Origin of the sequence: Variovorax sp. SG517, from assembly GCF_013376045.1 — a bacterium.
Taxonomy (GTDB): domain Bacteria; phylum Pseudomonadota; class Gammaproteobacteria; order Burkholderiales; family Burkholderiaceae_C; genus Variovorax.
Genome location: NZ_JABMJG010000015.1, coordinates 1 through 87,747, shown reverse-complemented (window position 1 = coordinate 87,747; position 87,747 = coordinate 1). Strand labels below are relative to the sequence as shown.

Genomic DNA, 87,747 nt, shown 5'->3' with positions numbered 1-87,747 from the left:
TGCGCAGTTCTTATGCGGTGCCAAGGACCACGCCACACCGCATCGCGCCTGTGATCGCAGGTCGTGCTCCACATAAAACGACGCTCGAGATAATGTGCCTTATGCGGAGCTCCGCATAAGGCGCACGCACGGCGCAAGTTCCATGAGCTGTGGGCCAACCACAGCAGCATGCTTGCCGAGGGCGCGCTCAAGCTGTTCGCCAACCTCTACGACATCGAACGCGAGGCCAAGGACCTCGGGCCGAGCGAGCGATTGCACTTGCGGCAAGCCAAGTCCAGGCCGGCGGCCGACTTGCTGCACGCCTGGTTGATGGCCAACCGTCAGAAAGTGCCAGACGGCAGTGCGACGGCCAAGGCCATCGACTACAGCCTCAAGCGCTGGGCTGCGCTGACGCGCTTCATCGACGACGCCGACCTTACCGCGGACAACAACCGCATCGAGAACCTGATCCGTCCCATCGCGTTGGGCAGGAAGAACTGGCTGTTCGCCGGTAGCCTGCGCGCGGGCCAGCGCGCCGCCGCCATCATGAGCCTGCTGCACACCGCCAGGCTCAATGGCCATGAGCCCTACGCTTACCTCAAGGACGTACTGCAGCGGCTGCCGACCCAGCCAGCATCTGCACTGCGCGATCTCCTGCCGTACCGCTGGACGCCGCTGACCTGAGCTGCGGCATCTCCGGCGTCAAGATGACTTCGCCTGGCGCATACGTCGCAGTAGCCGGCCAGCAAGATCGGGAAGTTGATGCCGCACTACTGAATTGAACCCACGAGCTCAGCCAATAGAGCGGCGCGCCGCAGCCGTTAAGCTTTCGCCCGCGGCTTCATGCGGAAGCTGATGCCCATGCGGTTAATGGCGTTCATCGCGGCGATGGTGAGGGTCAGGTTGACCAAGTCCTTCTCGCCGAACACTGCCAACGCCGCCTCGTAGGCTTCATCGGAAGCGTGTGTTTCGCTGACGCGGGTGACTTCCTCGGACCAGGCGAGGGCCGCACGCTCTTGCTCCGAGAACAGGTACTCCGCTTCGTGCCACACCGGCACGAGGACTACTTTCTCAACCGACATTCCGCCAGTCATCAGGTCACGGGTATGGATGTCGATGCAGTGGGCACAGCCATTGATCTGCGAGACTCGCAGGAACACCAGATGGATAAGCTGGCTGGGCAAGGACGTGCCAGAGGTGACGAAGTGATGCAGGCCACCGATGGCCTTGGCGCCCTCCGGGGATACTTGGAACCAAACTGCGCGGGTCATGAAACGCTTTCTTCAAGTTGAGACTGGATGCGGCTGCAGGAGCAACCTGGTCTCAAGACGTTTGACGTGATCGCGTTGTGACAGTCGCAGGGGAAAGAAATGTCGCCCCAGGCCTCAGGTTCCTGGTGGCAGCGGGTTTGGCCGGGAGCTCAGGAGACGAGTGGCTTATCCTTCAACGTTGCCAACTTCACCGGATTCCGCTGGATGCGAACCCGAGAGACCTGGACATTGGTGAACTCAAATGTCTGTACGGAGTCAAGCGCACCATCGATGTAGCGCAGGAGGGACCATTCGCCATTCAGTATGGCCAGCTCAAGTCGCATAGCGTCACCGTGGCGAAGGTGCATCGCGTAGTAAAGCTGAGCGATGCGTTGAGCGCCAAACAAAGGCCTCGCCAAGCTTGGCCTGACGTCGCCAAAGTCGCCCAGCATCTCCGCTTCCTCTGCGAGCAGCCTCTTAATGCCCTCAAGGTGACCGCTCGAAATTGCTTGAACGAGTCGTCGCAACAGTTCCAGCTGAGCCACTGCTGGCATTGGCGGCGCCTTCATGCCCGCTGATTCGCGTGCGTTCTCCAGCCTTCGCTTGGCTCTATGGACAATCTGCCGGGCGGAGGCTTTGCTTCGGCCAATGGCCTCGGCTACTTGCTCGTACTCAGCGTCAAACACCTCACGCAGCAAAAACGCGGCCCGCGCTTCCGGCGACAGGCAGTCCAGAAGTAGCAAGAAGGCGATGGACACATTGTCGGCGGTCTCACACGCTTGCTCAGGCGTGGTCGGCGCCTGTTCCAGTAGCGGCTCGGGGAACCACGCGCCCGCGTACGTCGCTCTCCGCAGTTTGGCCGCCCGAAGACGGTCAATCGCCATCCGCGTGGTCACGGTCACGAGCCAAGCTTCAGCATTCAAGACTTGGGCCTGGGACGACTTCGTCTCCTCATGCCAGCGCAACCATGCGTCCTGCACCAAGTCCTCCGCCTCCTGTACGGAGGAAAGCATGCGATAGCCAATAGCCATCAACCTGGGACGCACGTTCGAGAACAGTTCGGTAGACGCGGACGACATGGCGAGCAAGTCTAGTACGAAGGTCAAGCTCCTTGGTGGGCGTGGCCATCTCTTCGGCGCGGGCTAGTTTCGGCCATCGGTCTACGACGTAGGGGGTGATGCCATACTTCATCGCTACCCTGCTCCTGTAATCAAGTCCACCTAAGTTGGGTGGACGCGATCCTTTCTGCCGTCAGCCCCGATTTCAAGATGACTTGGCCGGACGGATACGATGAAGTGACTAGGTTGATGAACTCGAAGGGTCTGCAATAGGACAGTGCCTATCCACAAGTTGGCAGCCTTTTGTCGCCGCACAACTCCCAAGGCCTGATTCAAGAACATGAATGACCTGACATCGATCTTGGCAGCGGCAGACACCTACCTCCAGCGTGAATGGGTAAAAGCCGTGGCACTCCCTTCGTTCGGAGTCGCAGCAGCTGGGGTGGGCTACCTTTTAAGGCGCATGATCGAGAAGAGGGGGCCGATTGAAGAGATCGAGCTACTTGCGAAAGTTGCCAATCTAAAAAGTCAGCTTGCGAAAGACGGAACGAACATTTCGGAGCTGCGCTCTTTCCAGGCTCAGGCTCTTGGCAAGGAGGCAGCTGCAGCCATAACAACCGCGCAGCGCTACGCTGAAACTGCATCACAGCTTTCCGGCAATGCCCGACAGGTAGACCGCGATCCGGCCTTCGATAACGCGATAACGCAGGGCGAAATGAATGATGTGTCGTATCGCAAGGCAGACCAAGCCGACGACGAATTGTCGGAGGCAATTCGCTTTCTTCAAGAGCATGGCATTGGTAATTCAGAAGATCTGCAACGCTCACAGATTGCGTGGAAATCCTATTGTGAAGCGGAGCTGTCGCGCGAGGCGAGGATTTGGGAAGGCGGGTCGATTCGACCGCTTATGATCAATTTGAAGCGGGAAGCTCTAACAAGGGAGAGAATTGCGACGCTCGCGTGGAATGAGCTTGATCCGGACTCGCCGGAACTTGTGGTTGAGCCTCGAAAGACACCTCGCAATTTGCTTGAGCACATCGAGCCACAGATCCCCAAAGTTCGAGTGCATGAAATTCTTGGATCTCCTAGCGTTGTTGCTGGTAACACTTGGATCTATAGATTCTTGGAAACTCAAGTCGAAGTCACTTTCGAGCACGATATCGTGCGTGACGTTGTGGTCGCCTTGATACATGGGCAAGTCTACGCCGGCACTTCAGCCGATGACTCTGTCACCATCCCTCTCGGTCGATTGACCCTGGCCGACGTGATGGAGATTGGTAACGTCGAGGTTGAATATCGATGGAGCAATCGAACCAAGGAGGTTTACGTGCACGGCCGCTCAGGCCCACCTGGCGCTTGGACCGAGTATTGCTACGGTGCCTTGCATGTGTTCAGCGGAGCTGGTCGCCTGCAGGATACCGGCTTCCTTTGGAACGACGAGTTGAATCAACTTATCTCGGATCCGAAGACCGTGCTAATAAATTGGATGGCGTTACCAGGAACTAGCGAGATGCCTGCCTTTTACTGGTTCATAAAGTAGGAGTCACAGCGCCTGCAAATCTAGAGCGACTGTGTCGTGCGCCGATGATTTCGACCAAAACCAGGGCACTCTGTTTGGCGTCGGCGCTGATGCCGCGAAGGGTCTCGCGAACGTGATGACAATCGAGACCATGTGGATGAACTCATCGTCCTCATCCTCAGGAGGCAAAGAGATCTGCCGGACGGACAATTCGGTTACGTAATCTGGGGACAGGAAGCGTCGGGCTATTTGCTCATAGTGCTTCGCCAAGTTACCCAAAACTTTCTGACCGGCGACCGCCCCGCGGGATTTGTCATCTACAACCACGAAGCCGAGCATGGCGGCATCGAGCTGATTCTGTCGTCCAGGACTAGCCAACTGCATGAGTTGCTGGTTGCGGATCAGATCGGCAAGAAGCCCCCCGATGGCATTAGAGATTTTGAGTTCCACCAGGGCACGGGAGATCGGGATGCCGACATTCCTGGCCTGAATGGCGATGTCTACACGTTCGCGGTCGCCTTTTGACTTGGTCTTGCGCGAACGGATTCTGGGCCGCGGACTCAATTTGGGAAAGTTCGGCAGCGCCAAGCAGCCAGCGGCAAATTCCTGAACGTTTTCCTCCAACTTCACGACAGCTCCGGGAGTTCCTGTGAGAGCTGGCAGCAAGCTCTCCGCGACGGTCACGGTACAAACATACTCGGGCTTGGGAGGTGCGCCAGGCACATCTGTCGCGCCAAACGCGAACACCCAAGCTTTTCTGAGGCCGGCATGGATCTCATCGACCAATATTTGAACAGCGGGCATCTTATTTATTAGTAAGCGTTGCTAGAAGCCAAACTTGCGAACGCACTCTATGCGGCTCCTTAGCGGGCAACGCGCATAGTACGTGTGATGTGGGACTCTGCTTCGTCGATCTTCTGTCGCAGGCCAGATAACGCCTTGATGGTTCTGCCGTAGCCCTCGGTGACGGAGCCTGCAGACCTCGTCACGCGGATACGCTGGCATAACCAAGAAATTCCGCATGTGGTGTTCGGACTTCGTCCCAACGGCTAGCGCCCTCTGGACGTCCCCGATATCCGGCCACGGTCAGCCAGAGCCGCCGCTTTGCTCGAGAAATGCCGACGAAGTATGCCGAGCGCTCTGCCGTGACGTTGCCCCAGTAGGTTTGACGTTCGACGCCCAGCATGACGACCGTGTCGAACTCCAGCCCCTTGCTCTTGTGAATGGTCATGATCCGCACTGCTCTGTCCTCGGAGAACCGGGACAGCGCTCGCACAGGGCTCGTATCGAGCCGAAGAAGCTCATCGACGCGATCAAGGGTGAGCTCGATAACTTCCTCGAGGCGGCCACCCCGCTCGTAATCTGCCGACAGAGCTGCTACGAATTGGCGCCCCAGGAGCGCGAGGAATGCGTTGGCGATCTCTCGCAGCGCTGCTGCGTCGAGCTCGATTTGCCGAGTTTCCTCGCGCGAAGTGTCGATGAATCGATGCCAGCGAGCGCGTTGCTCGTAGGATGCATCCTCATCGAGTCCCGTAGCCAGCAAGACAGCCATCAGGCGCCCATACGCATCTGGTTCGCGATCACTCACGACCACTGAAAGATAGTCGACGATCAGGCGAGCCGCAGGTTCTGCAGAAAGGTCCTGCAGACTTTGCTCGTTGCGAAACGGGATGCCTCGCTCAGTCAACTCGGCCATCAGGCGATCGGCGTAGAGCTCCGGCTGCCTAGACAGCAAGACGGCGATCTCCGACGCAGCTACACCCTCATCGTCGATCCACACCTCGATCATGTCGGCGAGGCCTTCGGCCTCTTGCTGGCTGTCGTGGAATTCAAGGGTCTCAACTGATCCGCCGTTCCCGGAAAGGTCCTCGTCTGACATCGCCGCCTTTGGGTCCATTACCTTCACCATGGCGTTCTGCATTCGGCGCAGCCGCGGCAGAGAGCGGAAGTTCTGGTACAGACTGAGCGGGAGCGCGTTGAAATCTTGGGCGAAGGTCTGGAATACGCCCTCCAGGGCGCCAGCCCAGCCCATGATGCGTTGCTTGGTATCACCTACCGCTGTGAGCGAAATGCCAGTGGCATGAAAAGCGAGCTGGATGAGTTGGTACTGCGGGCCGGTGCAATCCTGGAACTCGTCGAGGAATATATGGCTGTAGGTCTGCCGAACCGCGTTTCGGGCGACGTTGCTGTTCGTCAGGATCTGCACGCCCAGAGAAACCAGATCCTCGAACTCGATCTGGCGTCGCGGAACCTTGGGCGTACCGATCGTGTAGTCCGCATCCAGCGCATCCCTGCCGGTCAGCACAGGCCGGAAGCGGTCTATCAAGCGCTTGGCAAACGCATGGAAGGTGTGGCTGTCCAGCCGCGCGGCGAGCTCAGGGCCGCAGCGCTGGCGCACGCGATCCTTCAAGTTGCGGCTGGCGTCGACTTTGAACGAAATGGCCAAGATTCGCTGTGGGTATCGGCACGTTCCGGTGCGCAGCAAGAAATCCGCGCGTTGCGCGAGCAACTCGGTCTTGCCTGCGCCTGGTCCAGCGGTCACGACCAAGCTGCGCTGGACTTCGCAGGCAGCAACCTGTGCATTAGTCTCCAGTGTCAGGCCGCTCGCCGGCCGCCAAGCTGTGGCCTTGATCACTCTGGCAGTCCTTCTAGGCGCTTCTCGACGGCCTCGATCAGGCGGGCGATGCGTGGCGGCATCTGGGAGATCAGCGTTTCGTTGTCCAGCTCGGCTAGGGCGCCCAGATGTGCAGCAGGCTTGCTGCCGAGCTTGAACCGTTTGTGATAGGCGGTGAAGTGCTTCTGGTGCTCCTCGCTGTATTGATCGACCCCGTGCCGCTTCTTGCCCAGCACCGCAGTAAGCGTCGAAGGCTCCGGCATTGCGAGTTCCCCCTCCTCCAAACCGTAAGCCTCGCTATAGCGGCGCAGCATCGCGAAATCGAGATCGAGCGGGCCCGAGAAGAAGACGGCTTGGGTTTCCAGCCATGCCAACCAATCCTTCCCGCTCTTGGACTTCAACAACTCGTCCGCGCCATTCCAGGCTGGCAGGGTCTCGATGCTTTCAGCCGTGAGACCCGGGATGGGATGACCCAGCGCAAGAATCTGCTTGGCAGCGTAGCGCACGCGGCCCCAACCGCCCTGGTACCGCCCCAGGTCGAGGTCCAGCAACGTGACATGGGGGATGTCCAAGCCGTTCAGCAGCCGCCAGAAGTGATTGACATGCCGGCCCCCCAACGGCGCAACGACGATGGACGTGTCATCCTCGTCCAGGCCTTTGGCCTGCATCAAGCGCGGCAGCACAATCTCTTCGCTGTCGCCTTCACCCAGAACAACGAGCCGGGAGAAATACAACTCGGGAAAGGCCTGGACCGCCTCGCGCACGAACTTGTGAGCGTCGTCAGTAGCCGCGGGAAGGACGACGGACTTGACGGTCGTTTCGCGGTTCGTGTTGAGCCGTAGGTAGCGGATATTCTCCGGAGGCACTCGTCTGAGGAGGGACGGCGCATGCGTTGCAACGATCGCCTGCGCATCGTGATGTCCAGCGAAGGTGTTCAATGCCTTGATGACGCGGCCCAGGTAGTGCGGCGACAGGCTGTTCTCGGGTTCCTCTGCCGCCACGAGCGTGAAGACCGCTGGACGCAGCTTGTCGACGTCGAAAGCGTCCAGCTCTCCTGCCAGCACTTGACGTCCGATGGCCTGGACAGACAGCACCAACGAGATGTAAAGCAGGGACTGCTGCCCGTCGCTCAACCTTGAGAAGTCGACGATCTGATCGTCGTGCCCAGGCGTGAAGCCGACAGTCAGGTGACGCAACAGGTTGTCAATCTCATTGCGTTCGAACGAGACGCTGGGGTTCGCGTAGTAGGCGCCCTTGTGCAACGCCGTCCATTGGGCCGTCAACTGTTCACCGAGGCCTTCGACGGCTGCGTTGCCTGCAAGAGCGGCGCCGATGTTCTGGGTCAGCTCCGCGATCTCGGCGCGCTCGGACTGCCAATTGGCCGCCCGCAACGCTCGGCCCAGCAGCGAATTGGCGGCGTAGGAAATGTGATTCGCGGGATCCCTGCGAGCAGGGAGATAATGGACCTGGATGGCGTTGCGATCGTGTTTAGACACGATGACCGTTTTGTTCGGCTCATCGTCGTTGTCAGTCTGCACGACGTAGTGCATCGTCTCCTCGATGTCGCCGTCCTCATCAAGTCGCGCCGTCAGTCGGAAACGCACGCGCGGGACGCCATCGGCCGATGCCAGTTGCATGTGCGCGAAATTGCCTGGAATGGTGGCGTACTTGCCTCTGGTCTTCTTCAGTTCAGGAAACTCAAACTGGGCCTCGATCCACAGCGTCAGCGGCTCGATGTCGCCCGGGACGAGGTCCTTCGGCGTGACGTGGAAGTCCGCGCGACGCACGCGGCGCAGCGAAGGGTCAAAACCGAAAAGGCGCGCCAGTGCCTGCAGCACAGCTGTCTTCCCCGACCCGTTCGGGCCGAGCAAGAACGTTGTGGCTTCGAAGTCGACGACCGTGGGCTGTTGCCCAAAGGACTGAAAGTTGCTGACCCGCAATCGTGTGAGCTTCATCCTGCCCCCTCGCATTCTTGTTCGATCGGCCGGTCAAGCCTTCATGGAAAGCCGACCGATGGCTGGACGCATTGCGCCCATGGACAGTTTATCGAGGCACTCAGGGAAGGCGGCGGGAGCGATCGGGCTGGCCCCTGCAGGAACGCATCGGCCAACGACGGCTGCGTGGCCTTAGTACGGGCGCATACGCCAGATCTCGGCTCCAGATCGACGCGTCAAGCGCGCGTACGAAACGGAAGTTCTGCAACCCCATCTGTAGACCACCAGTAAGATCGTCTGCGGCATTCACTGCTCATCGAGACCAGCAAATTTCGCAGGGGCCAAGAGATCATGCAGCGGCACGCCACCGACTCGAGACAGCACATCTGCGTTATCAATCGAGATGTTGATGGTTTCTCGCTCGATGCGGCTCAGGTAAGCCTGCGGCACACCCGCGTTGAGAGCCAGGCTTTCTTGCCCCACATCCTTCAGACGCCGAGCACGGGCGCAGATTTCTGGTGAATGCCTCGCGCGAGGTCAGAGCTGATTTGGTCTTGGGCATCGCCGAGCGGCATCCTTTGGGCGGGCTGCTCTCAAGCGGATAAACATCTTTTCTCCCTGACGGTTTACGCTAGTCATTCGCTGACGCTTTTTACAATCGCTTTTATGAAGTTTGTCCGAACTTGATTTCCAGCTTGCTGGTTGCCTCCTTTCCGAGGGCAGCTTCGATAAGGCCTTGAATGTCGGTGGAGTCAGCCATAACAGCTTTCATGAATGCCGCATAAGCCGGCTGCTTACTGACGAGATCCGCGAAACGCTTGGGATTGGTCGAAACAAGGGCGTAGGTTTGCACCAAATTTTCTAGGGCATGAGCCTTGCGGATTTCGTTCTTATCCCGGACCAAATCAAGGCACACCGCAAACATCTTGACCACAAAGTAGTTGGCACTCTCCTGCGCGAACTGGGCATAGGTCAGATGCTCCGTCTCGAAAGACATGTAGATATTGCCCATCGGTGAAAAATGGACCGATTGGCTACCCATGTCATATCCCTTCTTCTTGTAGGAATCAAGGCGCCCAGCTTTCTCAAATATGTCCTTGATCGAGGCGGGAACAAGCCAGTTGCTGCACTTCTCCCATTGCTCTAGGGTCTTAGCACTTTTCAGATCGCCTCCGAGTCGACCCTTTGGATCAAACCATATCAATCTCTTCTCATTCTCCTTAATCCAGTTATTCATCTCATCCGTTGGAGGCATTCCCAAGCCAATGACTCGATTTCTGATACTGTGAATAGTTGGAAAAGCTTGCCACCGCCATCCTAATTCATCATACTTTGCTGGATCGAGAGTTAGATAGGTCGCAGTGGTATAGCTCTCCTCCAACAGGCGAACATGCACGATAGAGACATCCGACTTGTCGAGATCCTTGGCGCCGATAAGGGCGTCAATTGCGCGTGCGTGCTCAACGTTCCGACTTAGGATCTTCCGCAATGGCTGTTCAACGCCAAAAACGCCCGACAGGAGTTGCTTCTTGAGAATTGAACAAACGCTTTCGGCAACGTCTCCAAGCGGTCGCTTTGTGAGCTCGTCGATCGCTTTTTCTTCTAAATTCCATCCCTTCTTGAGGGCAGCCAGCGTAGCTCCTTCGACTACCGAAACTGGAATGTCGAGCATGACTTTCCTTTCATTAATGCAGGTGAATTTAATATTGGACGCACGACCCAACACCGCCAATCATCCCGCAACGTCTATCCACATAGCAATTAGCTCCGAGCAACAGCTCACGAACGCTGGATGATTTTCGATCGCCGCCGCCATTCGCTATGCTCCCAGCAACTGCGTCCGCGAAACGCGCCGATTAAGAATAACTTGATGCACGATTGAAATCACAGGGGCTTCATCTCAACATCAAGGCTATAGCATTGCTGTCAAGAGCATGCCTTTAAAGAGGTTGCGCCCAGCTTGTTTATCTTCTGATCCGAACTAAGTTTTGCCACTTACCAGTGGCCCCGTGTCGATACCCGGTATGACGCGGGTACCTCGATGAGGCGGTAGCGACGGCATATTTCAGAGCGGGTGCGGCCGACTTCGCGTTTCGGAACTATCGCTCGGCCGCAGAGCTGTTTCGCAAATCTGCTGCGGTGCCGACGGTATCGCCATCGCTCGCCGCCGAGGGGCTTCTTGCCGCTGCGGATTGCGCATTGGAAACCGGAAGTGTCGGACAGTCGTTCGGAGATCTCGCCAAACTTGCACGAGACTATCCATCGACGGCCCAAGCGTCGATCGCCAATCAGCGTATGGCCTATGAAAAGAAGCCGTTCGCGTTCAAGGATGAGGTTCAGGACATTGAAAAGGGACGCTATGCCATCGAGCCCTTTGTGACCTATCCGGCCATGTCCCGGCGATTGGGCGAACAGGGGCTTGTCTTGCTCGGGGTCATCATCGAAACGGATGGATCACCTCGGGAGGTTGTCTTGTCGACAAGTTCGGGCTATCCGCGCCTCGACGAAGCGGCACTCGCAGCTGTTCGGAAGGCGTATTTCTTTCCTGCGCGATCACCTAGCGGGAAAAAATTCCCTGTCCGAATGCAGGTGCCCACCCGCTTCCGGCTGGATTCCTAAGCCGAACGACTAGCCATGTGGCTGATTTGGTGGCGAGGGCAAGCGCGCAGAAGTGGCTTTCGCCCTCAGGAATCATGCAGCGCTACCGCGCTTGAGGCAGTTTCGCGCAGCGACGCGGTCGAGGTGCCGTCGAATGTTGATGATCTGGAGTCACGAAGAGATATGAAATCGCGGATGTTTAATGGCGTTTTCGCTGCTCTCCTTGGGGTTGTGCTCGGTGGCTGTGTGACGCCCTCTAAGCAAAGCGACACTCCGGCTCCCGGTTCGGCACCGCGGGTCCAATCGTCATCGGCAGAGAATGGGCGGAACTGGAATCGGCGACTCGCAGAAGCCGTTCTGCCAAATATCGCGTATCCGGCTAGCGCCCCGAAGCCGCCGCGCTCGGCTGAGTTCATGGTGTTCATGAACTCGGAAGGTTCGATCACTGAAAAGTCGCTCCTCAACACAAGTGGAAGCCCCGAGTGGGATCGGGCCGCTTCACTGGCCTTGCGCAACACGGTTCGTCTGCCTGCCGATGAGAGTGGGCAGGCGCCTTACCAGGCGGTGATCAGCATCAGTTCGAACTTCGTTACGGGTGCCGTCATACAGCGAAAGCCCGACCCACGCATTGGGCCAGCCTCCCGTCTCTCCGAGGGCAACTATGCCGCCCGGCTCGCCGCAGCTGTTCGGCCGAACATTCTCTTCTTGCACCCTGAGCAGATTCCAGGTAATCCTGGTGCGGAGTTTGATGTCTCGCTCGCGCCCAATGGCGACATTGTCTCGATCGTCCTGAGCAAGAGCAGCGGTTGGCCCGACTGGGATGTTGCGGCACAACGTGCTCTGCAAAGAACAGAGAGGTTTCCCAGAGACGTCGACGGAAAAGTGCCGAGCCGATTGTTCTTGACGCTGCGCCCCAAGCTATAACTCGAGCTCGATCGATTCACCGGGTATTGGCAACCCTTGATTTCTTGCCTGTGCTGGAGCGAGATTTCCTGCTCTCATCAGGTGCCCGCTACAGTTTCAATGACCCGAGTACTGCTGGATTCTTGAATGAACGTCTCTTCTTTTGCCCTGCACATTCGCACGATCTTTGTCCTGGCATTTGCAATCGGGCTCGGAGGCTGCATGAGTACCCAGATCAGCACACTTCGCGGCGCGTCTACTTTCAAGGCCAGGGTTACAACTTCGGATTTTCGACATGTCGATGAAGGAACTGTTCTCCGCGCAGCAAAGATCGTCACTCTCAGTGGGGGAAAGTATCGGCCGGCTGGGCAGGATGCAGATGGCGTTTGGTATGTTGGGCCACAAGGAGGCGTGAGCATCTTTTATACCGAGCGCAAGCGATCAGATGGGAAGCGGTTGCTCGAGGTGTACACCGGCGGCGTCTACGTGCCTCACGCCGACAAAGCCAGCGCGCGCGTCTTTATTCAACCAGACACAGGCAAGATGCTTTTGATGTCGGATGACGAAGCCGATGAGGCTGCCCAGGCCCCTCCTACCGCGGGCGAGGACATCCAAGCCGAATCTAGCGTGCGGCTGCCAGGAGAAACTTTGGCGGAGAGCTATCTCGCGCGTTCCGACAACGGTCGAGGTGGCCGGGCCACCGGCGCCACGATCGTGGGTGCAGGGATTGGAGGAGTGATCGCTGACGAACTGCTCATCTACGATGCCCGAGGCTTCAGACTTATGCCAAGATTTGATGGGGTTGGCGCTTGGTTCGATGTCCATTGAAGAGAATTCAGCCGAGGTTTTTTGGTTCGCCTGCAAGAACCATGGGCCCCTGCCTCTCTGATGCGTGTGGTGATCCAGAACCCGAAGTAGGAGCGCGTTGAGATCACGCGATTGAGTGCGCGAGTAGAAAGCCGACGCGATCTGTTCGATCCCCCAGAAAGCTATCTGGTCGGCTGCCTGCGGAGGGAGTGATTTACCTGCGGCGAAGATGCTGTTCTGAATGGGGACCGCGTGTTTTTGCCTACGGGCTGTCGCCCGCTGAGCCTCGGGTTTGACGCTTACGTGGCGCCTTGAAGAATCGCTGTGAACAAATCTTCAACACAGTTTGTCCCCGTCCGTGTAAGGGCGAGAAAGAGTGATGCAGACCATGAATGAATCTGCTTTCAAGAAGCCGAAAGCTTCCGCCGGCAACCCCGGCATGGGCGTATCGATAGATGCAGCCTTTGTAAGAGGCGAGGAGCAATGGACCGAGCAGGTTGACCTTCCCAGCATCCTGCATGAAGTGCTGCAGGTGGCTGACATCCGTGCTGTCCGACAAGGCAATTGGCTCGCGCTGGACGATGGTTGGATGCTCCTGCCTCAGCTGGTCACTTATACGATCGATGACGGCGGTGCACTACGCACCACCACGACGATCGAGGTTGTCCATGGGAGCCATCTGCCCGCTGGAAGCTTCGAGTATCAACACTCGCACGGTCCTAGCCTGAACGCATCCTTGCGAAACGGATTCGACCAGTGGCGCCAGATGGACTTGGCAGTTTGGCGGGACGTAGTGCGCGAAGCACCGGCGAACAGTGCCATCATGCTGATGGAATGGCCGGTTTGCGAAGGCCGTCCAGCGGGGAAAAAGCGAATACTTCTCGGACCCTTCCAACACGCGGCTTTGCAAGAGCCGGTGGCGGCCGACGAAGAACATCCTTTCTGCCCGTGCTGCCTCCTGACCAACAGCCTCAACGCCTTCCAGTCGCTGATTGAGTCCGATGGCATCCAGGGGGTGCGTCTCTATGCTGCCCGTGATGCGGAGGGCGTGGCACAGGCCGACTGTCGCGTCAATGGCGAAGATTTTGAGCAGGGCCGCCAAGCCTTACTTGCTTACGTGGCGCAGTGGCCCCAGCGTGGATTCGAGCTCCGCAAGCAATTTGTGGTTTTCCAGGCTGCGCTGCCTCCATCTGGAGACGTGTCGCCGACGCATGCCGAAGGTACAAGCCCAGTCGGCCAGCGTTGGTGGGAGCGTCTGCTTGGTCTCCTTCGTCGTTGAATCATTCTGAGTCTCTAGGCTTGTAGGTGGTGGCTCCACGCGTCGCGCATTTCTTACCGAGGGACGGCACCGCAGTTTCCAACTGGGACTCAACGGCGCGTAGACCTCGCTACGCAGTAAGCGCGCTCTCACCACCCATCTTTCCTGAACGGACGGCGACCGGCATGCTTGCGTAAGCATGTGCGCCGGGATGGTGTGCATCAAGACCGATCATGCACATCATGTCCGTAGAGATAGAGTCCGTAGCCGAGCGCACAGCCAAACCGCGACGACGCGTCCATAGCGAGGTGCTCAAGCGCGAGTTGGTCTGACCTGCTCCCCATAGGGCGTACCAGTTGAAGGTTAGTAGAGTCCGTTTTCAGAGGAAGAACGGACATGAAGAAGAGCAGATTCACCGACGAACAGATCATCGGTTTTCTCAAGCAGTCGGCGCATTCACCTCCGATTCGGCAGACTTCCGCGCTGCAAACAATTCCGCGTTTGGGGCGGGAAATGCTTACGGCTCATCCAGCAAGATCCTGATGAATGGCAAGGAATACACGTGGCACCATTCTCAGTACGATGGGAAACTTCAATTGATTCCCAAAGACATTCATGATGCGGTAAAGCACACTGGCGGCGCAGCCGTGTGCGGCACACGGAGGTGATATGGCGGTCCTGACATTCAGGAGATTGGGTTTCTCCGAGGCGGAGCTTGAGGCGCAGGCGCGCGCTGGAAACAGATTCGACAAGAGAACGAGCGTGATGTATCGCTCGATGTACGACATGGACAACCCACCGGACGAAGACATCAGAAGCTTCGAGAGTGCGATGGGCAAAATCCCTGAGGACTACAAGAGCTTCCTGAAAAGCAACAACGGCGGGATTCCCAGCGCAACCTTGTTGAAGACCAAATCCAACGAGCGGGTGATCAATGCGCTACTCGCGTTGAAGGCTCCGCCGGGATTTGGGGACTCGATCGAGAGCCACCTGAACGTCTATGAGGGACGGATTCCGAGTAATACGATTCCGATCGCGTCTGCCGGCAGTGGCGATCTGATTCTGCTCAACATCGATCCAAGCAAGTTCGGAGAGGTCCTGTACTGGGACCACAACTTTGAATCGGACGATGACGACGCGAGTGACTATTTCGGCAACACAGAAGTCGTGTCGGATTCGTTTTCCGCATTCCTGGACAAGCTCACTCCCGATGTCGGTTGAATGGTTGGGGGCAGTGGAGTGCGCATCACGTCAAACGGGCCGGCTGATCGGATTGCACTATTCTTGACTCGATGCGTTGCTGAAAGCTCGGCATGACGGCGCAAGTCATCATTACAGACCACGACAGGTGGCGCAAAGGCGCCGGCGGATCGCGCGCAGTCCTTTCGGGCGAATCCGACAGTTCCTCCTATTCGGGTCTCGACCTGAACCTGGCCCAGTTCACCTCCAGCACCTTCTCCAGTAGCAGCTTCGCCGCGACCACCTTCAAGCTTGCGGAGTGGAGCAATTGCCGATTCAGCAACTGAATGGTCTCTTCCAGCAGACTCTTCTGCTCGGTGCTGAAGGCTTCGGACTTGGCGGCGAACTTCAGCCGCTTGAGCACCGCCATCTCGTACGTGAGCTTGTCGATGGCAGCCTGCTTGAACGCAAGCTCCTGGTCGCGCCGTTGGATCTCGAGCTTGTTGGCCTGCACCTGGCCCATGAGCGACTGCACCATCTCGCGCAGTTGCTGCGCGTCCAGGTGGTCAAGGTTGGTGGCCGTGTCGCTCACGGAAGGTGATGATGCCCCGAGGTACCCAAGCTGACATCAGCAACTTCGGCAATTGCGCGACCGCGCTACAGAACGCAGATGACGCCGGCCTCGCCGACGCGTTGCCAAGGCAGGCCGAGCATCAGGGCATCGAATTGGGGGTGATTCAGGCTGAGCGTAGGGGCGGCATCCTTGGGCCAGATGAACTTGCCTTGATGAAGACGCCTGGCCGCCAGCCAGATGCCAATGCCGTCGTGCACGAGCACCTTCATGCGGTTGGCGCGGCGGTTGGCGAACAGGTACGCGCGGTGTGGCCTGGCAGCGCCGAAGACGCGCACGACGCGCGCCAGGGCCGCCTCGGTGTCGGCACGCATGTCCAGTGGCTCGACAGCCATCGGCGGCACCGGTGCCAAGGCTGACGCCTTCTCCATGTGGGTGGCGCAGTTCATTGGCAAGGAAGTCCGCGTACTGGACTACTACGAGGCGCAGGGCCAGGCGCTTGCCACGCATCTGGCTTGGCTGCGTTCGAAGGGGTACCGGTAGCGCGATGCACCTCTTTCATTTCCCACGTTATGTTCGGCATGCCGAACATCAGGCAACGTTTGCCGTTCAACTGACGCTGGTTTCGGGAATGCACTCCGGTTCCCCCCAGCATCTTGATGCGTTGCATGGGGCGCCACGTCGGCATGACGATCTCGGTGCGGGGCTTCTAGCACTTGCTGCCACGCCGACTTGCGTGGGCTCATTTGCTCGAAATGGCGAGTGCTCAGTGGGCCAACTGCAGGATTCGAGACATCCTGTGTTTCTAGGAACTGCTGCTGCGCGACCTTTTCTTCATCGGCGCGCCGAGAACTGCTTGATTGGAACGGCGCAACGTGCCGCCCTTCCATGAAGGCGCCAAGGTTTCCTTGATGTCTCCGAACAACGCGGGCAATGTGATTTTCAGGCAATAGCACAGCGTGGCGAGCGTCAGCAGCGACGGGTTGATGTGTCCGCGCTCAATCTTGGAGATGCGCGAGCGCTCGACTTCTGCATCGAAAGCCAATTCGACCTGGGTAAGTCCTGCTTGCTCCCGGAAATGCCTGAGGTTGCGACCGAGCGCCAAGGTCACTGCATTGGGCAATCTGCCCTGTGCAATGCCGGGTGGCGCCTTGGTTCGTTTGCCTGCAGTCATGTACGCGCAGGCTCGCTGAATGTGCTTCTGGAGGAAACGTCGTAAAAGACACATAATCTCCGAGTGCGCGCAGCTGGAAGTGCAGCACGGCATCCCATCGGCTGCGGTATCTGGATGGACAAAGGGAACTACATGACGCAAAGGCAATTCGCTTCGCCCCTGCCATCGGCTCGCCCGCTGCGCTTGCCCGTCTCGGTGACGCGTGTGCGGTCCCGGCGACCCGCACCTGTGGTGCGCAGCCTGTCCGCCGCACGCATTGGCGCGCAGGTGAGGGCGCTGCGCATGGCGGCCGGGCTATCGGCCGGGCAGCTTGCGGCGGCGTCGGAGATCTCGGCGTCGATGCTTTCTCGCATCGAGCGGGGGCTGGTCTCGCCTTCGGTGGAGACCTTGGAGCGGCTCGCGCAGGGGTTGCACGTGCCGGTCTCACGCTTCTTCGGAGACCAAGCGCGGCGCACGGACTTCTGCCATGTGCGGGCAGGGCAGGGGCTCGCGGTCGACCGCATCGGGGCCGTGACGGGCTACCGCTACGAGTTGCTGGGGCACTCCCTGTCGGGCAATCTCTTTGTGGAACCCTACCTGGTCACGTTGTTGCCGGAGGCGGGGCCGTACGTGACCTTCCAGCATCCGGGGCTGAAGTTCCTGTACTTCCTGTCCGGGGCGGTGACCTACCGCTACGGCGCGAAGGCGGTGGAGGTGGGGGCAGGGGACACGCTGCTGTTCGATGCGACAGCGCTGCATGGGATCGAGGCGATCCATGCAGGGCCGGTGTCGTACCTGTCGGTGGTTTTCACTTTGCGCGATTGACCCACCTGCGGTAATACAGTCAGGCTCGTTGATTGCAGTGGCCGCCGATCCGGCTCGTCGCTCGGGCATTCGCCCGTGCCACTTCTTTTTATTTCTCCTGGCTTCGGTGTTCGGCATGCCGAATACCGCCGGAGCACCGGCCGGCGGTCAAGAATGGAGATCTTTGTTCGATGAAAAGGGCGGGAGCTCTATCGGACGGCAGTGCAGGGCGCTCTGCGTCGGCGCCGAGGAGGGCGGCGGCTGCCCTGTTTCGCGAGGCTGGCCGCCTTTCTCCTGTCTTCTTCCGTCGGCTACTTCTTCCCGGGTTTCAGGAAGCCGGGGGCGTTCTCGCCCTCGCCAGGCCTCGTTTCGGTCGCTTCGTTGTCTTCAGCCGCGTCGTCGGGCGGCGGCTTCTCGAGGTCGTCGGCCCTGACCTCGGCCTCGATCGGAGGGACGGGCGAGGGGGAAGTGGTGGGCTTCGGGTCGGTGTTCATGTTTGGTTCCTCTTTCGTTGACGCGCGTCGATGCCCGTGCGATCAGGGCTTCTTCGTGAGCTGGTCGTTCAGTTCGTCCAGAACCGCCTCTTCGGACATGCCGAGTTCGGCGCCCGTCTGCGGATCGCTCGTGGGGTCGGAGGCCGTGCGCGCTGCCATGGCGTCGACCGCGGTTTCTTCCTCGGGCGTGAGCTGAACGGTGGGCTCGCCGTCTCCTCCGTCTACCGCCATCTGGTCCTCGGGGTCCGCCACGAACTCCCATTGCGGTCCCTGGTTCCAGGGGCCGCGGACCTCGCCTCCCTTGGACATGTCGAAGTAGACCTTCGTGAACTCAGGCATGCCCGGCAGCTTGCCTGGCGGAAAATTGGGCGTGATGGCATAGAGCGCTTTCTCGAACGACTTCTGGTGCGCGATCTCGCGGGTCATGAGAAAGCCCAGTGCTTCCTTCACCCCCGGATCGTCGGTGAGGTTGATGAGCCGCTCGTAGACGATCTTGGCGCGCGCCTCCGCCGCGATGTTGGAGCGCAGGTCGGCAGTGGGTTCGCCGATGCTGTCGATGTAGGCCGCGGTCCACGGCACGCCCGCGGAATTCACCAGCGCGGGCCCACCGCCGTAGAGCACCTGCGTGAGGTGGCTGTCGTTGCCGGCCCCCGTGATGCTGCGGTAGGTTTCGGCTTCCGAATCGACGCCTTCGGCCAAGCGTCCCTTGGCGCCCTTGTTGAGCATCGCGACCATTGTCCCGATCACTTCCAGATGGCTCAATTCTTCGGTGGCGATGTCGAACAGCATGTCCTTGCGGCCCGGGTCGTCCTCAGCGATGGCCTGGGTGAAGTAGCGGCAGGCGGCGGCGAGTTCGCCTTGCGGCCCTCCGAATTGCTCGAGCATCAGGTTCGCGAGCCCGGGGTTTGTCTCGTTGACTCGCAAGGTGTATTGAAGGCGCTTGTTGTGGGAAAACATGGGAATCTCCTGATCGGGCGCCAGCGAACGGCGCGGTAAGTGGGGGGAGAACGAACGGCAAGGTGTTCGTGTCCGTGCAGCTTCTCGGGATGGCCTTGCAGTTCGGACGCCTTCAAAGTGACCCTCGCGCCGCGCAGTCGATGTAGTCATCGACCGCACGACAGAGTGCGATGTGGGCGCGATGTCAAGCGACGCGCTGGTCGCACTCTTAGAAATCAAACCCCGGGGCACGCGGCACGTTTTGCCTTCTCGCCTCAGGATTTGCGCAGCGGCTTTTCCTTCAGGTCCGCTCGCCGTAAGGCGAGCTGCCGTCTTTAGCGAAACTGCGTCAGACCGGCGAAGAGCACCTTTGCGCACGTCAGTCCTGCAGGCGTCGGCCGCCTGTGGAGCGCTGAGCTTCAGCAGCAGGCATGTGCGTTGCCACGAGCCTTGCACTCCCTGGTCGGGCGTCTGGCCGCTATGCGTTGCGGCCGTCGACCTGAGCTTCTGCGTCCAACCAATCCTGCACTTCGTCGCCCGGCCCGCCACCCCGGCGCACATAGGCGTCGTAGGCGGCGCGGCGCACCCGTTCCTCGCGCGCAATAGAGTCCTCGTTTTCGGGTGTGGGCTGCGTGGGTTGTTGGGTCGCGGGGGTGCTGGCGGAAGGATCGATGGGGTGTGCCGCTGTGGCGTCAGTGGTATCGGCGGTCCTTGTGGAATCGGCAGCGTGCGGCGCCTGCGCGTTTGCGGAGTTTGAGCTGCGGGTCGTCTTGGGCATGTTTACCTCGGCGGGGTGGTTGAAGATGGGAGCAACCTAAACCAATGCACCATCGCCGCCGTCGGACGAATGCCCGTCCGCGCGCGGATGCAGACGAAAAAAAGCGAGAACAAGGGCAGTGAAGGATCTGGATTCACGCGCTTTGGAGCCTTCCCCTGCAACACCGGCCATGCGTCGGTGCGAGCGTACGGGCTGAGGTTTGGCGCTTGGAACGCGACTCCGTGCCGGCTCAGTGAAGCAGCGGGGGCCTCGTCGTGCCCTCGTCGGACGGACCCGCGAGGTCCGCAGGGCCGAGCACCACCCGTTGCGCCCCGGTCTGCGCGTGGACCAGCAAAGCACGCTCGCGCAGAAGGCCCATGCAGGCCGTCAGCGTGCACAACTGGTCCGTCGGCTCTTCGCCGGCCAGGAATTCCAGCGCCGCGCGGGTCACGTGCACATGCAGACGACGACGATCAAGCAGCTGGATGCTGAACTCATAACCGTCGCCGTTGTATCTGTCCGGCACGTGACACCTCTTGCGATCAGGCGGCCGCTTCTTCGATCTGCGCGGCTTCGGCGAGCAGGCCCAGGCGCTTGTCGGTGGCCTGCTCTTCGGCGAGGCTGGCTTGGAGCAGCACAACCGCTTCGGCAAAGCCCAGCTTCTTGGCCATCAGGCTCAGCGAGGTGTAGCCCGCGATCTCGTAGTGCTCCGCCTTCTGGGCGGCTCCAATGAGCGCGGCGTCAAGCACCGGTCCCTTGCCGATCAGGTCGACCAAGGACATGGTCTCTTCGACCAAGCCTTCCATGCCGTCGCACTTCACGCGCTTGATCTTGAAGCCGCAGAGTTCGGCGACCTGTTCGAGCCGCTCGACCTGGGCGCGCGTTTCCTCCAGATGATCTTCGAACGCCTGCGAGAGTTCGGGGTCGGTGGCCGCGCGGGCGAGCTTCGGCAGCGATCGTGTCATCTGCTTCTCCGCGTTGTGCGTGTCCGAAATCTCGTGCACGAAAAGATCCATCACTGACTTGACTGGCATGTGTCGCTTCTCCATCGAAGTGGTTTGAAAGAACCTGAAATTGCGCGGCGCGCCTCAACGTTCATGTAGTCCTTGGGCGCGTCGGTCCGACAGTGCCGCGGCATTGGAGGCGTCCAGGAATTCGAGAAGCAGCGAGCTCACTTTCTGCGGCTCCTCGTGATGCAGCCAGTGCGAGGCGTGCGGCAGGTGCACGACTTCGGCGTTTGGGCAGTAAGGCAGCGCGGCCTCGACGAGGCCGGTCTCCAGCGCCGAGTCGGCATCGCCCCACACGATGCGCACCGGCGCTTCGATCTCGTCGGTGCAGGGCTGCGCGAAGGGCATGGCCCGGTACCAGTCGAGCATGGCGCGCAACGCCCCAGGCTCGGCCCACGCCGCGCGGTAGCCGGCGAGCTGGTCTTCGCCGAAGGTGCCCGCACGGCTGGAGTGCGTCAGCGCAGCTTGCAAGAGCGCGAAGTCGTTGGCGCGAAGAACCGCTTCGGGCACCCAGCGCATCTGGAAAAAGCCCACGTAGCTGCTTCGCAGCATCTGCAACGGGTGAGTCAGCGCGAACGAGAAGAACGTGGCGGGATGGGGTGCATTAAGGATGACCAGGCGCTCGATGGAGGTGGCCTCGCGCGCAGCCAGGTGCCAGGCAACCATGCCGCCCCAATCGTGACCGACGATGCTGAAGCGGGGTGCGTCCAGCGCACGCGCAATGCCCCTCACGTCGTCGGCCAGCGTGTCCAGGGCATAGCTGCCGACCCCGGCGGGTTTTGCCGATGTGCCGTAGCCCCGCTGGTCGGGGACCGCCACGCGCCAGCCCGCATCGACCAGGGGCTGGATCTGCCGCCGCCACGCGCCCCAATGTTCGGGAAAGCCGTGAAGCAGGATCACGAGCGGCGCGTCGGCACGGCCTGCGGTCACCACATGCAGGGCGACGCCGTTCGCGCGCAGGGTCTGGTGTTCAAGGGGCGCCGTCATGGGTTCAGCCCAACGCGGTGTCCAGGACCATCATCAGCACGAACCCCAGCAGGAGTCCTGTGGTCGCATGGGCCTCGTGGCCCTTGCGGTGCGACTCGGGAATGATCTCGTGGCTGATGACGAAGAGCATCGCGCCGGCGGCCATCGCAAGGCCCCACGGGAGCAGGGCGGCCGTCAGCCCGATGACTGCAGCGCCCAGGACGGCGGCGACCGGCTCGACCAGCCCCGACAACATGCCGAGCCCCGCCGCGCTCAGCTTGCCGTAGCCCACGCTTCGCAACGCCAGTGCGACGACCAGGCCTTCGGGCACGTCCTGGATCGAGATGCCGGTCGTCAGCGCGGCGGCGCCGACCGGATCGGTCCCCGCGAACGCGACGCCAATGGCCAGGCCTTCAGGCAGGTTGTGCAGCACGATGGCCAGCACGAAAAGCCACACGCGCTTGAGCGCGCGCGACTCCGGCCCTTCGACGCCCTTGACGAAATGCTCATGCGGGACGACGCGGTCGATGACGAGCAGCGCCAACGCGCCGAGCAATACGCCCGCTGCGACCAGGGCGCCGCTGCCCCACGCGCCGCCGCCTTGCGATTTGGCCGCCGCGAGCGCCGGTATGACCAGCGAAAACGAGCTGGCCGCGAGCATCACGCCCGCACCGAATCCCAGCATGCTGTCGTAGACCCGCTGCGAGAACTGCTGCGAAAGAAGAACCGGCACGGTCCCGAGTGCGGTGGCCAGCGCCGCGATGCACCCGCCGGTGAGCGCAGCGCCGGTGGCAGAGCCGGACCGGGCAAGCTGCACGCCTTCGACGATCAGCACCAGGACACCGGCGCATGCGATGGCAGCGCCGATCCAGCGCTTTGCCGTCCTCGCAACGGCCCAGGAGTTCGGGAAATGAATATCGGCCATGCGGACGTTCAGTGAAGGTGAGGAGGGCGAGCATTGGGGCTGCAGGGCGGCCGGCTGTAGGAAGACACCGCCCCTGGAATGCAGTTGACTTCCATTTCCATCACGGCGCGAGCTTCATCGCGCAATGCCTCGCCGGTGGCGGCGCAGGGTTCGCGCTGGGACTCGGGCAGGACGCTTCGGTGACATCTGACCGGCCGTTCGGATCGACAGCCACTGCTTCGAGGCGGCCCGCAGCGCGGTGACATCGCCGGTTGTCACTGGCTTCGCATCGTGGCCGACGCTTGGCGCAGGTGGCTCACCTGGGCCATCCGCCCATCCGCCCATCGGGCCATCGGGCAAGGCCGATACACACCCGGGCATGGTTCGCGGCGCGGGTCGTGCGCCCGGCTGCGGTGGCGGGGCTGATGCAGCCTTGCACCACCACTCGCATGATCGAGGTTGCCGCCGCACTCAGCCGTGCGGGTTGCCGGCCAGACGGGGAATCAGGCCAGCGAGCCGTTGCCCTCCGGCTGGGGCATGGCGCGCAAGGGTGACCGGACGACGCTGCCGCGGGTTGATCGCACATCCTGCGTGCCATTGCCGTGCGCAAGCTTTCGGGAGGTCGCAGTGCGCTTCACGTGGCTTCCTTCGCTGGATTGCGTGGCATTGGGGCATGCCGACGCGGCGCGCAGGCCGGTGCTACGAGCGCGCAAAAAAAGGCGTCGCGGTCGGCGTGCTCCTTGGGTTCGATGAGGTCCGCCAAGGTGGTGTGGATTCAACGGCACATGACGGCGTAGTCCGAGACACTCGGAAGGGCGTCTTCGCCTATGGTGGTCAAGGTCAGCCTGCCGGCCGGGCCGGCGTAGCCGAAATCGCAATAGCCAAGGCCGGTGCCCGCGCAGGACTCGGCCTCGGCGATGCCGCGCCTGACCAGCGCGGCCTGCCTCGGTTCAGGACTGGCCCCGCCCCGCACGGGCTTCCAGCCCTTGGCGGCGAGCACCTTGCGCGCCTTGTCGATCGACATGCCGTAGACGTTCGGCACCTTCGCCTGGCCCTTGCAGACCGACTCCTCATCGGCCAGCTTTCCCAGGTGCACAGTGCCGTCTGCCTCGATGCGCAGGTCGCCCACTGGCGAGCCGACCGCGTCGCCGTCCCACACCCGGACAGTGCCGCCCTCGAGTGCCGTCAGGTTGCCGATGGCGGTATCTTCCGCCGACTTGCCGTAGGCCAGCGCGAGCAGCTTGTCGCCGTCGAACACCGCCACGTTGCCCTGGGTGATGCCGCAGGTGCCGCTGGTGCCGGCTTCCATCTGGCCGGCAAAGCTGACCGCGCGGTAGGCGCCCAGCGGCACGTCCGCCGTCACCGCCCATCCCTGTGCAGCCACCAGCTTGGCCGCCGCCGACTTCGGCCGGATCACGCGCCACGGGCAACCGTTTCGATCGTCGGCACTGCCGCCTGCCTTGGGCAGGCTGGTGATCGCCTGGATGCGAATGTCCTTCAGGTCGGATTGCACGCGCACCGTCGGCGCGGCGGTTTGTGCCACCCCAGGCAGCGAGAGCGCGAGGCCCAGCAAGAGTGCCGTGCTCCGCGCAGTACACACATCGAGGATTCTTGGAAAGCTGCTTGACGGCATATTGAAGTTTGGATTGAAAGCAGGTCCGATGCGTGGCGTTCGTGCGCACGTACCGGTGGTGTGCATGAAGGTGGAGCGCGCATCGAGATGCGACCCGCACAGGTGTTCGCGCCCAACGGCGTGTCCCCCGGTGTGACCTTCGAGGCGATGTCAAAGGTCCCTCACCGTCGCAGCTCCTCTTGTTGCGCCTGCGCGGCGCGCTGAGCATACTATTTTGAGTGTGGCCGCTGCTCACCTCAAAGTGGTGTCGGCATCTGCGGCATTTGGTGTCCATCCTTCACGCTCCAACTCACCCAAGAAAGGTCACAAACGAGCCAGCGAAGTGTTCAGTTCCTGCGAAGAGCTCGCGGCTTGGATGGCGGCCGAACGAGGGGTTGAGTTTGCGATGAAATGGGCAGAGCAGATCGCCAAACGAGGGCGCGATCCGGCGCAAGCTTTGGCACGGGTGGCTTCGCTGCGAGACATCGCCAGCCAGCGCTTTGAACAGAGGATGGCGCACTTCGAACGGCGACAGCAGCTTCTGACCAAGCCGCATCGTCGTGCGCGAACTGCCCTGCCAGCCAGTCCAAGCTTCAGGAGGACTTCGCCTCCAGGCGTGCCAGGTCGGCCACAAATACGGCCAGCGTCTGCTTCATCGTTTCCAGCAAGACAATAGCAAGGCCTACCTGGTCGCCGTGAGGGTCCATTCGAGCAACCCGCACGGCCTGTTCGTCAACGAGGCGAGAGCCGTACGCGACGTGGCGTCGCGCGAGTCGCAAGGGTGTCTCAGTGTCGGGCATCATTCCCTACGGCTTAAGCCAATTTTGCAGTATGCGCCCGATCCGGGAGCATCCGGGTGACAGATCCCAGTTGTGCGGCAGTTCGTGTATGCGGCTGTTGGGGCTTCCAGCATGCGACGCCGGGATGCAGAGCCGACCAAACCCGATCCCAGCAGGCTGCCGGTGATGCCGGTGCTCCGGCGAGAAGGCGGTGAATGCAAGCTGGTGCATCGCCGCGCTCCCGGCTTCCGTTGTCGTCGAAGTCGTTCGAGCAGGGCGCCCTGTTCCGTCATGATCAGCCGGGTCGCCGTGGCCGGGGCCTTGAATTCGAGGGTGGCGAGCGAGATCGAGATCTTGCGGCCGTCCAGTTGCATCTCTCAGGCACAGACGATCCGTTCGCCGGGGATGAGGTCGAAGCAGGTCGCATCGAACTCGGTCACCATGCCGCATTTCTCTGCAGGGCAGCGGCAGCCCCCACATCGAAGCGGACACAGCCATGCCTTGGAGGCCAGCTCGCAGGGCCGGCATCCCTTCGTCGAACGCAGCGGCGACGGCGACTTCGATGCAGGAAATCCGGCCTTGCTGCAAACTGTTCGAAGCGTCGCGTGCCTTCGGGCCCGCATGCTGGCGCTGGAAATGCCCGTCGACATCCCTCACGCTGTAAACGCACCGCCCCCGAGAGGAGCGCATCGATGCTGAAAAAGTACCTATGGGTCGTGCTCGGCCTTGCGGCACTCGTCTTCACAGTCCTGTTGGCGCTGGCGCTGTGGCCGACGTCCACGAGGGCCCTCGCCGCTGGCGCGGACGGCCGTTCGCCGGGCCTGGTGGCCAAGGGGCAGTACCTGGCGCAGGCGGGCGACTGCGTGGCCTGCCACACCGCGTCGGGCGGCGCGCCCTTCGCGGGTGGGCTGCCGCTGGCCTCGCCCATCGGCGCGATCTACAGCACCAACATCACGCCCGATCGCGACAGTGGCATCGGCCGGTACTCGCTGGACGACTTCGACCGCGCCGTGCGCCACGGCATCCGGGCCGATGGCGACTCCCTGTATCCGGCGATGCCGTTTCCCTCCTATGCGCGCATGACGGACGACGACGTGCGCGCGCTGTATGCCTTCTTCATGCAGGGCGTGACGCCGGCGCCGGCGACCCCGCATCCGCGCGGCCTGGTCTGGCCCTTGTCGATCCGCTGGCCACTGGCGCTGTGGCGCAAGGCCTTCGCGCCCCGGCCCGATGCCGTCGCCTTCGATGCCCACCGCTATGCGGACATGTCGGTGGCCCGCGGTGCGTACCTCGTGCAGGGCCTGGGCCATTGCGGCAGTTGCCACACGCCGCGGTCGGTCACGATGCAGGAGAAGGCGCTGGACGAGTCCGGGTCCGCCTACCTGGCGGGCGGTCCGCTCATCGACGGATGGGTCGCGGTGACTCTGCGCGGCAATCCTGCCGATGGCCTGGGGGGCTGGTCGGCGGCCGACATCGTCGCCACCTTGCGGGCGGCGCGCAACCCGTCCCACGCGGTGGTCGGCGGTCCGATGAACGACGCCATCGTGCACAGCACGCAGCACCTGAGCGACGAGGACCTGAACGCCGTCGCCGCCTATCTGAAGACGCTGGAGCCGAGCGCCGATGCGGTGTCGGCATTCAAGCCGGACCCCGCCACGGCCATGGCCCTGTGGCAGGGCGTCAACGCGACGCGCGGCGCCGAGCTCTACGCGGACAACTGCGCGGGCTGTCACCGCAGCGATGGCAAGGGCTATGCGCGGGTCTTTCCCCGCATTGCCGGCAACTCGACCGTGTTGACCGCCGATCCGAGCTCGGTCATCCGGCTGATCCTGCAAGGCAGCCAGTTGCCCGCGACGGGCACGGCGCCTTCCGAACTGGCCATGCCCGGCTTTGGCTGGCGCCTGTCGGACGACGAGGTCGCGCAGCTCGCGAGCTTCGTGCGCCAGAGCTGGGGCAACCAGGCGCCGAAGGTGGACGCGGCGCAGGTCGGCCCCATTCGCCAGGCCGTCGAGAAGGACATGGCCGCGCAGGCGCCGGCCGCCCGATAGGCCTGGGCCCGGCCCTCTACAGGAGCATCACCGTGACCGCACCGAACCCACCCGATTCTTCCCCGGATTCTTCTTCCAGGCGCCGGCTCTTCAAGGGCCTGGGCGCAGCGACGTTCGCCGCCGTGGCGCTGCCTGCCTGCGACAGCCGTCCGGCCGCGGCAACGCCCGGCAAGGCGGGCGCAGCCCCGGAGACGCAGCCCTACACGCCGCGCTTTTTCACGGCCGACGAATGGGCCTTTGTCCGTGCTGCCAGCGGTCGGTTGATTCCGAGCGATGCGCTGGGGCCGGGGGCGATCGAGGCGGGCGTGCCGGAATTCATCGACCGGCAGATGGACACGCCCTGGGCCACGGGGGCGCTGTGGTACATGCAGGGCCCGTTCCAGGCCGATGCACCGGCCACGCTGGGCTATCAGTCGCAGCTCACGCCGCAGCAGATCTATCGGCTGGGCCTGGCCGCCGCCGACGGCTTCGTGCGCAAGGCCCACGGCAAGCCCTTTGCGCAGCTCGCCGCGGATGCGCAGGACGCGGCCTTGCACGCCATCGAAGCGGGGCAGGCGCAGTTCGACACCGTGCCGGCCGGGCTCTTCTTTTCGCTGCTGCTGCAGAACGTGCGCGAAGGCTTCTTTGCCGATCCCGTGCATGGCGGCAACCGCGGCCTGGTCGGCTGGAAGCTGATCGGTTTTCCGGGCGTGCGCGCCGATTTCATGGACTGGGTCGAGCGCGACGTGCCGTACCCGTTGCCGCCGGTGGCCCTGAGCGGGAGGCGAAGCTGATGGCGGCGCGCACGATGAAGAAGGCCGACGTGGTGATCGTCGGCTTCGGCTGGACCGGCGCGATCATGGCCAAGGAACTGACCGAGGCCGGTCTGAACGTGGTCGCACTCGAGCGCGGGCCGATGCGCGACACCGCCACCGACGGCATCTATCCCAAGGTGCTGGACGAACTGGCCTACAGCATCCGCCGCAAGCTCTTCCAGGACGTCTCGCGCGAGACGGTCACCGTGCGCCACGGGGTGAACGACACGGCGCTGCCCTATCGGCAGCTGGGTGCCTTCCTGCCGGGCACCGGCGTGGGCGGGGCGGGGCTGCACTGGTCGGGCGTGCACTTCCGCGTGGATCCCGTCGAGCTGCGGCTGCGCAGCCACTACGAGGAGCGCTATGGCCGCAGGTTCATTCCCGAGGGCATGACCATCCAGGACTTCGGCGTCAGCTACGAGGAGCTGGAGCCGCATTTCGACTTCGCGGAGAAGGTCTTCGGCACCTCGGGCGCGGCATGGACGGTGGCGGGCAAGCGGGTGGGCGAGGGCGGCAACCCGTTCGCACCGGACCGGTCGAGCGACTTCCCGCTGCCGCCGCAGAAGCGCACGGTGTCGGCGCAGCGCTTCGGCGAGGCGGCGCACAAGCTCGGCCACCATCCCTACGACCTGCCCTCGGCCAACGCCGCCGGCCCCTACACCAACCCCTACGGCTGCCAGATGGGGCCGTGCAACTTCTGCGGCTACTGCAGCGGCTACGTCTGCTACAACTACTCGAAGGCTTCGCCCAACGTCAACGTGCTGCCGGCCCTGCGGCTGGCGCCGAACTTCGAACTGCGCGCCAACGCCCACGTGCTCAGGGTGAACCTCTCGGGCGATCGCCGCAGCGCGACCGGCGTGACCTATCTCGATGCGCAGGGCAGCGAGGTCGAGCAGCCGGCCGACATCGTCGTCATCGCGGCCTTCCAGTTCCACAACGTGCGGCTGATGCTGTTGTCTGGCATCGGCACGCCGTACGACCCGGCCACCGGCAAGGGCACGGTGGGGCGCAACTTCGCCTACCAGAACATGGCGACCATCAAGGCCTACTTCGACAAGGACGTGCACGCCAATCCCTTCATCGGCGCGGGCGGCAACGGCGTCGCGATCGACGACTTCAACGCCGACAACTTCGATCACGGCCCCGCCGGCTTCGTCGGCGGCTCGCCGATGTGGGTCAACCAGGCCGGCACCAAGCCCATCAGCGGCATCTCGCTGCCCGACGGCGCGCCGGCCTGGGGCAGCGGCTGGAAGAAGGCCGTGGCCGACAACTACAACCACACGATCTCGATGGACGCGCATGGCGCGCACATGAGCTACCGCGACAACTACCTGAGCCTGGATCCGACCTACAAGGACGCATGGGGCCTGCCGCTGCTGCGCATGACCTTCGACTGGAAGGCCAACGACATCCGCATGACGCGCTTCATGGCGCAGAAGATGCAGCGCATCGCCGAGGTCATGGGCCCGAAGGCTTTGCGCGTTCTCGTCAAGAACCTCGGCGAGCATTTCGACGTCGTGGGCTACCAGACCACCCACCTCAACGGCGGCGCGATCATGGGCATCGACCCGGGCACCAGCGCAGTCAACCGCTACCTGCAGAGCTGGGACGTGCACAACGTCTTCGTGCCAGGCGGCTCGGCCTTCCCGCAGGGACTGGGCTACAACCCGACCGGGCTGGTGGCGGCGCTGACCTACTGGTCGGCGAAGGCGATTCGCGAGCGGTATCTCAAGGCGCCCGGGCCGATGGCCTGAGAGGGCCCAGCGTTCGGCCGATGGCGAGCCCGCAATGCGGGGGGGATTTCTGGGCCACATGGCCATCCGTCGGATTTGAGAGGTGAGCCTCATGCGTCGGCTGTTCGTGTAGCTTCGCCGATGCCGGGGGTTGTGGGAACAGGTGCGGTCGTTCGCGAACCCCGTGCGAGCGCCTTCGGCGACGACCGCCCGCAGGCCCATAGGGCGGGCCCGCGCTCGCGGTTCCTCCTACAACTGCGAGAGCGGCCCGCCGACGAGCCGCGGTGGGCAGTCTGCCTACCTTGTCGCGATGTCCTTCCCGAGCGTGAGGACCTCCGAGGATCGGCGTCGTTGGCGTTCGATCCGAAATTGCGATGAGAACAATCTCATGGACGACATGCTGGATCTGATTCAGTGGCCGGCTTTTCTGGCATCACTCGCCGCGGCTTGGCTGGTTGCATCCGATACGAGGCGGCGCAGAAACTCGGGCTTCTGGGTGTTCCTGCTCAGCAACGTGCTGTGGACAGCGTGGAGCTGGCACAGCCGCGCCTTTGCACTGATCGCGCTGCAGGTCTGCCTGGCTGCCCTCAACCTACGGGGGCTGCGCAAGACGGAGCCTTCGGGGTAGGCGTTCTCAATCTCTCGTGATCCGGCTTGTTGAACTGTCGGGCGGGAGCTTTGTGAGTGACGCACTGAATGAGGAACCCAAATGCACCGCAGACATCGGGACACGAAGATGCGCATTGGCCGCCGTCTCATGGCCGCGCTGCTCGCGGCGGCCGTGGTCAGCGTTGCCTGCTTGCTCTTCGCCTATGGGATGCACGAGCCAAAAAAAGCACCCGGCGAAGTCCCTGCTCGAGGCGCCGCGACGCCGCTGCAGGACAACACGGGTCCGCCCGCTTCGAAGTAGTTGCACGATTCGCGGCGCGGCCGCGTGCGTCGCCGGGAAGGACCGATTCGACGGAGGAACCATGTTCGAGGGCTTCACTGAAGAGCGCCTGGTGCTGAAGGACGCGACGCTGCATGTGCGCCATGGCGGCACCGGCGCGCCGGTGTTGTTGCTGCATGGGCACCCGCGTACCCACGCCACCTGGGCGCAGGTGGCGCCGTTGCTGGCGAGGCACTTTACGGTGGTATGTCCCGACCTGCGCGGCTTCGGCGAGTCTTCCAAACCGGCGGACACGGCGGACCACGCAGGCTCGTCCAAGCGCGCGAAGGCGGCCGACTGCGTACAGCTCATGCGGCGGCTCGGGCATTCGCGCTTCGCGGTGGTGGGCCATGATCGCGGTGCCTATGTGGCATTCCGGGCCGCCATGGACCATCCGGATGCGATCAGCCGCCTCGTGGTGCTGGACGCGGTTCCCATCGTCGAGGCGCTGGAGCGCTGCAACGCCCGCTTTGCGCAACGGTGGTGGCACTGGTTCTTCTATGCGCAGCCCGACAAGCCCGAGCGCGCCATCCTCGCCGACCCCGACGCCTGGTATGGCGGATCGCCGAAGCACATGGGCGCCGAAGCGTTCGAAGACTTCCGGCGGGCCATTCACGACCCGGACGCCGTGCATGCGATGGTGGAAGACTATCGCGCGGGACTGGGCGTCGATCGCATGCACGACGAAGAAGACCGCCGAGGCGGCCGCAAGATTCGATGCCCGATGCTGTGCATGTGGGCGAAGCAGGATGACCTAGAAGCGCTCTATGGCGATGTGCTCGGCGTGTGGGCGTCCTGGGCCAGCGATCTGCGAGGCGGTTCGCTCGATTGCGGGCATCACATGGCCGAGGAGAAACCCGTGGAACTCGCGGCGCAGCTGCTGAATTTTCTTCGGCGCTGAATCCTGTGATCGGGCGCGACGTATGTCTCTCAGGATCTGTTTGCGCCGAGGACTTGCCCAACTGCAGTCAATTCAAGTTCAGCCGTTCGCCGCCGCTGGTCGAGATTCAGCCAGCGGGATCGCAGCACCCGGCGGTCCAGCTTCCGCTTGCGAGGTCCGCGAGCACGAGCCGCTTCGTACCGACCTCGCTCGCTCACAGCACCCGCAACATCCGACCTTCTTGGAACGCCTCTGGATCGATGCGATGGGTCGAAGACATCGCTTCGAAGGAGCCGTCGTGGGGACTCGTCCGAGATCGACATCGAGCCCGCATCCGGAATAAGGCGTTGTTCCTTGTGAGGTCGAGTCGGAGTCGCTTGATTCAGACGGTCGTTCGATGGGCCATGCGCCGAGCACGGCGCATGGATAAAGCCGACTGGCCCCCGGGATGCATTCGTATGCTGCCGAAGGCACGGCGCGGGATCCATGCACGCCGCGCCCTGTCGCTGCGGCCAAGCGGCGAAAGCGCCGGAATTACGGGCCGGATTGGCTACTTCCTCCAGCATTCGCGAGGCTAAATGGTCCCGCCAGAGCGCTCAATCCAGCGGACGGCAACCTTGGCGGGGCAGACTCTGAAGCAGCGATCCGTGATGAGCTGGGGTCTGGCGCGAAGCGATTCCCTTCAGGTAACCTCAGTCGTGAACGTAGCGTCGCTGCTCGAAGCGAGCTTCGTGGGACAGGCTTGGAGATTTGCGCAGCAGAAAGGATGAGCGATGCGTCTGTTGATCGCCTTGATTTTGCCGTGGCTGGCGTTCTTCACGATCGGTCGGCCGGTCGCCGCCGTGATCTGTCTGATTCTTCAGATTACCTTGATCGGATGGCTGCCCGCGACGATATGGGCGGTGTACGCGTTGGGCCAGTACAAGACCGACAAGAAGATCGAAAAGGCACTCAGTCAAAGAGTGTGACGGAGGCTGTGCGTACTTGTTCGGCGTTGCCCGCGCACATCGCTTGAGACTTGATCGCGCTGCTGATCTGTAAGAAACCCCGCATCTCGGGGCTATTGCGCGCAGCCTAGCTTTCGGATCGCTGCTGCATTGGCGGTGCGTTGTATTCCCCTCTCACTTTCTCTCCTGACGTTCGGTATGCCGAACGTCAGGGAACCGCTTGGGAATCCGCATCCATTGGTTCCTTCTGACTGCCAAGGTCGAGAATCTCCCGGGCGCGCTATCCGGTGGCCGGCTTGGCTCGAAGTTCCTTCCTATAGCGCTTCATGAGGGAGTGCATGAGCTCTGCTGGATCGGTCTCGAGCCCGTTGCACAGAAGAACGAGGCTCGTCAGCGAAGGACTCGAGGTGCCGGTCTCGAGCTTGGCGATGAATGTGCGATTGAGCCCCGACGCAAATCCAAGCTCCTCCTGATTGAAGCCGCGCTCTGCTCGCCGAGCCTTCAGCTCGGCCGCAAAGGCTTTCAGCAGCGCGGGATCCTGCGTCGATCGCATGCGATGACTCTCATCGCGCGGGCTCCTTTATGCACCCGCCTGTATGGTACAAAATGGAGGTAGCCTGTTCTCCCGCTCGAAATTGGATCGAGGAAGCCGCTGGAGAACTTGGTCAGCCCCGTTTCAAGCCTTCATCGCTGGCACAAGATTCACATGGCGCGTCACCCTATTGCCTCACCCCTGCCGACGGCTCGCCCGCTGCGTTTGCCGGTCTCCGTGACGCGTGTGCGGTCCCGGCGACCTGCGCCTGTCGTGCGCAGCTTGTCCGCCGCGCGCATCGGCGCGCAGGTGAGGGCGCTGCGCATGGCGGCGGGGCGGTCTGCGGGCCAACTGGCGCTGGCGTCGGAAATCTCGGCCTCGATGCTCTCGCGCATCGAGCGGGGGCTGGTCTCGCCGTCGGTGGAGACCTTGGAGCGGCTCGCGCAGGGGTTGCATGTGCCTGTGTCGCGCTTCTTCGGAGACCAGGCCCGGCGCACGGACTTCTGCCATGTGCGGGCAGGGCAGGGGCTCGCGGTCGACCGCATCGGGGCCGTGGCGGGCTACCGCTACGAGTTGCTGGGGCACTCGCTGTCGGGCAATCTCTTCGTCGAGCCTTACCTCGTGACGTTGTTGCCGGAGGCGGGGCCATACGTGACCTTCCAGCATCCGGGGCTCAAGTTCCTGTACTTCCTGTCCGGGGCGGTGACCTACCGCTACGGCGCGAAGGCGGTGGAGGTGGGGGCAGGGGACACGCTGCTGTTCGATGCGACAGCGCTGCATGGGATCGAGGCGATCCTTGCAGGGCCGGTGTCGTACCTCTCGGTGGTCTTCACGCTCAGGGAGTGAGGCAGTCGAGGCGGATGGCTGTCCTGACTTGGGAGTGGCCAATTTGCCGGTCGAAGCCAACAGCATGGCCATCGAAGCTGACCTCAACATCGCCGAGATTCCCTGCGAGTCAGGAGCCATCAGATTCCGTTACCCATCATTTAAGCCGTCTGCGTCTTGGTCCGCTATCCCAGAGGGCAGGAAATTCTTCATTCAGCGGGTCGTATGGGACCAGGTCCAAACCGTCGATTCGCAGCCAGTCACCTACGGCGCGGAATCTCCCATAGAGGAAGAAGGCTTCAGAGAGTTGCTGTCCGAGCTACGGGCAGCGACGCCTCGGGCGACGTGAGCCGCGAAGCGCACGAAATGTCAGTCCTCAGGATGATCCGCGCGGGGGCCAACCCCATGACCTGGCTGGCGATCGTCTCCGAGTGGCAACGGGATTGGGCTGGAACCCAGTACCTCGAAACCTTGTCGCCCGTGCTGGCCGAGCATTCGGGGGGAACGGGCGTTGCGCTGGGCTGGGAGCTTCAGCTCCTCTCCGCGCCCCGCGACGGAGCCGCCTGAGTACTGGCACCGCGTCGCACGACCATGGCAACCACCCCGCGCATGTGCTGACCGAGGGCAGAACCGAGAACGGTGCCTGCTTGGGTCTCTTAAAGAGGAGCGCCCCAGGAACTAGCCAGTTCGCCCTGCGTGCCGTGTACGCGGCCTGGCGTAGGAAGATGCTGTCTTCGTGGGAAACTTGCCTTCATTGAGTCGCCCAGGGAAGACCTCGACCACCCAATCGATGAAGACCCGCAGCCGATGGGTGACATGCCGGTTTTGCGGATAGACGACGTGGAACGGATAGGGCGCTGGCCGCCAAGCCTTCAGGATTTCCACCAGCGAGCCGTCGCGCAGTGCCGAGGCGGCAGCGTAGGCAAAGGTCTGGACGATCCCCAGACCTGCCACGCACGCGGCCAGATGTGCGTTGCTCTCGTTGACGCCCATGCGATGCTCGACCTTGATCTCGGTCTTCTCACCGCCCCGCTCGAATCGAAACGGCGTGGCCCGGCCCGTCTGGCTGGACACGTAGCTCACCAGCCGGTGGCCGTTCTTCAACTCGTCGGGGTAGGCAGGCGTGCCGTAATGCTTGAGATAGCCGGGCGTGGCGCAAGTGATCATCACCGCCTCGCCCACGCGGCGGCTCACCAGCGACGAGCTTTCCAGCGGACCGCCGCGTATCACGCAGTCGACGTTGTCGCCGATCAGGTCCACCGGACGGTCGGACACGCCCAGGTCGATGCGGATGTCGGGGTAGCGCGCCACGAAGTCCGGCAGCAGCGGAATGAGCACGTCGCGCGCGGTGGAGCCGCCGACGTCGATGCGCAGATGCCCGCGCGGCCTGCCGCGCGCGAGATTGAACGAGGCATCGATGTCTTCCAGATCGCGCAGGATGCGCGTGCACTTGGCGTGGTAGTCCTGGCCTTCCGGCGTCACCGTCACGCGCCGGGTCGTGCGCTGCAGCAGCGACACCCCGAGATGGGCCTCCAGTTCGCGCACCAGCTTGCTCACCGTGGCGATAGGCATGTCGAGCGAATCGGCCGCGCGGGTGAATCCGCCGGCTTCCACCACGCGGGCGAAGGCGCGCATCGCCAGCAGTTGGTCCATGGGCATTCCTAGCTGCAGAACAAGCCCTTGATTATCCATGTACATGGATAGTTATTCCATTCAGTTCGCTTTTTCATTCAATCAGCGAAACCTACATTTGCTCCATGCCTCAAGCGAAGCGCCGCTGCAGAAGCGCAGCGGGACCGTCGAGAGGCATCGATCCATCCTCATTCATTCACGAAACGGAGCACACCATGAACAAGCAACTCGAAGGCAAGATCGCCTTGGTCACCGGCGGCAGCAGCGGCATCGGCCTCGGAGCCGCGAAGGAACTCGCGGCGCAGGGCGCGCGCGTCTTCATCACCGGCCGTCGCCAGCAGGAGCTGGACGCGGCGGTCGCACAGATCGGCTCTTCCGCCACGGCGCTGCGCGCCGACGCGTCGGTGCTGTCGGACCTTGATGCCGTCTACGCGCACATCGCGAAGGCGGCCGGCCGGCTGGACATCCTGTTCGCCAACGCCGGCGGCGGCGACATGATGCCGCTGGGCGCCATCACCGAAGAGCACTTCGATCGCATCTTCGGCACCAACGTGCGCGGCGTGCTGTTCACGGTGCAGAAGGCGCTGCCCCTGCTGAGCAACGGGGCCTCGGTGATCCTTACCTCCTCCACCACCTCCATCCAGGGCACGGCCAGCTTCAGCGTCTACAGCGCGAGCAAGGCGGCGGTGCGCAACTTCGCGCGCTCCTGGGCCCTGGACCTCAAGGACCGCGGCATCCGCGTCAACGCCGTGAGCCCCGGCCCGATCCGCACACCCGGCCTGGGCGACCTCGTGCCCGAGGAGGCGCGCCAGGGGCTCTTCGACCACCTGGCATCGCAGGTACCGCTGGGCCGCCTGGGCGAGCCCGGCGAAATCGGCAAGGCCGTCGCCTTCCTCGCCTCCGATGCCGCAAGCTTCGTCAACGGCATCGAGCTCTTCGTCGATGGCGGCATGGCCCAAGTCTGACCTGCCCACGCATCCAAGGAATTGCAAATGACCAAACTGACCACCGCAACCGATCTCCTCAATGCCTATCTGAACAGCGTCTCGAATCCCGAGGCAGCCGGGGCACTGTTTGCGGAAGACGGCATCCTGGAACTGCCAACCGTCAATGCGCGAGCCCAGGGGCCGGCCGCGGTTGCCGATTTGCTGACGGGGCTACTGAAGAAAGTTCCAGACTTCGCTTTTCAAGAGCCTACGTTCTGGATCCAGACGCCCGATCGAGTGTTTGCCGAGTACAGGGTCGAGGCACTGGTTCCGGACACCGGCAAGATCTACCGGCAAGTCTACGCAGGGGTTCTGATCGCAGAGGACGGTCGAATCAAGCTGTTGCGGGAGGCCCTTGATACGGCTGAGGCGGCTCGCGCGTTCAAAAAGGATTGACCTGTCAAAAAGCAAAGAGCGCTCCTGAGAGGGCGTCTTCATTCTGAACTCGGAAGTCCGCTCCGCTAGTGAACGGGAGACGCAGGGCATGCGATGGCCGGCTATCGACCATCGCATGCAGCGGCTCGGTCAATTGCTTCCTCGGCCTGAAACAGGTTGAAGAAGCCACAACGCTCCTCCGCCAGGATCGCGATGGACGGGACCGGCGTGCTGCGCTGGCCGCCCTTCGCGTATGCCCCCTTCAAACGGGTGGCCACGGTGCGGATGTCCCGAGGCGCGCCCCGACACACCGGCGGCGGGTCGTCTCCCGTCTACTTGCCCATCGACGCACGCCGAATCAGATCGAGCCCTTCCCGGTAGGTCGTCACCTTGAACTCCGGGAACCGTCGCTTGAATTTCGACGAATCAAAGAGATTGTCCTGTTCGTACCGGGGCAGCAGTTCCCGGATCTCGCGCACCTGCCGCGAGAAGATGCCAGCGGCGCGCAGGGTGTTGATTTCCATCCAGAAGTGACCCAGTTCGACTGGAGCGAGGACTGGGCTGTCATCGCCGGCGAGCGCACCAAGCTGCAGGTGGCGCACTTCAAGCTCAGCCACAGCCGCGCGTTCATCGTGCGCGCCTATCTGCTGCAGACCCACGAGATGCTGTTCGACGCGCACGACCGAGCCTTCGAGGTGCTCGGCGGCGTACCGCGACGGGGCATCTACGACAACATGAAGACGGCCGTGGACAAGGTACGCCGCGGCAAGGAGCGAGACATCAACGCGCGCTTCGGCGCCATGGTCAGTCACTACCTGTTCGAGGCCGAGTTCTGCAACCCGGCCTCCGGCCGGGAGAAGGGCCAGGTCGAGAAGAACGTGCGTGATGCGCGGCACCGACTGTGGCAGCCCGTGCCTGCGTTTGCCACGCTGGCGCTGCTCAACGGCTGGCTGGAGGAGCGCTGCAAGGCGCTGTGGGGCCAGATCGCCCACGGCAAGCTGCCGGGCACCATCGCCGAAGTCTGGGTGCAGGAGCGTGCGCTGCTCATGCCGGTGCCCAGGCCCTTCGATGGTTTCGTCGAGCACACCAAGCGTGTCTCGCCCACCTGCCTGGTGCACTTCGAGCGCAACCGCTACAGCGTGCCGGCCTCCTACGCGAGCTTCTTCCAATTGCTCAAGCGAGAGCGCATTCGCCGACAGATCTATTCGACGCGCGATGAGGCCAGGGCCGATGTCTTCAACTACATCGAGATGTTCTATAACCCCAGGCGTCGCCACAACACCGCCGGCGACTTGTCGCCCGTAGAGTTCGAACGACGCTATTTCCAACGGCTCAAAAGTGTCTAGGGAAGCCGGGGCGATTCACCGCAGCCCACCTCTACACGCTGGACCTCGATGTCGCCAGATCGGACTCGTTTTCGTGCGTGACGCGCAGGTGCTTAGTCCATGTTTCGAGCGAGGTTCAGGTGGTGGTGATCTCCAGCTTGCGGACGATGTCACCCCAGAACTCGTAGTCCTTCGCCATCGCGGTGTTGAGCGCCTCGGCGCTGGTGCCGGTGCCGACGGCGGCGAACTCCATCAGGCGTCTGATGGTGTCGCGGTCCTGCGCGATCTTGACCATCTGCTTGTTAAGTGCCGAGACGATCTCCGCAGGCGTGCCGCGCCGGGCAAAGAAGCCGTGCCATGTGCTTCCGATGGTCCCGTCCTCATCCAGCCCCGGCTTGTACTCGTTGATGGTTCCCACGTTGGGCAGGAATTCGATGCGCTTGGCGCCGCTCACGGCGATGGCCTTGACGCCGCCCGACTGCACTCGCGGCACCGCGGTGCCGGAACCTTCGAGGAAGATCGGTACGGTGCCCGCCATCACATCCGTCGCTGGATTGCCGGTGTACGGGATGTGATTGATCTTGAGGTCCAGCTGCTGCGCCCAGTACGCGACGGCCAGATGGGGATGCGAGCCGACGCCCAGCGACGCGTAGTCGAGCTTGCCCGGGTTCTTGCGCGCATAGTCGACCAACTCCTTCATGTTCGAGAAGGGCGCATTCGGCGTCGCGATCAGCACATGCGGAAGCGTGCAGACCTGGCTGATGGCGGTGTAGTCCTTCACCGGGTTTAGCTTCATCTTGGGAAACACGTGCGGCGTGATTCCCATGATCGATCGCACCGAATAGAACAGGTTGTAGCCATCGGCGGTTCGTTCCATGACGGTGTTCCAACCCAACGAGCCGCCGGCACCCGGCTTGTTCTCGACGACGAACGCCTGTCCGAACTCCCGCGACAGCTTCTCAGCGAAGATGCGAGCCATGACGTCGACGTTGGCGCCGGGCGGAAACGGCACGACTAGCTTGACCGCCTTGTTGGGAAAAGCATCCGAGGCCAGGACCCTGGGCGCGGCCATGACAGCGGACAGCCCCATGACGAACGACCTGCGTCCAATTCGTTCTTTCGATTCCATTTGATGTCTCCATGCTCTTGTTGGCATGGCTGACCAGCCATGCACGGCTTTCGAAATCAGGGTGTTGCGTCACCTCCTTCTACGAGGGCGATCTCGACCACACCGGCACCACCCCGGCGCGCGCTAGCGGCGGCCACATACTCGGCCGACTCGAAGCAGGCAATGCCAGCCTCGAAGCTGCCGAATTCGATGACGACGAAACGATGGAAATCAGCCGGGCCTTCAAGAATCCTGAAGCGCCCGCCACGCGCTAGGACGCGGCCGCCGTGCGCCGCGACGATGGCAGGCACGCGATCGGTGTAGCGCTTGTATCGCGCTGGGTCCTTCACGGCGGCGCGGGCGATCCAGTAGGCGGGCATGGCTGATCGGTCCTTTAGGGCAGGATCACGCTCGATCCCATCGTGCGACCGCCTTCGAGGTCGGCATGCGCGCGCGCAATGTCCTTCAGCGCATAGCGCTGGTTCACAGACACGTGCAGGGCCCCCCGCTCGAACATCGCGAACACCGTGGCGGCGGAGTTGCGCAAGTCGTCGTCCGAAGCGGTGTACGTGACCAGCGTCGGTCGCGTGAAGTAAAGCGACCCCATCTTCTGCAGCGTCGATGCCGGCACCGGCGGGGGGGCGCCGGTCGTTGTGCCGAAGCTGACAAAATAGCCGCGTGGCGCGAGGCTCGCCAAGGACGCCTCGAAGCTTTCCTTGCCGACCGAGTCGTAGACCACCGGCACGCCGCGTCCGCCGGTGATCTCTTTCACCCGTGCAGGGATGTCTTCGGTCAATCGGTCGATGCAGAACTCGTATCCATTGGCCAGTGCAAGCGCCACCTTCTCGCGGCCGGCCGCGACGCCGATCATCCTCGCCCCGAGCGCCTTTCCCCACTGGCCGGCCAGCAGACCCACGCCGCCGGCGGCCGCGTGCATGAGCACGAACTGGCCGGGCTGCACGGGGTAACAGCGCTGCAGCAAGTACTCGACGGTCATGCCCTTCAGCAGCGAGGCGGTCAGCGTCTCGTCCTTCATGTGCGCAGGTGAGTGCAGCAGTCGCGCGGCCGGATAGTTGCGGTGCGTTGCGCACGCACCGAGTACCGGACCACTGGCATAGCAGACGCGCTGGCCGATAGCGAAGCCGCGGACCCCTTCGCCGAGCGCTTCCACGACCCCCGCGGCTTCGGTGCCCAGCCCGCTGGGCATGGGGGCCGGGTACTGGCCGGAACGGGTGTAGATGTCCTGGTAGTTCAGGCCGATAGCTGTGTGACGGATGCGTACCTCGCCGGCGCCGGGCGGCGGCAGCTCGAACTCCTCGAGCCGCAGCACTTCAGGGCCCCCGGGGGTATGGATACGGACTGCGGTGATTTGGGTCGTCATAAGCGAAAGGTTTCAGGCAAAGCTCCGCCGAGGCCGCTAGCGCAGCAGCCGTGGCGTGGGCGAGAGGAGGTCAGAAGCTCGAGATCGGGACCGCTGGCTTGGCGGTCATCACTTCGGCAGTAGTGCTCTCATTGGCACCTGCGTCGGTCCATGCCGGCACGCGGCCGATGCGCGCCGCCTCGTGCCAAGCGAAGTTCAGCTCGACCTTGATGCCGTTGATCGGCTCGCGCATGAACAACTGGTACAGGTTCGAGTTGTGCGCCTTGCGCTCGTTGAACTCGACGCCGTTCGCAGTCAGTCGCTCGATGAACTCCTCGATGCCTTCGCAGTTGAGGCAAAGATGGTCGATCCGTCCGGAGCCGAGCGCGCCTGCCGCGCTGAAGTCCTCGCCTTCCTTGTCGGTCGGCGTCTTCAGATATGTGTCCTGGTGGCTCGAGTAGCGCGCCTTCCCGATGTGGATGACGTCTTGGTCGCCGATGTAGAGCCAGTAGACCGGAAAGCCGAATTCCGGGTGATCGCCGTTGCGGAAGCCCAAGTTTTCGACGAACCAGTCCCGGGTGGCTTCCGGGTCGTGGGTGAGGATCAGCAGGTGTTCGAGGAATCGCAGTCCCATGGATGTCTCCTTGTCGTATTAATTCGAATGCTCGGCCGTGACGGGCCGTGTCTCGCCGGTATCGACGAGCGTCCGTGTGGCATTGGTCGATGCATAGATCCAAAGAATCTTCATGCCTTCGGTCTCGGATCGGTTGCGAAAGCGGTGCGGAACGTTCGGTGGTATGAATGTGGTGTCCAGCGCCCGCAATTCATGGACCTCCCCCGCGATGTCGAGGTAGGCTTGGCCTTCCAGCAGCACGACACTCTCCTCGCAGTTGTGGCTGTGGAACGGAATCGCCGCGGCCGGCGCAAATTCTGTGATTCCGGTGATGAAGGTGGTGGCGCCGACCGATGGAAGGACCAGGGGCGTGGTGCGCGCACCCCCTCCGCGCTCGTGAGCCTTGATCCGATCAGGGCGCAGTACGATGTGGCTTGCAGTCATAGAGTTCTCCTTGTTCTCAGGCCCGAGCAGGCCCAGTCCAGACGGTTTTCGCATTCATGAATTCGAGCAGCCCAAGCCGACCGAGTTCGCGGCCATAGCCCGAGGCCTTGATGCCTCCGAAGGGCAGCCTCGGGTCGGAAGCGACGAGGCCGTTGACGAACACGGCGCCTGCATCGACTTTCCTGGCCAGGCGGGCCGCGCGATCGAGGTCGGTGGTCCATACAGCCGCGCCAAGGCCGAACGGGGTACCGTTGGCCACGAGGAGGGCTTCGTCCGCATCGCGCACCCGAATGATCGCTGCCGCGGGGCCGAACGTCTCTTCGCGTGCAGCCGTCATTTCCGGGCGCATGTGGTCCAGCACCGTCGGCTCATAGAACGCGCCGGGTCCGGGCACCGGGCGTCCACCCAGCAGCAATCTGGCGCCCTCCTGGATGGAGGCTCGTACCTGCACGTCCAGCTCTTCGCGCAGGCTCGTGCGGGCCATTGAACCTTGGGTGGTCCCGGCCTTCAAGGGATCGTCGACGACGAGCTTGCGCACGTGCTCGCAAAAGGCTTCGACAAAACGATCGGCTACCGGCTGCTCGACGATGAAGCGCTTGGCCGCGATACAGCTCTGGCCCGTGTTCTGAAAGCGGGCTTTGACAGCGATGGCTGCTGCAGTCTCGATTTCGGCGTCCGCCAGGACGATGAAGGGGTCCGAGCCACCCAATTCGAGAACCTGCTTCTTGAGCGACTGGCCCGCGGCGGCGGCGATGCTTCGACCTGCGGGCGTCGAGCCCGTGAATGTGACGGCGCTGATGCGGTCGTCGGCAATGAGGGCAGGAACGCGCTCGGCACCGACCAGCAGTGCCGTCACCAGCCCATCGGGCAGCCCGGCACGCCGGCACAAGGCCTCGATGGCGAGGGCGCATTGCGGCACGTTGCTGGCATGTTTGAGGACTAGGCCGTTGCCGCCGACGAGAATCGGCGCCGCCGCGCGCAGGACCTGCCACAAGGGATAGTTCCACGGCATGACGGCCAGCACGAGCCCTAGCGGGTCATGGACGATGCGGCTGTCGCTGGCGCCGCTGGGGACGATCTCGTCCGCGAGCATTGCGGTTGCCGCGTCGGCGTAGTGATCGAAGTTCCAGGCGCACTTCTCGACCTCGGCGATCGATTCTGCGAACGGCTTGCCCATCTCGAGTGTGATCGTCCGCGCGAGGTCATCCTTCAGTTGACGCAACTCCTGCGCAACTCGTTGCAACACGACCGCACGATCGCACAAGGGCACCTGCGCCCAGTTCTTTTGTGCGGCATGTGCCCGCGCCAGGCGTTGCTCGATGATCGAGGCGTCGTGCGCGTCGACGCGCACCAGTGTCTCGCCGGTAGCTGGGTTCCTGGAGACGATCATGCTGATACCTCGGCCATGAGTGGGTCAATGCCGAGTTCGCGCGCGAGCATGTTGAGCTCATCCATCAGCGCGGCAGAGATGGGTATGCCCACTTCGGAGTAACGCTGCCGCTTCTGGAGGCTTTGCTCGCCCGGCAGCCAGATTCGCTCGACACCGGGCAGGCGCTCGCTGCTGCGGATGTCGCGCACCAGCCGGTCGACGTGATCCTTGAAGTGTCCAGGGTCCCCGAAGGCTGCCAGGTCGATGACCAGGATGGCCTGTCCCGTGTTGGTGACGGAGACATGATCGGCATTGAAGTCGACCACATCGCGGCCCATCGCCGCGCCGCCCAGTGTCCCCGCCAGCAGCCCGACGATCAGCGCAAGACCGTATCCCTTGTGCCCACCGATGGGCAGCAGGAAGCCTTCCCCCGCGCGGTTGGGGTCGAGCAAGGGCTGTCCCTGGCGATCGATCATCCAGCCGACAGGCATCTGCTCGCCCCGCTTTGCCTTCGCTTTGACCTTGCCGTAAGCAGTGACGGTCGTCGCCATGTCGAGGACGACCGGAGGCTCTTCACCCGCGGGGATCCCCGCGGCGATGGGGTTAGTGGACAACAGCATTTCCATGCCGCCCCAAGGCGGCAGGTGATTCGCGTTGCCCACCGCGAAATACAGACCCAGCATGTCGTGCTGCAGCGGCCGCCTCGCATACAGCGAGGCCGGACCGGCGTGGTTGCTATAGCGCGTTGAGACCCATGCGACGCCGGTTTCGCGGGCTTTCGAGATCGCGATGTCCACAGCTCTGGAGACCACCAAGTGGCCCATTCCGTTGTCGCCATCGACCACTGCCGTCGCAGCGCGCTCGCAAATGACGCGGATGTTGGGCTGCTTGTTGATGCCGCCTGCGCGCAGTCGCTTCAGGTACTGTGGCAGGCGGATCACGCCGTGTCCGTCGCTCCCCTGCAAGTCGGCTTCTGTCATCAGGCTGGCGACCTGTTTCGCGTCTGCAGGTGGCAGACCTTGGCTGGCGAAGGCTGTCGTGATGAAACGTCGCAGCACTTCTTGAGGAACCTGGGAATGCACGTTCATGGATACCGGGAAAGAGGCATTGTTTGAGGGCTCATCGATGCCGAAGCATCGGACTGGCTGCAGGTTATTCCCTGGTGCGACCTTCTGTCCAATACCGTTTTCTGGTCGTGCCATATCACGATGCGATGGCTTGGACGGTCGCCGTCCCGCTTTCGTTCATGCATCTCAGACGCTGAGGTATTGCGTCGTGATCATGGATGCGGGCAGCCTCACCGTCGCGGCGGCTGGAATGCCGATCGCGCAAGCTACGCCCATCCGCCAGATCCGCGAGTTCGAGTCCGACATTGGCGTTCAGCTGCTCGAATGGCTGCCGAGAGACGTGCCGATGAGGAAGGCCGGAATTTCGGTGGATGAGTCGGTGCAACGCATGCTGGCCGAGCCGGAGCGGCTCGGGCACAAGCTGGCGCGCAGCGGCCCTGCGGGCGTGGCATTGAACAAGCAGCTCAAGGTACACGTGGAGATCGATTCCATGGACTTGATCCGCGAGATGATCCATCGCGAGGGCTGGGCGGCCTTCATGCAGGTCTCCATGTTCAAGGAGGGTGCATCCACCCGCGCCGATCGTCCTGTCCGAAATGTTCGGCGTGCAACTGCATCGGCAGTTGGTGTTCGCAACCCGGACGAACCCGTGGCCAAGTCTGACGCAGTCGTTGGTGCAGGAACTCCTCGAGGGCCAGTTCGCGCGTCTTACGCAGCGTGGGGCGTTCGGCTTTGGTGCCGCGTAGCGCGGCACGCCGCGGGTTCGACATCAGCCTCCGCGCGCCTCGGAAGGACGGTAGAAGAGCATCAGAAGGAAGCACAAGCCTGCAGGGAGGCAGACCGACAGGGTCGATGCAACGGACCAGCCGTACAGCTCCACGAAGCGACCGAACAGATAGCCCGCCACCAGGCCGGGCAGATAGAACATCGGGATCGCGATGGCCATCGCGTAGCCGAGGTGCGACGGGTGCACGCTGCGCTGCAGGATCGACATGAAGCGCGGGTACAGATAGCCGCTGATCAGGAAACCGAATGCGGCGGAGAGTACCCCCTGGACCGTGTGGGCGCTCGGCCCGTGGAAGAGGCCGAAACCCAAGGCCGCCAGTGCGGAGAGCGCGGCGAACGTCCCCTTCGTGCCCAGTTTGTCGCTCACCCAGCCGCCGACGAACGCGCCCAGCGCGCCGATGCCGTACATGCCGAACGCAGCACCGGCCTCGAGGGGCGTGTAGCCCGCGGTCGTGCGCAGGAACGTGGCGTACAGCGAGACATACGCGAACAGCGTGAAGCCGATCAAGGAGAAGCCGCACGCGGCAAGTACCAGGTTGCGGGACAGGAGGATCGACATCGGTGGTTTCGCATTCGCCTCGCCGGGACTGAGGCCCTCGGTGTCAGCAGATTCCATGAAGCTCTTCGGAACGACCGCCCACACGAGCAGGGCGCCGAGTACGCCCACTCCCGCGAAGACAAGGAACGGCAGGCGCCATGAGCCTGTCTGGGCCAGGAGCAGCGTGCCGACGACCGGGCCGACGAATGCGCCGATGCCGAAGAACGCATTGATGACGCCGATGGCCATCCCCCGGCGCTCGCCGAAATACGCGCCGATGCAGGCGAAGATGGCGCCGATGTGTAGCGCCTCGCCCGCGCCTGTCAACGAGCGATAGACCGCCAGGCCGAAATAGCTCTCGGCCAGAGGCGTCAGCGCGGTGAAGATCGAGAATGCGACGATACCGCCCAGCAGCGTCGCGCGCCGGCCAAAGCGTGCCATGAACCATCCGCTCAGCGCGCCGAAGATGGCGATGTTCAGGGCGAACGAAGTGCTGAGGAAGCCGCCGCTGGACAGCGTCAAGCTGTACTCCTTGCTGATGGACCCGAGGACGGCGGGAAAGACCTGCCGGTCCATCGCGTTGACCATGTACGACAAGCCGAGCACGAGCAATATGAGCGCGATACGGACTGTGGGCAACGGCCTTGATGGGTCTGCGGAAGCGGTCCCGGTGCTCGGGGTCGATCCGGACAGGATGGTGGTCGGAGGCACGATCGGATTCCTTTCGAAGGCGTTGGAGTAGGGGGTAACTGTTGAGCCGACCTGGCAAGCCGCCGGTTCTTAACGGCCGCGCCAACTGGCGAGAAGATGCCGCGGCGCGTCCACCAGCGATCGTCAGCGCGGCGAGCCTACGCAGGCAGGGCCAACCCCACAAATACCGATTGCCGCGGGTGCCATATCAGTCCGGCATTTCGTCGGCAGGGCCGGCCCGGGCGACAGCGCGATCGACGGGTGGCTTGGCGAGTACAGGTCGACGCTCTACCCCAGCTGAGCCGCACGCTTATGTCGCTTGCACGTTTACTGTTTGCTCGCATCAAGCTGCGGGAGGCGTACCGGCATGGCCTGAGCCGCGGCAAGTCGCGTGCTCGTCGCTGCGAGCTTCCGCGGAGCACGTCGCCGGCCGATTCGGCCGGATCTGCGACACCTCATCCGAAATCTGCATCCGCGCTAATGCAGGAATGTGATGCAGATAAACGGAATAGGTCGTCGCCGATTCGCTCGGCGCGTTCTCCATATCATTCCGAGATACCAAGCGGCTGGTCATTCAGGAGACCCTTATGCACTTGCGCACGCTGCGCTATTTCGTTGCGGTTGCCGACGCTGGCAGCCTGACGGCGGCTGCGGCCGCGATACCGATTGCCCAACCCGCGTTGACACGCCAGATGCGCGATCTGGAGGCCGAGCTGGGGGTTCGCTTGTTGCAGCGCTTGCCGCGCGGGGTGAGGCTGACGCAGGCGGGCGTGACGGTGTACGAGGCTGCCCAGCGCATGCTCGGCGAATCCGATCGCATGGGTCAGAAGCTGGCACGCGGCCAGTTGCGCGAGGAGGCGACCGTGGTGGTCGGTGCCTCGCCCACGTTGGCGCGCCTTCTGGTCCCCGGTGTGTTCGAAAGCTGCAGCCGCATGCTCGATGGGGTGACACTTCGGGCGCGCGAGGCATTCACGCCGACGCTTCTTGAATGGCTGGAGCGCGGCATCGTCGACATGGCCGTGGTCACCAATCCGGAGCCCGGGCGCGCGTTGTCGTTTCACCCTTTGCTGGCGGAGCCCTTTGCACTGGTGTCGCACGCCTCCATGCGCGTCGATCCGGTGGTGCAGGTCGGGCAACTCGCCCGGATTCCCTTGTTGATGACGAGCCTGCACCGGGGGATTGTCGAGAGCCAGCTGCTCGCGTTGGGTAAGGCGCTGAACGTGCATGCGGAGATCGACTCCGTCGATTCCATCCGCGAACTGGTGTCCCGCGGGCGCTGGGCGACGATCATGCCCGTGTCGGTATTTAAGGATGCCAAAGGGCCGCTGCCGGAAATCGTACTCTCGGAAATCTCGGGCGTGCAGCTCAACCGCCAGCTGGCGCTGGCCACGCGGATCGATCCGCAACCCAACCCGGCCCAGTCGCTCGTTCGAGAGCTGATCGACTCCGAGTTCTTGCGCCTGTCTCACCGAGGCGCGTTCAGCTTCGGTGCGCCCCCGGAGACCGATCGATGAGGAGATAGGCCCCGCCTCCCATACCGGACGCGCTGGCTGACATACCGTTGCACGAGGCTCCGTGGGGGTTCTCCCGGGTGACTCGAGCCTTGAGGGCAGTCTAATTATTGGATACAATGTAGCCAATATGACGACCTGGACTCTCCCGCAGCCGGACTCCCGCTTCGTAGCCGTCGACGGCCTGCGCATTCACTACAAGCGGGCCGGTGCCGGGCCACCGGTACTTGTCGTCCACGGCTCCGGCGGCTCGCTGCACAGCGTGGGGGCGGTGTCGGCCGCGATGTCCGTGTTCTGCGACGTCATCCGACTTGACCTGCCGGGATTCGGGTTGTCTGGCCCGCGCGCTGATCGCGACTACCGCATTCGCACTTACGCCGCGACAGTGCACCGGTTCATGGATGCGATCGGGGTTCCTCAATACGCCGTGGTCGGCCACTCGCTGGGGGGCAACATCGCCTGGAACCTTGCGCTGGACCATCCGGACAACGTGACCGCGCTGGTGCTCATTAACGCAACGGGCTACCCGGAAAAGGCGCTGCCCGCTGCCTTCAAGCTCATGCGGAATCCGTTGCTCAAGCCGTTGCTGCGCCGATGGATGCCGCGTAGCGCAGTGGCCGGCAATCTGCGCAAGCTGGTCAGTCCCGGCTCGAACATCGTCGACGACGCCATGATCGACCGGGTTCACGCGCTGTCGAATCTTCCCGGCAACCGTTCGGCCCTGGTGGACATGGTCAACATCGACCACGCGGACCGAAGCGCGGAGATCCGAGGCATTGTCGCGCCAACCCTCGTGCTGCGAAGCCGATCGATCGGCGGCCAGCACTTTGCACGCGACATCCGGGGCTCCCAGGAATTGGTCCATCCCAACGCGGGACACCTGCTGCCGGAGGAGCAACCGCAGTGGGTCGCTGACGCGTCCGCTCGGTTCCTGAAAACCTTTGAGCAGACTGAAAGACTCACCCAATGAAAGATCATGGATTCGCCGACGTTCTGATCGCCGGTGCCGGACCTACCGGCACCGCCCTGGCCATCGACCTGGCACGTCGGGGTATCAGCGTCCGGATGATCGACCGCGGTGCCCAGGCATTCGGCGGCTCACGCGCTAAAGGCGTGCAGCCTCGCAGCATGGAGGTATTCGAAGACCTTGGCGTGCTGCAAGAGGTCCTGCGCGGAGGCAGCCTCTATCCCAAGATGGGCATCCACTTGGGGCCCCTCACCATCCCCTTGCGAATGTTCAGTCAGAGCGAGGCCAGTGACGACGTTCCGTATCCCAACACCTGGCTGATCCCACAGTTTCGCATTGATCGGGCGCTCCACGAAGCGTTCGAGCGGCTGGGCGGCAGCGTCGAGTACCGCAAGGAGCTTCGGTCATTCACTCGGGAGCCGGATCGCGTACTCTGCGAGCTTTCGACTCCGGATGGCCCGCAGCGGATCACGGCGCGCTACCTTGTCGGTGCCGATGGCGGTTCGAGCGCGATCAGAAGACAGCTCGGGCTGGGCTTTGTCGGATCTACAGATGAGGAGGACCGCATCCTCATCGTGGATGCCGCCACCTCGGGGCTCTCCCGCGACCGCTGGCACATCTGGCCCGGCGCGAAAGGGCGGTTTATCGGCGCTTGCCCTCTGCCGCACAGCGAGATGTTCCAATGGATGATCCGGTTGTCCCCGCAGGAAACGCCGCCGGATGCGCTGCCCGCCATCGCTCAGCGAATCCAGTCGCGGATCCGGAATCCGCGCGTGCAGTTGAACAGCATGCAGTGGCAGTCGGTATTCAGGCCGAACATCAGGCTGGCCGAAGGCTATAGGCGCGGCCGGGTCTTCATCGCAGGCGATGCCGCGCACGTGCACACCCCCGCGGGAGCACAAGGACTCAACACCGGCATCCAGGACGCGTACAACCTCGGCTGGAAGCTTGCGCAGGTCCTAGCGGGCGCACCGCAGGAACTGCTCGACACCTACGAGGCCGAGCGGCAGCCGATTGCGGCAGGCGTGCTCGGGCTTTCCACGCGGAAATACGAGGGCATTGCCAAGCTCGACCCGTCGAGTCTGCGCCGCGGCAAGGATGAACATCAGCTACGGCTCACATACCAGGGTGGACCCCTGGCCCGCAGCGGCGATGTGACGCGGACGCTGCGCGCCGGTGACCGTGCACCGGACGCACCGCTGCGCCGGCTCGCCGACGACGCGCCGGTGCGGCTCTTCGAAGTCTTCAGGGGAGGGCACTTCACCGCGATCGCATATGGCCCGCGGGCGGCGCACGAACTCTCCCGGCTGCCGTGGCCTAGCTGCGGCGCGGCGCTGAAGCGCGTCGCGATCAGCGCAAACGGCGCGGTGGCAGACGTCGGGCTGATTGACTCGTTGCGTTCGTTCGAGCGAATCTACGGCGTGGCCGGCGACACTCTGATGCTGATCAGGCCGGACGGCTACATCGGCCATATCGCGACGAAAGACCTACTCTCCGGCACAGCTGCCGCAGCGGCAGCCATGACACCCCGCTTCGATCGGTCCCTCCCCGCTGCGTCAGCGTCAGGAGTATTTGACATGGGATTCGTGAAATGAAACCGCTGCTTCTCACTGGCGCGCAGGTCATCACCATGGCCGCCGGCCGGCCCGACGTCGAGGCGATCGACATCCTCATCGAAGGCGATCGGATCGCCGCGATCGGCGAGGACCTCCCCTCGGACGGTGCCGAGGTTGCCGACCTGCGGGGCCGGATCGTCATACCTGGCCTAATCAACGCGCACCTGCACACGTGGCAAACCGCGCTGCGCGGCGTGGGCGCGGACTGGACGCTGGTCGATTACCTGTCCAACATGCATGGAGGCGTGGCGGGACGCTATGCGCCCGAGGACATGCGCATCGCCACGTTCGCGGGCGCACTGAACCAGATCAACTGTGGTGTCACAACGCTGGGTGACTGGTGCCACAACACGCAGTCCCCGGACCATGCGACGCAAGCTGTGCAAGGGTTGGTGGATGCGCGCATCCGTGCGGTTTTCATGCACGGAACTTCCCATTCGGCGGCTGATGCGCCTCATCCGCTGAGCGAAATCGATGCGCTGCTGAACGGGCCGATCCGCCGCCACCGACTTCTCGCCCTGGGAATGGCGATCAAAGGGCCGCAGTATTCGACACCGGCGGTGGCGCTTGCCGACTTCCGCGCCGCTAACGAGCGCGGCCTCGTCGTGTCCATGCACCAAAGCGGCGGCCAGCCCAGTCCGGCATGGGCGGCGGTACGCGACGCGCGCCTGATCGGACCGCGCACAAACATCGTGCACGGCGCAGACCTCAGCGACGAATGGCTTAAGACCTTTGTGGACGCGGGAGCCAGCTTCACCATCACCCCCGAGAATGAGCTCGGCCAAGGACATGGCATCCCGATCACCGGACGGCTGCTGAAACTAGGGTCCGCACCATCGCTCGGAACGGACGCTGACACCGTCGTTTCCAGCGAAATCCTGCTTGCCGCGCGCATAGCTGCGGCGCATCAGCGCGGAATGGATCACCTGATGCAACGCCAACTCACGGGAGCCGGTGCCGGGAAAGCAACGATTACCAGCAAGCAAGTCCTGTCTTGGGCCACGGTGGAGGGCGCACGCGCGCTGGGCTTGTCTGAAGATGTCGGCCGCCTCCTGCCTGGGATGCAGGCCGACTTGGCGGTAGTCGATGCGACTGCTTTGAATCTTTGGCCGGCCCACGACGCGGTAGCCGCGGCACTGCACGCTAGCATCGCGAACATCGAAGCAGTCATGATCGCAGGCCAATGGCGCAAGCGTGACCACGAGTTGTTGGGCGTCGATCTCGATGAGGTCGCCGATCGCCTGCTGTCTTCAGGAGAGCGCCTTTTCCAACAGCTGAACAAACGCGGGATTCTGGCCGGGTTGAAGCGCCATGTCGTGCGTCGCGTCGTCGGGCGGCGGCTGGCTCAGCAGGCACGTCGATAACCCTCGCGCTCGAGCATCAGCATCGCCTCGCGCGCGGGGGCGCGAGACGCCTATGCGCCGCGCCACCTCGGGCGCGCTCAGCCGCTCGCCGCGCGGCAGATGACCTGTGCGGATCGCGGCGCGCAAGGCGTCGGTGACCTGTCCGGCCAACGGCACGGTGGTGGTGCAGCTTCCTCGACCAGATCGAAATCGCCCAGCGGGCGGATCAGCGTGACGAAGACGCGCCGCGATTCGCAGCCGATACAGCTCCTCCAGAACTGCGCGCAGCGCCACGCCGTCACACACGAGCGTTCCGAGCCTCGTCAGCCTTGCCCCAGCACCTCATCGACGAATCGCAGCTGTTCGGCCATCGACTCCACGTCCTCCGGCGCGCCGGAGAAGCGGCCGCGTGGCATCGCCTCAAAGACGCGCAGATCGGCCCTGATTCCGGCCTTGCGAAGGAAACGATGCAAGCGAACGGTGTTGGAGAGAAACTGATCGCGCGTGCCGGAAACCAGCAGCGTCGGCGGGAAACCCCGGCTGAAGTCGCCGAACAGCGGCGACAGGTACGGATCGCGCAGGTCATGGCCGAATGCATAAAGCAGGATCGACGCAGTCAGCCCCTCGCGCAGGACGACGTCGACTCCGCGATTGGTTTCAAAGCCGTCTCCGCTTTCGGTCAGATCCGCTTCCGGCGTCAGTAGGATCGCGCCGGCAGGCTGGGGCAGACCCAGATCGCGCAGCTTCAGGATACCCGCCGCCGCCAGTCCGCCGCCCGCCGAGACACCGGCCACCACCACGTTCCCTGGCGCATACCGCGTCAGCACCTCGCGATAGGCTGCGACCATATCGTCGATGGCAGCGGGATATGGATGATCGGGCGGCATGCGGTAATCGAGCGAAAAGACCCGGGTGCCGCTCAGCGTGGCGAACATCTGCGCTGCCTTCGCGGCCAGCTCGCCGCCACCCATCACATAGGCTCCTCCGTGCAAATACAGGATCGCCTGGTCCTGCTTCTCGGCTGGGATTGCATCGGGGCTCAATTCGAAGACGGCCGCTTCCTGCACGCGGTGTGAATCGATGCTACCAGGGAAGGGGGCGCGCGGAACAGCTCCGCCCATGCGGCGTCCCGCTTCACGATGAGGCGCCGCCGCCCGCCAGGTCTGCGACGGCGGGCCATTCCAACGCTCCGACCACGGCTGAGCCAGGGCCCGCTGCGCTTCAGGACTGACGTGCGCGGGAATTGGAATGGTGCGTGCGGGCAGGTGAAGACTGCCTGCGCTGTCGCGCTTTGCTTCCGTCATTGTCCTCCTTGAGGTAACGGAATTGAGCGGCGTGAATGTGAATCGGCTTCCTCAGCGAGCGCTCGACCCCGCCAATGCCTCGGGCGAGAAGTACGTGGCCGACTTCTTGGCCACCGTGCGGAAAGGCTCCACCATGGTGATGGTGGAAACATAGCTGCCGTCGAGCATGTTGAACTGCAGTTCGCCGGCCCAGCCCTGTCCCGGATTGCCTGCGGCGAAAGGCACGTTCTCGGAATAGCGCCACAACTGCCCCTGAGCGTCGTAGGCTTCGGCCAGCATCACGCCCCAAGTATCTTCGTCAATGTAGAAGCGGCGCTTGGCATAAACGTGCCGCTTGCCGGACCCGAGGTTCGCCTCCACGATCCACACGCGGTGAAGTTCCCAGCGTGAAAGGTCGGGGTTGACGAACTTGGGTGTCAGCGCATCGGTGTCCGGCGCCAGAAACAAGCGATTGCGGTTGTAGGGGATGAAGATCTCCTTCTTTCCCACCAGCGTCCATTCGTAGCGGTCCATCGCGCCGTTGAACATGGCGACCTCGTCGAAGATCGTGGTGCCCGACGTGACGAGGTTCGGCGTGTCGTATCCGATGTTGGGCGCCCGCCGAACGCGCCGCTGGCCGACGAGGTATTGCCATGATTGGCGGCCGATGCCGACCTGGTCGAGTGGTTCCCTCACCAGGATCTGTTCGCCGGCTTTGAATGGCGGCGCGACCTGGAGATTGCGCGACAGCCCGGCCACGCCATCGGACTTTTCGAGATTGGATTCGGGATCGTAGTATGGGTACTGGCGCTCGGTGATGCCCTCGCTGGCCAGAACGCGCTTGCCGTTGGCTTCGACCATCCAGGCACGGAAATGGATTCGCGTGGCTTCGCCCTGGTAGGCCAAAAGGTGGTTCCACATCGCCTCGGTCCCGGTCTTTGGGATGGGAAAGGGAATGCCGCCGTACACGCCGGAGACGGAGATACCGCCCTGGGTGCTCTTGGCCCCCGTCGCGTTACGGAATGTGTTGTCGTAGACCCATTGCGGCGCCGCCGCGGTGCGCTGTGTCTTGTAGACCTGCATCCGGAAGTCTGAGTGCTTCTTGAACATGGCCATCGTGCCCTCCGCGAGGTTGGCTTGATACTGCTCGAAATTCGCGGCGGTCAGTGTCAGGATCGGCTTGTCGGAGAACTGGTCGGCCACCGGCTCGCCCGGCTTGGCGACTTTGGTGAGGCCGCCGTCCCAAGGAGGGATCGTTCCCGCGGCATTACCGGACCGTTCGGCGCCCAGCGGCGTCAACGTCGTCTTCAGCTTCGCGGCCTCGTCTCCCGAGACGCCGGCATTCGCTATGCCGGCTGCTGCCAGCAGAGTGATGACAGCGGTGCCTTGTGAAATCTTCTTCAGCATGAAGTCTCCTTAGAACGAGCGTTGGACATTGATGGCGATGAATTTCCGGTCAGCCAGGGGCTGGCCGAAGGTGTAAACCAGGCCCGAGGGAGAACGGCCGTCCGCCACCGTGACGGGCTTGGTGGCGCCAGTGAACTGCACGTAGCTGAGACCGAACTTCCAGAGCTTCTGGTACTCGGCGTTGATGCCGATGGAAACGTTGCCGCCGTGGTACACGCTGAAGGCGGGCACCACCGAGGAGCGTCCAGACAGCCCGTAGCCGATGCTGATGGGCACCGAGATGTCCAGGCCGGGAATGACCTGCAAATAGGTTGGCTCGAACGAGACCCTGACGGCGGTGGCGTCGCGCGTGGTGTTCGGGTCAATCAGGCCAGGGTTGCGTTTCACGCTGAGGCGCCGGTTCCAAGCGATCTCGGTCATCAGCGTTGCGCTGTCCCATACGGACGTCCGCGGCGCAACGTAGATCGCGGAAACCTGCATATGGGCAGATTTCCCCACCGGGAACAATGCCCCTCTGCCGCCGGTGACCGCGACTTCACCGGGCAGCACGGGTGCGGCCGCAGTCACCAGTGGGGAGTTGAAACGTACCGAGGCTTCCGCCCCCAGGTTGACGGGGCCGAGCGTTGTGTTGACGCTGGCGCCGAAGGTCTTGATCCCTTCGGGAAACACCAGCGAGTACGTCCCCACCTGGCCGGTGGTCGGATTGAAGATCGACGGATCGACCACGCCCACGGCCGGGATAGCTGCGGGGCGCGCGTGGGTGATGGCGTTCTTGCCGTTGGATCGGGTGAAGTAGAACCCGACGTCCGCATCCACGAAATCCGGCCGCCACTTCAACTGGGCACCGAACTGCCCCGAATCGGAAGCTTCGACGTCGGCGGTGCGGTTAAGGACTTGCGGACCACCGCCAGGCACCAGCGGCGCTCCGCGCAGAATCCTGTGACCGCCCGTGTCCAGGAAGTCCGCGGCGGAAAGGAAACTGCCTACAGCCGGCGTTCGATTGCGCCTCCATTCGAACTGGTAGTAGCCGCCCAGGGTCACGCTCGGATTCAGCTGCAGTTGCGCCGACAGTTGGTTGACCGGCATGAAAACTTCCTTGGCTTGAGACGACGGCACCTGAAGTGCTTTGATCACGTCGGTGGGGCCTTGGGTGCCGGCAATGCCGTTGTTGCCGAAGAACAGGCTTTCCCCATAGAGCAACGCATGCCGCCCGAGCCGGAAGCTCAGCAGGCGGCCGTCGCCGAGTTCGGTTTGGCCGAACACGAAGGCGTCCATCAATTCGGCCTTCTTGCCGTGCAGGGTCGCCGTGGCCGGATCGAAAGTGTTGTTTGGGCGAGTGTTCGACGTCGCAGGGGACGTGTTGTCGGTTCCGCGGCGATACAGCTCGTCGAACCACGCCGTCGCGCTCGCGCGAAAACCGAAGTCGCGATAGCTAAGGTCGAATTCCGACAGCAGGTCCACACGATTGGACACCATGCCTTTGGCGAAGTTCAGATCTCCATCGTCGCCGTTCGGGTTGGCGGGCCCGCTGAGGGCCGGCGAGGGCTTTGCGAGGCGCCAGGCAGCGCTGTACTTGACGGTGTTGTCCCACCGCAGCTTAAGCTCCGTGCCGGTATCGAATTCCGCCGCTTGCGCGGAGCCGAAGGCCGCCGTGAGGGCAGCAATGCAAACTTGCCGCAGCTGGGGCAGCCGGCGGTTGTCTCGACGTACGCTTTTTCTCATGAGGTTTCTCCAAAACTGCCGGTGCGATCACCGGGTCTTCCTCGAACCAGGTTGCTCAGACGATCTGAACTCTCAGCGACGGCAGGCCTGCCACGCGGCCCACGAGGGTGTCGCCGCGGCTGACCGCGCTCACGCCTTCGGGTGTCCCGGTGAAGATCAGGTCCCCGGGCTGCAGGGTCCACGCGTTCGACAGGTGTGCGATGGTTTCGGCAACGTCCCAAATCAGCTTTGCGGTCGTGCTGCGTTGCCGATCGGCTCCGTTGACCGAGAGGGCGATCTCCGCGCTCAGAACGCGCTGAGCTTCCGCCATGGGAGTCACTGGTCCGACGGGAGCACTCTGCTCGAATGCCTTCCCGATGCACCACGGCCGCCCTTGCTTCTTCATGTCGCTCTGCAGATCGCGGCGTGTCATGTCCAGTCCGATCGCATATCCCCAGACGTGTTCCATCGCGCGCTCAGGTCGAATAGAGTTGCCGCCCTTACCGATCGCCACCACGAGCTCGATCTCGTGATGCAGGTCCTGCGTGAGCGTCGGATAGGCCATGCTGCCGGTCTCGCCCTCCGGAACGACCAGTAGCGCATCGGCCGGCTTCAGAAAGAAGAAGGGCGGTTCACGGCCGGTGAAGCCCATCTCCTTCGCGTGGTCCTCATAGTTCCGCCCAACGCAATAGACGCGGTGAACGGGAAAGCGATCGGGTCTCGCGGTGATGGGCAAGCTGACAACGGCGGGAGGAGGAAAGAGGTAGTCCATGGGTAGTGATTGATGAGAGAAAGCCGAAGAAGGCCACCATCTGTGCAGCCAACGTCGACGCAGTGGGGTCGCATAATTTATGGGATACAGCGTATCCAATAAAAAGTGTGCGGCCATCCATGCCAACCCTAAGTCAGCGGAGCTTCAGGTGAGGGTCAGGCGGAGGGCTTCGTGCCAAGCGAAGTTCAGCTCGATCTTGATGCCGTCGATCGGTTCGCACATGAACAGCTGATAGAGATTCGAGTTGTGCGCCTTTTTCGGTGAACTCGACGCCGTTCTTCGCGAGCCGCTCGATGAACTCCTCGATGCCCTCGCTGCTCCGGCACAGGTGACCAATCCGGCTGGAACCCAGCGCACCTGCCGCGCTGAAGTCGTCGCCTTCGCGCTGGTAGGAAGATCGAACAGGATTGGCTGATAGAAGGCACCGGGTCGTTTGAGCTTTCGCTCGCCGAGCAGCAGCGTCGGGCCTTCCGGTAGCGAAGCTCTCACCCGCGCATCGAGCTGTCCCGCGGCCACGCCTCCGCCATCGACCCCTGCGTCGTACGCTCGGCGAGTGGATCGCCGACGACCAGTTTGACTCTGGCGATGCTGCGTCCCACAGCGAGAGTGCATAGGTTCTATTGATTCCTTGGATGTGAATGGCGGCGTACGAACGCGAAGGCTAGGAACGAGCGCTGCGCACGTCCAATGCCGATTTCGCTGTCTCACATATCGCCCTGAGATAGATCAATCTCCTCTTCGGCGAACGGCCGCGTGACGTCCTAGGGTTCCTATGGATAGAAAACGCTAAGTTAATGGCTACATTGTATCCGTTAATACGAAGGGATGTTCTCTGCCTATGCTGCAAATGAATACCTATGCGATGAGCTATTTCGCGGCGCCCGGTGAAGGTCGAAAGCTCGGGCCCCTGTCTCGTAAGGCCCTGCGTGGCAGCTTCATCGAGCTGAGTGACGGCGTCACCCACTACGAGCTCGCGGGTCCCGAGACCGGCGAACTCGTCGTGCTGATTGGTGGACTGACGATTCCTTTGTTCTACTGGGACAGGGCGGCGGTGGAGCTCCAGCGCCGGGGCTTCCGAACCCTGGCATACAGTTGCTATGGACGTGGCTACTCGGATCGGGTGAACGCTCGCTACGACGAATCGCTGTTCGCAAGGCAGCTCGCGGAGTTGACGCGCGCCTTCGGCGCGGACTCGTTCCATCTCGTCGGAACGTCGATGGGGGCGCTCATCGCCATGGTCCATGCGGGGCGCCACCCCGAGACGCTGGCAACGCTCTCGCTTGCGAGCCCGGCGGGGCTCGCGAGCAAGCCCGGGCTGCCGCGGTGGATCACCCGCAGCGACATGCTGACCCGATTCGTCGCGCGATCGCTGGGCCGCCGGATGCTGATGAAGCATCTGGACCACAACGTGGCCGAGGCGCGAAGCGCGGCTGAGCTCAGAACCATGATCGAGGATGCGTTCCAGTACGAGGGTTCCCTCTTCGCCGTCTTTTCCACGCTGCAGAACTTCGGCTTGGCGGCGCGGACCCCTCTGTACGAGGCAACGGGGGCCCTGCAGCTTCCGACACTCCTCCTGTGGGGGCGCCAGGATCGGGTCACGCCCATTTCGCAGCTCGACGTGGCTCGACGGCTCATCCGGCCCACGCGCTACCACGTCATCGAAGAGTGTGGGCACATGGCTCCATTCGAACGGCCCTACGAGGTGGTAGATCACATCGCGGCCTTCGCCGCTTCAAGCGCGAGGACGCGGGCCAGGACATGAAAAGACAGCGCACCATCATGCCCATCAATTTCCACAGTGTCATATTCGCCGGGCTGCTTGTCCTGGCGGCCGGGATGCCGGCTGCCTCCGCGCCCCCACCGCAAGCCGCGTGGGAGCGCCCCGCGCCCGTGGTGTCGCGCCTCGGCAAGGCGGCGCTGCTGAGCATCGCGGCGGCCGGAAAGCGCCTGGTAGCGGTGGGCGAGCGGGGGCTGGTTGCGTACTCCGACGACGATGGCCGGACCTGGACGCAGGCCCGCACACCCGTGAGCGTGACCCTGACGCGGGTGTTCTTCGTGTCCTCGTCCACGGGATGGGCCGTGGGGCATGGCGGCGTGATTCTGCGCACGAACGATGCGGGGACCAACTGGGTCAAACAGCTGGATGGCATTCAGGCAGCGCGCTTGGCAGCCGGGAAGTACGTCGAGAACGCCCACGATCCCGCATTGAGACGGCTCGCTCCCGCAGCGTCCCAGTTACAGATCGAAGGTGCAGACAAGCCGTTCTTCGACATCGTCTTCGTCGATGCGGACCGCGGCTTGGCGGTGGGTGCCTACGGCCTGGTTTTTCGCACCGAAGACGGCGGACGTCGTTGGGAGCCTGTGTTAGAGAGCCTGGAAAATCCGCGAGGCCTTCACCTGTACGCCGTGGCGCGGATCGGCACCGCCGTGATCATCGCCGGCGAGCAAGGGCTGCTGCTGAAGTCCACCGACGGCGGTCGGCAATTCGAGCCCATTCCCTCGCCCTACAAGGGAAGTTACTTCGGGGCGCTCGCTCGGGAAGCGAAAGATCTCTACATCTTTGGTCTGCGGGGGAACGCTTTCCGCAGCACGGACCAGGGAAGCTCCTGGACCAGACTGCAGGCCCCTTCGTCAGCCTCACTCAACTCCGCAACGACGCTGTCCGACACCAGTACCGTCTTCACCAACCAGGAAGGGCAGGTCCTGATCGGCAGGGCGTCCGCCAACTCGTTGCGCGTCGCGCCCGGCATCGCTCCTGCCGCGTACACGGCGATCACTCGAACCGCAGCGGGCGCCTGGGTGCTGACAAGTCTTCGCGGGCCGGTACGCCTCGATCCCACTAGTCTGAGCGGCACCGCACCGCTTCCCGGGGACGCAACCAAATGAACCAACCTACCGAACATCCCATCGATGGCTTCGACCGGGGCAGCGGATCGCTGGTCGAGCGTGCCTTCTTCAACCATCGTGAGGTGGTGCTCGCGCTGTGCCTTCTGATCACGATGCTCCTCGTGTGGCAAGTTCCAAAGATACGCGTGAACGCCAGCTTCGAAAGCATGGTCCCCGCACACCACCCGTACATCCAGAACTGGCTCGCGCATCGCGACGACCTGAAGGGGTTCGGAAACCGCATGACGCTGACGCTGGAGGCCAAGGGAGGCAGCATCTTCGACGCGGCCTATCTGGACAAGCTGCGGCGCCTCAGCGACGATGTGCTTCTGATCCCCGGCGTCGACCGGGCCTTCATGAAATCGCTTTGGACGCCCAATACGCGCTGGATCGCCGTGACTGAGGAGGGGCTCGACGGCGGTCCTGTCGTGCCGGACAACTACGACGGCACACCTGACAGCGTGGACCGGATTCGTCACAACGTCGAGCGCTCTGGGGAGATTGGCCAACTGGTCGCCGCGAACTACCGCTCCACCGCGCTGCAGGTTCCGTTGCTCGAGTTCGACCCACGGACCGGCGGGGCACTCGACTATGCCGGGTTGTCCAATGCGCTCGAGCGGGTACGGCAAAAGTACAGCGATGGCAAGACCGAGGTGCGGATCACCGGCTTCGCCAAGCTGATCGGCGACCTGATCGACGGCGCTAGGACAGTCGCGGCGTTCTTCGCCATCGCGGTCCTGGTTTGCGCGGCGGCGGTCTACTGGTATACCCGCTGCATTCGCAGCACGCTGATCGTCGTGCTCTGCTCGTTGGTCGCGGTGCTCTGGCAACTAGGGCTCATGCCAGTCTTGGGGTTGGCTGTGGATCCATACTCGATGTTGGTGCCCTTTCTGGTGTTCGCCATCGGCATGAGCCATGGCGCGCAGAAGATGAACGGAATCATGCAAGACGTCGGCCGCGGCATGCACAAGTTGGTTGCCGCGCGCCACACATTCCGACGGTTGTTCGTGGCGGGCCTGACCGCATTGATCTGCGATGCGGTCGGCTTCGCCGTGCTGACGCTCATCGACATCCAGGCCATTCGCGTCCTGGCGATCACTTCAAGCATTGGCGTGGCGGTCCTCGTATTCACGAACTTGGTGCTGCTGCCTGTTCTGCTCAGCTTCACTGGCGTGAGCGCCCGGGCTGCGGCGCTGAAGCTGCGGGCCGAGTCGCGCACGCTACGCTTCGAGCGCCTGTTGGTGCGATTCACCGGCCGGCGATGGGGTGCCGTCGTCATCCTAGTGGCCGGCGCAATTGCGGCTGGCAGCTACGCCGTCAGCCATCGGTTGCAAATCGGCGACGTGGATCCTGGGGCGCCGGAACTGCGGCCGAACTCGCGCTACAACCTGGACAACAACTTCATGGTGGCCAACTACGCGACCAGCTCCGATGTTTTGGTCGTCATGGTCAAGACAGCGAACAACCTGTGTGCCACCTACGAGGTGCAGACCGCGATGGACATGCTCGAACATGAGCTGCGAGAACTGCCTGGCGTCGAAAGCACCCGGTCCTTGGCGGGCCTGAGCAAGAACATGATCGTGGGAATGAACGAGGGTCATCTCGCCTGGTACGACCTCCTGCCCAACCAGGGCATGCTCAATGCCGTCACCACGCGGGCGCCTCGCGAGCTGTTCAACCAGAGCTGCGATCTGCTGCCGCTGTATGTGTTTCTAAAAGATCACAAGGCGACCACCCTGACGGAAGTCACTCGGATGGTGGAACGCTTTGCCGCACAACACAACGGCAGGGATGCGAAGTTTCTGTTGGCTGCAGGCAACGCCGGCATCGAGGCGGCGACCAACGATGTGGTACGTGACGCTTCGCGAAAGATGCTGTGGTGGATCTACGGCGCCGTCGGACTTCTGTGCCTAGTGACGTTCCGCTCGTGGCGCGCGGTGGTCGTGGCGCTGGTGCCGCTGGCCTTGACGTCGGTGATGTGCGAGGCTCTCATGGTCTGGATGGGAGTAGGCGTCAAGGTTGCCACCTTGCCCGCGATCGCGCTGGGTGTTGGCATCGGCGTGGACTATGCGCTCTACGTGCTTTGCGTCATGCTTGCCCAACTGCGAGGCGGCGCCACGGTGGCGGAGGCGTACGCTAAAGCGCTGAGCTTCACTGGGAAGGTCGTGCTGCTTACGGGGATCACGCTGGGGCTTGCGGTGGGCACGTGGCTCTTATCGCCGATCAAGTTCCAGGCTGACATGGGACTGCTGCTCGGGTTCATGTTCTTGTGGAACATGCTTGGGGCGTTGGTCCTGGTGCCAGCACTCTCCACATTCCTGCTCAGGCCCGTGAGGGGCCGTGCGGGCGATGCGCTACGCCTCATGTCGGTGCGGGCCTGAGCCGCGTGGGTTGGAGGACGGCGAATCGGACATGCCAGTCGACCCTGTCGAAGCGAGCTCCGCGGAAGCTGTCATCGAACATATCGCTGAATGCCTGAGGGCGGCCGGAGTGGCGGCGACCGTGCGCGTTGACCGGAGCGGCGATGGCGGCGAAGTCCATGTGACCTCTGGCGTTCCTCGTGGGCGCTGACCCGCCGTGCAGCGCATCATGTGTGACTTCGCGGTTCAGTGGCGCGATCCGGCGCTGCCTATCGACAACAATCACGACGAGCAGCAAATCAGAACCTGGGCTACTGGCAGAAAAAAATTGGTTGTTTGCCGGCACGCTGCTGGACAGGCAGCGCGCGGCAGCGATCACGAGCCCGATCCAGTCGGCCAAACTCAATGGCCACGATCCCTACGCCTATCTGAAAGACGTGCTCACGCGATTACCGACCCACCTCAACAGTCGCACTAATGAGCGGCTGCCGCACCCCTGGGCACCAGTTCGGTGCTTTGTGTATGGGCGTCCTATTGATTGCGCCTCCATACTATTGCGACAGTGAGCGGGCGTTGAAAGGTCCCGAGCGCGGCGAGTCGGTCGGTGACGTATGAACGCAACTCGGCCTCGATCATGTCGTGGAGCGATCGCGGCGGTACTTCTTCCCACAAGCGCATGGACCGGACGTGCGTGATGGTCTGCGTTGGCGAAAGATGCTCGATCATCGGGATGACGGCCTCCTCGACTGCATCGAAACCGAACGCATCCAGAGTCTTCGCGGGTTGATAGTTGAGCTTCGGGCGGGCGCTGCCGAGTGCGACGTGGCGGCTAACGATCTCGACGATGGATTCACGAAAATCTCCGGCGTCGTTCTTGTTGACGACGACAAATGCTGCGCCTCCTCGCAGCACTCGCTGGATGCTCCGCACAGAGGCTTCATCCGAAAACCAATGAAACGCGCCAAAGGCTGTGGCTCCGTCAAATTCCGCATCGGTGAAATCGAGATGGCTGGCGTCTGCGACCTGGTAAGTGCCTGCCTGGCCGACGGAGCGCGCCTCTTCAATCATGTCCGCGTCCACGTCAGTGCCGACCAATTGAAAGCCACGCGCAGCCAGTTGCCTAGTAGCGATGCCCGTTCCACATCCGATGTCGAGGATTGAGTGACTTTGCCTTACGCCAAACTGGCGGTGACCCTATCGATGACTTCGTTTGCATACGACTGGCGGGTTGTGTTGTAAATCGCTGCAGATTCGCCAAATGACATGTTCGTTCCTTAGGCAATGGGAGACGGTTCTGTTGTGACCGAACACGGCCGTGCGCTGAAGCATGCCACCGTTGGTGTGACTTTGCGTCTGTCACCCATGACTTGCCGAGCCGCTTACGGGTCTCTGGTGCCCTTGCGCCGCAGCCGCCAACTTCCAACCTAGGTTGTAGGCGTCTTGCACGCTGGTGTTGAGCCCCTGCCCGCCCGTTGGCGGGTGGATGTGAGCCGCATCGCCGAGCACTGGCGGAAATGGATGAGGCAGGCGTGGATTGCGCTGTGAACTGCCCTGCCATCTGGGATGCGGCTGCGGTCGACTATGCGGTCGAAGCTGCAGTCGCGCATCCATCTCGTTTTGCCACCTTGGGTTCGTTCCCTCTCGACGACTCGGCAAGTCTTCAGACCGTGGACTCGCTGCTTAGTCGCCCAGGGATGCTCGGATTGCGCTTCGTCATGGTCGCTCCGGCGCAGGCGGCTATCCAATCGGATCAACTTCAGATGCTGGCTTATGGATGTGACTGCGAAAGTGTAAAGTCCCAAGCATGTCTGAACCCAATGAAGATGCAGTTCCGGGGAGCCCGGCGTGGTGGATCCAGCAGCCTGCCCGCAGCGAACGGGTCGGCGGTCGCGGCCGTCCTCCCGTCTCCTTCGAGAAGATTATTTCGACTGCGCTGGAGGCCGTGGACGAGGTTGGCCCACAGGCGTTCAATATGAGGATGCTGGCCGAACGCCTCAACTCAGGCACTGCAACGTTGTATAGGCATGTGGCGAGCAAGGACGAGATTCTGGTCCATGTCGTCGATCGCGTGCTGGGTGAAGTCGAGATCGATCCGCTTCGGCTGGCCAAGTTGCCATGGCAGAAGGCGTATGTGGCCGGCGCGACGGCATTCTTCAAGATACTGAGTGCGCATCCGAAGATCATCCCCTTGCTCGTGGCCCACATTCCGCTTGGCGCGAATGGTCTGGCGGGCAGGGAGCGGTGGCTCTCCCTGCTTGTCGCGAACGGTTTTCCCCCTGAGCTTGCGGCGCAAGCCTACGTGACCATGGCGAACTATGTGGTTGGATTCGCTATCCAGCAGCATCCGCGGGACGCCGAGGCCTCTGCGCATGCTTCGGATCTGAAGCGATTCTTTTCGGCGCTCGACAAATCCCAGTATCCGCATACTGTCAAGGTCGCGGGACAGCTCGCAGGCATCTCCATCCAGCAGCAGTTCGTTTTCGGACTGGAGCTGATCATCGCGGGGTTGGAACATTTCCGCGGCAAACAGGCACCCACCCGACGCGCCTGAAGCTTCATGCGCGCGTCGGGCTCTTTGGCGCGACAGATCAGATCGCAGAACTGTGCGGCCGCTGGGGTAAGCGGGATGGGGGCTTACCGTCTTCCGATCATTGACCGGGGCCGGCGACGCTTTGCATACTGCCGCCACTTTGCATGACTGCTTGTGCCACGCGCACCGGCGCAGTGGATCTTCTCATCGCTTGACCCGTTGTTTTTTATGAATACACTGTATCCATAAAAACCTGCAGCGCGAATGTAATGCCGGCACGACAACACGGAACGAGAAATTGCAATCTCGGTTGCCGTAAGCGCGCGCTGCGAGGTATTCTTTTTTGGAGATAACTCGTGAAGCGCTTCCTGACGACCTTTGCTGTCTGCTTGCTGTTGCTTAATCTCTGGGCCGTGGCTGGGGCTCGGCACAACTCGGAAGATCGACTGCTGGATGTTTCTGCCCGAAAGGAGTTCGCCGGCAGCTTTGTCAAGACCCGCATGGGGACGACCCGGTACATCCTGGAGGGGCCCGAGGGCGCACCGCTCGTCCTATTCGTCGGTGGCTTGACGACGGAGGCGGTGGAGTACTTTGAGAAGGCTGCGTCTGCCTTCCGTGATGCCGGATACAGAACACTGCGTTATGACCTTTTCGGGCGCGGTGGCTCAGATCGTTCGGATGCATTCGACTACGACCAGGCAACCTACGCCCGTCAGATAGACGAGTTGCTCGCGGAACTCAAGATAGACGACCCAATCTACCTAATCGGCCCGTCGTTGGGTGGCGGGATTGCCGCGTACTGGACGGCTGCGCATTCTGGTCGCGTGCGAGCGCTATCGCTTCACGCAAGTGCAGGATATGCGCCGGAATCGGAACTCACTGTCTCCCTGCTGAAGGTTCCTGTGCTCGGGCGGTATCTATTTTGGCTGCAGCAAGATCGACTGACACTCGGTCGGGTGTCTGCGCACTTTGCGACACCGCAACAAGCCGCAGTCGACCTCGTGCAGGACGGCATTCGCCGCAGTGCTCTCTTTATAGGCTATCGAGAAGCGCTGTTTCGGACAATTACCAACTTTGGCGCAACCAACCTGGAGCCTACGTTCACTCGGCTTGGCACGACCGCTGTGCCTGTGCAGATTCTTTGGGGCAAGGAGGACCAAATCCTGTCAGTCGATGGCGCCCAGAAAATAAATGGTTGGTTGAGGGGGCGGGCCGAAGTCGTATTGCTGCCCAATGTTGGCCACATGGCCATGCTTGAGGCAGGGGATCGATCAATTCCTCTTGTGCTCAAGTTCTTTGCAAGCACGCGAAAAGATCCCGCTCAATGAAAGCATCTAGGGCTACGCTGAAGTAGCCCCCTTTTCCGCATCGAGCATGCTGCACGCTTTGCATTGCGCTGATCGGCGTTCAGGATGACGAGCGTTTTCTCTTTGTTTGCGCATCGGCGCTCCGCTGCGGCGGCGCTTGGCCGTTTTACGGGCGCACGCGCACCAGCAGCAGCCCTCGGCTCATGTAGATGTTGGCCAGCGCAAGGGCCGTGAATGCCCTGGTCGCGTTCTTGTGAAGTCCACGATACCGGACCTTGCTGAGGCCCCACAGCCTCTTGATGACACCGAACACGTGCTCGACCTGCGCGCGCACCTTGGACTTCTTGCGGTTGCTCAGCCGCTGGCTCTCATCGGGCTCGCCAACTGCAGGCCGACATCGGGGCAATCGAGCGTCGCCTCGCTCAGCAGCTTCGCCAGAGTAGTGCGTGCAAGGCAGTGGCCGAGATTCCCGGCGTCGGGCTCATGACGGCCACCGCGGTGGTCGCCAGCATGGGCTCGCCCGCGGCCTTCAAGGATGCGCGCGAGTTCGCCGCGTGGATGGGTTTGGTTCCCCGGCAAAGCGGAACCGGTGGTCGCGTGCGCCAGCTGGGCATTAGGGAAGGTCTGATCAAGAGCACGTTTCTTGCATGAAGGATTGACCCTGCAAAAGGAGCACGAGCGATGAGCCAGATCAGTTTTGCGGATGCGGAGCAAGCGGGCAAGAGGAAGAAGACGAGGCGCGAAGTCTTCCTTGGCGAGATGGAGCTGGTGGTGCCGTGGAAGGCGCTGCTCAAGGTCATCGAACCCCACTATCCAGTGGCTGGCCGAGGCCGTCGGCCCTACCCGTTGCAAGCCATGCTGCGCGTGCACCTCATGCAGAACTGGTTCGCGCTGAGCGATCCGGCGATGGAAGAAGCCCTGTATGAGATCGCCTCGCTGCGCAGCTTCGCCGGACTCGGTCTGGAGGCGATCCCCGATGAGACGACCATCTTGAACTTCCGCCACCTGCTGGAGGCCAGCGACTTGGCCGAAGACATCTTCAAGCAGGTCAATGCCCATCTGGCCAGGAAGGGGCTGCTGCTGAAGAGAGGCTCCATCGTCGACGCCACGATCATCGCGGCGCCCAGCTCCACCAAGAACGAGAGCGGCGAGCGAGACCCGGAGATGCACCAAACGAAGAAGGGCAACCAGTGGCATTTCGGGATGAAGGCGCACATCGGCGTAGAGGTGGACTCGGGGCTGGTTCACACCGTGACGACTACCGCAGCCAACGAGGCGGATGTGGAACAGGTGGGCGATCTGCTGCACGGAAAGGAAGATGCGGTGTGGGCAGACTCGGGCTACCGGGGCGCACGGGTGCGGGTGACACACGATGTGCAGTGGCACATCGCTGGCAGGCCCAGCGACATCGCGAAGATGCCAGAGGGCCGAGCCAAGGCCAGGGCGCGCAAGCAGGAGTACCAGAAGGCCAGCATCCGAGCCAAGGTGGAGCACCCGTTCCGGGTGATCAAGCGCCAGTTCGGCCTGGCGAAGGTGAGATTCAAGGGATTAGCCAAGAACACTGCGCACGTGATCACGCTGTTTGCGCTGTCGAACTTGTGGATGGTCAGAAGAAAACTGATTGCGAGATGGTACAGCTGCGCCCGCAACGGCGAAGCCGATGCTACCCGTGAGGTGCTCAACCAAATCTTCCGGCGCGTCGACCTTTTCCAGCTCCGACTTGATTGTTCGCAGAAGCTCGGCAGTTAGAGCTTGCTGAAGACGGTCAAAGGCGCCTGTGGAGACCAGATTCATGTTGTTCCCGTAGTTTTACGAGCCGCTGTCGGGTGTCCGCTACTGCCCGACTGTAGCTGGACAGGTTGCTTGTGCAAAAGGCCCGAGGACTAAACCGCTCGCGCGGTAGCCCGCCGCAATGGCCGCGGTGCGGATAGGCATTGCGCCCGTGTCTATGTTGAGAACCGAGGCAATCGGCCTCGTTCTTCGACAGGAGCACGATCATGACCCCTTCCACACCGGCGGTTTCACCGCTGCGCCAGCGCTTGCTCGACGACATGCGCATGCGCAAGCTCGGCCCCAAGACGCAATCTGCCTACATCCGTGCCGTGCGCTACCTCGCGAGCTTCCTTCAGCGCTCCCCCGACACAGCCACCGAGGAGGATCTGCGGCGTTTCCAGCTGCACTTGGTCGATCGGGGCGTTTCGCCGATCACGCTCAACGCCACCATCACCGGCCTGAAGTTCTTCTTCGACGTCACGCTCAATCGCGGCGAACTGGTCGAGAGGATGAGCTACGTGCATGTGCCCCAGAAGCTTCCGGTGGTGCTCAGCCGCGACGAGGCCGCACGCCTGATCGCAGCAGCCACCAACCTGAAGTACCACACGGCACTGTCCATCGCCTACGGCACCGGCCTGCGGGTCAGTGAGATCGTTGCGCTGAAGGTCGGCGACATCGACAGCGAGCGCATGACCCTGCGCGTCGAGCAGGGCAAGGGTCGCAAGGATCGCTATACGATGCTCTCGCCGGTTCTGCTGGAGCGGCTGCGGGCCTGGTGGCGATACGCCAATGCAATGGGCAAGATGCTGCCCAACGGTTGGCTGTTCCCCGGCCAGAACCCAGTCGACCCCTCGACCGCGCGCCAGCTCAACCGGGCAGTCCATGACGCTGCCGAAGCAGCCAAGATCGACAAGCGCGTCACCATGCATACGCTGCGCCACAGCTTCGCCACGCACCTGCTGGAGCAGAAGGTGGACATCCGCGTGATCCAGGTGATGCTCGGCCACAAGAAGCTGGAGACCACGTCGGTCTACACGCACGTGGCTACCGAAGTCCTGCGCGACGTCGTCAGCCCGCTGGAGAAGCTGTCTGCGTAGATCGTCTTCATGGCGCACTGCGCCCTGGAAGTCGCCGACATCTTCCGCACCCACGGTCCTGGCTGGCGCAACGCGCAGCGTGGTCACCTGAGCCTGGGTCAACTCAAGGTCATGTCGGCCATCGAGCAGTGCCGCAGCGCGGCGCTGGGCGGCCACGTGTTGCGTTGCGAAGGCTGCGGACAGGATCAGATCGCCTACAACTCATGCCGCAACCGGCATTGCCCGAAGTGCCAGGCGAGTGCGGCGCAGCGCTGGCTCCAGGCACGCCAGGCCGATCTGCTGCCGGTTGACTACTACCACGTCGTCTTCACCTTGCCGGCGCCGATCAGTGCCATCGCCTACTACAACAAGGCCGAGATCTACGCCTTGCTGTTCGATGCGGCCGCCGAGACCCTGTTGACCATCGCAGCCGATCCCAAGCACCTTGGCGCGAGCATCGGCGCGACCCTGGTGCTGCACACGTGGGGATCGGCACTGACGCACCACCCGCATGTGCACGGTATCGTGCCGGGCGGAGGTCTGTCGCCGGATGGCGAGCGCTGGGTCGCCTGCAAGCCCGGCTTCTTCCTGTCCGTGCGGGTGCTGTCGCGCCTGTTCAGAACGCGATTCCTCGAAGCGCTCGGGCAGCTGTATCGCGCGGGCCGCCTGCGGTTCTTCGGCGAGTTCGCCGCGCTGACCGACGCACGCGCCTTTGCGCATTGGCTCGCACCGCTGCGCAAATGCGAATGGATCGTCTACGCCAAACGACCGTTCGCCGGGCCCGAAGCGGTGCTGGCCTACCTGTCTCGCTACACGCACCGCGTCGCCATCTCCAACAGCCGGCTTGTAGCGATGGACGAGCAAGGCGTCACCTTTCGTTGGAAGGACTACCGGGCCAAGGGCCGTATCCGGCGCAAGACGATGACGCTCGATGCCGATGAGTTCATGCGCCGCTTCCTTTTGCACGTCCTGCCGAGTGGCTTCCATCGCATCCGGCACTACGGGCTCCTGGCCAACGGCAATCGCACGGCCAACCTGGTGCGCATCCGCGAACTACTGGGGCAAAAGGCTGACGCCGTCCCGCAAATCACGAGCCTGGATGCCGAGCCTTGCCGTCCTCATCCGACCTTCGTCTGCGTGCACTGCGGCGCTGCGATGAGCGTCTTGCTGACGTTGGCTCGCGGACAGCCGATCCGTGCGCCGCCAACACAGGTCCGAGCGCCATGACGACGCAACTGCTCAGCCAACCTTCGACCCTTCTTGCGATCGGGCCGATGAAAGGAAGTCTGGTCTTCGAGTCGGGTGATGCCCTTCGTCGACCGTCCTGGCGTCGAGCGACGCGAACGACGGCCTGGATTTACTGCGCTTCGGCAACGCCATTGGAGCCATCCCCCGGGCTCCGCGCCGCAGCCAACTTGGGCCACGCGTTCCGAATCCCCATAGGCTCGTAGCGTTCCCTGTCCTCAGCAGAGCATTCCGCGGTTTCTTCCTTAGAGGCTTGTCCAACACCTGCCCTCCAGCCGTTGTCGTGCGCGGGCTCGTGGTGTTGCACGGGCAGGTATCGGACAACCCTTAACCGAGGTAGACGCTGGCGTAAAGCTTTTTCCCCGAGGGGTGCGCGGTCACGTGCTGGGGCGTGCCTGCCAAGGCGTACGTGGTGACTCCCGACAAACTGCCATCTGAAGAAACGGTGTATGCAGTCAGATTGTCCAATCGCTCGTTGGCCGCAAAGCCGAAGCGATCGGCTCCTGCCTCCGAGCAATTGACCGTCACCGAGCTCACCGCCGCCCCCGCCACCGTCCCAAAGGCCTGTTTCGCAACGCAGACCTGCAGCGCGGTGGGCTGCGTCTTCACGGTCACGCCGTAGTTGGCACCGTCGTCCAGCGAAGTGGCGAAGCTGAAGCTGCCGTCGGCTCCGACGGCCAGATCGTCACCTGCGTTGTTCTGCAGCACCAGCCCACTGCCCGCCAGGCCGGTGACAGTGCCGCCGACGGTGAACTTCGACGCGCCCGGGGGCGGCGCAGGGGGAGGAGGTGGTGGCGGCGATGGTGCGTCGCCTCCGCCTCCGCCCGTTGGCCGGAGGAAGGGGCACGAAGGAAAAGCCGCCGCCGCCGCCCCCGCCGCACGATGCAAGCATCAAGGGCACGACGATGGCCAGGGCGAGACTCAGTCGTGTGCGAGGGGGCAGGGGCGGCATTTTTTTACTTGAGGAAACAAATGTGGCGGGCATGTTATCGGGACGCGCTTCCATTTGCACGTTCCGTGACTGGGAGCGCCGTGCGAGGATTTTCGGGTGCGGCGCCTCCCACAGGAGATCCTTTCGCCTTCGGGCGTGCCAGTGCTGGGTGGAGGCAGGTGCCGATGGGCGGTGAACGGGCTGGCGAGCTGCGGGGTGGTCGATGGGCCCTCGAGGTTCTTCTCATGCGGCCGGCGGCAAGTGAAGTCCCTGATCCTTCGAGCGGCCTGGGCCCTTCAGGTGCCCGGGTAGTGGCCCGCCGCGATGTCTTCGAGCAAGGTCGGGTGCTGTGGCTTCCAGCCCAGCCGTTCGCGCGTCTGGGTACTCGACGCCGGCGCGTCGGCACCGAAGAACGCGCCGATCCAGCCGAAATGCGCGCCCGCATGGTCAGAAGAAATCGATGTCACCGGGACCGCCAGCGACCGGCCCAGCGCGGTGGCAATGGTGTGCGCGGTGATGGCTTCCTCGGCGACCGCGTGCAGCACGCAGCCCGGGGCGGCCTTGTCGATGGCGAGGCGCACCAGCTTCGCGGCGTCGAGCCGGTGGACCGCGGACCAGCGGTTCCTGCCCTCGCCGAGACAGGCCGAGACGCCCTGGGTGCGCGCGATCCTGGCCAGGGTTGCCACGAAGCCGTGGTCGCCGCCGGCGCCATGGACGGTCGGTGCGAAGCGCACCACCAGGGATCGGATGCCGCGATCGGCCAGGCCCAGCGTGTAGGCCGCATTGCCGACCCGGGGATGCACCGCCGGGGCCGGCATGTCCGCCTCGGTGCCGATGCGCCCCGGCGCCAGGCCCAGCGTGCCCGAGGCGATCAGCAGCGGGCCACCGCTGCCCTGCAGCACCTCGGCGAAGGTGTCGATGGCCGCGCGATCGGTTCGCGCAGCGTCGGCCATCTGGGAGAAATCGTGCTTGTAGCCCAGGTGCACGACGCCTTCGGCGCGGGCGGTGGCATTGCGCAGGCTGTCTAAGTCGTCGAGCGAGCCTTGCATCACTTCGGCCCCCAGGGCCTTGATCCTGGCCGCGGCCTCGTCGCTGCGTGCCAGGCCGATCACATGGTGGCCGGCCGCGATGAGTTCGGTGACGCTGGCCGAGCCGATCCAGCCGGAAGCGCCGGTCACGAGGATTCGCATGGATGGTCCTTTGATGTCATTGAGTGACATCATTGTAGGCCTATGATGTCACTTTGTGTCAACACCACGGGAAGCGACGATGGGGCGTTGGGAGCCGGACGGCGAAGGCCGCCTTCGAATGGCGGCCATGGAACTGTTTGCGGAGGTCGGCTACGAACAGACGACCGTCGCCGCCATCGCCGAGCGCGCGGGGCTCACCTCGCGCACGTTCTTCCGCCATTTCGCTGACAAGCGGGAGGTGCTCTTCAGCGGCTCGGACGTGCTGCAGGCGTCGATGGTGGCGGCGCTTCGCAGCGCGCCAGTGGATGCCAGCGCCATGGATGCGATGGCGTTCGCGTTGCAGGCACCCGCCGATTTCTTCAGCGAGGACCGCCGCGACTTCGCTCGCATGCGCGCCTCGGTGATCGCCGCCAATGGCGAACTGCACGAGCGCGAACTCATCAAGCTAGCGAGGCTCTCCGCGGCGCTGGCTGAGGCGCTGCGCGCCAGAGGGATCGGCGAGCCCGACGCGAGCCTGGTGGCCGAGGCGGGCATTGCGGTCTTTCGCGTGGCGTTCGCGCAGTGGGTCGGGCCGTCCGAGCGGCGCACGTACGGCGACGTCGTCGGTGCGTTGCTGGCGCGGCTGAAGACGCTGGCGGCCCTTCATTGAGACTGGCAAGTCGGTCCACCGGGGCCGACGTCCCCGGTCGTGGCGCTGCGCTGAGGTGGCTTCCCAGTGCGGCATCGGCGCTGTGCGGGGGCGGGCCTGTGACCAACGGACGGCAGCGTCGGCGCGCATCGCAGGCCGGCGCGGCATCGAGGCCAGCGATCCCTGACGGCGCGTTCATCGCAGGGCCGTGAGACATCGGGCGCGGAGAGGGCAGTGTAGGACGGCGCTGTCCGGCACTGGCTCCTACCCGCTCATTGCGATGCCTCGGGGGCACGCTACCGTGGTCCAGGCCGTCAGCACGCGAGACCCTTATGCCCACCCTGCGCCACATCGCCATCACGGTCGTCGAGAACACGCAAGGTGCCTACCGGTGGCGCCTGATCGAACTCGACGAGGCCGGTTGGCGCGTCCTGCGTGAGCAGCCCCGGCCCGTGCGCAGCTACAAGGCCGCCATGGCGGCGGGACTGCTGCAACTGCAGGGCATGATCGACGACCTCGACGTGGGACCCGTCGAAGAAGAGGTGGAGGCCACCCCGGCGGCAAAGAAAGGGCCGAGCTTCGGGTTCGGCTTCGGCCTTCCGGCGCTCGACTGACCGAGCGTCATCGCGCACGCATCGAAGTCCGTCGCATCGGCCGGATGCTGTTCTGCGCCAATAAAGTCGCAAACTCGGCAATAGAGTCGTAAACCCTTCAATAGAGTCGTAAATGGAGAGTGCGATCAAGCGCCCTGCATTGCTTTTTTAGCTGAGCTGTTCTGCCCCTACTTTCGGTTGAGGCGCGCAGATAAATGCTGCAGTGTCAGGTGGCCCTTGCTACGCCCCGAGATGCTTCCAGAAGCACGCACCGCCGTGACGAATAGCAGAGCCACAGCAGGTTGGTCGATGCGGACATGGCTCGATTCACCGCCGTGGCTGGTACACGGCGGACGCCGGCCACAGGCTTTCGCTTGAAGTGCGACCCCGTGTGCCCCGCCCATATGCACGTGCGTTTCCCGCGAGTCTCGTGGGGGAATGTCACTTGGTGATCAGGCCGCCGCGGCCACGCGCGCCATGACATCGCGGACCATCCACTCCGGGCTGGCGAACACCGGCTTGCCGGTGGCTTCAGCGAGCGGCGCGGCCAAGTGGGCGAGCGAGGCCTGTGCCAGCACCAGCCGGTCGGCGCGCGCAGCGAGGGCAAGCGCCGATTCCCTCACCAATGCATCGTGGGTTTCGCGCCGGCCGGCGGAAAGCGCGTCGAACGCGCCGTCGACCAGTACGCACTCGGCCTTCACCCGCGCGCCGGACGCCGCGGCATGTTCAGCCAGCAGTGAACGGCTGGGCTCCAGCGTCGAGCGCGTCGTGTACAGCAGGCCGACACGCCCATCGCAGCGGGCCGCCTCGACGTACATCGCGTCGTCGATCTTCACGATGGGCACCGGCACCAGCGGCCGTGCCGCATCGATGGCGGGAGAGGTTGAGGAGCAGGTGAAAACGATCAGGTCCGCGCCTGCGTCGGCGGCCAGCGTGGCCAGTGTGACGATGCGCCGCGTAATGGCGGGCGACGGCCCGTCTCGCAGCAGGTCCTGCAACACGCTTTCGTCGAGCAGGTGGAAGCAGCGCTGCTGTGGCAGCTCGGTCTGGAAGCGCGGCCGGAAACGGTCGACCAGCAGGGCCACGGTGTGGATGAAGGCGATGGAACGGATCATGGGGCTCTCAGTGGTCTTTAAGGGGAAGCGCGAGACGCGCGCCGGCAGCCGCCATCACGCCGGCGGCCCAGAACACGCCGGCCGCACCAACCAGCGAACCGGCCGCGCCCGACACCAAAGGAATGCCGACGCTGGATGCGTTGTTCACAATCACGCGCATCGCCACTGCTTCGCCGTAGCGGTGCTGCGGCGCGAGCCGGTGCAGCAGGCTCATGACCATGGGCTGGGTGCTGCCGAGGCTGAAGCCCAGCAACGCCGAGCACAGGCCCATGGCGAATGGCGCCTGCACCAGCGGATAGAAGGCGAACAGCAGCGCGGTGGAGACCATCGCGCCGAGCAGGACGGCCCATTCGCGCAGCTGTGCGGCCACAAGCGGCGTCAGCAGCCGGACGGCGGCGGCGCCGATGCCGAAGGCGCCCAGGATGCTGCCGATCACCGAGGCGGGCATGCCGCGCTCATGACCGAGCACGGGCACGAGAAAGGTGTGCACGTCCCAGCAGCACGACAGCAGGCCGGTCACCAGCAGCAGCCGGCGCAGGCCGGCATAGCGCCAGGGGTCCCGGACGCTGCGCACGTTGGTGGGCGCTTCGTGCGGCGGGGGCGCATGATCGACCGCCCCTCGCACGGCTAGCCAGGCCAGCAGCGGCAGTGGCGTCAGTGCCAGGAGTGCGACGCGAATCCCGGCGCTGTCGATGAGGAACCCGACCATCAGCGGGCCCAGCACGTTCGACAAGGCCAGGCCGATCGCCAACCACGAGAACGCTTGGCGGAGTGATGCCGCTTCGCCCGCGACTCGCGGAACATGGCGCTGGACCGCAATGATCACGACGCCGCCGGCACCGCCGGTGAGAAGCGCGCTGGCGCACAACACCGGCAACACCGGCCACGCCGCGGCCATGGCGCAAGCCGCCGCAGCCACCACCACGGCCATCGCGACCGGCCGCTTCAGCCCGCTGCGCTCGCAGTAGCGGCCCGCGGGCAGTGCGAGAAACAACTGGGCGAGCGCGAACAGCGCGATCAGGCCGCCCGCTGCTGCCTCGCCATGCCCCAGTCGCAGCGACTGCAGCGGCGTGGCCATCCGCAGGCCGGTCACGCAGGCGTTGACGAACAGCTGGGCGAGCACCAGCCTCGCCAGCTCACCGGCCGGAAGTTGGAAAGGGAACATGCGGTGGACTGCTAGAAGTCGGCGACTTGGCCCCAAGCCGACTTCGCGAAGCGCGCCGGGTTGTAGGGTGCCGGATCGAAAATGGGCGGCGCACCCGTCGCCAAGTCGGCGATCAGGTGGCCCGCGCCGGGGCCGATGCCGAAGCCGTGGCCCGAGAAGCCCGCGGCCAGGATGAAGCCGGGGATCTCCGGTACCTCGCCGATGCCCGGCACGCCGTCCGGCGTGTTGTCGACGAAGCCAGCCCAGGCGTTGGCGATGCCCGCCTGGCCCAGCGCCGGAAGCAGCTCGGCCGCACGGTGGAAAGTCTGCTTCACCGCCGCGGCATCCGGCCTGGGGTCGAGCACACGAACCCGCTCCATGGGCGTGGGCGCATCCAGCCGCCACCATGCCAGCGTTTCGTGGCCGCCGCGTATGCCCTCCAGACCGCCCGGGAAAACGTTGCGCCAGCGCTTGGCGAACATCGGCAGGAATTGCGGCGCAAAGCGCAGCAGCTGCGCTGTCGGGTCCACGCGCCCGCGCCCGCTGATGGCGAGGTTGTAGCTGCCGTCGCTGCGCCGGGTGACGGACACGCGTGCGGTGTGTAGCGCAGCTGGCAGGCGCTCGGCCACGGATGACACACGCACGATGGTCTGGCGAATCGTGGCTTGGGGAAACCTGACGCCCTGCTGGCGCAGGAAGGACGAAGCCCATGCGCCGCCGGCGTAGACGGCCATGCGGGTCTTGATGGTGCCGGCCTCGGTGACCACGCCGCTGAGGCGGCCGCCCTCGCGCTCGATGCCTCGAACGGCGCAGTTCTGATGCACCGTACCGCCAAGCTTTACGAGCGCCGCGGCCACGGCGGGCGCCGCCTTCGACGGGTCGGCTGTGCCGTCGCTGGGCGAGAACACGCCACCCTTCCACGCGCGGCCGGTGGCCCCGCCCCGCTCGCTGGCCTCCCGGCTGCTGAGCATGTGCGTCGTCACGCCGGCCGTGTTCGCGAACTCGCCCCATTTGGCCCAGCGGGCGATCTCGTCCTCGTCGTCGCTGAGGTAGAGCAGGCCGCAGCGGCTGAAGCCCGTGTCCTCGCCTGTGTCCGCCGCGAACTGCTGCCAAAGATCGAGGCTGCGGGTGGCCATGGGCAGCTCGCGTGCATCCCGGTTCTGCTGGCGGCACCAGCCCCAGTTGCGGCTCGACTGCTCGGCACCGATGCGACCCTTCTCGACCAGCGCGACCGACAGGCCGCGACGGGCCATGTAGTAGGCCGTGAAGACACCGATGATCCCGCCGCCGATGACGACGGCGTCGGCATGGGGCGGTAGTGGGAAGGAAGTCTCAATGAGGCGCAAGGGCTGGGGCATGGATGGATCCCTATGGTTTGTTCAGGTCGCCGTGCGTTCACGACGTAGGGTTTTGCGATGTGTGCGACGCTGCTGTAGCCGATAGCCCCAGCTTAAGGGTGGTCATGAAGAGGTTGGTGCCGTTGCGTGGTCATAAATCCGCAGCATTGATCGCCATCGGCGCCTCTGCCGACACATGCTGCGGCGGCCTGGGAAACAAAGGACGGCCGGCCGGAAAACTTGCCCGCAGAGGTAGGTTGTAGGCGCGCCGCAGGAACGGCAGGTTGACTCCGACGCATCGGTCGTCGATCGCCACAAGAACTACCTGCTGTTTCGGGATATTGCGGCGATGTCGCTGCTGCTCGTGCCGGCGCTGCTGCTGGCCATGTACGTCACCGGCGTCGACTCGACCCGTATATTGGTATTCGTCGCATGGTTCCTCGGACAGTATCTGATCACTGCTTTTGCTGCGAGAAGCACTGGCATCCGCTTCGTGCAAAACGTGTTGGCCGTGCATGCGAGTGGCGAGGTGGCCGGCTCAAGGTCTGCAATTCACAAAGTCGCACCGGTTCAGGCGCCAACGATAAATGACGCGTGCCGATGCTGGTGGCTCGACGCTCGCCCAGACCTGTGCCAGGCCAGGCGTCTGAAAAGATCACCCCCGCAGCAGATGCCTGAGCTCGGGGAGCAGGACCGAGACGATCTCGTCGTATTGGCGGTCGAAGGTGCTTTAGGCTGTAGTCCAGCGCCCTTGCCAGCGCAGTGCCGTCGGTTGCCCGCACTCGGTGCGCAATCATCCAGGCGTGCAACGCATCAGCGACCGGCCGTGCCTTCTGTCGGCGAATCTCAAGCCGCTGCTGCGCGCCCAGATCGCGTACCTCGCGCTCGACTGAGGTTGCCCCCGAAATTCGGAGTTCATAGCTCAAGCCCGGAGAATGCCGGGAAGGAGTGAGAGATGAACGAGCAACGCGGTCGGGGTAAGTACACCCTCGAGTTCAAGCAGGAGGCTGTCAGGCAGGTCAAGGCCGGGCGGGCGGCATCGGTGGTCGCCAAGACGCTGGGGATGCCCAAGGCCAGCCTGACGAATTGGGTGAGAGCAGATGCTCAAGGCCAGTTGGGCATGACTGCTGAGGGTAAGCCGGCGCCCGTGGTCACGCCCGAACAGGCCGAGATTGCCCGTCTGAGGGCTGAGGTGGCGCGTCTGAAGATGGAGCGTGACATCGCAAAAAAAGCCGCGGCGTACTTTGCGCAGGACGTGCTGCAAGGTACGCCTGGATCCAGTCGATGAAGCGGCGCTGGCCGATCACGATGATGTGCGAAGTTCTGGAGATCAGCCCCAGCGGGTACTTCAGCTGGGAAGCCTCGCAGCGGCGGCCAGCCAAGGGGCCAGGCCGCAGCCACAGCGACGAGGCCTTGCTGGCGCACATCAAAGCCATCCACGAGCAACTGCGAGGCGAGTACGGATGGCCGCGAATGCACAAGGAACTGTTGGCTCGCGGCGTGCGGGTGGGCAAGGAACGGGTACGCCTGCTGATGCAACGGCACGGCATCCGGGCCAAGGGCAAGAAGAAGTTCGTGGTGACCACCGACAGCCGGCACCACTTGCCTGTGGCACCGGACCTGGTTCAGCGCCGCTTCACACCGGCTGAGCCCAATCTCGTGTGGAGTGGTGACATCACCTACTTGTCCACCGAAGAGGGCTGGCTGTACCTGGCCGCGGTGCTGGATTTGCACAGCCGTCAAATCGTAGGTTGGAGCCTGCAGCCGCACATGCAGACGGCGCTGGTCAAGGACGCCTTGCTGATGGCCTGCTTCCGTCGAAAGCCCGCAGCTGGCCTGATCTTCCACTGCGATCGCGGCAGCCAATACTGCAGCCGGGACTTCCAGGACGCGCTCAAGGCCTGGGGCATTCGCAGCTCGATGTCGCGCAAGGGCAATTGCTGGGACAACGCCCCGACTGACAGCCTATGGAGCCGCCTCAAGACGGCCTGCGTCCATGGCCGACGATTCGCAACGCACGACCAGGCACGCCAGGCTGTCATGGACTGGATCGCCTTCTACAACCATTCGAGGCTACATTCGGCGCTGGGCTACATCAGCCCGATGCAGTTCGAGAAACGCCGGATGGCGGCGCAGCTCCAATCTGCCGCCTGATGATCGAGTTATGCGCTCCGAGTTCCAGGGGCAACCTCAATCAGCGGAGTCTTCAACCGACGGAACAAGAACGTGGCCGCGGTGGCCGTCGCCAACAAGAATGCTCGGATCGCATGGGCGCTTCTGGCCCACTACCGGCAGTTCGACGCGGGCTACGTGCGCAGCGCAGCGGCGGCCTGAACGAGAGGAACTAACAACAACGACGACAGGGAGAACGAACCACCGATTGCTCAGGCGATCATGCAGTGATGGCAATACAGGTAAGACCGTGGTTGGCAAAGCCCGCGCCGGACGAGGCACCTAGAGTGCGTGTAAGCGATCGAGGCGTCAACCAGCAAATCCCATCAGGGACAGCGGCCCAAAAGGCTGCGTCAAAGTCCGGATGTACGGGTGCAATCTTTACCTTCGAGCCGTCGCGAATTGAGCGCTTGGCATAGGGGGCGTCCATGTACGTCCGGTGAACCCACCTTGACGGCGATCACGAGGGTCAACTCTGCTGCCACCGATGCGGCAGGAGTTCTTCGATATGGCTGGCGGGATGGGTCGGCAACCTGGTCAGCACGTCACGAATGTAGGCGTAGGGATCGTGCCCATTGAGCTTTGCAGAGTGGATCAGGCTCATGACGGCGGCGGCTCGTTTGCCTGCGCGCAGTGACCCGGTGAACACCCAGTTCTGGCGGCCGAGGGCGATTGGCCGGATCCGGTCTTCTACCCAGTTGTTGTCGATCGGCAGGTCGCCGTCTTCAAGGAAGCGCGTGAGCGCGTCCCAGCGCCTGAGGCTGTAGTCGATCACCTTGGCGGTCGCCGATCCATTTGGAATTTTCTGACGCTGCTGGTGCATCCACTGATGCAGCGCATCGGCCACCGCTCGCAGAATTGGCTATAGCGGTAGGTCGGCTGCCCGGGGTGCGCCGCGACGTGCTCCTCGCACAGCAGCATGAGTGTCATGCCCTTGCGCTGCAGCTCCTGATGCACGCGGCCGTAGTCGGGCAGCACGTAGTGCGAGGGACGGTCCAGCCTGCCTTGCACGACACGACGCTCCAGCGCCGTGTCGCTGAGCGTTTGAATGGTCGGCCAGTCCAGGCCTGCGGCGCCGGCAAGGCCGACGTACTTGGCCGCGACGCTCTTGGAGATGTCGAGTGAAGCCGCGATCCGTTCATGGGAGAGGCGGGCTTCGAGTTTGAGACGAAGGACGTCTCTGATGTTGCGCATGTTGATCCTTGGTGCGGGCAAGCCTGTCTCCGGCAAAAGCCGGGCAGGCTACCCGCGTGAGATGGATGAAATACACAACACCAACACGCTGACATACGCCAGCGTTCCGTTACCGTGACCGAAGATTCCGCCATCGTGACCAGCGATTCAGGACCATCCAGAAATCGGTCACGTTGAGCCCGGAATCACCGGTCACGTTCGCGCGGAATGCCCGATCACGATAGGCCGGAACGGGCGGTCAAGATGCCCCGAAATACCCACAGGAGCTGCAGGTCGACGCCCAGGCCTTTTTTTAACAGTTCATTGGCCTTGTTCAAGAGGTCCTGTTCAAGGCGAAGTTGCCTGGCTTCGCGGCGCGGCGACTCGACTTGGCGCTCGAGCTCGTCGCGCTCTTGCGAAGGCGAAATGGATGGGTGCGTTTCGTGGATGCGGGTGCCTCACGTCCTAGAAGTTGGTTCTTCCAGTTGTACAGCGTTGGCCAGCACACGCCGAACTTGTCGGCTACTGCCTGCGCACTTTCCTCGCGCGTGCAAAGCTCCATGACTCCCGCTTGCATCAGCTTCCCAGAGTAACTTCTTCGGCCCACGCTGCCAAAGGCGGCCCTTCTGGCCTCAGGAACGGCCTCGCGAACCCAAGCGGTCAGTGTCCCTCTTCCGGGGTAGCCCAATGCCCTCATGGTGGCAGCAATGCAGCGGTCGTGGGCGAGGTAGTGATCGATCGCTGCGTCTTTCTGTTCCTGCGAGAACTTGAGTCTCCGGCCCGCATAGCCCATTGGCAAGTCGAGCTTCTGCTGATATTCGTTGTACCAGCCCTTCAGAGAATTCTTTGTTGGATAACCAAGCTGGCGGATGGTGGGCCGCACACGTTTACCCGGCTTGATGTAGAGCTCAACGGCTCGAATCCGATCTTCGTATGAATACATGAACTACCTCCTGGTAGTCCAAGTTTTCGTCCGCACCCCCCCCTTCGCCGCGGTGGTCGAACGAAAGAGCTTTGCCCGGGCAGCAGAACATCTGGGCCTGTCACCCTCTGCGCTGAGCCAGACCATTCGACAGCTTGAAGGCCGCATCGGCGCACGCCTTCTCAATCGCACGACACGAAGCGTCGCGCCATCGGCCAGTGGCGAGCTGCTCTATATGCGCATCGCCCCGTTGTTTCGAGAGATGGCTGCTGCGGTCGCTCAAGCCAGTGAAGCCGCAGGACAGAACACGGGCACGCTTCGTATCAACACGCTGGGGATCGCAGCGAGAACCATCATCGCCCCCAGGCTTTCACGCTTTCATCAGGCATACCCCGACGTGGTGCTCGACATCGTGGTCGATGACGCGCTGGCCGATATCGTCGCGGGACGATTTGACGCGGGCATCCGCGTGGGTGGACACCTCGAGAAGGACATGGTCGCCGTCCGCCTGACGCCAGACCTCGATATGGTTGCCGTGGCGTCTCCCGACTACCTTGCTGGTCGAGGCATACCCAAGACCCCGGCCGATCTGCATGGCCACGCGTGCATCAACTGGCGGCTTCAGATGGACGGCAGGCACTATCGCTGGGAGTTCGAGAAAAAGGGGCAACGACTCGAAGCGGCGGTAGACGGCCCCGTCGTCACGAATCACGCCGACATCGGCATTGCCGCCGCACTGGGCGGGCTCGGCATTGCCTATCACTTCGAGCGAGATAGCGTCGGTGACCTCCTGGCCCAGGGCAGGCTGGTCCAAGTCCTGGCGGACTGGTCGATTTCACGCCCCGGGCTGTTTCTCTACTATCCGAACAGGCAGCATCGACCGGCCCTCCTCGGTGCATTTATCGACTGTCTGTTGGACAAGGACTTGGAAGAAAGCCCTCGCAGGCGGAACGCCAGAGCCGCCTGACTGTCGGCGCCGCGCACTTTCCAGTCGAGCCGCGCACAAGGCGGTGAATCACACTCGGCGATCTCACGATCTCGCTGGAGGTCGGTGGTGGACACCAGGGGACGGGGCCCTTGCCCCTCGGCGGAAACGAGCCGGCTGGGCAGGGGGCAGGGTGGGCCTCAAGGAGGTTCGCGTCGTTGACCCGCCTGGCGTCTACAACCGCCCGTCTCGCCGAGCCCTATCCGGGACGCGCCACCAGCCTGACGTCTTGCGCAGGATCCTGATGAAGAATCAGCGCCCAGGTCAGTTCGAAGCCCATCAACGCCTTGTCCGGGACCGGGCTTGCTTCGAGGTGGGCCTGAGAAAACTGCCGCTGTTGCGCCAGTTCCTGGGCCAGCAGGTTGGGATGGGGGTGCGTCTTGATGAGTGCCCTTAACGCGGCAGTCAGCGCCATCTCCGTTCCGAGAGAGTTTGCAGCTGAAGCAGCTCCCGTAGCCTCTTGCGGTGTGGTCATCTTGTCCTTCCCTTGCGGGTTCCGTGTTGAGGTGTGATGACTCTACTCCAAGAGTGGGCTGAAGCGGCGCCGCATCCGAGAAGGTCGTGAGCAGACGCCACCTTCAGCGCGTGTGACAGGAAGCGCTTTCCTCCTGCCTCCTGCGTGCTCCTCGGTCGGCCGCTGGCAGGCTCCGCCTACCGCGCCCTCGGGGGTGACGAAGGTGGCCGGCCTGTGGCGGGTTGATGCGCCCGTATCGCGCGTGGGTCTTGAGATTCGGCGCGGTCTGACCACCGACCGAGGCGTCGCTGGGCGTGCGGAGATCTGGAAAGGAAACGATGCGGACGGCGTCCCCGTTTCAATGGTGGGGCCTGGAGACGTTGCCCAGCTTGCTGAGCATAGGAGGCTCCGACGCCCACACCGGGCCGACGAGCGCGCCCGGCTTGGGAACAAGGGGCAGCGCCCGCGCCCGTGAAAAAGCCCGCGCAGGGCGGGCTTTGGGAAGGTGGTCGTGAACTCTTACGCGGTCCACGCTACGGCAAATTCTTTTGCATGAAGTCATTGTTGTTTTTCTCGTCGTAGTGACTTCGACGCGCTGGCATGAGATTCAGCTTGCCTGGCCAGGCACTGCCCAGCAGGACTGAGCATGGCCTGATTGTATCAGGTGGCACTTGAGGGGGAGGTGCTGCCTGCCCTGATGAAAACCGTCCTCGGGCCGCCTCCTGTTGGCTGGCGAGCGGGTTGCGCGTATCGTGATGCGGGGTGGTGCCGAGCAATGGGGTGTCATATGGACGGCGAAACATCGACTCATGACGGCAGGTCGGGGCAATGGATCTACACCATCTACATCATCGAGGCCGGCGACGACGCGTTCAGTGCCGTGGCGGATGTGGAACTGCATCGGCAACAGCGCTGCAAATTGGTGGTCAGCCTTCCCCGGACCGCCCGTGCTGCAGGCCTTGAGACATTGAAGCGCAAGTGCATTGAATGAATCGAGCATGCCGAAGCGCGGGGCATCGGCCTCCCAGCGTCCGCTGCACCGTGCGATTTGCGCGACGTGAGTTGCTGGTCTGACCGGTGACCGGTGGAGGCTGTGCCAGCAACGCAATCCCTCACTCCCACCGCTTTTTCGTCGCGATGATGCCCAGCGGATACCCGCGCCGTCCCAGCGACTGGCGCAGGACGATGCGGCTAGCGAAGCGTTCGATGCCGATGTCGTCTTCCAGCATCTTTTCCATCAGCGACTGAAAATAGCCGACGCTTGGCGCCACGATCTTCAGCAAATAGTCGTAGCCGCCGCTGACGTTGTACCAGTCGACGATTTCCTCGTACTTCCCGACGGCTTCCTCGAACTTGCTGAAATCATGCGGCCGATGACTGCCAAGGGTGACCTCCGAGAACACGATGACATGGTCGCCCAGTTTTTCCAGGGCGATCTCGGCGCCATAGCTTCGGATCAGCCCGGTCTCCTGTAGCCGCTTGGTCCGCAACAGGCACGGGCTTGGGCTGAGGCCCACAGACTCCGCCAAGTCAACGTTCGAGCAGCGCCCCTCGCGCTGGAGATGCACAAGAATCTTGAGGTCGAACCGGTCGAACGAGACTGCTGATCTCATGGCCGCCATCGTACGTTCAATTCGACTCGGGCTATCCGCGCTGCGCCTCCGCGAGCGATTCGTCCAGTGCTTCGATTACTATGCCGGCCTGTTCCGCCGACAGCACCAGCGGCGGACGGATCTTGAGCACGTTGTGCCCCTGTGCGCACGCGCTAAGTAGCACGCCTTTGACGCGCATCAGGTTGACCACCCGGCTGGTCAGGTCGCGGTCCGGTGCTCGCGTCGTCCGGTCCGACACGAGCTCGACGCCCACGAAGAGCCCTGCTCCTCGTACGTCGCCGATGGCCTCGTGCTTCGCGGCGAGCCCAGCGATGCCGTCGAGCAGCACCTTTCCGACCTTGGCCGCGTGCGGCACCAGCCGGTCCCGTTCAATGGTTTCCAGCACGGCCAGGGCCGCTGCGCATGAGACCGTGTTGCCGGCGAAGGTGTTGAAATAGCGGGAGTTCCTGCCGAATTCCGCCAGCGCGTCGGCGGTTGCGAGGAGGCCGGCGATCGGCTGGCCGTTGCCCATCGGCTTGCCCATGGTGACGATGTCGGGAGCAAGGCCGTGGCGCTGGAAGCCCCACATGTGCTCGCCGGTGCGGCCGAAGCCGGGCTGCACCTCGTCGGCAATGAACAGCCCCCCCGCGCGCTTGATCGCCTCGACCGCCCCCCTCAGGAAACCTGCCGGCTCGGGCAGGATGCCATCGCTGGTGAAAAGCGAATCGACGATCAACGCCGCAGGCTTGATGCCGTGCCGCTGAAGGTCCGAGATAGCCGCCTCGACATCGCGCGTGAAGCGTTCGCCGAGGTCGGCGCCCTCGGCGTGGTACAGGCGCGGCGCCCGCACCAGGCGAACGTGCGGACCGAGGTCGACGGTCACGCCCAGCGATGGCGAGAACTGCGACACGGCGTCCGTGATGCCGTGGTAGGCCGTGTCGGTGACGATCACACCCGTGCCGCCGGTGCGCACCTTGGCGATGCGGTACGCCAGGTCATTGGCCTCGCTGCCCGTGCAAGTCAGCATCAGGTGAGCCAGGTCGGTGCCGGGCACGCTGGCCAGTAGGCGCTCGGCCAGCTCAAGGATGCTGTCGTGGAGGTACCGCGTGTTGGTTGCAAGCGTCTGCACTTGGCGGCAGATTGCCTCGACCACCGCGGGGTGGCAGTGCCCGAGCGAGGTGACATTGTTGTAGACGTCGAGGTAACGACGGCCTTCCGGGTCCATCAGCCACACGCCGTCGCCGCGCACGATATGCAGAGGGTGTTCGTACATCAACCGGTAGGCGGGGCCGAGCAGCGCATTGCGCCGCCCGATCATTGCTTCGGTGGCGGGGCCCACATTGGCGCGGCCAGGGATGTAGGCGTTGACCATGTTCAGGTCGGTGGTGGATTTCATGAAGAGGTTCCGTTTCGTGCGGGGTTCAGTAGGCGGTCGCGCGCGTCGTTGCGGGAGAGGTCTGCCATCTGCGACAGCGCCTCCCAGGCTGCGGGGTTGTGGCGCATGATGTAGGCGCGGTTTTCGGGATAGCGCAGGGCTCGCCACTCCGAAATCAACACTGTGATGAGCTGGCGCGTGGCCATGAGGTCGGCGACGATGTCCAGCTCCGGCTCGGTCAGCGGCAGGACAGCCTGGTACGCCTCGACGAACTGCGCCGGCCCCTCGAAGGGGTCGGCACTGCCGGCCATGTGGAAGGCGGCGGCCGTCGCCACCTCGCCGACCAGCGGAGCGTGGAGCATGTCGCCGAAGTCGATGATGCCGGTGATCCGCGCCTGATCGTCCGGCGCGACCAGCACGTTGTAGAGGTGATAGTCGTTGTGGATCACCTGCGCCCTCAACGATGAGAGGCGGGGCAGTACATGGTGGGTGAAGCGCGTCATGAACGACTGAGCCAGCGTGCGGCGCGACCTGTCGGTCAGGCTGTCGAGCTGAACGGTCAGCCGATGCGCGGCCGACACGTTCCACAGCAGGTCGTGCACGGCCGCGGGATGGGTGAAGCCCTGCAGGGCGAGATCCAATTCCGCCAGTCCCTTGCCCATTGCCACTCGCTGCGTGGCGGTGCGCTGTGTCTCGCGGATCTGGATGCCTTCCAGGTAGGTGAGCATGCGCACGGTGGTCCGGACGCCCTCGGCGAGCGCCACGGTGTCACACGCATGGCCGTCCAGCGTCCGCACGACGCGAGGGACAGCAAGGCCCGGCGATGTGCGGGCAACATGTTCGAGGGCGGCGATCTGGAAATCGACCAGCGGGGTCGGCTCGGAGGGATTGCTGATCTTGACCACATAGCGCGAGCCGTCGGCGGCCTCCACGGCGCAATTCTGGTCGCGCTCGCCTGCCAGCGGCTTCACGATGCCATCGATGCCATAGAGGCGCGCCACCAGCGCGTGCACCTGGGCCGGCGCGAGGTCGGGCGCTGCGGTGCCCAGCGCGGCGGCCTCGCCCGGGCGGCCCTCTGGCCTCGCCCCTGGAGGTCCAAGGTGGGTATCGAGCATGAGCATCAGAGTCCGAGCAGCGCGGGAAGCTGACGAACGTCGGTCAAGCGGCTCACGCCGTATTCGCTCGACGTGGGTTCGTGGCCCCGATCGATGAAGGCCTTTGCCATGAAGCCAAGGTCGGACGCTGTCATCAGGTCGTAGCGGAAGCTCGACGAGACATGCATCATCCGATCGGGCCCGCAGCCGAGCTTGTCGAACATGTACTCGAACGCCCGCATGCGCGGCTTGTACGCGCGTGCTTCCTCGGCGGTGTAGACCGCATGGAAAGGGGCCTTGAGGTGAGCGATGCTGTGAGGAATGAGGTCGACCATGGAGTTCGACAGGATCACCAGCGGCACGTGTGGCGCGATCGCCTCCAGCACTTCGACCACGTTCGGATGAGGCTGCCAGGTCGGCACTGCGTCGTAGAGCGCGCGCGCATCCGATGCCAGGCATTCGATACCGTGCGCCTTGCACGCACGCTGGATGGAGTTCTCGACCACGTCGTAGAAGGGCTTCCAGTCGCCCAGCACCTCGTCGAGGCGATAGGCGCGAAAACTGTCCAGGAACGCGGGCATCCGTCCGGCCGGCACACGGTCCTTGAACAGGACTTTTGCCGTCGGGCCCATCTCGAAGTTGATGAGCGTTCCATAGCAATCGAAGCTGATGAATTTGGGTTTGAAGATCATGGTAGACCTGCTGCGTTGAGATGAGACAAGTCTAGGTTTGCCTCCCCTGCAGGAGATGCCATATCGCTGTGGATACCGAGCAGTTTCTTGGTCAATCCGAAGGGTGTGCGACATTTTTGGCGGCGCTGTTCGGGGTCTGGATCGCGCTTGGCACACAGGTGCGTGTCCAAGTCTTCCTTGCTCAAATGGAGCCGGCGCATCCGCTTCAACGGAACGGCCGAGCTCCGGGGCACGACCTCACTTCCCGGCGGTGACGAAAGTCACTCGAGCGACTTCCTCTTGCGGGAGAGGTTTATCGGCGAACATCAAGGCGAACAACTCCGTCTTGCCATACCTGCGTCTCCGCCCCATTCAGGATGGCAACGAATTTGCAGGCGAGGCCTCTGCGCCCCGCTGAATCCCCCGACTTCCCTAGATGTTGATTTCCATCCAGAAGTGACCCACTTGGTCGTGTGATTTCCATCTAAATCTGACCCACGTGATAACCCTAACCTGCTGCTTTTAGCAGCAG

General features: G+C 63.3%; 84 protein-coding genes and 13 pseudogenes. 43 read left to right on the top strand and 54 right to left on the bottom strand.

Annotated features, from left to right (window positions below; translation table 11 throughout):
• Positions 1-120: 120 nt before the first annotated feature.
• Positions 121-663: pseudogene (locus FHT32_RS32690) on the top strand (IS66 family transposase); the annotation flags it as partial.
• 137 nt (positions 664-800) lie between these two features.
• On the opposite strand, the gene FHT32_RS32685 reads toward FHT32_RS32690, so the two are convergent.
• A complete protein-coding gene (locus tag FHT32_RS32685; protein WP_125966279.1) occupies positions 801-1,250 on the bottom strand; it encodes a carboxymuconolactone decarboxylase family protein in 450 nt (149 codons plus the stop codon).
• Positions 1,251-1,399: 149 nt separating this feature from the next.
• A complete protein-coding gene (locus FHT32_RS32680) occupies positions 1,400-2,335 on the bottom strand; it encodes a sigma-70 family RNA polymerase sigma factor (protein ID WP_307651175.1) in 936 nt (311 codons plus the stop codon).
• A 292-nt stretch (positions 2,336-2,627) separates the two neighbouring features.
• Between FHT32_RS32680 and FHT32_RS32675 the strand changes: the two genes are divergently transcribed.
• Positions 2,628-3,827 carry a lysozyme inhibitor LprI family protein gene (locus tag FHT32_RS32675; protein ID WP_176668689.1) on the top strand — a complete coding sequence of 400 codons (1,200 nt, stop codon included), beginning with the start codon at positions 2,628-2,630 and terminating at the stop codon, positions 3,825-3,827.
• Positions 3,828-3,830: 3 nt separating this feature from the next.
• On the opposite strand, the gene FHT32_RS32670 is transcribed toward FHT32_RS32675, so the two are convergent.
• From FHT32_RS32670 to FHT32_RS32650, 5 genes are all read right to left on the bottom strand, one after another.
• Positions 3,831-4,610 (bottom strand): hypothetical protein, encoded by a 780-nt coding sequence (locus tag FHT32_RS32670; protein ID WP_176668688.1) that lies wholly within the window; start codon positions 4,608-4,610, stop codon positions 3,831-3,833.
• Positions 4,611-4,791: 181 nt separating this feature from the next.
• A complete protein-coding gene (locus FHT32_RS32665; RefSeq protein WP_176668687.1) occupies positions 4,792-6,441 on the bottom strand; it encodes an ATP-dependent helicase in 1,650 nt (549 codons plus the stop codon).
• Positions 6,438-8,375, bottom strand: a complete 1,938-nt coding sequence (locus FHT32_RS32660) for an ATP-dependent endonuclease (protein ID WP_176668686.1) — start codon at positions 8,373-8,375, stop codon at positions 6,438-6,440. The genes FHT32_RS32665 and FHT32_RS32660 overlap by 4 nt, the downstream gene beginning before the upstream one ends.
• Positions 8,376-8,660: 285 nt before the next feature.
• Positions 8,661-8,837, bottom strand: a complete 177-nt coding sequence (locus FHT32_RS32655) for a helix-turn-helix transcriptional regulator (protein WP_218088523.1) — start codon at positions 8,835-8,837, stop codon at positions 8,661-8,663.
• Positions 8,838-9,018: 181 nt separating this feature from the next.
• The gene (locus tag FHT32_RS32650; RefSeq protein ID WP_176668685.1) at positions 9,019-10,026 is read right to left on the bottom strand and encodes a hypothetical protein; all 1,008 of its coding nucleotides are present in this window, start codon (positions 10,024-10,026) and stop codon (positions 9,019-9,021) included.
• Positions 10,027-10,493: 467 nt separating this feature from the next.
• Here FHT32_RS32650 and FHT32_RS35520 point away from each other — a divergent pair, with 467 nt between their 5' ends.
• From FHT32_RS35520 to FHT32_RS32620, 6 genes are all read left to right on the top strand, one after another.
• Positions 10,494-10,973, top strand: coding sequence for a TonB family protein (locus FHT32_RS35520; protein WP_218088522.1), 480 nt, complete (start codon positions 10,494-10,496; stop codon positions 10,971-10,973).
• 15 nt (positions 10,974-10,988) lie between these two features.
• Positions 10,989-11,876 carry a TonB C-terminal domain-containing protein gene (locus FHT32_RS32640; RefSeq protein WP_176668684.1) on the top strand — a complete coding sequence of 296 codons (888 nt, stop codon included), beginning with the start codon at positions 10,989-10,991 and terminating at the stop codon, positions 11,874-11,876.
• Between the two features lie 126 nt (positions 11,877-12,002).
• Positions 12,003-12,683, top strand: a complete 681-nt coding sequence (locus FHT32_RS32635) for a hypothetical protein (RefSeq protein WP_176668683.1) — start codon at positions 12,003-12,005, stop codon at positions 12,681-12,683.
• 358 nt (positions 12,684-13,041) lie between these two features.
• Positions 13,042-13,941 (top strand): DUF6348 family protein, encoded by a 900-nt coding sequence (locus FHT32_RS32630; protein ID WP_176668682.1) that lies wholly within the window; start codon positions 13,042-13,044, stop codon positions 13,939-13,941.
• A gap of 335 nt (positions 13,942-14,276) precedes the next feature.
• On the top strand, positions 14,277-14,588 hold the full coding sequence (locus FHT32_RS35515; protein ID WP_176668681.1) for an HNH endonuclease: 312 nt from the start codon (positions 14,277-14,279) through the stop codon (positions 14,586-14,588).
• A gap of 1 nt (position 14,589) precedes the next feature.
• The gene (locus tag FHT32_RS32620; protein WP_176668680.1) at positions 14,590-15,141 is read left to right on the top strand and encodes an SMI1/KNR4 family protein; all 552 of its coding nucleotides are present in this window, start codon (positions 14,590-14,592) and stop codon (positions 15,139-15,141) included.
• Positions 15,142-15,328: 187 nt separating this feature from the next.
• On the opposite strand, the gene FHT32_RS35205 is transcribed toward FHT32_RS32620, so the two are convergent.
• Positions 15,329-15,691 carry a hypothetical protein gene (locus FHT32_RS35205; RefSeq protein WP_256099248.1) on the bottom strand — a complete coding sequence of 121 codons (363 nt, stop codon included), beginning with the start codon at positions 15,689-15,691 and terminating at the stop codon, positions 15,329-15,331.
• Between the two features lie 65 nt (positions 15,692-15,756).
• The gene (gene tnpB, locus FHT32_RS32610; protein WP_176668679.1) at positions 15,757-16,044 is read right to left on the bottom strand and encodes an IS66 family insertion sequence element accessory protein TnpB; all 288 of its coding nucleotides are present in this window, start codon (positions 16,042-16,044) and stop codon (positions 15,757-15,759) included.
• On the opposite strand from tnpB, the gene FHT32_RS32605 reads away from it, so the two are divergent.
• Complete coding sequence (locus tag FHT32_RS32605; protein ID WP_218088521.1) at positions 16,043-16,213, top strand: hypothetical protein; 171 nt, start codon at positions 16,043-16,045, stop codon at positions 16,211-16,213. The genes tnpB and FHT32_RS32605 overlap by 2 nt on opposite strands.
• Positions 16,214-16,475: 262 nt before the next feature.
• Here the strand turns inward: FHT32_RS32605 and FHT32_RS32600 are convergent, their stop codons facing one another.
• A complete protein-coding gene (locus tag FHT32_RS32600) occupies positions 16,476-16,844 on the bottom strand; it encodes a helix-turn-helix domain-containing protein (protein ID WP_176668678.1) in 369 nt (122 codons plus the stop codon).
• 231 nt (positions 16,845-17,075) lie between these two features.
• Here FHT32_RS32600 and FHT32_RS32595 point away from each other — a divergent pair, with 231 nt between their 5' ends.
• Positions 17,076-17,648: an XRE family transcriptional regulator gene (locus FHT32_RS32595; RefSeq protein WP_176668677.1), complete on the top strand. Its 573-nt coding sequence runs from the start codon at positions 17,076-17,078 to the stop codon at positions 17,646-17,648.
• Positions 17,649-17,938: 290 nt separating this feature from the next.
• Here the strand turns inward: FHT32_RS32595 and FHT32_RS32590 are convergent, their stop codons facing one another.
• The 8 genes from FHT32_RS32590 to FHT32_RS32555 form a co-directional block, all read right to left on the bottom strand.
• Positions 17,939-18,121 carry a hypothetical protein gene (locus FHT32_RS32590; RefSeq protein ID WP_176668676.1) on the bottom strand — a complete coding sequence of 61 codons (183 nt, stop codon included), beginning with the start codon at positions 18,119-18,121 and terminating at the stop codon, positions 17,939-17,941.
• A gap of 42 nt (positions 18,122-18,163) precedes the next feature.
• The gene (locus tag FHT32_RS32585) at positions 18,164-19,078 is read right to left on the bottom strand and encodes a manganese catalase family protein (protein WP_176668675.1); all 915 of its coding nucleotides are present in this window, start codon (positions 19,076-19,078) and stop codon (positions 18,164-18,166) included.
• Positions 19,079-19,535: 457 nt separating this feature from the next.
• Complete coding sequence (locus FHT32_RS32580) at positions 19,536-19,835, bottom strand: DUF2934 domain-containing protein (protein WP_176668674.1); 300 nt, start codon at positions 19,833-19,835, stop codon at positions 19,536-19,538.
• 229 nt (positions 19,836-20,064) lie between these two features.
• Entirely contained in the window at positions 20,065-20,340 is a 276-nt protein-coding gene (locus tag FHT32_RS32575; protein ID WP_176668673.1) for a hypothetical protein, read from the bottom strand.
• A gap of 16 nt (positions 20,341-20,356) precedes the next feature.
• Complete coding sequence (locus FHT32_RS32570) at positions 20,357-20,848, bottom strand: ferritin-like domain-containing protein (RefSeq protein ID WP_176668672.1); 492 nt, start codon at positions 20,846-20,848, stop codon at positions 20,357-20,359.
• Between the two features lie 54 nt (positions 20,849-20,902).
• Positions 20,903-21,808: an alpha/beta fold hydrolase gene (locus tag FHT32_RS32565; protein WP_176668671.1), complete on the bottom strand. Its 906-nt coding sequence runs from the start codon at positions 21,806-21,808 to the stop codon at positions 20,903-20,905.
• A gap of 4 nt (positions 21,809-21,812) precedes the next feature.
• Positions 21,813-22,712, bottom strand: a complete 900-nt coding sequence (locus FHT32_RS32560) for a ZIP family metal transporter (protein ID WP_176668670.1) — start codon at positions 22,710-22,712, stop codon at positions 21,813-21,815.
• A gap of 754 nt (positions 22,713-23,466) precedes the next feature.
• On the bottom strand, positions 23,467-24,264 hold the full coding sequence (locus FHT32_RS32555; protein WP_176668669.1) for a PASTA domain-containing protein: 798 nt from the start codon (positions 24,262-24,264) through the stop codon (positions 23,467-23,469).
• Between the two features lie 1,510 nt (positions 24,265-25,774).
• Between FHT32_RS32555 and FHT32_RS32550 the strand changes: the two genes are divergently transcribed.
• The 7 genes from FHT32_RS32550 (at position 25,775) to FHT32_RS32520 (ending at position 32,433) form a co-directional block, all read left to right on the top strand.
• The gene (locus tag FHT32_RS32550) at positions 25,775-27,130 is read left to right on the top strand and encodes a cytochrome c (RefSeq protein ID WP_176668668.1); all 1,356 of its coding nucleotides are present in this window, start codon (positions 25,775-25,777) and stop codon (positions 27,128-27,130) included.
• A gap of 32 nt (positions 27,131-27,162) precedes the next feature.
• On the top strand, positions 27,163-27,903 hold the full coding sequence (locus tag FHT32_RS32545) for a gluconate 2-dehydrogenase subunit 3 family protein (protein ID WP_176668667.1): 741 nt from the start codon (positions 27,163-27,165) through the stop codon (positions 27,901-27,903).
• On the top strand, positions 27,903-29,678 hold the full coding sequence (locus FHT32_RS32540) for a GMC family oxidoreductase (RefSeq protein WP_218088520.1): 1,776 nt from the start codon (positions 27,903-27,905) through the stop codon (positions 29,676-29,678). Before FHT32_RS32545 ends, FHT32_RS32540 begins: the two co-directional genes overlap by 1 nt.
• A gap of 367 nt (positions 29,679-30,045) precedes the next feature.
• Positions 30,046-30,285 (top strand): hypothetical protein, encoded by a 240-nt coding sequence (locus tag FHT32_RS32535; RefSeq protein ID WP_176668666.1) that lies wholly within the window; start codon positions 30,046-30,048, stop codon positions 30,283-30,285.
• A gap of 129 nt (positions 30,286-30,414) precedes the next feature.
• Positions 30,415-30,567 carry a hypothetical protein gene (locus FHT32_RS32530; RefSeq protein ID WP_256099247.1) on the top strand — a complete coding sequence of 51 codons (153 nt, stop codon included), beginning with the start codon at positions 30,415-30,417 and terminating at the stop codon, positions 30,565-30,567.
• 61 nt (positions 30,568-30,628) lie between these two features.
• Positions 30,629-31,486 carry an alpha/beta fold hydrolase gene (locus tag FHT32_RS32525; protein WP_176668664.1) on the top strand — a complete coding sequence of 286 codons (858 nt, stop codon included), beginning with the start codon at positions 30,629-30,631 and terminating at the stop codon, positions 31,484-31,486.
• Between the two features lie 752 nt (positions 31,487-32,238).
• Positions 32,239-32,433, top strand: a complete 195-nt coding sequence (locus FHT32_RS32520; protein WP_176668663.1) for a YqaE/Pmp3 family membrane protein — start codon at positions 32,239-32,241, stop codon at positions 32,431-32,433.
• Between the two features lie 259 nt (positions 32,434-32,692).
• Here FHT32_RS32520 and FHT32_RS32515 read toward each other — a convergent pair whose 3' ends face one another.
• Positions 32,693-32,965, bottom strand: a complete 273-nt coding sequence (locus FHT32_RS32515) for a helix-turn-helix domain-containing protein (protein ID WP_176668662.1) — start codon at positions 32,963-32,965, stop codon at positions 32,693-32,695.
• 252 nt (positions 32,966-33,217) lie between these two features.
• On the opposite strand from FHT32_RS32515, the gene FHT32_RS32510 reads away from it, so the two are divergent.
• Positions 33,218-33,790, top strand: coding sequence for an XRE family transcriptional regulator (locus tag FHT32_RS32510; RefSeq protein ID WP_176668661.1), 573 nt, complete (start codon positions 33,218-33,220; stop codon positions 33,788-33,790).
• Positions 33,791-34,174: 384 nt separating this feature from the next.
• Positions 34,175-34,336 carry a hypothetical protein gene (locus FHT32_RS32505; RefSeq protein WP_176668660.1) on the top strand — a complete coding sequence of 54 codons (162 nt, stop codon included), beginning with the start codon at positions 34,175-34,177 and terminating at the stop codon, positions 34,334-34,336.
• Positions 34,337-34,447: 111 nt separating this feature from the next.
• Here the strand turns inward: FHT32_RS32505 and FHT32_RS32500 are convergent, their stop codons facing one another.
• Positions 34,448-35,422 (bottom strand): LysR family transcriptional regulator, encoded by a 975-nt coding sequence (locus tag FHT32_RS32500; protein ID WP_256099246.1) that lies wholly within the window; start codon positions 35,420-35,422, stop codon positions 34,448-34,450.
• Positions 35,423-35,616: 194 nt separating this feature from the next.
• Between FHT32_RS32500 and FHT32_RS32495 the strand changes: the two genes are divergently transcribed.
• Positions 35,617-36,366 (top strand): glucose 1-dehydrogenase, encoded by a 750-nt coding sequence (locus tag FHT32_RS32495; protein ID WP_176668659.1) that lies wholly within the window; start codon positions 35,617-35,619, stop codon positions 36,364-36,366.
• A 27-nt stretch (positions 36,367-36,393) separates the two neighbouring features.
• Positions 36,394-36,783, top strand: coding sequence for a nuclear transport factor 2 family protein (locus FHT32_RS32490; protein ID WP_256099245.1), 390 nt, complete (start codon positions 36,394-36,396; stop codon positions 36,781-36,783).
• Between the two features lie 101 nt (positions 36,784-36,884).
• Here FHT32_RS32490 and FHT32_RS32485 read toward each other — a convergent pair whose 3' ends face one another.
• Together FHT32_RS32485 and FHT32_RS32480 are read right to left on the bottom strand one after the other, a co-directional pair.
• Entirely contained in the window at positions 36,885-37,040 is a 156-nt protein-coding gene (locus FHT32_RS32485; RefSeq protein WP_176668658.1) for a hypothetical protein, read from the bottom strand.
• A 54-nt stretch (positions 37,041-37,094) separates the two neighbouring features.
• A pseudogene (locus FHT32_RS32480) lies at positions 37,095-37,265 on the bottom strand (NAD-dependent dehydratase); the annotation flags it as partial.
• Positions 37,266-37,289: 24 nt separating this feature from the next.
• On the opposite strand from FHT32_RS32480, the pseudogene istA reads away from it, so the two are divergent.
• Positions 37,290-38,108: pseudogene (istA, locus tag FHT32_RS32475) on the top strand (IS21 family transposase); the annotation flags it as partial.
• 115 nt (positions 38,109-38,223) lie between these two features.
• Here the strand turns inward: istA and FHT32_RS32465 are convergent.
• The 7 genes from FHT32_RS32465 to FHT32_RS32435 all read right to left on the bottom strand — a co-directional run bounded on the left by FHT32_RS32465 (position 38,224) and on the right by FHT32_RS32435 (position 44,069).
• Entirely contained in the window at positions 38,224-39,216 is a 993-nt protein-coding gene (locus FHT32_RS32465) for a tripartite tricarboxylate transporter substrate binding protein (protein ID WP_176668657.1), read from the bottom strand.
• A 56-nt stretch (positions 39,217-39,272) separates the two neighbouring features.
• Complete coding sequence (locus FHT32_RS32460; RefSeq protein WP_176668656.1) at positions 39,273-39,575, bottom strand: DUF1330 domain-containing protein; 303 nt, start codon at positions 39,573-39,575, stop codon at positions 39,273-39,275.
• 14 nt (positions 39,576-39,589) lie between these two features.
• On the bottom strand, positions 39,590-40,576 hold the full coding sequence (locus FHT32_RS32455) for a quinone oxidoreductase (RefSeq protein WP_176668655.1): 987 nt from the start codon (positions 40,574-40,576) through the stop codon (positions 39,590-39,592).
• Between the two features lie 70 nt (positions 40,577-40,646).
• The gene (locus tag FHT32_RS32450) at positions 40,647-41,189 is read right to left on the bottom strand and encodes a VOC family protein (protein ID WP_176668654.1); all 543 of its coding nucleotides are present in this window, start codon (positions 41,187-41,189) and stop codon (positions 40,647-40,649) included.
• Positions 41,190-41,207: 18 nt separating this feature from the next.
• Positions 41,208-41,612, bottom strand: coding sequence for a cupin domain-containing protein (locus FHT32_RS32445; RefSeq protein ID WP_176668653.1), 405 nt, complete (start codon positions 41,610-41,612; stop codon positions 41,208-41,210).
• Between the two features lie 16 nt (positions 41,613-41,628).
• Positions 41,629-43,002: an NAD-dependent succinate-semialdehyde dehydrogenase gene (locus FHT32_RS32440; RefSeq protein WP_176668652.1), complete on the bottom strand. Its 1,374-nt coding sequence runs from the start codon at positions 43,000-43,002 to the stop codon at positions 41,629-41,631.
• On the bottom strand, positions 42,999-44,069 hold the full coding sequence (locus FHT32_RS32435; protein WP_176668651.1) for an Ldh family oxidoreductase: 1,071 nt from the start codon (positions 44,067-44,069) through the stop codon (positions 42,999-43,001). Before FHT32_RS32435 ends, FHT32_RS32440 begins: the two co-directional genes overlap by 4 nt.
• Here FHT32_RS32435 and FHT32_RS35510 point away from each other — a divergent pair.
• A pseudogene (locus FHT32_RS35510) lies at positions 44,068-44,316 on the top strand (hypothetical protein); the annotation flags it as partial. The gene FHT32_RS32435 and the pseudogene FHT32_RS35510 sit on opposite strands and share 2 nt — an antisense overlap.
• A gap of 44 nt (positions 44,317-44,360) precedes the next feature.
• Here FHT32_RS35510 and FHT32_RS32425 read toward each other — a convergent pair.
• Together FHT32_RS32425 and FHT32_RS32420 are read right to left on the bottom strand one after the other, a co-directional pair.
• Positions 44,361-44,588: a hypothetical protein gene (locus FHT32_RS32425; RefSeq protein ID WP_176668650.1), complete on the bottom strand. Its 228-nt coding sequence runs from the start codon at positions 44,586-44,588 to the stop codon at positions 44,361-44,363.
• Between the two features lie 229 nt (positions 44,589-44,817).
• Complete coding sequence (locus FHT32_RS32420) at positions 44,818-46,083, bottom strand: MFS transporter (protein ID WP_176668649.1); 1,266 nt, start codon at positions 46,081-46,083, stop codon at positions 44,818-44,820.
• 566 nt (positions 46,084-46,649) lie between these two features.
• On the opposite strand from FHT32_RS32420, the gene FHT32_RS32415 reads away from it, so the two are divergent.
• The 4 genes from FHT32_RS32415 (at position 46,650) to FHT32_RS32400 (ending at position 51,520) form a co-directional block, all read left to right on the top strand.
• On the top strand, positions 46,650-47,576 hold the full coding sequence (locus FHT32_RS32415; protein ID WP_176668648.1) for a LysR family transcriptional regulator: 927 nt from the start codon (positions 46,650-46,652) through the stop codon (positions 47,574-47,576).
• A gap of 127 nt (positions 47,577-47,703) precedes the next feature.
• Complete coding sequence (locus FHT32_RS32410) at positions 47,704-48,543, top strand: alpha/beta fold hydrolase (RefSeq protein ID WP_176668647.1); 840 nt, start codon at positions 47,704-47,706, stop codon at positions 48,541-48,543.
• Complete coding sequence (locus FHT32_RS32405; protein ID WP_176668646.1) at positions 48,540-50,135, top strand: FAD-dependent oxidoreductase; 1,596 nt, start codon at positions 48,540-48,542, stop codon at positions 50,133-50,135. The genes FHT32_RS32410 and FHT32_RS32405 overlap by 4 nt, the downstream gene beginning before the upstream one ends.
• The gene (locus tag FHT32_RS32400) at positions 50,132-51,520 is read left to right on the top strand and encodes an amidohydrolase family protein (protein WP_176668645.1); all 1,389 of its coding nucleotides are present in this window, start codon (positions 50,132-50,134) and stop codon (positions 51,518-51,520) included. Before FHT32_RS32405 ends, FHT32_RS32400 begins: the two co-directional genes overlap by 4 nt.
• A 302-nt stretch (positions 51,521-51,822) precedes the next feature.
• Here FHT32_RS32400 and FHT32_RS32390 read toward each other — a convergent pair whose 3' ends face one another.
• The 5 genes from FHT32_RS32390 to FHT32_RS32370 form a co-directional block, all read right to left on the bottom strand.
• The gene (locus FHT32_RS32390) at positions 51,823-52,803 is read right to left on the bottom strand and encodes an alpha/beta hydrolase fold domain-containing protein (RefSeq protein WP_176668644.1); all 981 of its coding nucleotides are present in this window, start codon (positions 52,801-52,803) and stop codon (positions 51,823-51,825) included.
• 51 nt (positions 52,804-52,854) lie between these two features.
• Positions 52,855-54,189 carry a DUF1329 domain-containing protein gene (locus FHT32_RS32385; protein ID WP_176668643.1) on the bottom strand — a complete coding sequence of 445 codons (1,335 nt, stop codon included), beginning with the start codon at positions 54,187-54,189 and terminating at the stop codon, positions 52,855-52,857.
• 9 nt (positions 54,190-54,198) lie between these two features.
• Positions 54,199-55,911 carry a DUF1302 domain-containing protein gene (locus FHT32_RS32380; RefSeq protein ID WP_176668642.1) on the bottom strand — a complete coding sequence of 571 codons (1,713 nt, stop codon included), beginning with the start codon at positions 55,909-55,911 and terminating at the stop codon, positions 54,199-54,201.
• A gap of 55 nt (positions 55,912-55,966) precedes the next feature.
• Positions 55,967-56,662: a fumarylacetoacetate hydrolase family protein gene (locus FHT32_RS32375; protein WP_176659040.1), complete on the bottom strand. Its 696-nt coding sequence runs from the start codon at positions 56,660-56,662 to the stop codon at positions 55,967-55,969.
• A gap of 144 nt (positions 56,663-56,806) precedes the next feature.
• Positions 56,807-57,178 (bottom strand): hypothetical protein, encoded by a 372-nt coding sequence (locus FHT32_RS32370; protein ID WP_176668641.1) that lies wholly within the window; start codon positions 57,176-57,178, stop codon positions 56,807-56,809.
• Positions 57,179-57,500: 322 nt separating this feature from the next.
• Here FHT32_RS32370 and FHT32_RS32365 point away from each other — a divergent pair, with 322 nt between their 5' ends.
• The 4 genes and pseudogenes from FHT32_RS32365 to FHT32_RS32350 all read left to right on the top strand — a co-directional run.
• Complete coding sequence (locus FHT32_RS32365) at positions 57,501-58,424, top strand: alpha/beta fold hydrolase (RefSeq protein WP_218088518.1); 924 nt, start codon at positions 57,501-57,503, stop codon at positions 58,422-58,424.
• 17 nt (positions 58,425-58,441) lie between these two features.
• Positions 58,442-59,548, top strand: coding sequence for a YCF48-related protein (locus FHT32_RS32360; RefSeq protein ID WP_176668640.1), 1,107 nt, complete (start codon positions 58,442-58,444; stop codon positions 59,546-59,548).
• Positions 59,545-61,929 (top strand): RND family transporter, encoded by a 2,385-nt coding sequence (locus tag FHT32_RS32355; protein ID WP_176668639.1) that lies wholly within the window; start codon positions 59,545-59,547, stop codon positions 61,927-61,929. The genes FHT32_RS32360 and FHT32_RS32355 overlap by 4 nt, the downstream gene beginning before the upstream one ends.
• A 235-nt stretch (positions 61,930-62,164) precedes the next feature.
• Positions 62,165-62,474: pseudogene (locus FHT32_RS32350) on the top strand (transposase domain-containing protein); the annotation flags it as partial.
• Here the strand turns inward: FHT32_RS32350 and FHT32_RS32345 are convergent.
• Together FHT32_RS32345 and FHT32_RS32340 are read right to left on the bottom strand one after the other, a co-directional pair.
• A pseudogene (locus FHT32_RS32345) lies at positions 62,440-63,078 on the bottom strand (class I SAM-dependent methyltransferase); the annotation flags it as partial. The pseudogenes FHT32_RS32350 and FHT32_RS32345 sit on opposite strands and share 35 nt — an antisense overlap.
• A gap of 225 nt (positions 63,079-63,303) precedes the next feature.
• A pseudogene (locus FHT32_RS32340) lies at positions 63,304-63,411 on the bottom strand (FAD-dependent monooxygenase); the annotation flags it as partial.
• Positions 63,412-63,712: 301 nt separating this feature from the next.
• Between FHT32_RS32340 and FHT32_RS32335 the strand changes: the two are divergent.
• Positions 63,713-64,459 (top strand): TetR/AcrR family transcriptional regulator, encoded by a 747-nt coding sequence (locus FHT32_RS32335; protein WP_176668638.1) that lies wholly within the window; start codon positions 63,713-63,715, stop codon positions 64,457-64,459.
• Positions 64,460-64,794: 335 nt separating this feature from the next.
• Positions 64,795-65,766 (top strand): alpha/beta hydrolase, encoded by a 972-nt coding sequence (locus tag FHT32_RS32330; protein WP_176668637.1) that lies wholly within the window; start codon positions 64,795-64,797, stop codon positions 65,764-65,766.
• A 145-nt stretch (positions 65,767-65,911) separates the two neighbouring features.
• On the opposite strand, the pseudogene FHT32_RS32325 reads toward FHT32_RS32330, so the two are convergent.
• A pseudogene (locus tag FHT32_RS32325) lies at positions 65,912-66,127 on the bottom strand (transposase); the annotation flags it as partial.
• Between the two features lie 14 nt (positions 66,128-66,141).
• On the opposite strand from FHT32_RS32325, the pseudogene FHT32_RS35200 reads away from it, so the two are divergent.
• The 4 genes and pseudogenes from FHT32_RS35200 to FHT32_RS32305 all read left to right on the top strand — a co-directional run.
• Positions 66,142-66,360 (top strand): annotated as a pseudogene (locus tag FHT32_RS35200) (transposase); the annotation flags it as partial.
• Between the two features lie 66 nt (positions 66,361-66,426).
• Positions 66,427-67,368, top strand: a pseudogene (locus tag FHT32_RS32315) (IS5 family transposase); the annotation flags it as partial.
• Positions 67,369-67,742: 374 nt separating this feature from the next.
• A complete protein-coding gene (locus tag FHT32_RS32310) occupies positions 67,743-68,615 on the top strand; it encodes a site-specific integrase (RefSeq protein ID WP_176668635.1) in 873 nt (290 codons plus the stop codon).
• A gap of 9 nt (positions 68,616-68,624) precedes the next feature.
• Positions 68,625-69,821 (top strand): IS91 family transposase, encoded by a 1,197-nt coding sequence (locus tag FHT32_RS32305; protein WP_176668634.1) that lies wholly within the window; start codon positions 68,625-68,627, stop codon positions 69,819-69,821.
• 345 nt (positions 69,822-70,166) lie between these two features.
• Here the strand turns inward: FHT32_RS32305 and FHT32_RS32300 are convergent, their stop codons facing one another.
• Together FHT32_RS32300 and FHT32_RS32295 are read right to left on the bottom strand one after the other, a co-directional pair.
• Positions 70,167-70,547, bottom strand: coding sequence for a hypothetical protein (locus tag FHT32_RS32300; protein ID WP_176668633.1), 381 nt, complete (start codon positions 70,545-70,547; stop codon positions 70,167-70,169).
• 519 nt (positions 70,548-71,066) lie between these two features.
• Complete coding sequence (locus FHT32_RS32295; protein ID WP_176668632.1) at positions 71,067-71,960, bottom strand: SDR family oxidoreductase; 894 nt, start codon at positions 71,958-71,960, stop codon at positions 71,067-71,069.
• Between the two features lie 127 nt (positions 71,961-72,087).
• Here FHT32_RS32295 and FHT32_RS32290 point away from each other — a divergent pair, with 127 nt between their 5' ends.
• Together FHT32_RS32290 and FHT32_RS32285 are read left to right on the top strand one after the other, a co-directional pair.
• Positions 72,088-72,609 carry a TetR/AcrR family transcriptional regulator gene (locus FHT32_RS32290; protein WP_256099244.1) on the top strand — a complete coding sequence of 174 codons (522 nt, stop codon included), beginning with the start codon at positions 72,088-72,090 and terminating at the stop codon, positions 72,607-72,609.
• A gap of 311 nt (positions 72,610-72,920) precedes the next feature.
• Positions 72,921-73,202, top strand: a complete 282-nt coding sequence (locus FHT32_RS32285; protein WP_176668630.1) for a hypothetical protein — start codon at positions 72,921-72,923, stop codon at positions 73,200-73,202.
• Between the two features lie 431 nt (positions 73,203-73,633).
• On the opposite strand, the gene FHT32_RS32280 is transcribed toward FHT32_RS32285, so the two are convergent.
• The 5 genes from FHT32_RS32280 to FHT32_RS35505 all read right to left on the bottom strand — a co-directional run bounded on the left by FHT32_RS32280 (position 73,634) and on the right by FHT32_RS35505 (position 77,703).
• The gene (locus tag FHT32_RS32280) at positions 73,634-74,296 is read right to left on the bottom strand and encodes an aspartate/glutamate racemase family protein (protein ID WP_176668629.1); all 663 of its coding nucleotides are present in this window, start codon (positions 74,294-74,296) and stop codon (positions 73,634-73,636) included.
• Between the two features lie 7 nt (positions 74,297-74,303).
• Positions 74,304-75,461, bottom strand: coding sequence for an MFS transporter (locus FHT32_RS32275; RefSeq protein ID WP_176668628.1), 1,158 nt, complete (start codon positions 75,459-75,461; stop codon positions 74,304-74,306).
• Positions 75,462-75,472: 11 nt separating this feature from the next.
• Complete coding sequence (locus FHT32_RS32270) at positions 75,473-76,798, bottom strand: FAD-binding oxidoreductase (RefSeq protein ID WP_176668627.1); 1,326 nt, start codon at positions 76,796-76,798, stop codon at positions 75,473-75,475.
• 130 nt (positions 76,799-76,928) lie between these two features.
• A complete protein-coding gene (locus tag FHT32_RS32265; RefSeq protein ID WP_176668617.1) occupies positions 76,929-77,294 on the bottom strand; it encodes a hypothetical protein in 366 nt (121 codons plus the stop codon).
• A complete protein-coding gene (locus FHT32_RS35505) occupies positions 77,233-77,703 on the bottom strand; it encodes a transposase (RefSeq protein WP_371132307.1) in 471 nt (156 codons plus the stop codon). Before FHT32_RS35505 ends, FHT32_RS32265 begins: the two co-directional genes overlap by 62 nt.
• A 29-nt stretch (positions 77,704-77,732) precedes the next feature.
• Here FHT32_RS35505 and FHT32_RS32255 point away from each other — a divergent pair.
• Both FHT32_RS32255 and FHT32_RS32250 read left to right on the top strand, forming a co-directional pair.
• Positions 77,733-78,931 (top strand): IS3 family transposase gene (locus FHT32_RS32255; protein ID WP_176668626.1). Its coding sequence is split into 2 segments (ribosomal slippage): positions 77,733-78,000 and positions 78,000-78,931, totalling 1,200 coding nucleotides; the frame shifts between segments, so codons are not numbered across the junction.
• Between the two features lie 39 nt (positions 78,932-78,970).
• Positions 78,971-79,111 (top strand): annotated as a pseudogene (locus FHT32_RS32250) (IS110 family transposase); the annotation flags it as partial.
• A gap of 307 nt (positions 79,112-79,418) precedes the next feature.
• On the opposite strand, the pseudogene FHT32_RS32245 reads toward FHT32_RS32250, so the two are convergent.
• The 3 genes and pseudogenes from FHT32_RS32245 to FHT32_RS32235 form a co-directional block, all read right to left on the bottom strand.
• Positions 79,419-79,784: pseudogene (locus tag FHT32_RS32245) on the bottom strand (transposase); the annotation flags it as partial.
• Positions 79,721-80,143, bottom strand: a complete 423-nt coding sequence (locus FHT32_RS32240) for a hypothetical protein (protein WP_176668625.1) — start codon at positions 80,141-80,143, stop codon at positions 79,721-79,723. The pseudogene FHT32_RS32245 and the gene FHT32_RS32240, both read right to left, overlap by 64 nt.
• A gap of 260 nt (positions 80,144-80,403) precedes the next feature.
• Positions 80,404-81,065, bottom strand: a pseudogene (locus FHT32_RS32235) (transposase); the annotation flags it as partial.
• Between FHT32_RS32235 and FHT32_RS32230 the strand changes: the two are divergent.
• Positions 81,064-82,011: a LysR family transcriptional regulator gene (locus FHT32_RS32230; RefSeq protein WP_176668624.1), complete on the top strand. Its 948-nt coding sequence runs from the start codon at positions 81,064-81,066 to the stop codon at positions 82,009-82,011. The pseudogene FHT32_RS32235 and the gene FHT32_RS32230 sit on opposite strands and share 2 nt — an antisense overlap.
• 217 nt (positions 82,012-82,228) lie before the next feature.
• Here FHT32_RS32230 and FHT32_RS32225 read toward each other — a convergent pair whose 3' ends face one another.
• The gene (locus tag FHT32_RS32225) at positions 82,229-82,504 is read right to left on the bottom strand and encodes a hypothetical protein (protein WP_176668623.1); all 276 of its coding nucleotides are present in this window, start codon (positions 82,502-82,504) and stop codon (positions 82,229-82,231) included.
• A gap of 766 nt (positions 82,505-83,270) precedes the next feature.
• On the opposite strand from FHT32_RS32225, the gene FHT32_RS32220 reads away from it, so the two are divergent.
• Complete coding sequence (locus FHT32_RS32220; protein WP_176668622.1) at positions 83,271-83,474, top strand: hypothetical protein; 204 nt, start codon at positions 83,271-83,273, stop codon at positions 83,472-83,474.
• 121 nt (positions 83,475-83,595) lie between these two features.
• Here the strand turns inward: FHT32_RS32220 and FHT32_RS32215 are convergent, their stop codons facing one another.
• The 4 genes from FHT32_RS32215 to FHT32_RS32200 are packed head-to-tail and all read right to left on the bottom strand — an operon-like array spanning position 83,596 to position 87,236.
• On the bottom strand, positions 83,596-84,096 hold the full coding sequence (locus tag FHT32_RS32215) for an Lrp/AsnC family transcriptional regulator (protein WP_176668621.1): 501 nt from the start codon (positions 84,094-84,096) through the stop codon (positions 83,596-83,598).
• Between the two features lie 31 nt (positions 84,097-84,127).
• Complete coding sequence (locus FHT32_RS32210; protein ID WP_176668620.1) at positions 84,128-85,471, bottom strand: aspartate aminotransferase family protein; 1,344 nt, start codon at positions 85,469-85,471, stop codon at positions 84,128-84,130.
• Complete coding sequence (locus FHT32_RS32205; protein WP_256099243.1) at positions 85,468-86,565, bottom strand: phosphotransferase; 1,098 nt, start codon at positions 86,563-86,565, stop codon at positions 85,468-85,470. Before FHT32_RS32205 ends, FHT32_RS32210 begins: the two co-directional genes overlap by 4 nt.
• A 5-nt stretch (positions 86,566-86,570) precedes the next feature.
• A complete protein-coding gene (locus tag FHT32_RS32200) occupies positions 86,571-87,236 on the bottom strand; it encodes a haloacid dehalogenase type II (protein ID WP_176668618.1) in 666 nt (221 codons plus the stop codon).
• Between the last annotated feature and the right edge of the window lie 511 nt (positions 87,237-87,747).

Excerpts from the sequence above, each read along its gene's own strand:
- FHT32_RS32685 (WP_125966279.1), bottom strand. The coding sequence starts at position 1,250 with ATGACCCGCGCAGTTTGGTTCCAAGTATCCCCGGAGGGCGCCAAGGCC.
- FHT32_RS32675 (WP_176668689.1), top strand. The coding sequence starts at position 2,628 with ATGAATGACCTGACATCGATCTTGGCAGCGGCAGACACCTACCTCCAG.
- FHT32_RS32670 (WP_176668688.1), bottom strand. The coding sequence starts at position 4,610 with ATGCCCGCTGTTCAAATATTGGTCGATGAGATCCATGCCGGCCTCAGA.
- FHT32_RS32660 (WP_176668686.1), bottom strand. The coding sequence starts at position 8,375 with ATGAAGCTCACACGATTGCGGGTCAGCAACTTTCAGTCCTTTGGGCAA.
- FHT32_RS32650 (WP_176668685.1), bottom strand. The coding sequence starts at position 10,026 with ATGCTCGACATTCCAGTTTCGGTAGTCGAAGGAGCTACGCTGGCTGCC.
- FHT32_RS32640 (WP_176668684.1), top strand. The coding sequence starts at position 10,989 with ATGTGGCTGATTTGGTGGCGAGGGCAAGCGCGCAGAAGTGGCTTTCGC.
- FHT32_RS32635 (WP_176668683.1), top strand. The coding sequence starts at position 12,003 with ATGAACGTCTCTTCTTTTGCCCTGCACATTCGCACGATCTTTGTCCTG.
- FHT32_RS32630 (WP_176668682.1), top strand. The coding sequence starts at position 13,042 with ATGCAGACCATGAATGAATCTGCTTTCAAGAAGCCGAAAGCTTCCGCC.
- FHT32_RS32620 (WP_176668680.1), top strand. The coding sequence starts at position 14,590 with ATGGCGGTCCTGACATTCAGGAGATTGGGTTTCTCCGAGGCGGAGCTT.
- FHT32_RS32605 (WP_218088521.1), top strand. The coding sequence starts at position 16,043 with ATGTCCAGTGGCTCGACAGCCATCGGCGGCACCGGTGCCAAGGCTGAC.
- tnpB (WP_176668679.1), bottom strand. The coding sequence starts at position 16,044 with ATGCGTGCCGACACCGAGGCGGCCCTGGCGCGCGTCGTGCGCGTCTTC.
- FHT32_RS32600 (WP_176668678.1), bottom strand. The coding sequence starts at position 16,844 with ATGACTGCAGGCAAACGAACCAAGGCGCCACCCGGCATTGCACAGGGC.
- FHT32_RS32590 (WP_176668676.1), bottom strand. The coding sequence starts at position 18,121 with ATGAACACCGACCCGAAGCCCACCACTTCCCCCTCGCCCGTCCCTCCG.
- FHT32_RS32585 (WP_176668675.1), bottom strand. The coding sequence starts at position 19,078 with ATGTTTTCCCACAACAAGCGCCTTCAATACACCTTGCGAGTCAACGAG.
- FHT32_RS32580 (WP_176668674.1), bottom strand. The coding sequence starts at position 19,835 with ATGCCCAAGACGACCCGCAGCTCAAACTCCGCAAACGCGCAGGCGCCG.
- FHT32_RS32570 (WP_176668672.1), bottom strand. The coding sequence starts at position 20,848 with ATGCCAGTCAAGTCAGTGATGGATCTTTTCGTGCACGAGATTTCGGAC.
- FHT32_RS32565 (WP_176668671.1), bottom strand. The coding sequence starts at position 21,808 with ATGACGGCGCCCCTTGAACACCAGACCCTGCGCGCGAACGGCGTCGCC.
- FHT32_RS32560 (WP_176668670.1), bottom strand. The coding sequence starts at position 22,712 with ATGGCCGATATTCATTTCCCGAACTCCTGGGCCGTTGCGAGGACGGCA.
- FHT32_RS32550 (WP_176668668.1), top strand. The coding sequence starts at position 25,775 with ATGCTGAAAAAGTACCTATGGGTCGTGCTCGGCCTTGCGGCACTCGTC.
- FHT32_RS32540 (WP_218088520.1), top strand. The coding sequence starts at position 27,903 with ATGGCGGCGCGCACGATGAAGAAGGCCGACGTGGTGATCGTCGGCTTC.
- FHT32_RS32535 (WP_176668666.1), top strand. The coding sequence starts at position 30,046 with ATGGACGACATGCTGGATCTGATTCAGTGGCCGGCTTTTCTGGCATCA.
- FHT32_RS32530 (WP_256099247.1), top strand. The coding sequence starts at position 30,415 with ATGGCCGCGCTGCTCGCGGCGGCCGTGGTCAGCGTTGCCTGCTTGCTC.
- FHT32_RS32525 (WP_176668664.1), top strand. The coding sequence starts at position 30,629 with ATGTTCGAGGGCTTCACTGAAGAGCGCCTGGTGCTGAAGGACGCGACG.
- FHT32_RS32520 (WP_176668663.1), top strand. The coding sequence starts at position 32,239 with ATGCGTCTGTTGATCGCCTTGATTTTGCCGTGGCTGGCGTTCTTCACG.
- FHT32_RS32515 (WP_176668662.1), bottom strand. The coding sequence starts at position 32,965 with ATGCGATCGACGCAGGATCCCGCGCTGCTGAAAGCCTTTGCGGCCGAG.
- FHT32_RS32505 (WP_176668660.1), top strand. The coding sequence starts at position 34,175 with ATGACCTGGCTGGCGATCGTCTCCGAGTGGCAACGGGATTGGGCTGGA.
- FHT32_RS32500 (WP_256099246.1), bottom strand. The coding sequence starts at position 35,422 with ATGGACCAACTGCTGGCGATGCGCGCCTTCGCCCGCGTGGTGGAAGCC.
- FHT32_RS32495 (WP_176668659.1), top strand. The coding sequence starts at position 35,617 with ATGAACAAGCAACTCGAAGGCAAGATCGCCTTGGTCACCGGCGGCAGC.
- FHT32_RS32490 (WP_256099245.1), top strand. The coding sequence starts at position 36,394 with ATGACCAAACTGACCACCGCAACCGATCTCCTCAATGCCTATCTGAAC.
- FHT32_RS32465 (WP_176668657.1), bottom strand. The coding sequence starts at position 39,216 with ATGGAATCGAAAGAACGAATTGGACGCAGGTCGTTCGTCATGGGGCTG.
- FHT32_RS32460 (WP_176668656.1), bottom strand. The coding sequence starts at position 39,575 with ATGCCCGCCTACTGGATCGCCCGCGCCGCCGTGAAGGACCCAGCGCGA.
- FHT32_RS32455 (WP_176668655.1), bottom strand. The coding sequence starts at position 40,576 with ATGACGACCCAAATCACCGCAGTCCGTATCCATACCCCCGGGGGCCCT.
- FHT32_RS32450 (WP_176668654.1), bottom strand. The coding sequence starts at position 41,189 with ATGGGACTGCGATTCCTCGAACACCTGCTGATCCTCACCCACGACCCG.
- FHT32_RS32445 (WP_176668653.1), bottom strand. The coding sequence starts at position 41,612 with ATGACTGCAAGCCACATCGTACTGCGCCCTGATCGGATCAAGGCTCAC.
- FHT32_RS32440 (WP_176668652.1), bottom strand. The coding sequence starts at position 43,002 with ATGATCGTCTCCAGGAACCCAGCTACCGGCGAGACACTGGTGCGCGTC.
- FHT32_RS32435 (WP_176668651.1), bottom strand. The coding sequence starts at position 44,069 with ATGAACGTGCATTCCCAGGTTCCTCAAGAAGTGCTGCGACGTTTCATC.
- FHT32_RS32425 (WP_176668650.1), bottom strand. The coding sequence starts at position 44,588 with ATGAAGGCCGCCCAGCCCTCGCGATGGATCATCTCGCGGATCAAGTCC.
- FHT32_RS32415 (WP_176668648.1), top strand. The coding sequence starts at position 46,650 with ATGCACTTGCGCACGCTGCGCTATTTCGTTGCGGTTGCCGACGCTGGC.
- FHT32_RS32410 (WP_176668647.1), top strand. The coding sequence starts at position 47,704 with ATGACGACCTGGACTCTCCCGCAGCCGGACTCCCGCTTCGTAGCCGTC.
- FHT32_RS32405 (WP_176668646.1), top strand. The coding sequence starts at position 48,540 with ATGAAAGATCATGGATTCGCCGACGTTCTGATCGCCGGTGCCGGACCT.
- FHT32_RS32400 (WP_176668645.1), top strand. The coding sequence starts at position 50,132 with ATGAAACCGCTGCTTCTCACTGGCGCGCAGGTCATCACCATGGCCGCC.
- FHT32_RS32390 (WP_176668644.1), bottom strand. The coding sequence starts at position 52,803 with ATGACGGAAGCAAAGCGCGACAGCGCAGGCAGTCTTCACCTGCCCGCA.
- FHT32_RS32385 (WP_176668643.1), bottom strand. The coding sequence starts at position 54,189 with ATGCTGAAGAAGATTTCACAAGGCACCGCTGTCATCACTCTGCTGGCA.
- FHT32_RS32380 (WP_176668642.1), bottom strand. The coding sequence starts at position 55,911 with ATGAGAAAAAGCGTACGTCGAGACAACCGCCGGCTGCCCCAGCTGCGG.
- FHT32_RS32375 (WP_176659040.1), bottom strand. The coding sequence starts at position 56,662 with ATGGACTACCTCTTTCCTCCTCCCGCCGTTGTCAGCTTGCCCATCACC.
- FHT32_RS32365 (WP_218088518.1), top strand. The coding sequence starts at position 57,501 with ATGCTGCAAATGAATACCTATGCGATGAGCTATTTCGCGGCGCCCGGT.
- FHT32_RS32360 (WP_176668640.1), top strand. The coding sequence starts at position 58,442 with ATGCCCATCAATTTCCACAGTGTCATATTCGCCGGGCTGCTTGTCCTG.
- FHT32_RS32355 (WP_176668639.1), top strand. The coding sequence starts at position 59,545 with ATGAACCAACCTACCGAACATCCCATCGATGGCTTCGACCGGGGCAGC.
- FHT32_RS32335 (WP_176668638.1), top strand. The coding sequence starts at position 63,713 with ATGTCTGAACCCAATGAAGATGCAGTTCCGGGGAGCCCGGCGTGGTGG.
- FHT32_RS32310 (WP_176668635.1), top strand. The coding sequence starts at position 67,743 with ATGACCCCTTCCACACCGGCGGTTTCACCGCTGCGCCAGCGCTTGCTC.
- FHT32_RS32305 (WP_176668634.1), top strand. The coding sequence starts at position 68,625 with ATGGCGCACTGCGCCCTGGAAGTCGCCGACATCTTCCGCACCCACGGT.
- FHT32_RS32295 (WP_176668632.1), bottom strand. The coding sequence starts at position 71,960 with ATGCGAATCCTCGTGACCGGCGCTTCCGGCTGGATCGGCTCGGCCAGC.
- FHT32_RS32290 (WP_256099244.1), top strand. The coding sequence starts at position 72,088 with ATGGAACTGTTTGCGGAGGTCGGCTACGAACAGACGACCGTCGCCGCC.
- FHT32_RS32285 (WP_176668630.1), top strand. The coding sequence starts at position 72,921 with ATGCCCACCCTGCGCCACATCGCCATCACGGTCGTCGAGAACACGCAA.
- FHT32_RS32280 (WP_176668629.1), bottom strand. The coding sequence starts at position 74,296 with ATGATCCGTTCCATCGCCTTCATCCACACCGTGGCCCTGCTGGTCGAC.
- FHT32_RS32275 (WP_176668628.1), bottom strand. The coding sequence starts at position 75,461 with ATGTTCCCTTTCCAACTTCCGGCCGGTGAGCTGGCGAGGCTGGTGCTC.
- FHT32_RS32270 (WP_176668627.1), bottom strand. The coding sequence starts at position 76,798 with ATGCCCCAGCCCTTGCGCCTCATTGAGACTTCCTTCCCACTACCGCCC.
- FHT32_RS32265 (WP_176668617.1), bottom strand. The coding sequence starts at position 77,294 with ATGCACGGCCAACACGTTTTGCACGAAGCGGATGCCAGTGCTTCTCGC.
- FHT32_RS32240 (WP_176668625.1), bottom strand. The coding sequence starts at position 80,143 with ATGCGCAACATCAGAGACGTCCTTCGTCTCAAACTCGAAGCCCGCCTC.
- FHT32_RS32230 (WP_176668624.1), top strand. The coding sequence starts at position 81,064 with ATGAACTACCTCCTGGTAGTCCAAGTTTTCGTCCGCACCCCCCCCTTC.
- FHT32_RS32225 (WP_176668623.1), bottom strand. The coding sequence starts at position 82,504 with ATGACCACACCGCAAGAGGCTACGGGAGCTGCTTCAGCTGCAAACTCT.
- FHT32_RS32220 (WP_176668622.1), top strand. The coding sequence starts at position 83,271 with ATGGACGGCGAAACATCGACTCATGACGGCAGGTCGGGGCAATGGATC.
- FHT32_RS32215 (WP_176668621.1), bottom strand. The coding sequence starts at position 84,096 with ATGAGATCAGCAGTCTCGTTCGACCGGTTCGACCTCAAGATTCTTGTG.
- FHT32_RS32210 (WP_176668620.1), bottom strand. The coding sequence starts at position 85,471 with ATGAAATCCACCACCGACCTGAACATGGTCAACGCCTACATCCCTGGC.
- FHT32_RS32205 (WP_256099243.1), bottom strand. The coding sequence starts at position 86,565 with ATGCTCGATACCCACCTTGGACCTCCAGGGGCGAGGCCAGAGGGCCGC.
- FHT32_RS32200 (WP_176668618.1), bottom strand. The coding sequence starts at position 87,236 with ATGATCTTCAAACCCAAATTCATCAGCTTCGATTGCTATGGAACGCTC.